Annotated in this window: 99 protein-coding genes, 1 tRNA gene and 4 pseudogenes (1 of these 104 running past the window's edge); 68 read left to right on the plus strand and 36 right to left on the minus strand. The window is 65.2% G+C overall.

Features of this window, described 5'->3' with window-relative positions:
* The 8 genes from dnaA (at position 1) to P6U25_RS00040 (ending at position 10233) form a co-directional block, all read left to right on the plus strand.
* A complete protein-coding gene (gene dnaA / locus P6U25_RS00005) occupies positions 1-1431 on the plus strand; it encodes a chromosomal replication initiator protein DnaA (RefSeq protein ID WP_407149403.1) in 1431 nt (476 codons plus the stop codon).
* Between the two features lie 239 nt (positions 1432-1670).
* Entirely contained in the window at positions 1671-2789 is a 1119-nt protein-coding gene (gene dnaN, locus P6U25_RS00010) for a DNA polymerase III subunit beta (RefSeq protein ID WP_407149404.1), read from the plus strand.
* A 48-nt stretch (positions 2790-2837) separates the two neighbouring features.
* Complete coding sequence (locus tag P6U25_RS00015; RefSeq protein WP_407149405.1) at positions 2838-3125, plus strand: GIY-YIG nuclease family protein; 288 nt, start codon at positions 2838-2840, stop codon at positions 3123-3125.
* Positions 3126-3172: 47 nt separating this feature from the next.
* Positions 3173-4312, plus strand: coding sequence for a DNA replication/repair protein RecF (gene recF / locus P6U25_RS00020; RefSeq protein ID WP_407149406.1), 1140 nt, complete (start codon positions 3173-3175; stop codon positions 4310-4312).
* Positions 4313-4542: 230 nt separating this feature from the next.
* Positions 4543-6978: a DNA topoisomerase (ATP-hydrolyzing) subunit B gene (gyrB, locus tag P6U25_RS00025; RefSeq protein ID WP_407149407.1), complete on the plus strand. Its 2436-nt coding sequence runs from the start codon at positions 4543-4545 to the stop codon at positions 6976-6978.
* A 16-nt stretch (positions 6979-6994) separates the two neighbouring features.
* The gene (gene murA, locus P6U25_RS00030; RefSeq protein WP_407149408.1) at positions 6995-8287 is read left to right on the plus strand and encodes a UDP-N-acetylglucosamine 1-carboxyvinyltransferase; all 1293 of its coding nucleotides are present in this window, start codon (positions 6995-6997) and stop codon (positions 8285-8287) included.
* Positions 8288-8344: 57 nt separating this feature from the next.
* The gene (locus tag P6U25_RS00035) at positions 8345-9763 is read left to right on the plus strand and encodes an MATE family efflux transporter (RefSeq protein WP_407149409.1); all 1419 of its coding nucleotides are present in this window, start codon (positions 8345-8347) and stop codon (positions 9761-9763) included.
* Positions 9760-10233, plus strand: coding sequence for a DUF2867 domain-containing protein (locus P6U25_RS00040; RefSeq protein ID WP_407149410.1), 474 nt, complete (start codon positions 9760-9762; stop codon positions 10231-10233). Before P6U25_RS00035 ends, P6U25_RS00040 begins: the two co-directional genes overlap by 4 nt.
* Positions 10234-10338: 105 nt before the next feature.
* Here P6U25_RS00040 and P6U25_RS00045 read toward each other — a convergent pair whose 3' ends face one another.
* Positions 10339-11454: an FUSC family protein gene (locus tag P6U25_RS00045; RefSeq protein WP_407149411.1), complete on the minus strand. Its 1116-nt coding sequence runs from the start codon at positions 11452-11454 to the stop codon at positions 10339-10341.
* A gap of 134 nt (positions 11455-11588) precedes the next feature.
* Here P6U25_RS00045 and P6U25_RS00050 point away from each other — a divergent pair, with 134 nt between their 5' ends.
* Positions 11589-12959 carry an MmgE/PrpD family protein gene (locus P6U25_RS00050; RefSeq protein ID WP_407149412.1) on the plus strand — a complete coding sequence of 457 codons (1371 nt, stop codon included), beginning with the start codon at positions 11589-11591 and terminating at the stop codon, positions 12957-12959.
* A gap of 329 nt (positions 12960-13288) precedes the next feature.
* On the opposite strand, the gene P6U25_RS00055 is transcribed toward P6U25_RS00050, so the two are convergent.
* The 3 genes from P6U25_RS00055 to P6U25_RS00065 form a co-directional block, all read right to left on the minus strand.
* Positions 13289-14713 (minus strand): serine hydrolase domain-containing protein, encoded by a 1425-nt coding sequence (locus P6U25_RS00055; protein WP_407149413.1) that lies wholly within the window; start codon positions 14711-14713, stop codon positions 13289-13291.
* A 384-nt stretch (positions 14714-15097) separates the two neighbouring features.
* Positions 15098-16174 carry a helix-turn-helix domain-containing protein gene (locus tag P6U25_RS00060; protein WP_407149414.1) on the minus strand — a complete coding sequence of 359 codons (1077 nt, stop codon included), beginning with the start codon at positions 16172-16174 and terminating at the stop codon, positions 15098-15100.
* 55 nt (positions 16175-16229) lie between these two features.
* Positions 16230-16805, minus strand: a complete 576-nt coding sequence (locus P6U25_RS00065) for a GNAT family N-acetyltransferase (protein WP_407149415.1) — start codon at positions 16803-16805, stop codon at positions 16230-16232.
* A gap of 138 nt (positions 16806-16943) precedes the next feature.
* Here P6U25_RS00065 and P6U25_RS00070 point away from each other — a divergent pair, with 138 nt between their 5' ends.
* Complete coding sequence (locus P6U25_RS00070; RefSeq protein WP_407149416.1) at positions 16944-17861, plus strand: pirin family protein; 918 nt, start codon at positions 16944-16946, stop codon at positions 17859-17861.
* Between the two features lie 84 nt (positions 17862-17945).
* Complete coding sequence (locus P6U25_RS00075) at positions 17946-18860, plus strand: phosphoribosylaminoimidazolesuccinocarboxamide synthase (RefSeq protein WP_407149417.1); 915 nt, start codon at positions 17946-17948, stop codon at positions 18858-18860.
* 103 nt (positions 18861-18963) lie between these two features.
* On the opposite strand, the gene P6U25_RS00080 is transcribed toward P6U25_RS00075, so the two are convergent.
* Both P6U25_RS00080 and P6U25_RS00085 read right to left on the minus strand, forming a co-directional pair.
* Entirely contained in the window at positions 18964-20457 is a 1494-nt protein-coding gene (locus P6U25_RS00080) for an NAD-dependent succinate-semialdehyde dehydrogenase (RefSeq protein WP_407149418.1), read from the minus strand.
* A gap of 266 nt (positions 20458-20723) precedes the next feature.
* Complete coding sequence (locus P6U25_RS00085) at positions 20724-21044, minus strand: hypothetical protein (protein WP_407149419.1); 321 nt, start codon at positions 21042-21044, stop codon at positions 20724-20726.
* Positions 21045-21404: 360 nt separating this feature from the next.
* Here P6U25_RS00085 and P6U25_RS00090 point away from each other — a divergent pair, with 360 nt between their 5' ends.
* Positions 21405-22598: a serine hydrolase domain-containing protein gene (locus tag P6U25_RS00090; RefSeq protein WP_407149420.1), complete on the plus strand. Its 1194-nt coding sequence runs from the start codon at positions 21405-21407 to the stop codon at positions 22596-22598.
* Between the two features lie 214 nt (positions 22599-22812).
* Positions 22813-24507, plus strand: coding sequence for an AMP-binding protein (locus P6U25_RS00095; protein ID WP_407149421.1), 1695 nt, complete (start codon positions 22813-22815; stop codon positions 24505-24507).
* A gap of 260 nt (positions 24508-24767) precedes the next feature.
* Here P6U25_RS00095 and P6U25_RS00100 read toward each other — a convergent pair whose 3' ends face one another.
* The gene (locus tag P6U25_RS00100; protein WP_407149422.1) at positions 24768-25769 is read right to left on the minus strand and encodes an adenosine kinase; all 1002 of its coding nucleotides are present in this window, start codon (positions 25767-25769) and stop codon (positions 24768-24770) included.
* A gap of 266 nt (positions 25770-26035) precedes the next feature.
* On the opposite strand from P6U25_RS00100, the gene murJ reads away from it, so the two are divergent.
* The 16 genes from murJ (at position 26036) to trmB (ending at position 41157) form a co-directional block, all read left to right on the plus strand.
* A complete protein-coding gene (murJ, locus tag P6U25_RS00105; RefSeq protein ID WP_407149423.1) occupies positions 26036-27574 on the plus strand; it encodes a murein biosynthesis integral membrane protein MurJ in 1539 nt (512 codons plus the stop codon).
* A gap of 84 nt (positions 27575-27658) precedes the next feature.
* Positions 27659-28711 carry a tryptophan--tRNA ligase gene (trpS, locus tag P6U25_RS00110; protein WP_407149424.1) on the plus strand — a complete coding sequence of 351 codons (1053 nt, stop codon included), beginning with the start codon at positions 27659-27661 and terminating at the stop codon, positions 28709-28711.
* Between the two features lie 144 nt (positions 28712-28855).
* The gene (locus P6U25_RS00115; RefSeq protein ID WP_407149425.1) at positions 28856-29350 is read left to right on the plus strand and encodes a universal stress protein; all 495 of its coding nucleotides are present in this window, start codon (positions 28856-28858) and stop codon (positions 29348-29350) included.
* Positions 29351-29523: 173 nt separating this feature from the next.
* Positions 29524-30093 (plus strand): NifU family protein, encoded by a 570-nt coding sequence (locus tag P6U25_RS00120; RefSeq protein ID WP_407149426.1) that lies wholly within the window; start codon positions 29524-29526, stop codon positions 30091-30093.
* An 87-nt stretch (positions 30094-30180) separates the two neighbouring features.
* A complete protein-coding gene (tsaB, locus tag P6U25_RS00125) occupies positions 30181-30879 on the plus strand; it encodes a tRNA (adenosine(37)-N6)-threonylcarbamoyltransferase complex dimerization subunit type 1 TsaB (RefSeq protein WP_407149428.1) in 699 nt (232 codons plus the stop codon).
* Entirely contained in the window at positions 30876-31361 is a 486-nt protein-coding gene (gene rimI, locus P6U25_RS00130) for a ribosomal protein S18-alanine N-acetyltransferase (protein WP_407149429.1), read from the plus strand. The genes tsaB and rimI overlap by 4 nt, the downstream gene beginning before the upstream one ends.
* Before the next feature lie 54 nt (positions 31362-31415).
* Entirely contained in the window at positions 31416-31871 is a 456-nt protein-coding gene (locus P6U25_RS00135) for a Fur family transcriptional regulator (RefSeq protein ID WP_407149430.1), read from the plus strand.
* Positions 31872-31875: 4 nt separating this feature from the next.
* Positions 31876-32556, plus strand: a complete 681-nt coding sequence (locus P6U25_RS00140; RefSeq protein WP_407149431.1) for an HAD family hydrolase — start codon at positions 31876-31878, stop codon at positions 32554-32556.
* Between the two features lie 211 nt (positions 32557-32767).
* On the plus strand, positions 32768-34162 hold the full coding sequence (gene miaB, locus P6U25_RS00145; protein ID WP_407149432.1) for a tRNA (N6-isopentenyl adenosine(37)-C2)-methylthiotransferase MiaB: 1395 nt from the start codon (positions 32768-32770) through the stop codon (positions 34160-34162).
* A 5-nt stretch (positions 34163-34167) separates the two neighbouring features.
* On the plus strand, positions 34168-35223 hold the full coding sequence (locus tag P6U25_RS00150) for a PhoH family protein (protein ID WP_407149433.1): 1056 nt from the start codon (positions 34168-34170) through the stop codon (positions 35221-35223).
* A gap of 68 nt (positions 35224-35291) precedes the next feature.
* A complete protein-coding gene (gene ybeY, locus P6U25_RS00155) occupies positions 35292-35789 on the plus strand; it encodes an rRNA maturation RNase YbeY (protein ID WP_407149434.1) in 498 nt (165 codons plus the stop codon).
* Between the two features lies 1 nt (position 35790).
* Positions 35791-36903: a hemolysin family protein gene (locus tag P6U25_RS00160; protein WP_407149435.1), complete on the plus strand. Its 1113-nt coding sequence runs from the start codon at positions 35791-35793 to the stop codon at positions 36901-36903.
* A complete protein-coding gene (lnt, locus tag P6U25_RS00165; RefSeq protein WP_407149436.1) occupies positions 36900-38513 on the plus strand; it encodes an apolipoprotein N-acyltransferase in 1614 nt (537 codons plus the stop codon). The genes P6U25_RS00160 and lnt overlap by 4 nt, the downstream gene beginning before the upstream one ends.
* A gap of 261 nt (positions 38514-38774) precedes the next feature.
* Positions 38775-39191, plus strand: coding sequence for a helix-turn-helix domain-containing protein (locus P6U25_RS00170; RefSeq protein ID WP_280981954.1), 417 nt, complete (start codon positions 38775-38777; stop codon positions 39189-39191).
* 101 nt (positions 39192-39292) lie between these two features.
* Entirely contained in the window at positions 39293-40417 is a 1125-nt protein-coding gene (locus tag P6U25_RS00175; RefSeq protein WP_407149437.1) for a M20 family metallopeptidase, read from the plus strand.
* The gene (gene trmB / locus P6U25_RS00180) at positions 40414-41157 is read left to right on the plus strand and encodes a tRNA (guanosine(46)-N7)-methyltransferase TrmB (protein ID WP_407149438.1); all 744 of its coding nucleotides are present in this window, start codon (positions 40414-40416) and stop codon (positions 41155-41157) included. Before P6U25_RS00175 ends, trmB begins: the two co-directional genes overlap by 4 nt.
* Before the next feature lie 145 nt (positions 41158-41302).
* Here the strand turns inward: trmB and P6U25_RS00185 are convergent, their stop codons facing one another.
* Entirely contained in the window at positions 41303-42376 is a 1074-nt protein-coding gene (locus tag P6U25_RS00185; protein ID WP_407149439.1) for a DUF2336 domain-containing protein, read from the minus strand.
* Between the two features lie 343 nt (positions 42377-42719).
* On the opposite strand from P6U25_RS00185, the gene rimP reads away from it, so the two are divergent.
* The 11 genes from rimP (at position 42720) to P6U25_RS00240 (ending at position 55221) form a co-directional block, all read left to right on the plus strand.
* Positions 42720-43484: a ribosome maturation factor RimP gene (gene rimP / locus P6U25_RS00190; RefSeq protein WP_407149440.1), complete on the plus strand. Its 765-nt coding sequence runs from the start codon at positions 42720-42722 to the stop codon at positions 43482-43484.
* A 3-nt stretch (positions 43485-43487) separates the two neighbouring features.
* The gene (gene nusA, locus P6U25_RS00195) at positions 43488-45098 is read left to right on the plus strand and encodes a transcription termination factor NusA (RefSeq protein ID WP_407149441.1); all 1611 of its coding nucleotides are present in this window, start codon (positions 43488-43490) and stop codon (positions 45096-45098) included.
* A 15-nt stretch (positions 45099-45113) separates the two neighbouring features.
* Positions 45114-45800 (plus strand): RNA-binding protein, encoded by a 687-nt coding sequence (locus P6U25_RS00200; protein ID WP_407149442.1) that lies wholly within the window; start codon positions 45114-45116, stop codon positions 45798-45800.
* A 108-nt stretch (positions 45801-45908) separates the two neighbouring features.
* Positions 45909-48623 (plus strand): translation initiation factor IF-2, encoded by a 2715-nt coding sequence (gene infB, locus P6U25_RS00205; protein WP_407149444.1) that lies wholly within the window; start codon positions 45909-45911, stop codon positions 48621-48623.
* Positions 48624-48793: 170 nt separating this feature from the next.
* Positions 48794-49204 (plus strand): 30S ribosome-binding factor RbfA, encoded by a 411-nt coding sequence (gene rbfA / locus P6U25_RS00210; RefSeq protein WP_407149445.1) that lies wholly within the window; start codon positions 48794-48796, stop codon positions 49202-49204.
* Positions 49204-50319: a tRNA pseudouridine(55) synthase TruB gene (gene truB, locus P6U25_RS00215; protein ID WP_407149446.1), complete on the plus strand. Its 1116-nt coding sequence runs from the start codon at positions 49204-49206 to the stop codon at positions 50317-50319. Before rbfA ends, truB begins: the two co-directional genes overlap by 1 nt.
* A 2-nt stretch (positions 50320-50321) precedes the next feature.
* A complete protein-coding gene (gene rpsO / locus P6U25_RS00220; RefSeq protein ID WP_407149447.1) occupies positions 50322-50591 on the plus strand; it encodes a 30S ribosomal protein S15 in 270 nt (89 codons plus the stop codon).
* Between the two features lie 318 nt (positions 50592-50909).
* A complete protein-coding gene (gene pnp, locus P6U25_RS00225) occupies positions 50910-53066 on the plus strand; it encodes a polyribonucleotide nucleotidyltransferase (RefSeq protein WP_407149448.1) in 2157 nt (718 codons plus the stop codon).
* A gap of 190 nt (positions 53067-53256) precedes the next feature.
* Positions 53257-53988, plus strand: coding sequence for a superoxide dismutase (locus P6U25_RS00230; RefSeq protein WP_407149449.1), 732 nt, complete (start codon positions 53257-53259; stop codon positions 53986-53988).
* Between the two features lie 95 nt (positions 53989-54083).
* Positions 54084-54545 (plus strand): GNAT family N-acetyltransferase, encoded by a 462-nt coding sequence (locus P6U25_RS00235; RefSeq protein ID WP_407149450.1) that lies wholly within the window; start codon positions 54084-54086, stop codon positions 54543-54545.
* A gap of 79 nt (positions 54546-54624) precedes the next feature.
* Positions 54625-55221 (plus strand): glutathione S-transferase family protein, encoded by a 597-nt coding sequence (locus P6U25_RS00240; protein ID WP_407149451.1) that lies wholly within the window; start codon positions 54625-54627, stop codon positions 55219-55221.
* Between the two features lie 215 nt (positions 55222-55436).
* Here the strand turns inward: P6U25_RS00240 and fabV are convergent, their stop codons facing one another.
* From fabV to fabA, 3 genes are all read right to left on the minus strand, one after another.
* The gene (gene fabV / locus P6U25_RS00245) at positions 55437-56609 is read right to left on the minus strand and encodes an enoyl-ACP reductase FabV (RefSeq protein WP_407149452.1); all 1173 of its coding nucleotides are present in this window, start codon (positions 56607-56609) and stop codon (positions 55437-55439) included.
* A gap of 84 nt (positions 56610-56693) precedes the next feature.
* Positions 56694-57917 (minus strand): beta-ketoacyl-ACP synthase I, encoded by a 1224-nt coding sequence (gene fabB / locus P6U25_RS00250; protein ID WP_407149453.1) that lies wholly within the window; start codon positions 57915-57917, stop codon positions 56694-56696.
* A gap of 43 nt (positions 57918-57960) precedes the next feature.
* Positions 57961-58482, minus strand: coding sequence for a bifunctional 3-hydroxydecanoyl-ACP dehydratase/trans-2-decenoyl-ACP isomerase (fabA, locus tag P6U25_RS00255; protein WP_407149454.1), 522 nt, complete (start codon positions 58480-58482; stop codon positions 57961-57963).
* Between the two features lie 326 nt (positions 58483-58808).
* Between fabA and irrA the strand changes: the two genes are divergently transcribed.
* Positions 58809-59300 (plus strand): iron response transcriptional regulator IrrA, encoded by a 492-nt coding sequence (gene irrA / locus P6U25_RS00260; RefSeq protein WP_407149455.1) that lies wholly within the window; start codon positions 58809-58811, stop codon positions 59298-59300.
* A gap of 199 nt (positions 59301-59499) precedes the next feature.
* Here irrA and P6U25_RS00265 read toward each other — a convergent pair whose 3' ends face one another.
* Complete coding sequence (locus tag P6U25_RS00265) at positions 59500-60024, minus strand: SH3 domain-containing protein (protein WP_407149456.1); 525 nt, start codon at positions 60022-60024, stop codon at positions 59500-59502.
* Between the two features lie 342 nt (positions 60025-60366).
* Between P6U25_RS00265 and P6U25_RS00270 the strand changes: the two genes are divergently transcribed.
* Positions 60367-61371, plus strand: coding sequence for a 2-hydroxyacid dehydrogenase (locus tag P6U25_RS00270; protein ID WP_407149457.1), 1005 nt, complete (start codon positions 60367-60369; stop codon positions 61369-61371).
* Between the two features lie 661 nt (positions 61372-62032).
* On the opposite strand, the gene P6U25_RS00275 is transcribed toward P6U25_RS00270, so the two are convergent.
* Positions 62033-62944 (minus strand): LysR family transcriptional regulator, encoded by a 912-nt coding sequence (locus P6U25_RS00275; RefSeq protein WP_407149458.1) that lies wholly within the window; start codon positions 62942-62944, stop codon positions 62033-62035.
* A gap of 121 nt (positions 62945-63065) precedes the next feature.
* Between P6U25_RS00275 and P6U25_RS00280 the strand changes: the two genes are divergently transcribed.
* Entirely contained in the window at positions 63066-64073 is a 1008-nt protein-coding gene (locus P6U25_RS00280) for an aldo/keto reductase (protein WP_407149459.1), read from the plus strand.
* Positions 64074-64288: 215 nt separating this feature from the next.
* On the opposite strand, the gene P6U25_RS00285 is transcribed toward P6U25_RS00280, so the two are convergent.
* The gene (locus P6U25_RS00285; protein WP_407149460.1) at positions 64289-65089 is read right to left on the minus strand and encodes a HesA/MoeB/ThiF family protein; all 801 of its coding nucleotides are present in this window, start codon (positions 65087-65089) and stop codon (positions 64289-64291) included.
* Between the two features lie 226 nt (positions 65090-65315).
* Between P6U25_RS00285 and P6U25_RS00290 the strand changes: the two are divergent.
* Positions 65316-66676: pseudogene (locus P6U25_RS00290) on the plus strand (serine protease).
* A 371-nt stretch (positions 66677-67047) separates the two neighbouring features.
* On the opposite strand, the gene ggt reads toward P6U25_RS00290, so the two are convergent.
* From ggt to mutM, 3 genes and pseudogenes are all read right to left on the minus strand, one after another.
* Positions 67048-68733: a gamma-glutamyltransferase gene (ggt, locus tag P6U25_RS00295; RefSeq protein WP_407149461.1), complete on the minus strand. Its 1686-nt coding sequence runs from the start codon at positions 68731-68733 to the stop codon at positions 67048-67050.
* A gap of 100 nt (positions 68734-68833) precedes the next feature.
* Positions 68834-69395, minus strand: a pseudogene (locus P6U25_RS00300) (GNAT family N-acetyltransferase).
* A gap of 4 nt (positions 69396-69399) precedes the next feature.
* Positions 69400-70305: a bifunctional DNA-formamidopyrimidine glycosylase/DNA-(apurinic or apyrimidinic site) lyase gene (gene mutM, locus P6U25_RS00305; protein WP_407149462.1), complete on the minus strand. Its 906-nt coding sequence runs from the start codon at positions 70303-70305 to the stop codon at positions 69400-69402.
* A gap of 163 nt (positions 70306-70468) precedes the next feature.
* On the opposite strand from mutM, the gene ubiE reads away from it, so the two are divergent.
* The 8 genes from ubiE (at position 70469) to P6U25_RS00345 (ending at position 80339) form a co-directional block, all read left to right on the plus strand.
* A complete protein-coding gene (gene ubiE / locus P6U25_RS00310; RefSeq protein WP_407149463.1) occupies positions 70469-71230 on the plus strand; it encodes a bifunctional demethylmenaquinone methyltransferase/2-methoxy-6-polyprenyl-1,4-benzoquinol methylase UbiE in 762 nt (253 codons plus the stop codon).
* Positions 71227-72801: a 2-polyprenylphenol 6-hydroxylase gene (gene ubiB, locus P6U25_RS00315; RefSeq protein ID WP_407149464.1), complete on the plus strand. Its 1575-nt coding sequence runs from the start codon at positions 71227-71229 to the stop codon at positions 72799-72801. The genes ubiE and ubiB overlap by 4 nt, the downstream gene beginning before the upstream one ends.
* A gap of 52 nt (positions 72802-72853) precedes the next feature.
* Entirely contained in the window at positions 72854-74278 is a 1425-nt protein-coding gene (coaBC, locus tag P6U25_RS00320) for a bifunctional phosphopantothenoylcysteine decarboxylase/phosphopantothenate--cysteine ligase CoaBC (RefSeq protein ID WP_407149465.1), read from the plus strand.
* A 47-nt stretch (positions 74279-74325) separates the two neighbouring features.
* Positions 74326-74733, plus strand: coding sequence for a dUTP diphosphatase (gene dut, locus P6U25_RS00325; protein ID WP_407152710.1), 408 nt, complete (start codon positions 74326-74328; stop codon positions 74731-74733).
* 263 nt (positions 74734-74996) lie between these two features.
* Positions 74997-77507, plus strand: coding sequence for an ATP-binding protein (locus P6U25_RS00330; protein ID WP_407149466.1), 2511 nt, complete (start codon positions 74997-74999; stop codon positions 77505-77507).
* Positions 77504-79027, plus strand: a complete 1524-nt coding sequence (gene tsaE / locus P6U25_RS00335; protein WP_407149467.1) for a tRNA (adenosine(37)-N6)-threonylcarbamoyltransferase complex ATPase subunit type 1 TsaE — start codon at positions 77504-77506, stop codon at positions 79025-79027. The genes P6U25_RS00330 and tsaE overlap by 4 nt, the downstream gene beginning before the upstream one ends.
* A gap of 88 nt (positions 79028-79115) precedes the next feature.
* The gene (locus tag P6U25_RS00340; RefSeq protein ID WP_407149468.1) at positions 79116-79436 is read left to right on the plus strand and encodes a PilZ domain-containing protein; all 321 of its coding nucleotides are present in this window, start codon (positions 79116-79118) and stop codon (positions 79434-79436) included.
* Between the two features lie 180 nt (positions 79437-79616).
* The gene (locus P6U25_RS00345) at positions 79617-80339 is read left to right on the plus strand and encodes a nucleotidyltransferase family protein (RefSeq protein WP_407152711.1); all 723 of its coding nucleotides are present in this window, start codon (positions 79617-79619) and stop codon (positions 80337-80339) included.
* Between the two features lie 192 nt (positions 80340-80531).
* On the opposite strand, the gene P6U25_RS00350 is transcribed toward P6U25_RS00345, so the two are convergent.
* A complete protein-coding gene (locus P6U25_RS00350) occupies positions 80532-81545 on the minus strand; it encodes a DUF2891 domain-containing protein (RefSeq protein WP_407149469.1) in 1014 nt (337 codons plus the stop codon).
* Between the two features lie 286 nt (positions 81546-81831).
* On the opposite strand from P6U25_RS00350, the gene addB reads away from it, so the two are divergent.
* The 4 genes from addB to P6U25_RS00370 all read left to right on the plus strand — a co-directional run bounded on the left by addB (position 81832) and on the right by P6U25_RS00370 (position 89591).
* The gene (gene addB, locus P6U25_RS00355) at positions 81832-84978 is read left to right on the plus strand and encodes a double-strand break repair protein AddB (RefSeq protein ID WP_407149470.1); all 3147 of its coding nucleotides are present in this window, start codon (positions 81832-81834) and stop codon (positions 84976-84978) included.
* Complete coding sequence (addA, locus tag P6U25_RS00360) at positions 84972-88451, plus strand: double-strand break repair helicase AddA (protein ID WP_407149471.1); 3480 nt, start codon at positions 84972-84974, stop codon at positions 88449-88451. Before addB ends, addA begins: the two co-directional genes overlap by 7 nt.
* Before the next feature lie 116 nt (positions 88452-88567).
* A complete protein-coding gene (gene trxA / locus P6U25_RS00365; RefSeq protein WP_407149472.1) occupies positions 88568-88888 on the plus strand; it encodes a thioredoxin in 321 nt (106 codons plus the stop codon).
* Between the two features lie 244 nt (positions 88889-89132).
* Positions 89133-89591, plus strand: a complete 459-nt coding sequence (locus tag P6U25_RS00370) for a DUF2231 domain-containing protein (protein WP_407149473.1) — start codon at positions 89133-89135, stop codon at positions 89589-89591.
* A 24-nt stretch (positions 89592-89615) separates the two neighbouring features.
* On the opposite strand, the gene P6U25_RS00375 is transcribed toward P6U25_RS00370, so the two are convergent.
* The 4 genes from P6U25_RS00375 to trpA form a co-directional block, all read right to left on the minus strand.
* The gene (locus tag P6U25_RS00375; RefSeq protein ID WP_407149475.1) at positions 89616-90362 is read right to left on the minus strand and encodes a metallophosphoesterase family protein; all 747 of its coding nucleotides are present in this window, start codon (positions 90360-90362) and stop codon (positions 89616-89618) included.
* A gap of 40 nt (positions 90363-90402) precedes the next feature.
* Positions 90403-91647, minus strand: a complete 1245-nt coding sequence (locus P6U25_RS00380) for a bifunctional folylpolyglutamate synthase/dihydrofolate synthase (protein WP_407152712.1) — start codon at positions 91645-91647, stop codon at positions 90403-90405.
* Positions 91648-91742: 95 nt separating this feature from the next.
* The gene (gene accD, locus P6U25_RS00385) at positions 91743-92684 is read right to left on the minus strand and encodes an acetyl-CoA carboxylase, carboxyltransferase subunit beta (RefSeq protein WP_407149476.1); all 942 of its coding nucleotides are present in this window, start codon (positions 92682-92684) and stop codon (positions 91743-91745) included.
* 105 nt (positions 92685-92789) lie between these two features.
* On the minus strand, positions 92790-93626 hold the full coding sequence (trpA, locus tag P6U25_RS00390; protein WP_407149477.1) for a tryptophan synthase subunit alpha: 837 nt from the start codon (positions 93624-93626) through the stop codon (positions 92790-92792).
* Between the two features lie 72 nt (positions 93627-93698).
* Here trpA and P6U25_RS00395 point away from each other — a divergent pair, with 72 nt between their 5' ends.
* A complete protein-coding gene (locus P6U25_RS00395) occupies positions 93699-94043 on the plus strand; it encodes an endonuclease domain-containing protein (protein WP_407149478.1) in 345 nt (114 codons plus the stop codon).
* Positions 94044-94122: 79 nt separating this feature from the next.
* Here the strand turns inward: P6U25_RS00395 and trpB are convergent, their stop codons facing one another.
* The 8 genes from trpB to aroA all read right to left on the minus strand — a co-directional run bounded on the left by trpB (position 94123) and on the right by aroA (position 102420).
* On the minus strand, positions 94123-95340 hold the full coding sequence (trpB, locus tag P6U25_RS00400) for a tryptophan synthase subunit beta (protein WP_407149479.1): 1218 nt from the start codon (positions 95338-95340) through the stop codon (positions 94123-94125).
* Positions 95337-95996 (minus strand): phosphoribosylanthranilate isomerase, encoded by a 660-nt coding sequence (locus P6U25_RS00405; RefSeq protein WP_407149480.1) that lies wholly within the window; start codon positions 95994-95996, stop codon positions 95337-95339. The genes trpB and P6U25_RS00405 overlap by 4 nt, the downstream gene beginning before the upstream one ends.
* Positions 95997-96076: 80 nt before the next feature.
* Positions 96077-96463, minus strand: coding sequence for a lipopolysaccharide assembly protein LapA domain-containing protein (locus P6U25_RS00410; RefSeq protein ID WP_407149481.1), 387 nt, complete (start codon positions 96461-96463; stop codon positions 96077-96079).
* A gap of 69 nt (positions 96464-96532) precedes the next feature.
* Positions 96533-96862 carry an integration host factor subunit beta gene (locus tag P6U25_RS00415; RefSeq protein ID WP_407149482.1) on the minus strand — a complete coding sequence of 110 codons (330 nt, stop codon included), beginning with the start codon at positions 96860-96862 and terminating at the stop codon, positions 96533-96535.
* A 172-nt stretch (positions 96863-97034) separates the two neighbouring features.
* Entirely contained in the window at positions 97035-98012 is a 978-nt protein-coding gene (gene sppA, locus P6U25_RS00420; RefSeq protein ID WP_407149483.1) for a signal peptide peptidase SppA, read from the minus strand.
* Between the two features lie 355 nt (positions 98013-98367).
* A complete protein-coding gene (rpsA, locus tag P6U25_RS00425) occupies positions 98368-100077 on the minus strand; it encodes a 30S ribosomal protein S1 (protein WP_407149484.1) in 1710 nt (569 codons plus the stop codon).
* A 379-nt stretch (positions 100078-100456) separates the two neighbouring features.
* Positions 100457-101086 carry a (d)CMP kinase gene (gene cmk / locus P6U25_RS00430; protein WP_407149485.1) on the minus strand — a complete coding sequence of 210 codons (630 nt, stop codon included), beginning with the start codon at positions 101084-101086 and terminating at the stop codon, positions 100457-100459.
* Entirely contained in the window at positions 101083-102420 is a 1338-nt protein-coding gene (aroA, locus tag P6U25_RS00435) for a 3-phosphoshikimate 1-carboxyvinyltransferase (RefSeq protein WP_407149486.1), read from the minus strand. The genes cmk and aroA overlap by 4 nt, the downstream gene beginning before the upstream one ends.
* A 147-nt stretch (positions 102421-102567) precedes the next feature.
* On the opposite strand from aroA, the gene P6U25_RS00440 reads away from it, so the two are divergent.
* The 3 genes and pseudogenes from P6U25_RS00440 (at position 102568) to P6U25_RS00450 (ending at position 103519) form a co-directional block, all read left to right on the plus strand.
* A complete protein-coding gene (locus P6U25_RS00440) occupies positions 102568-102975 on the plus strand; it encodes a TIGR02300 family protein (RefSeq protein WP_407149487.1) in 408 nt (135 codons plus the stop codon).
* A gap of 96 nt (positions 102976-103071) precedes the next feature.
* Positions 103072-103147, plus strand: a tRNA-Ala gene (locus P6U25_RS00445).
* Positions 103148-103281: 134 nt separating this feature from the next.
* Positions 103282-103519 (plus strand): annotated as a pseudogene (locus P6U25_RS00450) (GIY-YIG nuclease family protein).
* Between the two features lie 4 nt (positions 103520-103523).
* Here P6U25_RS00450 and P6U25_RS00455 read toward each other — a convergent pair.
* Complete coding sequence (locus P6U25_RS00455) at positions 103524-103985, minus strand: MarR family winged helix-turn-helix transcriptional regulator (protein WP_407149488.1); 462 nt, start codon at positions 103983-103985, stop codon at positions 103524-103526.
* Positions 103986-104141: 156 nt separating this feature from the next.
* On the opposite strand from P6U25_RS00455, the gene P6U25_RS00460 reads away from it, so the two are divergent.
* From P6U25_RS00460 to P6U25_RS00495, 8 genes are all read left to right on the plus strand, one after another.
* Positions 104142-104567 carry an organic hydroperoxide resistance protein gene (locus tag P6U25_RS00460; RefSeq protein WP_407149489.1) on the plus strand — a complete coding sequence of 142 codons (426 nt, stop codon included), beginning with the start codon at positions 104142-104144 and terminating at the stop codon, positions 104565-104567.
* Between the two features lie 198 nt (positions 104568-104765).
* Entirely contained in the window at positions 104766-105971 is a 1206-nt protein-coding gene (locus P6U25_RS00465; protein WP_407149490.1) for a CaiB/BaiF CoA transferase family protein, read from the plus strand.
* A gap of 328 nt (positions 105972-106299) precedes the next feature.
* On the plus strand, positions 106300-107616 hold the full coding sequence (gene ugpB, locus P6U25_RS00470; protein WP_407149491.1) for a sn-glycerol-3-phosphate ABC transporter substrate-binding protein UgpB: 1317 nt from the start codon (positions 106300-106302) through the stop codon (positions 107614-107616).
* 64 nt (positions 107617-107680) lie between these two features.
* Positions 107681-108562, plus strand: a complete 882-nt coding sequence (ugpA, locus tag P6U25_RS00475) for a sn-glycerol-3-phosphate ABC transporter permease UgpA (RefSeq protein ID WP_407149492.1) — start codon at positions 107681-107683, stop codon at positions 108560-108562.
* Positions 108562-109410, plus strand: a complete 849-nt coding sequence (ugpE, locus tag P6U25_RS00480) for a sn-glycerol-3-phosphate ABC transporter permease UgpE (protein ID WP_407149494.1) — start codon at positions 108562-108564, stop codon at positions 109408-109410. The genes ugpA and ugpE overlap by 1 nt, the downstream gene beginning before the upstream one ends.
* A 108-nt stretch (positions 109411-109518) precedes the next feature.
* A complete protein-coding gene (locus P6U25_RS00485; RefSeq protein ID WP_407149495.1) occupies positions 109519-110601 on the plus strand; it encodes a sn-glycerol-3-phosphate import ATP-binding protein UgpC in 1083 nt (360 codons plus the stop codon).
* Positions 110602-110771: 170 nt separating this feature from the next.
* Entirely contained in the window at positions 110772-111197 is a 426-nt protein-coding gene (locus P6U25_RS00490) for an Hsp20 family protein (RefSeq protein WP_280978327.1), read from the plus strand.
* Between the two features lie 50 nt (positions 111198-111247).
* A complete protein-coding gene (locus tag P6U25_RS00495; RefSeq protein ID WP_280974701.1) occupies positions 111248-111514 on the plus strand; it encodes a DUF1150 domain-containing protein in 267 nt (88 codons plus the stop codon).
* Between the two features lie 83 nt (positions 111515-111597).
* Here P6U25_RS00495 and P6U25_RS00500 read toward each other — a convergent pair whose 3' ends face one another.
* The 5 genes and pseudogenes from P6U25_RS00500 to P6U25_RS00520 all read right to left on the minus strand — a co-directional run.
* Positions 111598-111930, minus strand: a complete 333-nt coding sequence (locus P6U25_RS00500) for a DUF6665 family protein (RefSeq protein WP_407149496.1) — start codon at positions 111928-111930, stop codon at positions 111598-111600.
* Positions 111931-112000: 70 nt separating this feature from the next.
* Positions 112001-113524, minus strand: a complete 1524-nt coding sequence (locus P6U25_RS00505) for an AMP-binding protein (protein ID WP_407149498.1) — start codon at positions 113522-113524, stop codon at positions 112001-112003.
* 60 nt (positions 113525-113584) lie between these two features.
* A complete protein-coding gene (locus P6U25_RS00510) occupies positions 113585-114706 on the minus strand; it encodes a DUF5938 domain-containing protein (RefSeq protein ID WP_407149499.1) in 1122 nt (373 codons plus the stop codon).
* A 36-nt stretch (positions 114707-114742) separates the two neighbouring features.
* Positions 114743-114817: a hypothetical protein gene (locus tag P6U25_RS00515; protein WP_407152713.1), complete on the minus strand. Its 75-nt coding sequence runs from the start codon at positions 114815-114817 to the stop codon at positions 114743-114745.
* Between the two features lie 206 nt (positions 114818-115023).
* A pseudogene (locus P6U25_RS00520) lies at positions 115024-115343 on the minus strand (SDR family NAD(P)-dependent oxidoreductase); its annotated part runs 238 nt beyond the window's last position; the annotation flags it as partial.

The following is a 115343-nucleotide window of genomic DNA, read 5'->3' on the forward strand; positions in this document are numbered from 1 at the left end:
ATGACAAACACGGAACAGGAACGCTGGTCGCGGGTGAAGGGGCGGTTGCGGACGAGCGTCGGCGAGGACGTCTATACGAGCTGGTTCGCGCGGATGGATCTGGAAGGTGTCCAGGACGAGAGCGTGCACCTGTCGGTTCCGACCCGGTTCCTGAAGAGCTGGATTCAGGCGCACTACGCCGACCGCGTGCTGACCTGCTGGCAGGCCGAGATGCCCGAAGTGCATCGCATTGACCTCACTGTGCGCTCTGCGATCCGCGCTGCGGCGCCGGTCAAGGAGACGGTCGCGCCGGTCGAGGTGCGTCGTGTCGAACGCTCCGACGGCCGCCCCTCGCCCGAACTGCGCTCGGTTGCGACCGCGCCGGTGTCCGCAAACCATGATGCGCTCGGCGGCTCGCCGCTCGATCCGCGCCTGACCTTCGCAAGCTTCGTCGTCGGCCGCTCCAACACGCTGGCACACGCCGCCGCGCGGCAGGTCGCGGAGGGCCGCCGCGGCGATCCCGTGATGTTCAACCCGCTCTACATTCACGCCGGCGTCGGCCTCGGCAAAACCCATCTCTTGCAGGCGGTGACGTGGGCCGGCAATTCCGGCAGCGAGCGCAAGGTGCTGTATCTCACTGCCGAGAAATTCATGTACGGCTTCGTCGCCGCGCTGAAGACGCAGACAGCGCTTGCCTTCAAAGAGGCGCTGCGTGGCATCGACGTGCTGGTGATCGACGACCTGCAATTCCTGCAGGGCAAGTCGACCCAGGCCGAGTTCTGTCACACGCTGAACGCGCTGATCGACGCCGGCCGCCAGGTGGTGATCGCAGCCGACCGTCCACCATCGGATCTGGAAAGCCTTGACGACCGCGTGCGCTCGCGACTCGCCGGCGGCCTGGTGGTCGAGATGGCTTCGCTTGGCGAAGAGCTGCGCCTCGGCATCCTCAAGTCGCGCGTCGCCGCGGCCCGCGTACACCACGCGAGCTTTGACGTGCCGGACGAGGTGCTCGACTATCTGGCGCGCACCATCACCCACAATGGTCGCGATCTCGAAGGCGCGATCAACCGCCTGCTGGCACACTCCAAGCTCAACAACCAGCCGGTGACGCTGGAGATGGCCGAGCGGGAGGTGCGGGACCTGATCCGCCCGCAGGAACCGAAGCGGATCAAGATCGAGGACATCCAGCGCGTGGTCGCCCGGCAATACAATGTCAGCCGCTCCGACCTCCTGTCGTCCCGCCGCACCGCCAATGTGGTGCGTCCGCGCCAAGTCGCGATGTATCTGGCGAAGACGCTGACCTTGCGCTCGCTGCCCGAGATCGGCCGGCGCTTCGGCGGCCGCGATCACACCACCGTGCTGCACGCCGTGCGCAAGATCGAGGCACTGGTGGCCAAGGATACGGCGCTCTCCGAAGAGGTCGAATCGCTGAAGCGCCAGTTGCAGGAATAGGCCTGCATCCCGCGCCTCGCCCTCCCGTCTTGCGGCGACAGGGCGAGGCTTTTGTGACCCAAAACGTGGGGAACGGGCGCCGTTTCCCTTGCGTCGGCCCGCCATCCGCGCCACCTTGCGGTCCCCCCGTGGGTTTGATCAAATCCGACATTGATCCGGCTTTTCGGGTTTCCAATGCCGCGGCGCTGCCATGAACGGCCGCCCGGCTTTTCCATCTGAGGGATTTGGCGGGTATTGCAATGAAGGTCACCGTCGAGCGCGCGCAACTCCTGAAATCGCTGGGTCACGTTCATCGCGTGGTCGAGCGCCGCAACACCATCCCGATCCTCGGCAACGTGCTGATCCGCGCCGAGGGCGCCAAGTTGTCCCTGAAGGCGACCGACCTCGACCTCGAGGTGACGGAAACGCTGGCCGCCGAGACCGGAACCGCCGGCTCGACCACCGTGCCGGCGCACATGTTCTACGACATCGTCCGCAAGCTGCCCGACGGCTCGCAGATCGTGCTGGAAGCCGACGGCGACCGCTCGGTGCTGGCGGTGCGCGCCGGGCGCTCGCGCTTCACGTTGCAGACGCTGCCCGAAAGCGATTTCCCCGATCTCGCCGCCGGCGACATGACGCACTCGTTCTCGCTGCCGGCCTCCGACATCAAGCGCCTGATCGACCGCACCCAGTTTGCGATCTCGACCGAGGAGACCCGCTACTACCTCAACGGCATCTATCTGCACTCGGCCGGCAGCGCCAAGGCCGCGACCCTGCGCGGCGTCGCCACCGACGGCCACCGCCTGGCGCAGATCGACCTCGCGCTGCCCAACGGCGCGGCCGGCATGCCCGGCGTAATCGTGCCCCGCAAGACCGTGGGCGAAGTGCAGCGGCTGATCGAGGACGGCGAGGCCGAGATCTCAATCGAGCTGTCGCAGGGCAAGATCCGCTTCTCGCTCGGCAATGTGGTGCTGACCTCGAAGCTGATCGATGGCACCTTCCCGGACTACGGCCGCGTCATTCCGCAGAACAACGACAAGGAACTCGTCGTCGACAAGAAGGATTTCGAGGCCGCCGTCGACCGCGTCTCGACCATTTCCAGCGAGCGCGGCCGCGCTGTGAAGCTCGCGCTCTCCGCCGGCAAGCTGGTGCTCTCGGTCACCAACCCGGACTCCGGCAGTGCGACCGAAGAGCTCGAGGTCGAATACGCTTCCGACGCACTCGATATCGGCTTCAACTCGCGCTATCTGCTCGACATCGCCGCCCAGATCGAGGGCGAGGTGGCGGTGCTGAAGCTCGCCGATCCCGGCTCGCCGACCCTGGTGCAGGACCGCGACAACAAGGGCGCGCTCTACGTGCTGATGCCGATGCGGGTGTGATTCATCTCTCGTCATGGCCGGGCTTGACCCGGCCATCCATCACATAAGATGACCTATTGGGTGTACATCCTCGCTAGCAAGCCCGGCGGAACCCTGTATGTCGGCGTGACCAACAATCTGATCCGGCGCATCTACGAGCACCGCGAAGGTCTGGCTGAGGGCTTTACAAAGAAGTACGGCGTCAAGACGCTCGTTTACTTTGAAGTACACGAAACGATCGCTGCCGCACTTCAACGCGAGAAAAATATCAAACACTGGTCTCGTGAGTGGAAGATTGATCTGATTGTTGCGGGCAATCCCGGGTGGCGAGATCTATATGATGAAATTGTCCGCTGAGGCGGACGATGGATTGCCGGGTCAAGCCCGGCAATGACAGAGTACACATGACCCCGTCCCGCATTCATCGCCTGTCGCTGACGCATTTCCGCAATTACCGGGCGGCGACGTTGGCTGCGCGGGGCGACATGGTGGTGCTGGTCGGGCCGAACGGCGCCGGCAAGACCAATTGCCTGGAGGCGATCTCGCTCCTGTCGCCCGGCCGCGGCCTGCGCCGCGCCACGCTGGAGGACATCGCCGACAACCAGGGCAATGGTTCCTGGGCGGTGTCGGCGGAGGTCGAGGGCGCACTTGGGCTCGCAACGCTCGGCACCGGGATCGATGCACCTGGCGGCGACGGCAGCTCCACCAGCCGGCGCTGCCGGATCGATCGCGAGCCGGTGAGTTCCGCGACCGCTTTCGGCGATCATCTGCGCATCGTGTGGCTGACGCCGGCGATGGACGGCCTGTTCATGGGCGCGGCGTCCGAACGCCGGCGCTTCTTCGATCGCCTGGTGCTCGCGATCGATTCCGAACATTCCAGCCGTGTCTCGGCGCTGGAGCGCTCGCTGCGCTCGCGCAACCGGCTGCTCGAGGTGCGCAACTACGACGACCATTGGTGTGATGCGATCGAACGCGAGACCGCCGAACTTGCGGTCGCGGTTGCCGCATCGCGCGGCCAGACCGCGGCGAAGCTCGCCGTGATGCTGCGCGAGCGCGGGGCGGCGTCGGCCTTCCCCTCGGCCGAGATCGCGCTTGACGGCTGGATGGAGAATGCGCTGCTGCAGGAGCCTGCGACCGCGGTGGAGGACCGCTACCGCGAGATGTTGCGCGCCAACCGCCCGCGAGACGCCGCCGCCGGACGCACGCTCGATGGCCCGCATCTGACGGATCTGCAGGTGGTCTACGCGCCAAAGAGCATGCCGGCGCGCGACGCCTCGACCGGCGAGCAGAAGGCGCTCTTGATCGGGCTGGTGCTGGCGCACGCGACGATGGTCGCGGAGATGACCGGCATCGTGCCGCTGCTGCTGCTCGACGAGGTCGTCGCGCATCTCGATCCCAACCGGCGCAAGGCACTGTTCGACGAGCTCGCCAAGCTCGGCGCGCAGGTCTGGATGACCGGCGCCGATCCGTTAGCCTTCGTCGACATCGGCCCGACCGGCGAGATCTTCGACGTCGAATCCGGCCGCGCCACCCGCCGCGGCTGAGGCCTCGAATCGGCCTCCGCGGAGCACCGAAATCCGCCTCCGAATCGGGCTTTTCAGAGCCTTCGGAATCGGCTCTGAACGGGCTTGAAAGAGCATCAAAAAATCCTATTTATTCAGTAACTTGCAGATGGAGACTTTGCGCTAGGCGCAATGCTTCTTTCATGGCACAAATAGCGTAATCAGCGCCCCACATTGCGCCGCTGATTCGGGACATTCCTCGAAGGCCTCACATGACAGAACCTGCCCGGCAGACCCCTGCCGAATCTGAGCATCCCATTTCCGTCGAATACGGTGCGGAATCGATCCGGGTGCTGAAGGGGCTCGATGCCGTACGCAAGCGGCCCGGCATGTATATCGGCGACACCGATGACGGGTCCGGCCTGCATCACATGGTCTACGAGGTCGTCGACAACGCGATCGACGAGGCGCTGGCGGGCCATGCCAGCCGCGTCCTGGTCACCCTCAACGCCGACAATTCGGTGACCGTGTACGACGATGGGCGCGGCATTCCGGTCGACATCCACAAGGGCGAAGGCGTCTCGGCGGCCGAGGTCATCATGACCCAGCTCCATGCCGGCGGAAAGTTCGACCAGAATTCCTACAAGGTCTCCGGCGGTCTGCACGGCGTCGGCGTCTCCGTGGTCAACGCTCTGTCCAGCAAGCTTGCGCTGCGTATCTGGCGCGACGGCAAGGAGCATTACATCGAGTTCGCCCACGGCGATGCCGTCGCACCGCTCCGCGTGGTCGGCGAAGCACCGGGCAAACGCGGCACCGAAGTCACATTCCTCGCCTCGGTCGAGACCTTCAAGAACATCGAGTATGATTTCGCGACGCTCGAGCACCGCCTGCGCGAGCTCGCCTTCCTCAACTCCGGCGTCAACATCGTGCTCTCCGACATGCGCCATGCGGTCGAGAAGCGCGAGGAGATGCATTATTCCGGCGGCGTCGAGGAATTCGTCAAATATCTCGACCGCAACAAGAAGGCGATCGTGCCGGCGCCGATCATGGTGCGCTCGGAAGCCAACGGCATCGGTGTCGAGGCGGCGCTGTGGTGGAACGACAGCTACCACGAGAACGTGCTGTGCTTCACCAACAACATCCCGCAGCGTGACGGCGGCACCCATCTGGCCGGCTTCCGCGGCGCGCTGACGCGCCAGGTCAACGGCTATGCTGACGCCAATGCGAAGAAGGAAAAGATCGCGCTGACCGGCGACGATTGCCGCGAAGGCCTCACCGCGGTGCTGTCGGTGAAGGTGCCCGATCCGAAGTTCTCCTCGCAGACCAAGGACAAGCTGGTGTCCTCGGAAGTGCGACCGGTGGTCGAGAACGTCCTGAACGAGGCGCTCGCGGCCTGGTTCGAGGAGAATCCGAAGGAAGCCAAGGAAATCGTCGGCAAGGTGATCCAGGCCGCCGCCGCGCGCGAGGCCGCCCGCAAGGCGCGCGAATTGACGCGCAAGAGCCCGCTCAGTGTCTCCTCGCTGCCCGGCAAGCTCGCCGACTGCCAGGAAAAGGATCCGGCGAAATCCGAACTGTTCATCGTCGAGGGCGACTCGGCCGGCGGCAGCGCCAAGCAGGGCCGCAACCGCGAGTTCCAGGCGGTGCTGCCGCTGCGTGGCAAGATTCTCAACGTCGAGCGGGTCCGCCCCGACAAGATGCTGTCGAGCGAGCAGATCGGCACGCTGATCACTGCGCTCGGCACCGGCATCAGCGACGATTTCTCGATCGACAAGCTGCGCTATCACAAGATTATCGTGATGACCGACGCCGACGTCGACGGCGCCCACATCCGCACGCTGCTGTTGACCTTCTTCTACCGGCAGATGCGCGACATCATCGACGGCGGCTATCTCTATATCGCGCAGCCGCCGCTCTATAAGGTCTCGCGCGGCAAGTCCGAGCAATACCTGAAGGACGAGCGTGCGCTCGAGGACTATCTGATCTCGACCGGGCTCGACGAATGCGTGTTCAAGCCGGCCTCCGGTGACGACCGCTCTGGCCGCGACCTGTTGTCGCTGATTGAAGACGCTCGCGTCATCCGCTCGGTGCTGCGCAATCTGCATAGCAGATACAATCGCGCGGTGATCGAGCAAGCCGCAATCGCAGGCGTGCTGAACCCGAAGATCACCCGCGATATCGAGACCGCCAAATCGGCTGCTGACTACATCGCCAAGCGGCTGGACGCATTGGCTGAAGAAGTCGAGCGCGGCTGGATCGGTGACTTCATCGAAGGTCAGGGTTTCCAATTCGAGCGCACGATACGCGGCGTCAAGGAAGTGGCGATCATCGACGCCGCGTTCCTTGGCTCGGCGGATGCGCGAAAGCTCGACGAATATGCCAAGGAGCTGCAAGAGATTTATGTGCGTGCGGGCAAGCTCCGCCGCAAGGATACCGAGCAAGCCATCCACGGCCCGGTCGACCTGTTCGAGGCTGTGACCGACGCCGCGCGCAAGGGCGTGACGCTGCAACGCTATAAAGGTCTCGGCGAGATGAACCCGGACCAGCTCTGGGAAACCACGCTCGACGTCGAGGCGCGTTCGCTGCTGCAGGTGAAGGTCAAGGAGGTCGACGAGGCCGACGATATCTTCACCAAACTGATGGGCGACGTGGTAGAACCGCGCCGCGAGTTCATCCAGGACAATTCGCTCAGCGCCAACATCGACATCTGAGGGAGCCTGTTTCCGCGTGCCGCCAATTCAATACATTGTAGAGGGCGGCCGCCGGCTCTCCGGCACCATTGAGCCGTCCGGCAACAAGAACTCCGCGCTGCCGATCATCGCCGCGGCGCTGCTCACCGAGCACCCGGTCACGCTGACCAACGTTCCGCGCATCCGCGACACCGAAACGCTGGTCGAGCTGTGCCGGTCGGTTGGCGCTGCCGCCGAATGGACCGACCGCAACACGCTCCATATTCACGCCAAGGAGATCCGCGCCGCCGACCTCGATCCGGAGCTATGCGCGAGCATCCGCGCCTCGATCCTGCTCGCCGGTCCCTTGCTGGCCCGCTGCGGCGAGGTGGCATTGCCGCCGCCCGGCGGTGATGTGATCGGCCGCCGCCGCCTCGACACGCATTTCCTCGCCTTCGAGCAGCTCGGCGCCTCCGTCACCGCGACGCACCGGCTCGAGTTCCGCGCCTCGCGGCTGAAGGGCGCCGACGTGTTCCTCGACGAGCCCAGCGTCACTGCCACCGAGAACGCGCTGGTGGCCGCCGTGGCCGCCCGCGGCACCACCTATCTGCGCAACGCGGCTTCCGAGCCGCATGTGCAGGACCTCGCGCATTTCCTGGTCGCGCTTGGCGCCAAGATCGAGGGCATCGGCACCAACACCATCATCGTGCACGGGCCGGCGACGCTCGGCAGCGCCACCTACGCGATCCAGCCCGACCATATCGAGGTCGGATCGCTGATCGGGCTCGCCGCGGTGACGCGATCGCCGCTGCGGATCGCGCGCGCCGGCGTCGAGCATCTGCGCTCGATCCGGATGGGCTTCGAGCGACTCGGCATCGTCTGCGGCGTCGAGGGCGACGATCTCATCGTGCCGTCCGGCCAGACCATGAAGATCCACGACGATTTCGGCGGCCACGTGCCGAAGCTCGAGGACCAGCCCTGGCCGGCGTTCCCGGCGGACCTGATGTCGATCGCGATCGTCACCGCGACCCAGTGCGACGGCGTCATCCTGATGCACGAGAAGATGTTCGAATCCCGGATGTTCTTCGTCGACATGCTGATCGCGATGGGTGGACGGATCGTGCTGTGCGATCCGCATCGCGCAATTGTCGCGGGTCCGAGCCGGCTGCGCGGCGCCCCGATCACCTCGCCCGACATCCGCGCCGGCATGGCGATGCTGCTCGCCGCGATCTGCGCCGAGGGGACATCGACCATCAACAACGCCGTCCAGATCGAGCGCGGCTATGAGCGGATCGAGGAGCGGCTGAACGCGCTCGGCGCCCGGATCAAGCGGATTCCCGCGCGATCGTGACCTGCTGCGGCAGCCTGGCCATCCTTTTGGCCCGCTTGCCGTGCTAAGCGTTCCGCCATGACCTGCATCGACAAGATCGAACCGGCCGCGCCGCACGCGGCCGTCGCCGTCTCCAGGGCGGCACTTGCCGTCCCGAGCAACCTGCTTGCGGCCGAGTTCTCGGAAACGCTCAAGCTGGCGGTGCCGCTTGCGCTGACGCAGCTCGGCCAGATCGCGATGATGTCGACCGATCTCGCCTTCATCGGACGTCTGGGCAGCGAGGCCGTGGCGGCCGCCGCGCTGGCGCACACCGTGTTCTTTGTCAGCTTTACCTTCGGCATGGGGCTGGTCTCGGCGGTCTCCCCGCTGGCGGCGCAGGCGTTCGGGGCGCGTGATCCGCATGTGATGCGGCGCGCGCTGCGTGTCGGCATGTGGGCAGCGCTGTTCATGGCGCTGCCGCTGATGTTCCTGCCCTTCCACGGCGAGAGCATCTTGCTCGCGCTCGGCCAGGCGCCGGCGGCCGCGCATCTGGCCCAGCACTATCTGTTCGGGCTCGCCTGGGGCATCCTGCCGGCGCTGTGGTTCATCGCGCTGCGCGGCTTCATGAGCGCGGTGAACCGGCCCGAGCCGGTGCTGTGGGTCACACTGGCCGCGATCCCGGCCAACGCGCTGCTGGTCTACCTGTTGCTCTACGGCAAATGGGGCATGCCCGAATTGGGCCTGTTCGGCGCGGGGCTGGCCACAACCACCGTCAACCTCGGGATGTTCCTCGCCGGCGTGTGGTTCGCCGTGCGCCGCCGGCCGTTCCGGAAATACCATGTGTTCAGCCGGATCTGGCGGATCGACTGGCCGCTGATGGGCAAGCTGGTGGCGATCGGCACGCCGATCTCGCTGTCATTCCTGCTAGAATACGGCATGTTCGGCGCCGCCGGCCTCCTGATGGGGCTGATCAGCACCACGGCGCTTGCGGCACACCAGATCGCGCTGCAGATCGCCGCGATCCTGTTCATGGTCCCGTTCGGCGTCGGCATGGCGGCAACGGTGCGGGTCGGCCACGCGGTCGGCCGTCGCGATCCGGACGGATTGCGCCGTGCGGGCTATGTCGCGGTCGCGCTCAGCGGCACCTTCATGAGCGTCATGACGCTCGCGGTGATCCTGGCGCGCTTCGAAATCGCGACGATCTTTCTCGGCGAGGCCACCGACGCCACCGCCCAGCTCACCGCGATGCTGCTTCTGATCGGCGCGACCTTCTTCATCGCCGACGGCGTCCAGACCACCACCGCCGGTGCGCTGCGCGGCATGAACGACACCCAGGTGCCGCTCCTGTTCGCCACCATCAGCTACTGGCTGGTCGGGTTCGCGTCGGCCTATGCCCTCGCGTTTTGGGCCGAGCTCGGCGCGACCGGCGTCTGGATCGGGCTGTCGCTCGGGACCGCTGTCTATGCGACCCTCCTGATCTTGCGTTTCCGCCTGCTGGCACGCAGACTGCTCAAATGAAGGTCGCCGAGGTCACGCCGAACGTGGATTCCGCTACGCTGCTCGCGGGCGCGCAGTTCATCGACGCGTTCCAGATCGCGACCACGCATCCCGATCTGGATGCGCGGCATGCGGCCGAGGCGATGGTGACGCGGCAGCCACGCTGGATCGAGCTGCTGATCGCTCTGCGCAACATCCTGGTCGCGCCGCTTGGCCTGAAGACGTCGGGTGCGGCAGATGGCGTGGCACGGGACATGATCGGAATATTCCCGGTCGTGAGCGAGACGCCGGACCGGCTGGTCGCCGGGTTCAACGACAAGCACCTCGATTTCCGGCTCGTCGTCGACGTCGCAGCGGCAGGCGCTGCGCGCAGTGTCACGGCAACCACGCTGGTGCTCACCCACAATTGGCTCGGGCGCACCTATCTCGCGGTGATCATGCCGTTCCACCGCCTGATCGTGCCGGCGATGTTGCGCAAGATCGGAGCCTAACTCGAGACATCCCTCGACCTCTGCTTCTCGTTCGGTTGGTGTCGACCTCCCGGCTCTGGCGCCTGGAGGGCAAGAGCCTCACTCGCCGCGAGCCATGATACGAAGTCATTGCGCGCTTTTCTCCTGGGTGTCCTGGCTCGCGCACCAATTGCCGTGGCAGCGCTTGAGGTCGGTCAGGTTCTGTCGCATCTGCTCCAGCGAGAAGCCGAGCGCGAAAAACCGCTCCACGGCGTCGACCGGCAGGCCGCGGATCATGCCATCCCGGCGCAGCGCGGCGACCGCGGCGCTGTAGGCCTGTAGCGCAGCCTCGACCGCCGCCATGTCGGCCGAGCCACGGCCGGCGCGCAAGGAGCTCGCGACCGCTTTCATGTAGCTGACGATCGCGTCGCTCACCTCCGCCAACGGCCGCGCCAGCCGCGCCTGGATTTCCGCCGGTAGCGGCACGACGCTGGCGCGCCCGATCATCACGACGTCGTGCCGCAGCCGCTGCATCGTCCGTAGCAGCGGCCCGGTCTCCGGCCCCGACGACAGATGCATGGTGCGCTCGCGCTCGGCCTCCAGGCCAGTCGCCTGCAGATTGGTCACCGCAACGCCGATTCCGTCCTGGATCCGGTGCAATGCGTCATTGTCGAGACCGCGCGTCAGGCCTGCGAGCAGTTCGGCGAACGCCGCCGCGAGCAGCTCCAGCAGCTTCGATGCATTGACCCGGATCTGGCTCACCGCGCGCGACGGCAGCACCAGGAACGACACCGCAAGCCCGGTCAGCGCTCCGACCGTGACCTCGACGACGCGGTCGATCGCGGAGTCCAGCGGGTTGGATTGGTGCATGGTGGGAAGCAACAGCACGATCACGGCCGTTACCGTCGCCGAGTTCAGGCTCGGATTGAGCGAGGCGATGAAGGCGAGCGGCACGATCGCGAGCACCAGCAGCGCCAGCAGGCTGCCCTCGCCGCTATGGGGAATCAGCACCGCGATCGCGCCGCCATAGATGGCGCCGCCGATGGTGCCGAGCATGTAGTCGCGCGTCGCCTTCAGCGAGCGGCCGACACTCATCTGGGTGACGATCAGCGAGGTCAGCACCGCCCACAACGGCAGCAGGAGATGCAATGCAGCCGCGATCGCATAGGCTGCCACCCCGGCGGCCGCGATCCGCACCGCCAGCGCCAACTGCGTCTTGCGGGCCCAAAGCCGGTCGAACATGCGTTTTGCGAAGGTCCTCATGCACGGCGATCCGGAATCAATCCCAACGTTCGTGTTAAGTGACTTCGAGCATGGCTGCTGCCCTGGGGCTGCGAGGCGGCTTGAAAGCCCGAACCGCGCCGCCTACCCTTGCGCCGCAAGATTGAGGAAACACGATGGCCCACGAAACCGCAACGCTTGCCGCCTATGTCGCCGAGCTGAAATATTCCGACATCCCTCCGGAGGTGTTGGAGCGCGCCAAGGTACTGACGCTGGACTTCCTCGGCAGCATCATCCGTGCCCGCCGCGATGCGGAATCGACGCCGTCGCTGATGAAGATGCTGGAAGCGCTGGCGCTCGACGGCAAGGGCGAGGCCACCGTGTTCGGCGACACCAAGACCTGGACCCCAGCGGTCGCAGCATTGCTCAACGGTGCACTCGGCCATTCGCTCGACTTCGACGACACCCATGCCGATTCCTCGCTGCATCCGAGCGCGCCGGTGGTCCCGGCGGCATTCGCGGTCGGCGAGATGGTCGGCGCCTCCGGCCGCGACGTGCTGACCGCGATCGTCGCGGGCTATGAGGTGTGCTGCCGGCTTGGCAACGCACTCGACCCGACCTCGCATTATGCCAAGGGGTTTCACCCGACCGCGACCGCCGGCACCTATGGCGCCGCGGCGGCGGCCGCCAAGCTGTTTGGCCTGTCGAAGGAGCAGATCATCTCGGCGTTCGGCGTGTCCGGCAGCCAGGCCGCCGGCTCGCTCCAGTTCCTGGTCAACGGCGCCTGGAACAAGCGCTACCAGGTCGGCGCCGCCGCGATGAACGGCGTGATCGCCGCGACACTGGCGCGCAACGACTTCATCGGCTCGACCGACTCGGTCGAGGGCAAGCACGGCCTTTTGGTCGGCTACAGCGACAACGCCCATCCGGACAAGGCGGTCGCCGGCCTCGGCCGCACCTACGAGACCATGAAGATCGGCGTGAAGCCGTATCCGAGCTGCCGCTACACCCATGCCGCGATCGACGCGCTGATCGCGATGCGGCGCGAGCACAATCTGACCCCGGACCAGGTCAGGAAGGTGGAGATCGGCCTGCACCGCAACGGCATCACCCTGACCGGCGACGCCGCCACCAAGCGGCACCCGACCTCGATCGTCGGCGGCCAGTTCTCGATGTTCTTCACCGGCGCCATTGCGCTCGACCAGGGCAGCTTCGGCTGGGACGACTATGACCGGCTCGGTGATGCGGCGATCGACGCGCTCGCCGACAAGTTCGCTGTGGTGCAGGACGACCGCCTGGAGATCGGCCGCACCCACCCGTTCGGCGCCCGCGTCTCGATCACCACCGACGACGGCACCCATGAGCGCCTCTACGCCGATCCGTCCGGCGAGCCGACCTCGTTCCCCGACGCGCAGGCGATGCAGCAGAAGTTTTTGACGCTGGCCCGCCCGGTGCTCGACAAGCGCGCCGAGCAGCTCGCCGACGCGATCCTGACGCTGGAGCGGTTCGATCGCGTCGAGAAGGCGACGCAGTTGGGGCGGCAGTAACACATCCGCTGCCAGGGCGAAGGTCGGAATGCCCCCGGAGAAGCCCTTAGGCTGAAGATGTCAAACAGGCGGTGTCATCACCCGCGAAGGCGGGTGATCCAGTATTCCAGAGACGCGGTGCTTGAGCCGAGAGGCCGCGGCGTACTGGATGCCTCGCCTTCACGGGGCATGACAACGGACAGGATGTGCATTCGTGTTCTCGCGGCGCGTTGCGTCCGAGGTTTTCGTCGCCCCTCAGGCGGGTGAGATGGCGCGCATTAGACCGCTGAGTTGGGTGAATCGCGAAGCGGAAATTTACCTGTCGAGTTAACTTGTCGCAGGCGGTGCGTTCAATCCTGTCCCGCGAGCTTCGCCTTGCCGGACGTCGCTGCAACGACGTCGTGCACCAGATCGAACACGCCGTCCGCCTCTGGCGGTGCATTCGGCGAGCGGCCGAGGCGAACGATGACGAGATGCTCCGACGGCACGACGATCACATACTGCCCGATCGTGCCCTTGGCGAAGAAGGCATCGCGCGGCCAACCGTGCGCGACGCGATAGGAGGCGCCGAAGCTGTCGCCGCGATCGGTCCAAAAGCCGGCGCCATAGCCGACCCATGCATTCGGCGTCGGCGACGCGGAGTATGTCACCCAGCCTTCGGGCAGGATGCGCTTGCCGCCGGCCATGCCGTCGTCGAGATAGAGCTGGCCGAAGCGCGCCCAGTCGCGCGCGCTGGCAAGCATCTGGCTCGATCCTTCCGGCGTCCCCGCACTGTCGAACTCGAGAACCACGTTGCGCATGCCGAGCGGGCCGAACAGCTCGCGGCGCGCAAAGCGCATGACATCGGCAGCATGGCCGCCGGCCGCGTTGCGGATCAGATGCGAGAGAATAACGAAATTGCCGTCGTGATAATTCCAGACTTGCCCAGGCACGCTCGCGAGCGGAATGCTTTCGGCATAACGGGCCATGTCCGATTCCACGAACTTCATCCGGTTGACCGGCTCGAGCGCCGATGCCAGCGAGGTCTGCAACGAGCTGCCGAGCGCGAGCCCCGCAGTGTGACGCAAAAGCTGATCGACCGTAATCGCATGTCGCGGATCGTCAGGATGCCAGGCCGCGATCGGGACCGGATGATCCAGCGACAGCTTGTGGTCGCGGACCAGGATTCCCGTCAGCGCCGAGATCACCGACTTGGTCGCGGAGAAGCCGAGCAGCGGCGTATCGATGCCGACGCCGTCGGCGTAGCGCTCGGCGATGACGCGGCCGTCCTTCAGCACGACGATCGCGCGGGTGTGGCGGAACGGCGGCTCGGCGGGCTCAGCGAAGGCACGGTCCAGCGCGGCCGCAAGCTGCGGGCTCTGCGGCGCCACGACGGAAGGCCCGGCGATCTCGGGCAGCGATGCGGCTTGCGGCGCCGCGGGCGACAGCGGCCCGTCGGCGAATGCATCGCCATGATCGAGGGTGCAGCCGAGCCCTTCGCGATAGACCGCATGGCTGCGGCCGAGGCCGAACAGCGTCACGGTGACATCCTTGCTGACGCGGTCGACCTGGTAGTCCATCGCCCAGGTGATCAGGCTCGACCCCGGCATCGCCTCCGTGGTCTCGGAGAAAATCCGCGCCGGCTCGAGCCCGGTCACGAAGGTTTCGGAGCAGAGCACGTTGGCGACAAACCCGGTCGCGACATCGGGCACGTCGCGGGCGCGCGCGGCGGAGAAGGCCAGCGCACCGAGCGCGGTGGCGCCGGCAAGGGTGAGAATGAGCTTTCGACGGGTCACGTGATCCTCCGCATGGCGCGATGGGCGCGTGGCCGGGATCAGGCAGTAGCGGGCACGGACACGCTCGCCGGATTTGGAAATCGGGCTGGCCGGAAGTTGGCGACGGCTGGCCGATTCTGGAATTATGGAGTGATTACAATGCGCGTGGCCGCAAGCTGCACGCCTCCTTCGTGAGGCGAGCTCGGCGCTCAGGCTCCCTCCCCCCTTGTGGGGGGAGGGCTGGGGAGAGGGGTAAGCCCCGGGGCGAAACAGTGGATGCGAGCATCGTCGTCGCAAATTGCCTTCGCATTGTTGTTGGTCGTTTGAGAGAGCGCGTCGTGTGGCACCCCTCTCCCTAACCCTCCCCCACAAGGGGGGAGGGAACCCTGCCGCCAGTGCCTCCCCTTACGCAGGTCCGGGTGAAGGCTGCACCCTCAGCCGCCGGTATTCGGTCGGCGTCACACCGGTGGTCGCCTTGAAGGCGCGGTTGAAGGGGCCGAGCGATTGGAAGCCGGCGTCCATGGCGATGGTGATGACGGGGACTTCGGCCTGCTCCGGATCGGCGAGCGCGGCCTTGGCTTCCTCGATCCGATGATTGTTGAGGAAGACGTTGAAGTTGCGGTAGCCGAGCCGCTGGTTGATCAGCCGCCGCAGCCGGTGTTCGGGGATCTTCAGCCGGTTCGCCAGCGTGCCGATGGTGATGTTGTCGTGGCGGTAGATGCGCTCGTCCGCCATCAGCCGCATCAGGGCGTCGACCAGCTTCTGGTCGGCCGCGTCCTCCACCGCAGCCGGCGGCGCGTTGGCTGTGAACGCCTCCACCGCTGCGGCAAACAGATCGGCAGCATCGACGCGCATCATTGCGTAAGCGATCGCCGCCACGATACCCGCCAGCACGGCGGCGTTGATCGCGTTGGCCCAGTCCGCGGCGACACCGCTGCCGGCGATCGCGATCTGCAACAGCGCGTTCAGCCCGCCATAAAGCGCCGCGGCCGCGACGATGAAGACACGCACGCGGCGCCGGCGCTCGACGAGGTCCGCCGACCACGACGCAAACGTCTGCACCACCGCCAGCGTAATGAAGCCGAGCACAATGAGATTGATCGTAACGATCGCGGCCGGCGCATGGCCACCAGGCGCGATCCAGAGGCAGTTGACCAGGCTGAACGCCGATACCGCCGCCCAGATCAGGCCGTGCCAGGGGCGCAGGGCGAACGCATCATCGAACAGTGCCCGCGTGAGCAGCCAGAACACCACGATATTGCCGGTCGACAACGCGATCAGCGGGGCAGGCCAGGCCGAGCTCTGCAATGGCGCGGCACCGATCGAAGCGGTGACCGCATGCGCCGCCGAGCCGAGCGCAAAGGCAATGGCGAGCCGCCCGGCGAGGACTTTGCGGAAATCCGAGAATAGCAAGGCCGCAAGCACCAGCAGCAGCGCCACGGTGGCGCTGCGCAGGCAGAGTTCAAAGGCGGCCAACGTCATTGGTCGAGGTGATCTCCAGGGATGAGCCGAACAATCGTCGCTTGGCCGAAGTTTTTCAAGCCGGATCGCGGCGCCAGTGTTCGCGTGTCGTCACCCAGATATCGACGATCTCGTCTTCGAGCTCGCCCGGCCCCTCGTTCACGGCTCCGAGCCGCCGTGCCACGGCCTGCGAGGCTACGTTGACCGGATCGATGCAATGGATGATGCGATCGATCGTGAAGCTGGCGAACACCCAGTCGATCGCGGCGCGCGCCGCCTCCACGGCATAGCCCTGGCCGCGATACTCCCTGGCGATGCCCCAGCCGACCTCGAAGCCGGGCCAGCCCGGCGGATAGTAAGGGCCGACGCGGCCGATGTAGCGGGCGGAGGACTTTTCCTCGACCGCGAACATGCCGAAGCCGTGCAGCGCCCAGTGCCCGGCAATCACGGCCGCGTTGCGCCAGCCATTGGTTTCCGACGTCACCGGCTTGTGGTTGGGCGTGATGAAGCGCGCCGTTTCGGGATCGGACAACATCCGCGTGTTCGCCGCGATATCGGACGCGCGCCACGGCCGCAGGATCAGGCGCGCGGTCTCGATCACGGGACCATCGACCTGCAACAGCTTCACACCGGGCTTGAACAGAGAAACCATCGCTCACCCCAGTTTCCAAGATTGCTCTCGCCGATATCGCACGTGACAAGCAAATAGACCATCATGACCGCGCCGCGATCGGCGCGACGCGGCGATCAAATCCTGTTACGATCGCCGTACCAGAGAAGGAGTTTTTCCATGAGCTGGCTTCCCGACCTCGACCCTATGCTCGGCGATCCCAAGACCTGCGACGCGCTGGATCTCGTCATCGTGCCGCGCACCCGCGATCTCGGCGACGGCTTTGCCGTGCGCCGCGCGTTGCCGCACGGCAAGCGGCAGATGGTCGGACCCTTCATCTTCTTCGATCATTTCGGGCCGGTGCAGTATCTCGCCGGCAAGGGCATGGACGTGCGGCCGCATCCGCATATCGGGCTCGCCACCGTCACCTACCTGTTTGACGGCAGCATCATGCATCGCGACAGCGAGGGCAATGTCCAGGAGATCCAGCCCGGTGCGATGAACCTGATGACCGCCGGCCGCGGCATCGCGCATTCCGAGCGCACACCGGACGTACAGCGCCGCGACGGCCAGAAGATGCTGGGCCTGCAGAGCTGGATCGCGCTGCCTGCGGCTAAGGAGGAGATCGCGCCGTCGTTCCAGCATTATGCCGCCGGCGATCTGCCGATGATCTCGGAGCGCGACTTCAACGCGCGCATCATCGCCGGCTCGGCATTCGGCATCACCTCGCCGGTCAACATGGTCTCGCCGTGGTTCTACACCGAGGTGACGGCGAACGCCGGCACGTCGGTGCCGCTCGATCCCGATCATGAGGAGCGCGCGATCTACCTTGTCGACGGCGAGGTCGAGATCGCGAACGAGCGCTACGAGGGGCCGCGGCTGCTGATCTTCCGGCCCGGCGACCGCATCACGGTAAAGACACTGCAGCCGACCCGCATGATGTTCCTGGGCGGCGACGCACTGGAGGGGCCGCGCCACATCTGGTGGAATTTCGTTTCCTCCTCGAAGGAGCGGATCGAGCAGGCCAAACAGGACTGGAAAACCGGCCGCTTCGCGCCGGTTCCGCAGGAACACGAGTTCATTCCGCTGCCGGAGTGAGCTATCTCCTGAGGTCATCCCCACGCCCGCGCGATGCGCGGGCGTGCTGCCTCAAAGAAGACCACGCCTAGAAAGCTCACACCCATGACCGCGATGCTCTCCAGCGATTTGCCTCTGCCCCGGATCGGCCGCGGCAAAGTGCGTGATATCTATGCCGTCGGTGACGACCGCGTGCTGCTGCTCACCACCGACCGCATCTCGGCGTTCGACGTGGTGATGGCGGAGACCATCCCGATGAAAGGCGCGGTGCTGACCCAGATCAGCGCCTGGTGGTTCCGGCAGCTCGAAGGCACTGTGCCGCACCACATGATCAGCGCCGATGCCGACGAGATCATCCGCGCGGTGCCCGCGCTGAAGAACCATCGCGCCGACATCCTGGGCCGCGCGATGCTGTGCAAGCGCACGACCGTGTTTCCGATCGAATGCGTGATCCGCGGCTACATCTCCGGCTCGGCCTGGAAGGAATACGCCGCGCACGGCACGCTCGCGGGCGAGAAGCTGCCGGCGGGCCTGGTCGAGAACCAGAAGCTCGAACCCGCGATCTTCAGCCCGGCAACCAAGGCCGAGGCCGGCCATGACGAGAACATCACGGTGGCGAAGGTGCGCGAGATCGTGGGGAGCGAGGTTGCGGCGACGCTGGAGAAGATGGCGCGCGACGTCTACGGCTACGGCGAGACGACCAGCCGCGCCCGCGGCATCATCATCGCGGATACCAAATTCGAGTTCGGCCGCGACAAGGACGGCCGCGTCATCCTGATCGACGAGGTGATGACGCCGGACTCTTCGCGCTTCTGGGCGGTCGACGCCTACAAGCCCGGCCAGCCGCAGCCGAGCTTCGACAAGCAGCCGCTGCGCGACTATCTCGACGCCGAGCGCCGCGCCGGCCGCTGGAACGGCGACGCCCCCGCGCCGCCGCTGCCTGCAAGCGTGGTGGATGCCACCAGCAAGCGCTACCTCGAAGCTTACAAGCGCGTGACGGGGAGCGAGCTGAAGGCTTAGGTGATTGCTGGGGCGGTCCGCAGGACCGGACCTCAGGCGCGCAATTGCGCACCTGAGTTAGATGCTGCGATGACGTCAGGCCGGCATGCTGCCGACTTGTGCATCAGACGCCGGCCATCATCACGTATTTGATCTCGACATACTCTTCCATGCCGTGACGAGAGCCTTCGCGGCCGAGCCCGCTTTCCTTCACGCCGCCGAAGGGAGCGACTTCGGTGGTGATCAGGCCGGAGTTGACGCCGACCATGCCGGACTCCAGCGCCTCGGCGACGCGCCAGACGCGGCCGATGTCGCGCGAATAGAAGTAGGAGGCGAGACCGAACGGCGAGGCGTTGCACATCGCGATCACGTCGGCCTCGTCCTTGAAGCGGATCACCGGCGCGAGCGGCCCGAAGGTTTCCTCACGCGCCACCAGCGCGTCCGGCTTCACGCCCGACAGCACGGTCGGCTCGAAGAAGCTACGGCCGAGCGCGGCGCGCTTGCCGCCGGTCACGATGGTGGCGCCGCCCTTCACCGCGTCCGCGATGTGCCGCTCGACCTTCTCGACCGCTTCCATGTTGATAAGCGGCCCCTGCACCACGCCGGCTTCCGTGCCGTCGCCGATCTTCATCTCGGCGACCTTCTTCGACAGCTTCTGCACGAACTCGTCGTAGATCTTGTCCTGCGCGTAGAGCCGATTGGCGCAGACGCAGGTCTGGCCCATGTTGCGGTACTTGGAAACGATCGCGCCCTCGACGGCGGCGTCGATATCGGCATCGTCGAACACCACGAAGGGCGCGTTGCCGCCGAGCTCGAGGCCGAGCTTCTTCACGCCGACCGACGCCTGCCGGTAGAGGATCTTGCCAACCTCGGTCGAGCCGGTGAAGCCGACAAAGCGCACCGCTGGATGCTCGCACAGCACCTTGCCGATCGGCGGCGCGTCGCCGGTGATGATGTTGAATACGCCCTTCGGCACGCCGGCCTTCTCGGCCAGCGCGGCAAGCGCGAGCGCGGACAGCGGCGTCTCGTTGGCGGGCTTCAGCACCACCGTGCAGCCCGCGGCCAACGCCGGCGACACCTTGCGCGTGATCATCGAGTTCGGGAAATTCCACGGTGTGATCGCGCCGCAAACGCCGATCGGCTGCCTGATCGCCAGCAATCGGGCGTCCGGCCGTTGCGTCGGAATGGTCTCGCCATAGACGCGACGCGCCTCCTCGGCGAAGAATTCGACATAGGCCGCGCCGATATCGACCTCGCCAAGAGCTTCGGCCAGCGGCTTGCCCTGCTCGGAGGTCAGGATCAGCGCGAGATCCTCGCGATTGGCGACGATCAGGTCGAACCACTTGCGCAAGATATTGGAGCGCTGCTTGGCGGTCAGCTTGGCCCAGGCTGGAAATGCGCGCTCGGCGGCCTCGACCGCCTTGGTCGCATCGGCCGCGCTGAGCTGCGGGATCTTGATCAGTTCCGCGCCGGTGGCCGGATTGTTGACCGCAAACTCCGGCGTACCGACCCAGGCGCCATCGATATAGCAGCGGTCGCGCAGCAGCGACGGATCCTTCAGCCGGTCGCGAAGGGATGCTGCGGATTGCGAAGCGCGTGCGGCAACGGGCGGGGTCATGGCGTTACTCCTCAAGGTCCTGGAGGGTCAATGTCCGGAGGGGATTCGCCGTCTATATAGGTCGAAATGCACCGCAATGCATTGTCCGCGACGCGGCTCTGCTTATGCGCAAATGCGGTGCTGAGTTCGCGCTCATTTGAGGCTGTTGCTCGTCATTCCGGGATGGTCCGAAGGACCAGACCTCAGATGCGCAATTGCGCACCGGGGAATCTCGAGATTCCGGGTTCGCATCTTTGATGCGCCCCGGAATGACAACTCGTGGGAGCTCACGCCGCGCCGCTCATATAGGTCTCACGACGGCCGATCATGCGCTGGGCCGCAGCCTTGGCAGCCGCCTTGGTCGAGGTTGCGCAGGTGCGATATTCGAGATCGGCCTGCGCCTTGGTATCGCGCCGGCCAAACCAGGATTTCGAGCCGGCCTGCAACAGCGACAACGCCTGCGCGACATTATCGACCGCCTCGAACGAGTGCAGTGCACCGGTAGCTGCGTAGCGGACTTCATAGAGGCCGGGGCTGATCGGCGCCTCGATATTCTCACCACGGCCGGGCCGCGGATAGCGCTTCCATTCACTCCACGTCGAAATCATTATCGCGTCCCCGCAAACTTGAAAATCACGACCATTTTTTCCTCAAATCAACGATACAGTCCGCGCTGTTTGTACAGCGATGTGAATGCGTTAATGCAAAAAATCGGAAAGGGAAATCTGCCTCGCGATCACGTTGCCGTGGGGCGCGCTGCGACCGGTCGCCAAGGTTGCAGCAACGGCCGCCACAATATCTCCGCGCGTGCTGAACGTGATTTCGTGTAGCGCCCGCGCAAGGCGGCTCCCACCTGGCGACCATCACGAGATCGCGACGTCATGGCCGCGCGCCCGCCTTGCAGGGGTCCAAAAGCGGGAGGATGATCCCGGCACTCCAAAACAATAACCCACCGGAGGAACATCCCAATGCAAGGCAAGGCTCAGATCGATCAGCTTCTGCGTCAGAAGAGCGACGCAAAGGAGATACCCGGTGTTGTCGCGGTCGCGGCAACCGGCAGCGACGTGATCTATCAGGGCGCGTTCGGTAAACGCGACCTGTCCAAGGACGATGCCATGACCACCGACAGCGTGTTCTGGATCGCCTCGATGACCAAGGCCGTGACATCAGCGGGCGCGATGCAGCTCGTCGAGCAGGGCAAGCTGTCGCTCGATGAGCCGATCGGCAAGCTGCTGCCCGACCTCGCCGCACCGCAAGTCCTGGAAGGCTTCGACGCCAACGGCGAGCCGAAGCTGCGGCCGGCCAAGGGGCCGATCACGCTGCGCAAGCTCATGACCCACACCGCCGGCTTCTGCTACGATCTGTGGAACGCTGACATGGGGAAATATCTGGAGAAGACCGGCACGCCCGGGATCATCTCCTGCCTGAATGCCGCGCTGAAGACGCCGCTCGCGAGCGATCCGGGCACGCGCTGGGAATACGGCATCAATATCGACTTCGTCGGCAAGGCCGTGGAAGCTGCATCGGGCAAGAAGCTCGATGCATACTTGCATGACAATATGTTCGCGCCGCTCGGCATGAGCGACACCGCCTTCAAGATCACGGACAATATGCGCAAGCGGCTGGTCGGCATGCACGCGCGGGGTGAGGACGGAGCGCTGGCGGCGATGCCGTTCGAGCTCGAGCAGAATCCGGAATTCCACATGGGTGGCGGCGGGCTGTATTCGACCGCGGCCGACTACATCAAGTTCTGCCAGATGATCCTCAACAAGGGCAAAGGCAACGGCAACCAGCTCCTGAAGCCCGAGACCGTTGCGATGATGGCGCAGAACCAGATGGGCGATCTCACCGTCGGCAAGATGACGACGGCGGCGCCGCCGTACACCAACGATGTCGACCTCTATCCCGACATGGTGAAGAAGTGGGGCTTGAGCTTCCTCATCAACACCGCCAAGACGCCGGAAGGCCGCAGCGCCGGCAGCCTCGCCTGGGCGGGCCTCGCCAACACCTATTACTGGATCGACCCGGAGCGCGATGTCTGCGGCGTGATCTTGATGCAGGTGCTGCCGTTCGCCGACAAGCACTGCCTGGAAGCCTTCGCGGGCTTCGAGAGCGGCATCTATGCCGGGCTCGATGTCGATAGCGGGCAGAAGGCGGCTTGAGGCCGGCTTGAAGAGCTCCCGCAGCGGAGCCTCCTCCCTCTCCCCGTTCTTACGGGGAGAGGTGAAGCGGAACCCGCCGCCCGTTTTCGATCGAATGCCCAAACGCGAAGAGAAATCTTTCAATACCCGCCATAGGTCGGGCGTGTCCGGGCGGCGCCAAGAGTCTAAGATCGCGCAAAACGCGACGTGAACCGCGATCTGGAGGAGGACAGTCTTGGCACCAAGGGCGGACAGTTATGTTTGCGGCGTTTCCGATACGCCGCTGCTCGGCGAAACCATCGGCCGCAGCCTCGACCGCGCACGCGAGCGCTGGGGCAACCGGGAGGCGCTGGTCTCCCCCAGCCACAATGTGCGCTGGACCTGGAACGAATTCGCCGAGCGTGTCGAGGCGCTGGCCGCGGGCTTCCTCGCCCTCGGGCTGGAGCGCGGCGAGCGGATCGGCATCTGGTCGCTGAACCGGCCGGAATGGGCGCTGACGCAATTTGCCGCGGCGAAGGCTGGGCTGATCCTCGTCACCATCAATCCGGCCTATCGCCTGACCGAGCTCGAATTCGCGCTTGGCAAGGTCGGATGCGCCGCCATCGTGACGGCGACGGCATTCAAGACCTCGGCCTATATGGAGATGCTAAACACGCTGCTGCCCGAGCTCGCGCGCTCCGAGCCCGGCCGGCTGCAATCGGCACGGTTGCCGAAGTTGCGCGCGGTGATCCAGATCGGCGGCCCGGCTGCATCAGGCGCGATCCCATTCGAGGAGGTGGCCCGCATGGGCGGACCGCGCCATCGCGAACAGCTCGCGGCGCTGGCCGAGAGCCTGCAATTCGACGATCCCGTCAACATCCAGTTCACCAGCGGCACCACCGGCTCGCCCAAGGGCGTGACGCTGACCCACCACAACATCCTCAACAACGGCTACTTCGTCGGCCGCGCCATGCGCCTGACCGAGCAGGATCGCCTCTGCATCCCCGTGCCGCTCTATCACTGCTTCGGCATGGTGATGGGCAGCCTTGCTGCCGTCACGCTCGGCACCACCATGGTCTATCCTGGCGAAGGATTCGATCCGCTGGCGACGCTGACGACCCTTGCGCAGGAGAAGTGTACCGCGGTGTACGGCGTGCCGACCATGTTCATCGCCGAGCTCGATCATCCCGAGTTCTCGCGCTTCGATCTGTCGTCGCTGCGCACCGGCATCATGGCCGGCGCGCCCTGCCCGATCGAGGTGATGAAGCGCGTCAACACCGAGATGAACATGCGCGAGGTGACGATCGCCTACGGCATGACCGAGACCAGCCCGGTGAGCTTCCAGAGCGCGACCGACGATCCGCTGGAGCGCCGCGTCTCGACCGTCGGACGCATCCTTCCGCATGTCGAGGTCAAGATCGTCGATCTCGATGGCAAGGTGGTGCCGCGCGGCGAACGCGGCGAGCTATGCACCCGCGGCTACAGCGTCATGCTCGGCTACTGGGACGAGAAGGAGAAGACATCGGAGGTGCTCGACGCCAGCGGCTGGATGCACACCGGTGATCTCGCGGTGATCGACGACGAGGGTTATTGCAACATCGTCGGCCGCATCAAGGACATGGTGATCCGCGGCGGCGAGAACCTCTATCCAAGAGAGATCGAGGAATTTCTCTACCGCCATCCGAAGATCCAGGATGTGCAGATCTTCGGCGTCGCCGACGACCGCTATGGCGAGGAGCTGTGCGCCTGGGTTCGCGTGCGGGCCGGCGAGACGCTCACCGCGGACGAAGTGCGCGCCTTCTGCCAGGGCCAGATCGCCCACAACAAGATTCCGCGCTACGTCGAGTTCGTCGACGAATTCCCGATGACGGTGACCGGCAAGATCCAGAAGTTCGTGATGCGCGAGACGGTCGAGGCGCGGCTCGGGCTGAAGGCCGCGAAGACGGCGTGAGCCTTTCGTCTCCCTCCCCGCTTGCGGGCGGGGCTATCGCATAGGCCGCCTTGGGCGGCTGCGCACATACTCGGCCTAGTGGTTCGAGACGCGCCGCAAGCGGCGCTCCTCACCATGAGGGTCTACTAGTGTGCCGCAAAACAAGACCTCATCCTGAGGAGCCCGCCAAAGGTGGGCGTCTCGAAGGATGGCCGCAGAGTGCTTTTCTCCCAAATCGATTGCCCTACCCGCGAGCGGAAGAGGCGAAGGACGATGAGCCCCTACACCAACAAGCCCTTCTGCTGTGCCAGCTCCTTCAGCGACACCAGCGGGCGCGCGCCGATGTGCTGGATCACTTCGGCGGCGGCGAGCGCGCCGAGCCGGCCGGCATTTTCATAGCCGGCGTTGCGCACGAGACCGACCAGGAAGCCGGCGGCGAACAGGTCGCCGGCGCCGGTGGTGTCGACCAGCCGGTCGATCGGATAGGCCGGTGCTGCGGTGACGCCATCCTTCGACACCACGACGCAGCCCTTCTCGCTGCGGGTGACGACGCCGAGCTTGATGTCCTTGCCGAACTGCTGCAACGCCGTGTCGAAGTCCGAGGTCTGGTACAGCGAGTGCAGCTCAGCCTCGTTGGCGAACACGAGGTCCACCGTGCCCTTGCGCATCAGCTCGAGGAACTCGTCGCGATAGCGATCGACGCAGAACGAATCCGACAGCGTCAGCGCGACCTGGCGGCCCGCGCCATGCGCGATCGTCGCCGCCTTGACGAAGGCCTCCTTGGCGTTCTTCGGATCCCAGAGATAGCCCTCGAGATAGATGATGCTTGCCGCTTCGATCTGTGCCGGATCGATGTCGTCCGGCGTCAGGTCCTGCGCCGCACCGAGATAGGTGTTCATGGTGCGCTCGCCGTCCGGCGTCACCAGGATGTAGGAGCAGCCGGTGGCGGGCCCGGCCGTGGCCGGCCTGGTGTCGAAGGCCACGCCGGCGGCGCGGATGTCGTGGATGTAGAGCTCGCCGATTTGGTCGTCCTTGACCTTGCCGACATAGGCCGCGCGCGCGCCGAGATTGCCGACGCCGACGATGGTGTTGGCAGCGGAGCCGCCCGACATCTCGGTCGCCTGGCCCATGTCGCTGTAGATCGCGGTGGCGCAGGCTTCGTCGATCAGTTGCATCGAGCCCTTGGTCATGCCGTGACGGGCGAGGAATGCCTCGTCGGTCTGCACCAGCACGTCAAAGATCGCGTTGCCGATCCCGAGAACGTCATATTTTGCGTCAGCCATTGACCTGCCCTGTTTCGGCCATCCAAGAAGGCTGCGGCCTATCACGTTAGCACCTCGGCCAGCAAGGGACGCCACCCTGTTCGTTCCGTCGTCCTGAGGAGCGCGGAACGCGCGTCTCGAAGGATGCACGGCCCTACTCTGGCCGATTCATCCTTCGAGGCTCGCTCCGCTCGCACCTCCAGCGACAAAGGCGTAGCCTTTGCGCGGGGATGACGGGTCTAACGGGCCCTGCTGGCAGCAAAGCAAGCGGCTGCTATACAGGCGCGATGATCCGCTCCTTCCTCACGGTGTCCTCGGGAACGCTGGCCTCGCGGCTGCTCGGTTTCGTGCGCGATTCCGTGATCGCGGCGTTGCTCGGCGCCGGCCCGGTGGCGGACGCCTTCCTGGCCGCGTTTCAGCTTGTGAACGTGGTGCGGCGCCTGTTGTCCGAGGGCGGACTGAACGCCGCGCTGGTGCCGGCCTGGCTCAAGGTTCGCCATAACGACGGCGAAGCCGCGGCGGCGGCCTATGCCGGCCGCGTGCTCGGCACCGTGAGCGCCGCCGTGATCGCGGCTGCGCTCGTGCTCGGCGTGCTGATGCCGTTGGTGATCACGGTGATCGCGCCGGGCTTTGTCGGCCGCAGCGCGCTGCAATTCGCGGTCGACGACGCACGGCTGATGCTGCCCTATCTCGCCTTCGCCGGCCCCGTCACCGTGATGATGGCGCTGCTCAACGCGCAGGGTCGCTTCGCGCTGACGGCGTTCTCGCCGTTACTGTTCAATATCACGCTGATCGCCGTCATGGCCGTGCTGCTGGTGCGGCAGCAGGATCCGGTTCAAGCCGCGCAGGTGATGGCGGCGACGATCGGCGTCGCCGGCTTCCTGCAACTCTCGATGCTGGTCTTGCGCGGCGGCCAGGCCGCCTCGCCGCTTCGCGTCTCTTTCGATCAAGAGATGCGCGGCTTTCTCGGGCGCGCGGTGCCCGGCATGGTCGCGAGCAGCGCGCCGCAATGGCTTGTCGTGGCCGGCGCGGTGATCGCGTCGACGTCGCCGTCGGCGGTGTCGTGGCTGTATTTCGCCAACCGCCTGCTCGAGCTGCCGCTCGGCATCGTCGGCGTCGCGATGGGCACGGTGCTGGTGCCGGAGATGACCCGGGCGGTGCGGAGCGGCGAGCACACCGCGATCGCGCACGCGGAATCGCGCGGCCTCGAGCTTGCGGTCGGGCTGGCCTTCCCGGCGACGCTCGGCCTGATGGTGCTGAGCGAGCCGATCGCGCGCCTCCTGTTCGAGCGCGGCGCCTTCACCGCCGATGACACTGCGGCGACCGCACAGGCCCTGATCTGGCTCGCGCTCGCCCTGCCGGCCCATGTGCTGGTGAAGGCCCTGTCGCCGGCGTTCTTTGCCCGCGAGGACACGCTGACGCCGCTCATCGCGACACTGAAAGCGATCGTGGTCGCGATCGCCTCGGCCTTCCTGCTCGGGCATTTCTTCGGCGCCAACGGGATTGCCGCCGGCATCGCGCTCGGCGCCTGGAGCAACGCGCTGGCGCTGATCCGGAACGGCGCGGCAAGCTTCGGCTTCTCGATCGATGCCGATGCGCGCCGCCGCCTGCCGCGCATCCTCGCTGCGGCGCTCGCGATGGGCGCCGTGCTGTGGCTTGCGAACGGCGCCCTGCCGGCCGCCGGTGCGCACGGTGTCGTACAGGCGGCGTCCCTCCTGCTGCTGATTGCCGCCGGCATGGCAAGTTACGGGCTATTTTTGCGGCTTTTCGGCGTGACCGGTTGGCGCGAGGTGGCAAACGCCATCAGGCAAAAGCGACCCGCCTGACTTGCGCGCGCGAAGCTTAAATGGCAAACGACGCCGCTGGAGCCAAAACGCTTCTAAAAGCAGCCATTTCCGGGAATTGAGACCATGGCGTTCGTTGAACGGGTTTTCTCAGGCGTCCAGCCGACGGGCAATCTGCACCTCGGCAACTATCTCGGCGCGATCGTCAACTTCGTGAAGATGCAGCAGACGCACAACTGCATCTACTGCGTCGTCGACATGCACGCGATCACGCAAGGCGTCGACGTCTGGGGCGGCCCGGCCGAGCTCGCACGCAACACGCGCGAAGTGACCGCGGCCTTCATCGCCGCAGGGATCGACGCCAAGAAACACATCGTGTTCAACCAGAGCCAGATCGCCGGCCACGCCGAGCTGACCTGGATCTTCAACTGCGTCGCGCGGATCGGCTGGCTGAACCGCATGACCCAGTTCAAGGAGAAGGCCGGCAAGGACCGCGAGAACGCCTCCGTCGGCCTCTACGACTATCCGGTGCTGATGGCCGCCGACATTCTGCTGTATCGCGCGACCCATGTGCCGGTCGGCGAGGACCAGAAGCAGCATCTGGAATTGTCCCGCGACATCGCGCAGAAGTTCAACAACGACTTCGGCGATTCAATTCGCGGTCACGGGTTTGCCGACGGCCTGTTCTTCCCGCAGCCCGAGCCGCTGATCACCGGACCTGCGACGCGGGTGATGTCCTTACGCGACGGCACCAAGAAGATGTCGAAGTCCGACGCATCGGACAATTCGCGCATCAACCTCACCGATGACGCCGACACCATCGCCCAGAAGATCCGCAAGGCGAAGACCGACCCGGAACCGCTGCCGACCGAGGAGAAAGGCCTGGAGACGCGCCCCGAGGCCGACAACCTCGTCGGCATCTATGCGGCGCTGGCCGGCATCACCAAGCAGGACGTGCTGAAACAGTTCGGCGGCGGGCAGTTCTCTAGCTTCAAGAACGCGCTGGTCGAGGTGTGCGTCACCAAGCTGGCGCCGATTGCGGCCGAGATGAAGAAGCTGGTTGCCGATCCCGGCCATGTCGACGCGGTGCTCGCCGACGGCGCCAACCGCGCCCGCGTCATCGCCGACGAGACCATGCGCATGACCAAGGATATCGTCGGCTTCATCCGCCAGCGCTGATACGACGCGACGAACAGGAACCGCGGCGCCCTCTCCCAAACGGAGAGGGAGTGTGGCAGCATGGGCCTCGTTTGAGCATGAACTGTACGGAAAACCGCTGCACACTTTTCCGGATCATGCTTTTGGCTCAGCACCGGGACATGCATGACCACCCAGCGACGCAGCTACGAGACGGGCCACCAGCCGAAATGCCTGGTGATCGTTGACGACACCGCGGAATGGGACCGCGCGGTCTACTATGCCAGCCGATGGGCGAAGCGGGTCGGCGGCGGCGTGGTGATGCTGCGGGTGATCGAGACCGAGGACCAGAACCAGCAATGGCTTGGCGTCGCCGACATCATGCGCGCCGAGGCCGAGGAAGCCGCCAATGAGGCGCTCGATCGCGCCGCGGGCCGCGCCAACGGAATTGCCGCGATCACCCCGGAACGGGTGATTCGCGAGGGCGACCCGATCGAGCAGATCATCGATGTGATCGACAAGGACGTCGATATCGCGATGCTGGTGCTGGCCGCCAATCCGGGCCCGGAGGGACCGGGGCCGATCATCACCACCATGGCCAAGACCATGGGCGCCTTCCCCATCCCGGTCACGATCGTGCCCGGCGGCCTGTCCGATCCCGACATCGATGGCCTGTCCTAGGCCGTTGGTGCAGGGCTGGAACCGGTATCCGCGCCTTGATCGGCGCTTGCCGGGTCGCCATCTTAATCCTTGATTTGACGCGTTTTCTGTCGCGAACCGGTACCACTTCGCGCGAAAACGCTATAATGGAACCCAACGCGCCGGCCTTGAACCGGCGACGCCGGAGACAGCAGATGTTCATTCAGACCGAAGCCACGCCCAATCCCGCCACCTTGAAGTTCATCCCGGGCCGTATCGTGCTCGAGAACGGCACCATGGAATTCTCCTCGCCGGAATCAGCGGCGCGCTCGCCGCTCGCCGAACGGCTGTTCGCCGTGGCAGGCGTCACCGGCGTGTTTTACGGCGCGGACTTCGTCACCGTGACCAAGGCGGATGGCGACTGGCAGCACCTCAAGCCCGCGATCCTCGGCGCGATCATGGAGCACTACATGTCGGGTGCGCCGCTGCTCGCCGACGGCACCGCCGGCGGCGACGATCTCAGCGATGAGCAAGACGAGTTCTTCAACGAGGAAGACGCCGAGACCGTCGCGCAGATCAAGGACCTGATCGAGACCCGCGTACGCCCCGCCGTCGCCAATGATGGCGGCGACATCACCTTCCGCGGCTTCAAGGACGGCATCGTCTATCTCAACATGAAGGGCGCCTGCTCGGGCTGCCCGTCCTCGACCGCCACGCTGCAGCACGGCATCCAGAACCTGCTCCGGCACTTCGTGCCCGACGTGCAGGAAGTCCGGCCGATGTGACAGGAGGCGAATGGTGCATAGCGAATGGCGAATAGCGGTCCGCTCTGAACTTCCATTCGCTATTCGCTACCAGCCATTCGCCCCTTCATGATCATCCTCGCCATCGACACCGCGCTCGACGCCTGCTCCGCGGCTGTGCTCGACACCGCCGCCGGCACAACCCTCGCCATTGAATCGCAGGCAATGCAGCGCGGCCATGCCGAGGCGCTGATGCCGCTGATTGCGCGCGTGATGAAGGACAGCGGCATCGCCTTCACGGCGCTCGACCGCATCGCGGTCACCACCGGTCCCGGCAGCTTCACCGGCCTCCGCGTCGGTCTGTCGGCTGCGCGCGGCATCGCGCTCGCCGCGGAAAAACCGATTGTCGGATTGACCACGCTCGCCGCTTATGCCGCACCGGTCGTTGCCGACAACGGCGAGCATCCGATCCTGTCGGCGATCGATGCGCGGCACGATCACGTCTACTTCCAGGTGGTGGGCGGCGACGGCAGCCCGCTGATCAAGCCGAAGGTGGCGCCGATCGCGGAGGCGCTGGAAGCCGCCGGGCTCGGTGCGCTGCATCTGGTCGGCAACGCCGCAAAGATGCTCGCCGAACGCTGGCCGGCCGACGCAACGCCGCTGTTCAAGGTCGATCCGCAACCCGCGCCCGACATCACATGGGTTGCCTGGGTCGGCGCCGCCATCGATCCGGACAGCGCGCCGCCGCGGCCGTTCTATCTGCGGGCGCCTGATGCAAAGCCGCCGCGGGATCAACTCCCGCTCAGCGCGCAGCCGTCAGCCACATGATCTTCTGGCTTTCGCGATGGTGGGGCGGCGCTGCGACCACGGTCGAGCCCGCGAGCTTGCGCGACGCGGCGCGGCTGGCACAACTGCATGGCGCGTCGTTTCACCGCGGCTGGGGCGAAGCTGAGTTTGAGACCATGCTCACCGAGCGCAACACGCTGGTGCACCGCCTGCGGCAAAGAAACAGAGTTATCGGCTTCGCCGTCTCGCGCATGGCGGCGGACGAAGCGGAAATCCTCTCAATCGCGATCGATCCCGGCCAGCGGGGACGCGGGCTGTCGCGCGATCTCTTGCTGACCCATCTCGGTCATCTTGCTGGCCGCGGCGTTCGCACCATCTTCCTCGAGGTGGAAGAAAACAATCAGCCGGCGCGACGGCTCTATGAAAAGGCCGGATTCGGCGTGATCGGCCGGCGCGAACGCTATTACAAGCAGCCCGGCGGGGAACATTTGAACGCGCTTCTGATGCGACGCGACTTGTCGTAACATCCACGCGATGGCAGAACATCGGCTGCCATGCGACCCAAGGCCTCAAAACCCATGACCACGGTGAAACCCCTGCCTGCGCAAAAGAACAACACCGGCATCGAGGCGCGCTGCGCCGCGACCGGCATGCGCATGACCGAACAGCGCCGCGTGATCGCTCGCGTGCTGGCCGAAGCCATGGATCATCCCGATGTCGAGGAACTGTATCGGCGCTGCGTGGCAGTGGACGACAAGATCTCCATTTCGACGGTGTATCGCACGGTCAAGCTATTCGAAGACGCCGGCATCATCGAGCGGCACGATTTCCGCGAGGGCCGCGCCCGTTACGAGCAGATGCCGGAGAGCCACCACGATCACCTGATCAATCTGCGCGACGGCAAGGTGATCGAGTTCACCTCCGAGGAGATCGAGAAATTGCAGGCAGAGATCGCACGCAAGCTCGGCTACAAGCTGGTCGATCATCGCCTCGAGCTCTATTGCGTTCCGCTCGACGAAGAAAACAAGTCCTAGTCGAGTGAGCTTCGATCTCGTCATTTTCGATTGCGACGGCGTGCTGGTTGACAGCGAGGTGATCTCCTGTCGCGCGCATGCGGAAACACTGACGCGTCACGGTTATCCGATCACAGCCGACGGTGTGCTGAAGCGCTTCCTCGGCGTGTCCGATCGCGAAGCGCGGCAGATCGTGGAGATCGAGATCGGCCGCAGGCTGCCCGATAGCTTCGAGGCGGAGGTCAAGCAGGCGACGCTGAGCTTCTATGCCGACGACCTCAACGCGATCGCCCATGTCGGCGACGCGATATCGGCCCTCGCGATGCCGAAATGCGTCGCCTCCAGCGGCACGCCGGAAAAGATCCGCCACGGCCTGAGCTGCGCCGGGCTCTACGACCAGCTGGCGCCGCATATTTTTTCCGCCACCCAGGTCAAGCGCGGCAAGCCCGCGCCCGACATCTTCCTGTTCGCGGCCGAGCAGATGGGAGCGCGGCCCGAGCGCTGCGTCGTGATCGAGGACAGCGTGCACGGCGTCACCGGCGCGCGCGCCGCTGGCATGACGGTGCTCGGCTTCCACGGCGGCAGCCATTGCACGGCGGAACACGAGGACTCCTTGCGCAAGGCCGGAACAGCCGCGACATTCGCCGATATGCGTGAATTGCCGGGCTTGATCGACCGGATCGGCGCCGGGGCCTTTGCTGATTGAACTGCCCGTCATTCCGGGGCGCGACCAACGGGAGCGAACCCGGAATCTCGAGATTCTCAGGCGCAATTGCGCGCCAGAATTCGATGCTGCCGCATCGCCCCGGAATGACGGTATCGGACGGGGGCTGGGACCGCTGGATTTTCGCCCCTTTAAGCTATATTTGACCCCTGCGCCCTGATGGCGCCGTTCTCCAATCCACACTCAAGGTTCCATGTCGAAGCCGCGCAAGCTGCACATCAAGTCCTATGGCTGCCAGATGAATGTCTACGATGCGCAACGCATGGTGGACACGCTGGCCGGTGAAGGCTTCGTCGAGACGGCGAGCGCAGAAGATGCGGATCTCGTGATCCTCAACACCTGCCATATCCGCGAGAAGGCATCGGAGAAGGTTTATTCCGAGCTCGGACGGCTGCGGGTCGCCAAGGAAGAGGCCGCACGCGACGGCCGCGACATGAAGATCGCAGTCGCCGGCTGCGTTGCGCAGGCCGAAGGCGAGGAAATCATCCATCGCGCGCCGACCGTCGACATCGTCGTCGGGCCGCAGAGCTACCATCACCTGCCGCAACTGCTGAAGCGCGCCAAGGCCGACGGCCGCGCGCTGGAAACGGACTTCCCGGTCGAGGACAAGTTCGGCTTCCTGCCGCAGCCGAAGCCGGACGCGATCCGCGCGCGCGGCATCTCCGCCTTCGTCACCGTGCAGGAGGGCTGCGACAAGTTCTGCACTTTCTGCGTGGTGCCCTATACGCGCGGCGCCGAGGTCTCGCGTCCGGTTGCCAGGATCGTCGACGACGTCACGCAGCTCACCGAGAACGGCGTGCGCGAGATCACGCTGATCGGACAGAACGTCAACGCCTATCATGGCGACGGCCCCGATGGCCGCGTCTGGCCGCTCGGCAAGCTGTTGCAGCGGCTCGCCGAGATCCCCGGCGTGGCCCGGCTGCGCTACTCGACCAGCCACCCGCGCGACGTCGACGACTCGCTGATCGCGGCGCATCGCGATCTGCCCGAACTGATGCCGTTCGTCCACCTGCCGGTGCAGTCCGGCGCGGACCGGATCCTCGCCGCCATGAACCGAAAACATACCGCCGATGATTACAGGCGCGTCATCGACCGGTTCCGTGCGGCGCGGCAAGATATTGCTTTTTCATCAGATTTTATCGTCGGCTTCCCCGGAGAGACCGAGGAAGAATTTTCCGCCACCCTCGCGCTTGTCATGCAAATCGGGTACGCTGCGGCGTATTCATTCAAGTATTCGCCACGGCCGGGCACGCCGGCGGCGGAGATGCGGGAGACGGTGTCAGCAGCGGCGATGGACGAGCGCTTGGGGCGGCTTCAGGAATTGATCGACAGCCAGCAATCGGCCTTCAATCGGGCTGCGATCGGCACAACGATCGACGTGCTGTTTGAGCGCGCGGCTCCGCGCAAGGAAGGCCAGATCGTCGGCCGCACCGCCTACCTGCAGCCCGCCCATGTGATGGCTTCGCCTGACATCATCGGCAAAGTCCTTCCCGTGCGGATCGACAGCCTCGAGCGCTACAGCCTGATCGGCGAGCTCGCAGCGCCGGCCGCCCCGGCCCCGGTTTCGCAGACGATCATTGGAGCCTGAAATCCTTGCCCAAAAGCGCGTCGGATTCGCCTTCGCTCGCTCCCAGCCGCAAACCTGATCGCGACATGCAAGTTCCACCTGAGACCCAGGTCGTCATCGATTTCGACGATAACCGCGCCGCTTCTGCGCTGGTCGGCCCCTACGGCCAGAACCTTGCGCTGGTCGAGCGCCGGCTCGGCGTCGTCGTCGACTCCCGCGGCAACCACGTCACCATCGCCGGCTCCCGCGACGGCTGCGATGCGGCTCGGCGCGTGCTCGAGACGCTCTACGCGCAGGCCGTCGAGGGGCACGACCTCGATCAGGGCGAGGTCGAAGGCGCGATCCGCGCGGTGATCGCGCAAGGCTCGCTGTTCGAGTTCGACAACAAGACGGCGAAGCCGACATTCGAGACGATCAACCTGCGCAAGCGGCCGGTGCGTGCGCGCACCGCCGCACAGGATTCCTACATCCGAGCGCTGAAGCGGCACGAGCTGGTGTTCGGCATCGGCCCGGCTGGCACCGGCAAGACCTGGCTCGCCGTCGCCCATGCCGCCCAACTGTTCGAACGCAAGGAGGTCGACCGGATCATTCTGACGCGGCCGGCAGTCGAGGCCGGCGAGCGGCTCGGCTTCCTGCCCGGCGACCTCAAGGACAAGGTCGATCCCTATCTGCGCCCGATCTATGACGCGCTGTACGATTTGATGGACGCGCGCGTGGTCGAACGTGCGCTGCAGGGCGGCGAGATCGAGATCGCGCCGCTCGCCTTCATGCGCGGCCGCACACTGACCAACGCCGCCATCATCCTCGACGAAGCGCAGAACACCACATCGATGCAGATGAAGATGTTCCTGACGCGCCTCGGCGAGAACAGCCGGATGATCGTCACCGGCGATCCCTCGCAGATCGACCTGCCGCAAGGACAGACCTCGGGGCTCGCCGAGGCGGTGAGGCTGCTCGACGGCGTCGAGGGCATCGCACAGGTGCATTTCACCGCCGGAGACGTCATTCGCCATGAGCTGGTGGCGCGCATCGTTGCCGCCTATGAGGGATTGCCGCCGCGGCCGGCAAACGCCAGATCTTGAGACCAACAGCTTCGGCCGGCCACGCGCGCGATACGGACTCAGGCCATAACGCAGATTTTGGAACTACCGTGTCCTCCTTTCCTGCAACCGAGGTTCTCGTCACAGCCGAATGCTGGCGGACCGAGCCCAACGCCGAAGCGGTGATCCATCGTGCAATCGAGGCGGCCGCGGAAATCGCCGACGCCGACGTTGGAGACGCCGAGCTCGCGATCATGCTGACCGACGACGCCGGCATCCGTACGCTGAACAACAATTGGCGCAGCATCGACAAACCGACCAATGTGCTGTCCTTTCCGGCGCTGCAGCCGACCGGCGACGGCGGGCCGGACGATGCGCCGCGGATGCTGGGCGACATCGCGATCGCCTACGAGACGACGCGGCGGGAAGCCGATGAGGAGCAGAAGCCGTTCGACCACCATTTGAGCCATCTTGCGGTGCACGGCTTCCTGCATCTGATCGGCTACGATCACGAGAACGACAGAGATGCCGAGGATATGGAAAGTCTCGAGCGCGAGATTCTCGGCTCCCTCGGCATTCCCGACCCCTATGCGGATCGGATGGACTGACATGGCGGATTCCGAACCGACCCATGACAATCCGCGTAACGTGAGCAACCTGCCGGCCGTGGTGCACGCCGGCGAGGCGCAGCGCCCCGCCGCCGAAGGCTGGCTGGTGCGCGCGATCCGCACGCTGTTCGGCTGGAAGGCCGGCTCGGTGCGTGACGACTTGCAGGTCGTGCTCGACGCCTCGACGCCCGACGATGTCGGCTTCTCCGCGATCGAGCGCACCATGCTGCGCAACATCCTGTCCCTCAACGAGCGGCGGATCGCCGACATCATGGTGCACCGCGCCGACATCGTCGCGGTCAAGCGCGACATTCCGCTCGGCGACCTGATGAGCCTGTTCGAGAGTGCGGCGCATTCGCGGCTCGTGGTCTACAACGAGACCCTCGACGACCCCGAAGGCATGGTGCATATCCGCGACCTGCTCGCCTTCATGACCGCCAGGGCGCGCTTGACCGACGCGACCAAGACCCGGCGCAAGAAGCCGTTCCCGGCGGGACTCGACCTGCGCGCGGTCGATCTCGCGATGCCGCTGTCGGAGGCCCACATCATCCGCAAGCTGCTCTACATCCCGCCGTCGATGCGGGCGATCGACCTGCTGGCGCAGATGCAGGCCTCGCGTATCCACCTCGCACTTGTCGTCGACGAATATGGCGGCACCGACGGGCTGGTGTCGATCGAGGACATCGTCGAGGAGATCGTCGGCGAGATCGATGACGAGCACGATTCCGATGAGCCACCCTCGATCGTGCGCCAGGCCGACAACTCCTTCATCGCCGACGCGCGCGCCAGCCTCGACGATGTGCGCTCGGTGATCGGCGAGGATTTCGTCATCGGCGAAGCCGGCGAGGAGGTCGAGACACTGGGTGGATATCTGGTCTCGTTCGTCGGCCGCCTGCCGGTCCGCGGCGAGGTGATTTCGGGACCGGGCAATTTCGAGGTCGAGGTGCTCGACGCCGACCCGCGGCGGGTGAAACGCCTGCGGATCTCGACGCGCAAGGAGCGTCCGACGCCGCGCAAGGAACGCGAGCGGCGCCGCGAGCAATCCTCGGAGTCCGGAGCCCCGCAGGCCAACGACAACAGCCCGCCGTCCGGCGATGGAGCCGGTCAGCAGTGACGCCATCAGATAAACTCCGCGCGGCCGGGCTTGCGATCATCCTGACCTGGGGATGGAAGCGTGCGGTGATCGCGCTCACCGCCGGCGCCCTGTCGGCGCTGGCAATGGCCCCGTTCAACGCCTGGCCGGTACTGTTCCTGACATTTCCGATCGCGGTCTGGCTGATCGATGGCGCTGCGGCCGGGCGCTGGCGCGGCGTGCCCGCGGCCGCGCTGTCCGGCTACTGGTTCGGTCTCGGCTATTTCGTGCCGGGACTATACTGGATCGGTTACGCCTTCTTCGTCGATGCCCAGACCTTCGCCTGGCTGACGCCGTTCGCGGTGCTTGGCTTGCCGGCCTATCTGGCGCTGTTCACTGCCTTGGGCTTCGCGCTGGCCCGCTTGATCTGGCCACGTGACGCCTCGCGCGTGCTCGCGCTGGCGGCCAGCCTGACGATCTCAGAATGGCTGCGCGGCCACCTCCTGACCGGCTTTCCGTGGAACGCATTCGGCTACGCGCTCAGCGAACCACTGGCATTGGCACAAACTGCATCATTGATCGGACTGTGGGGCATGACGTTCCTGGCGGTCGCGATCTTCGCAAGCCCGGCCGTGCTGATCGACGGCTCTTCGCGCGGCCGCAAGCCGTGGCGCGCGCCGGCTGCGGCGGTGCTGGTTCTGGCGGCGATGCTGGCGTTCGGCGCGGTGCGGTTGTCCCAACACCCGACCGCAATGGTCGCGGGCACCAAGCTGCGCATCATGCAGCCCGACCTGCAGCAGGATGCCAAGTTCAACTACTCCGCCAAGGCGGCGGTGATGCAGAAGTATCTCGCATTGTCGGATCGGGCGTCGGGACCGCAATCGACCGGCGTGCGCGACGCCAACATCCTGATCTGGCCGGAATCCGCGTTTCCCTTCTTCCTCACCCGGGAAGCCGACGCGATGGCTGAGATCGCCGATCTGCTGCCGAAGGGAACCGTGCTGATCACCGGCTCGGTGCGCGCGCCCGACCTGCCAGCGGGTGTCCGCATCACCCGCGCCTACAACTCCATCTACGTCATCGATCATGACGGCAGCGTGCTGTCGGTCTACGACAAGCTGCATCTGGTGCCGTTCGGTGAATATCTGCCGTTCCAGTCGTGGATGGAGAAGCTGGGCTTCCAGCAGCTCACCAAGGTGGTGGGCGGCTTCATCCCGGGTACGATTCGCCGGCCGCTCGACGTGCCGCATGCCCCGCCTGCGCTGCCCCTGATCTGCTACGAGGCGATCTTCCCCGGCAGCATCGTCGACCGCGACGAGCGACCGGGCTGGATCATCAACGTCACCAATGACGGCTGGTTCGGACTCTCGACCGGTCCCTACCAGCATCTGCAGCAGGCACGGCTGCGCTCGATCGAGGAGGGGCTGCCCCTGGTGCGTGCCGCAAATACAGGCATTTCCGCCGTGATCGATCCGGTGGGCCGGATTGTCGCACAGCTCGGACTCGGACTTGAAGGGGTCCTCGATGCCGGCCTGCCGGCGGCGATCGCGCCGACGATCTATGCGCGGATCGGGAATATCCCGGCCGCTGCCATCGTGATCGTTGCCCTCGCAATCGTGCTGCGGCGGCGTTTCCTTAGGCGAAAGCCCTGACGATTACATATTGGCGGTTGTCGCCGAACCCGAAAAAACGTCGAAATTCGCGTCGACACCAATCCACCAGTTGACAGATTGACCGTACGCTTCGCATTGTACGGGCCCGAGCGAAATCCCACGTCCAGTCAGCCCCTTTGCGCAAATTGTCCGCATTTCGTCCCGATCCTCCTTGCAGGATTTGACGGCACCTGCGCCTGAGGCATATTCGCTTCCAACTTGCCTCATCCACGGGCGCGCAATTCCCTAGGAGAGTTGGAGATGTCTACCAAAGCGCCCAACCCTGTTGACAAATATGTCGGCAGCCGCGTCCGCATGCGACGCATCATGCTGGGCATGAGCCAGGAAAAGCTGGGCGAGGCGCTGGGCCTGACGTTCCAGCAGGTGCAGAAATACGAGAAGGGTACCAACCGCGTTGGCGCCAGCCGGCTGCAGCAGATCTCTGAAATCCTCCAGGTCCCGGTGTCCTTCCTGTTCGATGGCGGCCCGAGCGGCGTCAAAACGTCCGACGGCTTCGGCGAGGGCGCCTCGCCCGCTTACGTATCGGATTTCCTCGCGACCGCGGAAGGGCTGGCGCTGACCCGCGCCTTCACCCGCATCGCCGACGCCAAGCTCCGCCGCAGCATCGTCGAGCTGGTCGAGCAGATCGCCGCGCGCGAGGCGTCCGACCAGGCCTGATCCGATCGTATCCGTTTGAGGGATCGACAAATCTGGAATATGTCCTTCCGGCACGCGCGTCCGCGCGCGTCGACAGGTGAACTCACAGGCCGACAACGTCCATGTCCAGCAATCCATTTGAAGCAGGAGCGATCCTCGACGGCATCCGCTGCTGGGTCGAGATCGAGTCGCCGACCGAACGGCCCGATCAGGTCAACAAGCTCGCCGACCTCGTCGCGTCGGGCTATCGCGATCTGCCGGCCACCGTGGAACGTATCGCGGGGCGCGACGGCCGCGGTGATCACCTGGTCGCACGCTCGTCCTGGGGCCAGGAAGCGCCGGGCATCCTGGTGCTGAGCCATCTCGACACCGTGCACCCGATGGGCTTCATCGAACGGCTGCCGTTCAGGATCGACGGCGACAGCGCGTTCGGCCCCGGCATCTACGACATGAAGGGCGGCGCTTATCTCGCCTATCACGCCTTCCGGCAAATCTGCGCCGACGATGCACGCGCGCCGCTCGGCATCACCCAGCTTTACGTCTCCGACGAAGAAGTCGGCAGCCCGACCTCGCGGGCGCTGATCGAGGCCGAGGGCCGCAAGGCCAAATACGTGCTGGTCACCGAGCCGGCGCGCGACGGCGGCAAGATCGTCACCGGGCGCAAGGGCGTCGCCCGGTTCGACGTGTTCATCAAGGGTGCGCCGGCGCATGCCGGCACGCGCCCCGAGGATGGCCGCAGTGCGATCCGCGAGCTCGGCAACGTGATCTTGACGCTGGAGTCGATGAACGACCTCGAGCGCGGCATCACCGTCAATGTCGGCGTGGTCCGTGGCGGCACCAAGCCGAACGTGATCGCCGAAGAGGCCTATGCCGAAATCGACCTGCGCGTGCCGACTATGGCCGACGCCGACGAGCTGGTGTCGAAGATCCTCGGGATCACATCGCGCACCGAGGGCGTCACCGTGACGGTGACGGGCGAGCTCAATCGTCCGCCCTATGAGAAGAGCAATTCCGGCACCGCGCTCTACGAGCACGCCAGAACGGTCGCCGCCGAGCTCGGCTTCGATCTGCTCGATGTCTTCACCGGCGGCGGCTCCGACGGCAATTTCACCGCGCCACACACCGCGACCCTCGACGGCCTCGGCGTCGACGGCAAGGGTGCGCATACCCATTACGAGCAGCTTTATATCTCCTCGCTCGAGCCGCGCGCGCGGCTCCTGCATCGCCTCTATCAGACGCTGCGATGATCGCTGCTCCGCGCGATGCCGGCGAACATGACGTGCCCCCGGACGACGGCGCGGCCGCCCATTCGCGCGGATCGTTCTTCGGGCGCCGCAAGGGCCACAAGCTGCGCGCGCACCAGGCCGACCTGATCGACCATCTGCTGCCGCATCTGGCACTCGACATCGGCACGCCAGCGCCGGGAAGCCTGACCGAACTGTTCGACGACGGCACCGAGAGCGTCAGACTCGAGATCGGCTTCGGCGGCGGAGAGCATCTGGTCGCGGAAGCGCAGGCCTTTCCCAGGACGGGCTTCATCGGCTGCGAGCCTTACGTCAACGGGATGGCGAAGATCCTGACCCAGATCGAGGCACACAATATCGGCAACATCAGGCTGTTCGCCGGCGATGCAGCCGAGCTATTGGCCTGGGCGCCGCCGCGCTCGCTTGCGCGCATCGACCTGATCCATCCCGATCCGTGGCCGAAGCGGCGGCATTGGAAGCGACGCTTCGTGCAGGATGCGACAGTCGCCGCGATGGCGCGGATCCTGAAGCCGGGCGGCGAATTCCGCTTCGTCAGCGATATCGACGACTACTGCGCCTGGACGCTGGCGCATCTGATGCGCTCGCCGGACTTCGCCTGGCTCGCCGAGCACGCAACGGACTGGCAGCAGCCATGGCCCGACTACACGATGACGCGCTACGGCGCCAAGGCCGAACGCGAGGGGCGGAAGGCCGCCTATCTGCGGTTCAAGCTAGTCGACTGAGATGTCGCTCCGGGGCGCGAGCGAAACGAGCGAACCCGGAACCTCGAGATTTCCACGGTGCGCAATTGCGCATCGGAGGTTCGATGCTGACGCATCGTCCCGGAATGACGAGGAGAGTTCGCCACCAAGGATTGCCGCGCTCGAGCTATCGCGATTTCCAGAAGTCGACGACGCGCTGCGCAGTTGATGGCATCAGGCGAACGAAATTCACCCGCGCGCCTTCGATGTCGGCCGATGACGGCACGCGGTTCGGCCCGAGCCGCATCATGATCAGCGCCCGCACCGTTGGCCATTCGAGGCCGATGGTCTTGCTGGCGATCAGGATCGGATCGTAACGATCGCCGGAGATCAGGCGGTCGAGCGTGACGATCTTCACGCCGGTCATTGCGGCCAGCGCCGCAACCGACTCCTCGTAGTTGAAGGATTTTGCGAAATCGAGGAGTGCCGTCTCGTTCAGCTTGCCGGCTTGATGCAATGCGAGGATCGCGCGCTGCGCCGGCGCGAAATCGCGACCTCCTTCGACACGAGCAATCACGCCTTCGATCTCGCTCATCGCGAGCTTGATCTCCGCCTGCCGCTCCGGCTTGACGACGTCGAGCAGACGCCGGCGGATCACGTCGATCGAGCCGGCCAGCAGGCTCTTGAGATGCTCGGGCGGAAGATCGTCGCGCCGGCCGATCTTCAGCGTCAGCACGCCGTCCTGTCCGGCGCGGCGGATCATCGTGGCGAAGCCACCATCCGAGAATGCAGCACCGGCGTTGCCGGCCGCGCACCTGATCACGTCGCGGTCGCCACGACGCACGATGACATCGGTCAATTCGGTCGAGAGCTTGGGCCGCTCGGCCATCGCGAGCAGATGGCCCTGGCCCCTGACGTTGGCGATCTCGACCAGCATAGGCTCGTCGAGGACGGGCGAGCGGCGCAACAGCGGGCCCGCGATCGCGATGTTGTCCTCATGGGCGAGCTGACCGACGAGGTGCCGCGGCGCGTTGCCAAGCACGGCGAGCCGCTCGGCGAGATCGATCCGCGCGTCCACCTCGGCGTGTGGAACCAGGCTGGTCAGCACGCCGTCGAAAAGATCGATATGATCGGGGCGGAAATTGGCGGCCCCCTGCAGAAACAGCTCGCTGACCCGCCGTGCCGCCTCGGCGCGGCGCTTGGGGTCACCACGGCGAACGATATCGTCGAGTTCCGGGATCAGCGCGGGGGCTGTCGTCATAGGCCTATCCAAACCAGCGGCTTCTGCCGGTTTGCCGGCAATCTAGGTCCCGTTCGTAAACGGAGGGTTAGATCGAAGGTCTCCGAGGGAAACCGCAAAATCACCGCCCCGGAAGTCCGGAGGCCTTGCCGGGCCAGGGCAAAAGCGCTATATCGGCAGCAACTTAGGTATCTCATACGATCGCGTAGGAGAGTGGGCCCCCCGGGACCCGCTCTTTTTTATTACCTGACGGGACCCGGCCGGGCCGAGCCCGGTTTGGGTAGCGTTACCGGCCGCTAAAGGCCGCAGAGACAACACGACAGACCTCAGACCGCCTTTGACACTGGAGCCTTTGACACTGGATATGACCGATCCGATCGCAACGTCCGTGGACGCCGAACTGCTCAACGAGCCACGGCTCGTCGTCGAGCCCGGCGTGGCCGCGCGCGTCGCCGCAGTCGCCGTGCCGGTCCTGCAGGGCATGGGCTATCGGCTGGTGCGGATCAAGGTCTCAGGCGAGGCCGGCTGCACCGTGCAGATCATGGCGGAACGACCCGACGGCTCGATGCAGCTCGAGGACTGCGAGGCGATCTCGCGCGCGCTGTCACCGGTGCTCGATGTCGCCGACCCGATCGATCGCGCCTACCGGCTCGAGATCTCGTCGCCCGGAATCGATCGTCCGCTGGTGCGCCGCTCCGATTTCGAGCGCTATCATGGCCATCTCGTGAAGGTCGAGATGGCGGTGGTGCATCAGGGCCGCAAGCGGTTCCGCGGCACGCTCGCAGGCGTCGAGGGCAATGCGGTGCGTGTGAAGCGCGACGATCCGCGCCCGGACGAGGATGCCGAGGTCCTCCTGGTGATGGAGGACATCTCGGATGCGCGGCTGGTGCTGACCGACGAGTTGATCGCCGAATCGATGCGCCGCGGCAAGGCCGCCGAGCGCGAACTGCGCCGCGAACTCGGGCTGGCGCCGCCGCAACCGGAGCACGCCAAGAAGAGCGATCCGGCGCGAAGCCATAAGCCGAAGCCGAAGCCCGGCAAGAAGCCGGCTCCGACCAACACCAAACAACATCGCCTGGCCGCGGAACGTGCGCGCCGAAGCGAGATTGATCCATCCGAAGGAGACTAAGCCATGGCAGTCAGCGCCAACAAACTCGAACTGCTGCAGATCGCAGACGCAGTTGCGCGCGAAAAGTCGATCGACCGCTCCATCGTGATCGCGGCGATGGAGGATGCCATCGCCAAGGCGGCGCGCGCCCGATACGGCAGCGAGACCGACATCCATGCCGAGATCGACGCCAAGAAGGGCGAGCTGCGGCTGACGCGCCACATGCTCGTGGTCGACGTCGTCGAGAACGCCTCGAACCAGATTTCGCTCGCCGACGCACAGCGCGCCAATCCCGGCGCCCAGGTCGGCGACACCATCGCCGACACGCTGCCGCCGCTGGAATATGGCCGCATCGCCGCCCAATCGGCCAAGCAGGTGATCGTGCAGAAGGTGCGCGAGGCCGAGCGCGACCGGCAGTATCAGGAGTTCAAGGATCGCATCGGCGACATCGTCAACGGCGTCGTCAAGCGCGTCGAGTATGGCAGCGTGATCGTCGACCTCGGCCGCGGCGAAGCCATCGTGCGCCGCGACGAGATGCTGCCGCGCGAGGTGTTCCGCAACGGCGACCGCGTCCGCGCCTATATCTTCGATGTCCGCCGCGAGACCCGCGGCCCGCAGATCTTCCTCTCCCGCACCCATCCGCAGTTCATGGCGAAGCTGTTCGCGCAGGAAGTGCCGGAGATCTATGACGGCATTGTCGAGATCAAGGCAGTCGCCCGCGATCCGGGCTCGCGCGCCAAGATCGGCGTGATCTCGCGCGATTCCTCGGTCGACCCGGTCGGCGCCTGCGTCGGCATGCGCGGCTCGCGCGTGCAGGCCGTGGTCAACGAATTGCAGGGCGAGAAGATCGACATCATTCCGTGGTCGCCCGACATCGCGACCTTCGTCGTCAACGCGCTGGCACCGGCTGAAGTCGCCAAGGTCGTGATCGACGAGGACCGCGAGCGCATCGAGGTCGTGGTGCCCGACACCAACAACCAGCTCTCGCTGGCGATCGGCCGCCGCGGCCAGAACGTGCGCCTCGCCTCGCAGCTCACCGGCTGGGACATCGACATCCTGACCGAGCAGGAAGAATCGGAGCGCCGTCAGGCCGACTTCGAGAATTCGACCCGCGTGTTCATGGAAGCGCTCAACGTCGACGAGGTGGTCGGCCAGTTGCTCGCCTCCGAAGGCTTCACCTCGGTCGAGGAACTCGCGCTGGTCGACGTCAAGGAACTCGCCGGCATCGAAGGTTTCGACGAGGAAACCGCCAACGAACTGCAGACCCGCGCCCGCGAATATCTGGAGCGGCTCGAGGCCGAGCTGGAAGCCAAGCGCAAGGAACTTGGTGTCGAGGACGCCATGAGGGATGTGCCCGGCATGACCTCGAAGATGCTGGTGAAGCTCGGCGAAAACGACGTGAAGACGGTCGAGGATCTCGCCGGCTGCGCCACCGACGACCTGGTCGGCTGGACCGAGCGCAAGGACGGCGGCGAGCCGACCAAGCACGCCGGGTTCCTCGACGGCATCGAGATTTCGCGCGACGACGCCGAGGCGATGATCATGCAGGCTCGCCTCAAGGCCGGCTGGATCACCGAGGCCGACCTCGCCAAGCCGGCCGAGGAAACCGAGGCTGCCGAAGAGCCGGCGGCATAAGGAGATGGCCTACGGATGCTCGCTCAGGCTGACCACGATCTCGACGATGGGCCGCGGATGCAGAAGTCCGCGACCACGCGGATGTGCGCGGTCAGCCGCGAGGTGCGTCCGATCGATGAGCTGATCCGGTTCGTCGTCGCGCCCACGGGCGAGGTGATTCCGGATCTCAAGCGCAAGCTCCCGGGCCGGGGATTGTGGGTTTCCGCATCGCGGCGAAGTGTTGCGGAAGCCGTCCGCCGTCACCAATTTAGTAAGGGATTCAAGCGCGATGTCCGGGTCGCGCCGACCCTTTCCGCCGACACCGAGGCGCTGTTGGTGCGCAGCGTTATCGACGCCTTGGCGATGGCCGCCAAGGCCGGCCAGGTTGTATCCGGCTTCGGCAAGGTCGAGGACGCGCTCAACCGGGGCGAAACCGCAGCCCTGATCCACGCTTCCGACGGCGCTGCCGACGGAATCCGCAAATTGGACGCGATCCTCCGGCAAAGGGGCGAAAAACGTGGTGAATCGCCGGTAATCGCCACCGTCAATGTTTTGACGTCGGCAGAATTGGATTTGGCACTTGGGCGCGCAAATGTGATACATGCTGCGCTGCTCGCGGGCCCGGCGAGCAAGACGTTCCTGTCGCGCTGCCAGATGCTGGTCCGATACCGGATGGCCGACGACGACAAGACCGCCGAAGCGGCCAGAAATTCCAGAGCATGATCCGGGAAGGCGGATACCGCCTTTCCAACGGGATCATGCTCAACAATAGACGACGCCTTGAAGGACTTGTGCGGGAAACGCACAGCGAAACGAGATTAGGACTGCTGAATGGTTGATACCAAAACCCCTGGCGACAAGACTTTGAGTGTCCCGAGCAAGACCTTGACGCTGAAGCCGCGCGTCGAGACGGGCACCGTGCGCCAGAGCTTCAGCCATGGCCGGACCAAGCAGGTCGTGGTCGAGAAGCGTGGCAAGCGCCGCATCGGCGGCGATGGCCCGGCCGAGACCCACGCGCCGGAACCCGTGGTCGCAAAGCCCGCGGCGCCAGTCGCCAAGCCGCCGCTCGGCCGCCCGTCAGGGCCGCCTCCCGGCCAGGCGCAGCGCAACACCCGCTCCGGCGTGGTGCTGCCGACGCTGACCGAGGATGAGCGCTCTGCGCGCGCCAACGCGCTCGCCGACGCCCGGCAGCGTGACATCGAGGAGCGCCGGCAGGCCGAAGAGGAGGCCAAGCGCCGCGCTGCCCGCGAGGCTATCGAGAAGGCCGAGCGCGAGGCTGCCGAAGCCCGCCGCAAGGCGGAAGAGGAACGCCATCGCCAGGAAGAAGAGGCCAAGCGCAAGGCCGAGGTCGAGGCCAAGCGTCGTTTCGGCGAGGGCGAGGTCAAGCCGGGCGCTGCCCCCGCTGCCGCGCCGGCCAAACCCGCTCCCTCCACAACCGCGCGGCCGGCGACGTCTGCCCCGACGCGCCCCGCGACATCGGCGCCGGGCCGTACGACAACGTCCACCCCCGGACGCACTCCGGCCTCCGCGCCGCGAGCTCCGGTTGCGGCCGAAGCGGACGAGGACGAAGGTCCGCGTCTGGTGCGCCGCCCCGGCGGCGCCGTGCGTCCTGCGGCAGCGCCGCGGACCACCCATAAGCCCGGTCCGCAGAAGGAACGCGGCCGCCTGACCGTGACCACCGCGCTCAATGCCGACGACGTGCGCGAGCGTTCGATCGCCTCGTTCCGCCGCCGCACCCAGCGTCTGAAGGGCCATGCGTCGAACGAGCCGAAGGAAAAGCTGATCCGCGAGGTCACGATTCCAGAAGCGATCACGATTCAGGAACTCGCCAACCGCATGTCGGAGCGAGCGGTCGACGTCATCCGCATGCTGATGAAGCAGGGCGCGATGCACAAGATCACCGACGTGATCGATGCGGACACCGCGCAGTTGATCGCGGAAGAGCTCGGCCACACCGTCAAGCGCGTCGCCGCCTCCGACGTGGAGGAAGGCCTGTTCGACGTCGTCGACGATTCGACCGACACCGAGCCGCGCTCGCCCGTGGTCACCGTGATGGGCCACGTCGATCACGGCAAGACCTCGCTGCTCGACGCGCTGCGCCACGCCAACGTGGTGTCGGGCGAAGCCGGCGGTATCACTCAGCATATCGGCGCCTATCAGGTACTCTCGCCCGAGAGCGGCACCAAGATCACCTTCATCGACACGCCCGGCCACGCCGCGTTCACCGCGATGCGCGCCCGCGGCGCCAAGGTCACCGACATCGTCGTGCTGGTGGTCGCGGCCGATGACGGCGTGATGCCGCAGACGGTGGAAGCGATCAATCACGCCAAGGCGGCGAAGGTGCCGATCATCGTGGCGATCAACAAGATCGACAAGCCCGATGCGCGGCCCGAGCGCGTGCGCACCGAGCTGCTGCAGCACGAGGTGCAGGTTGAATCGCTCGGCGGCGACGTGGTCGACGTCGAGGTGTCGGCGAAGAACAAGACCAACCTCGACAAGCTGCTGGAGATGATCGCGCTGCAGGCCGAAATTCTCGACCTCAAGACCAATTCGCATCGCCCGGCAGAAGGCACCGTGATCGAAGCCAAGCTCGATCGTGGCCGCGGTCCGGTCGCGACCGTGCTGGTGCAACGCGGCACGCTGAATGTCGGCGACATCATCGTGGCCGGCGCCGAGATGGGCCGCGTCCGCGCGCTGATCTCCGACCAGGGTGAAAACCTCCAGGACGCCGGCCCGTCCGTGCCGGTCGAGGTGCTCGGCTTCAACGGTCCGCCGGAAGCCGGCGACCGTCTTGCCGTGGTCGAGAACGAAGCCCGCGCCCGCCAGGTCACGAGCTACCGTGCGCACCAGAAGCGCGAGAACGCCGCGGCCTCGATCTCCGGCATGCGCGGCTCGCTCGAGCAGATGATGTCGCAGCTCAAGACCGCGGGCCGCAAGGAATTCCCGCTGATCGTGAAGGCCGACGTGCAGGGCTCGCTGGAAGCGATCCTTGGCTCGCTGGAGAAGCTCGGCACCGAGGAGGTCGCAGCTCGTATCCTCCATGCAGGCGTCGGTGGCATCTCGGAGTCCGACGTCACGCTGGCCGAGGGGTTCAACGCCGCGATCATCGGCTTCTCCGTCCGCGCCAACAAGGAAGCGGCAGCGGCCGCCAAGCGCAACGGCATCGAGATCCGCTACTACAACATCATCTACGATCTCGTGGATGACATCAAAAAGGCGATGTCCGGCCTGCTCGCGCCCACGCTGCGCGAGACCATGCTGGGCAACGCGCAGATCCTGGAAGTGTTCAACATTTCCAAGGTCGGCAAGGTCGCGGGTTGCCGCGTCACCGACGGGACCGTGGAGCGCGGCGCCAATGTTCGCCTGATCCGCGACAACGTGGTGGTGCACGAAGGCAAGCTCTCGACGCTGAAGCGCTTCAAGGATGAAGTGAAGGAAGTGGTCGCCGGCCAGGAGTGCGGCATGGCGTTCGAGAACTACGGCGACATGCGTGTCGGCGACGTGATCGAGTGTTACCGCATCGAGACGATCCAGCGCTCTCTGTAAGTCCAAGTCTTACGAAGCGCAGATCTTACTAAGCGTTGGGTCCATTTAACTGAAGATGCGTCGGCATGGCCGGACCAGGTCCGGCCAGCCCCGCATTGTCTGAAATTGAAAAGCTAGACATTGATGCCCGGGGCCAAGGCCCGCGGGCGTGACGGTTTTGGAAGAAGGTCATGTCCCGTCAGAAGAAGAGCTCCGCGCCCGGAGGATCACAACGACAGCTTCGCGTCGGCGAAACCGTTCGCCACGCGGTTGCCGATATTCTGTCCCACGGTGACGTCCACGATCCGGATCTTGCAGGCCACATCATCACCGTTCCCGAGGTGCGTATGTCGCCGGACCTGAAGCTCGCCACGATCTACGTGATGCCGCTTGGCGGACGCGATACCGACGCCGTGATCGCAGCGCTCGAGCGCAACAAGAAATTCCTCCGCGGCGAGATCGCGCATCGCGTTAACCTGAAATTTGCACCTGACATCCGCTTCCGCGTCGACGAGCGATTCGACGAGGCGGAACGTATCGAGAAATTACTGCGAACACCTGCGGTGCAAAGAGACCTTGCGCCCGATTCGGACGACGAGTGATGACTGTGACGACGACCAACAGCGCGATCGACGCGAAAGATGCCGACGCGCCCAACGCCAGCAGAGATATTTTTTCCGAACAGCGCAGTGACGGTCCGCGTCGGGTGAACAACGATCCGCGCCAGCACCAGAAACAGGGCAGGCAGAATCAGCAGCCGCGCCGCGACAAGCGCGACGTGCACGGCTGGGTCGTGCTCGACAAGCCGGTCGGCATGACCTCGACGCACGCGGTCGCCGTGCTCAAGCGCCTGTTCCAGGCAAAGCGCGCCGGCCATGCCGGCACGCTCGATCCGCTCGCCTCGGGCGGATTGCCGATCGCGCTCGGTGAGGCCACCAAGACCGTGCCGTTCGTGATGGACGGCCGCAAGCGCTATCGCTTCACGGTGTGCTGGGGCGAGGAGCGCGACACCGACGATACCGAGGGACGCGTGGTCAGGACCAGCGAGAGCCGGCCGACAGCCGATTCAGTCCGGGAGCTGCTGCCCCGCTTCACCGGGACGATCGAGCAGATCCCGCCGCAATATTCGGCGATCAAGGTGCAGGGCGAGCGGGCCTATGACCTGGCGCGTGACGGCGAAACCGTGGAACTGAAGCCCCGCCCGGTCGAGATTCACGAATTAATCCTTGTGGAACATGGAGATAACGGCCAGTCCGTGTTCGAAGCCGAGTGCGGCAAGGGAACCTATGTCCGGGCGCTGGCCCGCGATATGGGCCGGATTCTCGGCTGTTTCGGCCATATCTGCGCGCTGCGGCGGACCATTGTCGGTCCATTTACCGAGCAGGACATGATTCCGCTGGAACAGTTGGAGGCTTTATGCAATAGAGCCGCGTCTGGCGAGGGCAGCCTCGCCGACGCGCTTTTGCCCGTTGAGACCGCGCTGGACGACATCCCGGCACTGGCCGTCACACGGGCTGATGCGGCAAGGCTTCACAGAGGCCAGGCCGTTTTGTTGCGCGGACGGGATGCGCCCAATACTAGCGGCACAGTCTATGTCACGGTGGCAGGCCGTCTTCTGGCGCTTGCCGAACTTGGCAATGGCGAACTCATCCCCAAGCGCGTGTTCAACCTGAGCGGACTGACTGCCAGTCCGGCTCGCAACCATGGAAGCAATTGACGATGTCGATTACCGCGCAACGCAAAGCGGAAGTCATCAAGACGAATGCCACCAAAGCCGGCGACACCGGCTCGCCCGAGGTCCAGGTCGCGATCCTGTCGGAACGCATCAATAACCTCACCGAGCACTTCAAGACCCACGTGAAGGACAACCATTCACGCCGTGGCCTCCTGAAGCTCGTGTCGACGCGTCGCTCCCTGCTCGACTACATCAAGCGCAAGGACGAGGCGCGTTACAAGGCGCTGCTCGAAAAGCACAACATCCGTCGTTGATATCGAGAAGCACGCGCGCGCGGTTCGCGCGCGTTTTCGTATGATCTTCCGGGAGAACGGACTTTCGAATTGTCGAAAGACGATCATGCGCAACAGCATGGCCTTCACGCCATGCGCACTAGCGTCCAGCAGCAATCCGGCCGCTGGACGGGGCAAGATGCCCAGATGACTGAAAGGATGGACGCCATCCGGAATCCAAGGACCATGGCAGGATCGCCGGACGCTGATCGCAGCAGCGCATCAGTGTCTCGCCGTCTTGCGCATGGTCTTTGTGTTTTGGGGCGCCGTGCTTTCGCGAAACCATGAAAGAAGACCGAAATGTTCAAAACACATTCCGTCGAGATCGACTGGGGTGGACGTCCCCTCAAGCTTGAAACCGGCAAGATCGCCCGCCAGGCCGACGGCGCCGTGATGGCCACCTATGGCGAGACCGTGGTGCTCGCCACCGTCGTTGCGGCCAAGGCGCCGCGCGAAGGCGTCGACTTCCTGCCGCTCACCGTCGATTATCAGGAGAAGGCCTACGCCGCGGGCCGCATTCCCGGCGGCTATTTCAAGCGCGAGGGCCGTCCGACCGAGAAGGAGACGCTGGTCTCCCGTCTGATCGACCGCCCGATCCGTCCGCTGTTCGTCGACGGCTGGCGCAACGAGACCCAGGTGATCGTGACGACGCTGTCGCACGACATGGAGAACGATCCCGACATTCTGTCGATGGTCGCGGCCTCCGCCGCACTGACGCTGTCTGGGGTGCCGTTCAAGGGCCCGATCGGCGCGGCGCGCGTCGGCTTCGCCAACGACGAATACGTCCTCAACCCGACGCTGGACGAGATGACCGAGAGCCAGCTCGACCTCGTCGTCGCCGGCACCGCCGAGGCCGTGCTGATGGTCGAGTCGGAAGCCAAGGAGCTCAACGAAGACGTGATGCTCGGCGCGGTCATGTTCGGCCACCGCCACTTCCAGCCGGTCATCAACGCGATCATCGAGCTCGCCGAGAAGGCCGCCAAGGAGCCGCGCGAAGTCACGCCGATCGACAATTCGGAGATCGAGAAGGAGATGCTCGGCATCGCGGAGCAGGAGCTGCGCCAGGCCTATGCGATCGCAGTGAAGCAAGACCGCTATGCCGCGGTCGGCGCCGTCAAGGAGAAGGTGATGGCGCACTTCTTCCCCGAAGGGCAGGAGCCGAAATACGACAAGCTGCGCGTCGCCGACGTGTTCAAGGAGCTGGAAGCCAAGATCGTCCGCTGGAACATCCTCGATACCGGCAAGCGGATCGACGGCCGCGACGTCAAGACCGTGCGCAACATCGTCGCCGAAGTCGGCGTGCTGCCGCGCGCTCACGGCTCGGCGCTGTTCACCCGCGGTGAGACCCAGGCGATGGTCGTGACCACGCTCGGCACTGGCGAGGACGAGCAGTACATCGACGCGCTGTCGGGAACGTACAAGGAGACGTTCCTGCTGCACTACAACTTCCCGCCCTACTCGGTCGGCGAGACCGGCCGCCTCGGCGGCACCAAGCGCCGCGAGATCGGCCACGGCAAGCTCGCCTGGCGCGCGATCCATCCGGTGCTGCCGCCGCATCACGAGTTCCCGTACACGATCCGCGTGGTCTCCGAGATCACCGAATCGAACGGCTCCTCGTCGATGGCCTCGGTCTGCGGCGCTTCGCTGTCGCTGATGGACGCCGGCGTACCGCTGAAGCGGCCGACGGCGGGCATCGCCATGGGTCTGATCCTGGAAGGCACGCGCTTTGCGGTGCTGTCGGACATCCTCGGTGACGAGGATCATCTCGGCGACATGGACTTCAAGGTCGCCGGCACCGACCAGGGCATCACCTCGCTGCAGATGGACATCAAGATCGAGGGCATCACCGAGGAGATCATGCGCGTCGCGCTTGGCCAGGCCAAGGAAGGGCGCGTCCACATCCTCGGCGAGATGGCCAAGGCCCTGACCGCGGCCCGCGCCGAGCTCGGCGAATACGCGCCGCGCATCGAGACCTTCAAGATCGCCACCGACAAGATCCGCGAAGTGATCGGCACCGGCGGCAAGGTGATCCGCGAGATCGTCGAGAAGACCGGCGCCAAGGTCAACATCGAGGACGACGGCACGGTGAAGGTCGCCTCCAACGATGGCGAGGCGATGAAGGCCGCGATCAAGTGGATCAAGTCGATCGCGTCCGATCCGGAAGTCGGCCAGATCTACGACGGCACCGTGGTCAAGGTGATGGAGTTCGGCGCCTTCGTGAACTTCTTCGGCGCCAAGGACGGTCTCGTCCACATCAGCCAGCTTGCTGCCAACCGCGTGCAGAAGACCTCCGACGTCGTCAAGGAAGGCGACAAGGTCAAGGTCAAGCTGCTCGGCTTCGACGACCGCGGCAAGACCCGCCTGTCGATGAAGGCGGTCGACCAGCAGACCGGCGAGGATCTGGAAGCCAAGCAGAAGGCCGAGGCGCCCACGCCGCGCGAGGCCGCTGGCGAGTAAGTTCCGACATATTCCATCGTTGCAAAAGGGCGGCTATCACAGCCGCCCTTTTTGTTTGAGCTGTCGCGGTGCAAATCAGCCAGACCTGGGCATGTGCGCGATTTGGCCGCGACATTGTGACCGGCATCATCGGAACCCATCCCTATCTCGTGTCTAATCCGATGATGCTTTCCCAGCCTGGAGAAACACGATGTCATTGATGTCCCGACGCCACCTGATCATCGCAGCAACCGGTATCGCCGCGGCTGCCGCCTCATCGCGCACGGCGCTCGCCCAGACGACGGCACAGGCAAGCGGACCGTTCAAGGTCGAGCCGCTGTCTTATCCGACCAACGCGCTGGAGCCGCACATCGACGCCAAGACGATGGAGATTCATCACGGCAAGCACCACCAGGCCTACGTCACCAGCTTGAACACCTTCGCCAAGGATCATCCGCAGATCGCGGAAAAGCCGGTGACTCACGTGCTCGCCAATCTCGGCGATGTGCCGGAGCAGATCCGCACCGGCGTGCGCAACAACATGGGCGGCCACGCCAACCACACGATGTTCTGGCAGATCATGGGACCAAACGGCGGCAAGCCGGACGGCGAGGTGCTCGCCGCAATCGACCGCGATCTCGGCGGCATGGAGAAGCTCCAGGCCGACTTCAATGCCGCCGGCGGACGCGTGTTCGGCTCGGGCTGGGTGTTCGTCACCGTGACCCGGGACGGCAAGCTGGCGATCGAGACGCGGCCGAACCAGGACAACCCGATCATGGACGGCAAGCGCGCCCTGCTCGGCAACGACGTCTGGGAGCACGCCTATTATCTGACCTATCAGAACCGCCGACCGGATTACCTGAAGGCGTGGTGGAATACGGTGAACTGGAAAGCCGTGGCCGCGCGCTACGCAGCGGCGAAGGCAGGGGCGCTCGGCGTGTGAGCCGTGAGAAGGGATCGTCGGATGCGACCTGCTCGACTAAGCTAAGGGCCTCGCGGGAGACCGCGAGGCCTTTTTCGCACGCCGAGAGATCAACGATGACGCTGCCGACAATCCGCAGGGCCCGCCCGGACGAATATGACGAGATCGCACGCGTCTGGATGGAGAGCTGGGTCTCGACCCAACTCTCGCAGTCGAGCGACGGCCTGTTGAGCGACCTGCGCGCGCGCCTGCGTCGCGAGATCGATGGCGGCTGGAGCCTTTTCGTGGCCGACGATCGCGGCACGATCGCCGGCATGCTGGCGCTGCACCCGCCGACCCGCCTTCTCGACCAACTGATGGTCGCGCCGGCCTATCAGGGCCGGAGCCTGGGACGCGAGTTCCTCGCTTTCACGCGCCAGCAATTGCCCGATGAGATCTGGTTGAAATGTGTTCGCGAGAACGAAAAGGCCTGGCGCTGGTACGAGCGCGAAGGTTTTGCGTTCGAAAAGGAAGAGCTCAATCCGCTGACCGGCTTCATGATGAAGCACTATCGGTGGAACAGGGCAAAGGGCGCCTGAGCCGGCCCGGGTTGCCAATTCGCGGCAGGCGGGCGATGAACGGGCGCCGTTCGTCCTCGACGATGAAAAGGTCCAGCACATGATCAAGCTCTACTGGTCGCCGCGCTCGCGCTCGTTCACCACGATCTGGCTGATGGAGGAATCCGGCCTGCCTTACGAACGGGTGCTGACCGACATCAGCACCGGCGCACAGAAGGCACCGGACTACTTGAAGATCAACCCGATGGGCAAGGTGCCGGCGCTGACCGACGGCGACGCCCAGCTTGCCGAGGCGGCCGCGATCTGCGCCTACATCGCCGACCGCTATCCCGAGACCAGGCTGGCGCCGGCCACGACCGATCCGAGCCGCGCCCGCTATTTGCAGTGGCTGTTTTTCTCGCCGAGCTGCATCGAACCCGCGCTGATCCAGCTCTTCACCAAGCTCGAAGTGCCCGCCAGCACCGCGGCGTGGGGCAGCGCTGCGCAGGTGTTCGACGTGCTCGATGCCGAGCTGCAAAAGGGGCCGTGGATGCTCGGCGACCAGTTCTCCGCCGCCGACATCACGATCGGCTCGGGACTGAACTACGCCGTGCGCGTGTTCAAGATGGTGCCGCCGCGGCCGTCATTCGACGCCTATATCGACCGCTGCGTGGCGCGTCCCGCATTCCAGCGCGCAGAGAAGATCGCTGCGGGGTGACGCATGTAGCCCGGATGGAGCGAAGCGAAATCCGGGGCTACGTCCTCACCTCCCCTTGAAAAGGGGAGGTCGCTTTGCTCACCAGAGCAAAGCGGGTGGGGATCAGCTCTCTCCACATATGGCATCGCCTGCGGCTGACCCCCATCCCGACCTTCCCCCTTTCAGGGGGAAGGAGAAGAGAAGTCTTTTGCCGCTCGCCCGTTTTTCCGAAAGGCCTAGCCCGGGACGACGCGAGGGTCGATGTCCTGTGCGTAGTCGACGCCGTCGATGCCAAATCCGAACAGGCGCAGGAACTGGGTCTTGTATTCCCCGAGATCCGCCAGTTCGCCGAGCGTTTCGGTGGTGAGCAGCGGCCAGCGCCGCGCCACTTCCGTCTGAACTTCGGGCGAGAGCTCCCAGTCGTCGACCCTGATGCGCTGCGCGTCATCGAGTTCGGCATCCTTGCCGAGGCGGGTTCGGAACAGGCGATCGATCTGTTCGATGCATCCCTCGTGGAGCCCGAGCTGCTTCATCACCTTGAACAGCACCGTCCCGTAGAGCGGCACCACCGGAATCGCCGAGCTCGCCTGGGTGACCACGGCCTTCAGCGCCACGACGCGTGCGGCGTCCTGGCCGAGCCGGTTTCGGATCTCTTCCGCCTTGCGGTCGAGATCGACCTTGGCGCGCCCGAGCGTGCCGTTCCAATAGATCGGCCAGGTCAGCTCGCTGCCGATATAGGTGTAGTTGAGCGTCCGGAAGCCCGGCGCCAAAACACCGGCGTCCGCGAGCTGGTCGATCCAGCGCTTCCAGTCATCACCGCCCATCACCGCGACCGTGGCCGTCGTTTGATCTTCGTTCGCCGGCTCGAGGGTCGTCTCGAAGACCTCGCCGGTCTCGGTGTCGAGGGTCTTGATCTCGACCGGGGCGCCGAGCGGCTTGATGACCGAGCGATAGGTCTTGCCCGTGTCCGGATCGGTCCTGACCGGAGCCGCCATGCTGTAGACCAGCATGTCGAGCTGCCCGAACTTCTCGCGCACGGCCTCGATGAAGTTCTTCTTCATCTCGTCCGAGAAGGCATCGCCTTCCAGCGTGAGAGGAGACCGTCCGATCTTCTGCGCTTCGATCTCGAAGGCGCGGTTGTTGTACCAGCCGGCGCTGCCCGTCCTGGTCGCCGTCGGCTCGCGCTCCAGCGACACGCCGATGGTGTCCGCTCCTCCGGCGAAGGTCGCAACGATGCGGCTCGCGAGGCCGTAACCCGTCGAACATCCGAGCACAGCGACGCGCTTGGGGCACTCGGCAATCGGGCCATGACTGAGAACATAAGCGATCTGGTCGCGGACATTGATCGCGCAGCCGACGGGATGTGCCGTGGTGCAGATGAAGCCTCGCACGCGCGGTTCGATAATCATGTCCACCCTATTTCGGATCGTTGCAATGTCGCCATTCGCTGCCTGCCGGCCTCCGTCTGCAAGAGAGGGGAGGTAAAGATCAAATCACGCATCCAGCCGCTTGAACACCAGCGTGGCGTTGGTGCCGCCAAACCCGAACGAGTTCGACAGCACGGTGCCGAGCTTGGCATTGTCGATGCGCTTGCGCACGATCGGCATATCGGCGAACACCGGATCGAGCTCGGTGATGTGCGCGCTTTCGCAGATGAAGCCGTTGTTCAGCATCAGCAGCGAATAGATCGCCTCCTGCACGCCGGTGGCGCCCAGCGAATGGCCGGTCAGCGCCTTGGTCGCCGAGATCGGCGGGCACTTCTCCCCGGTGCCGAACACCTTGCGGATCGCCTCGATCTCCGGCGGATCGCCGGCCGGCGTCGAGGTCGCGTGCGGATTGATGTAGTCGATCGGCGTGTTCACGGTCGACAGCGCCATGCGCATGCAGCGCTCGGCGCCCTCGCCTGAGGGCGCCACCATGTCGTAGCCGTCGGACGTCGCGCCGTAGCCGACCACCTCGGCATAGATCTTCGCGCCGCGCGCCTTGGCATGCTCGAGCTCTTCGAGCACCACCACGCCCGCGCCGCCCGCGATCACGAAGCCATCGCGGCTGATGTCGTAAGGACGCGAGGCAGTGGCCGGCGTGTCGTTGTATTTCGAGGACATCGCGCCCATGGCGTCGAACAGCACCGACAGCGTCCAGTCGAGTTCCTCGCAGCCGCCGGCGAAGATGATGTCCTGCTTGCCGATCTGGATCGTCTCATAGGCGTTGCCGATGCAATGGTTCGACGTCGCGCAGGCCGAGGAGATCGAGTAGTTCACGCCCTTGATCTTGAACCAGGTCGCAAGCGTCGCCGACGCCGTCGACGACATGCCCTTCGGCACCGCGAACGGGCCGACGCGCTTCGGCCCCTTGGTGCGCGCGATGTCGGCGGCCTCCACCAGTGTCCGCGTCGACGGCCCGCCGGATCCCATGATGATGCCGGTACGCACGTTGGAGACTTCGCTGTCCTCGAGCCCGGAGTCGCGGATCGCCTGTTCCATGGCGACGTGATTCCAGGCCGCACCTTCGGCAAGAAACCGCATCGCGCGGCGATCGATCACGTCGGCAGGATTGAGCGTCGGCGCACCTTGCACCTGCGAACGGAAGCCCAGCTCGGCGTGCTTCTCCGCGCGCGTGATGCCCGATTTCGCCTCGTAGAGACTCGCAAGCACTTCCTGGGTGTTGTTACCGATGGATGAGACAATGCCCATCCCCGTGATGACAACCCGCCTCATGTTCGCCTCGCCCTGCCTTTATGTTGTCGCATGATGATCCTGCTCAAGACGGTGCCGTGCCCTGCTTGAACAACCCGACCTTCAAATCCTTGGCGCGATAGATAATCTCGTCGTCCATGGAAAGCCACCCGTCGGCGATTCCGAGCACGAGCTTTGACCGCATCACACGCTTGATGTCGACGTTGTACACAACCTTGCGCGCATGCGGCAGCACCTGACCGGAGAACTTCAGCTCACCGAGACCGAGCGCGCGGCCGCGACCTTCACCGCCGATCCAGCCGAGATAAAAGCCGACCATTTGCCACATGGCATCGAGGCCGAGACAGCCCGGCATCACCGGATCGTTCTTGAAATGACAGCCGAAGAACCAGAGGTCTGACTTCACCTCGAGTTCAGCGCGCACCAACCCTTTGCCGAACTCGCCGCCGGTTTCGGAAATCTCGCTGATGCGATCGAACATCAGCATCGGCGGCAGCGGCAACTGGGCATTGCCCGGGCCGAACAGCTCTCCGCGGCCGCAAGCCAGCAAATCCTCGTATTCGTAACCGCTGCGCCGATCCAGCATCCTCTTCAGCCTCTCAAATGTCCCGATGAAGCGCTTTTTGCTTGAGCCGGACCGATCTTCCCGCGGGGTTTGAATATCCCGCCTGTTGGCGCTACGTGGGTACGCTATCGGCCTTGGGTCTCTGCCGAAAGCGCATATGTGGTCCGCGCGCTCTCTAACATAGCGTCACCGGAGCGGCAAAGCCGCATTCCGGGGATAAATCGCCGTTTCTCCATGGGGTTCCGGGTTTACCTTGGATCCGTTCTAGTTGCGAAAAACTTGCATCTGATGGTCATCCTTTTTATATTTCCTAGGAATATCGCCCGGGTTAGGTGCATAGAGTGGACATGAACGAGGAATTATCGGTTTCGAACGATGACGCCGTGCACCCGGCTGCACGGAGCGGCGGGCATCACCCGGCCCTGACCGGCTGTCCGTGGCACGACGTCAACGAGATGCTGCAGGCTGCGGGCCTTCGGCCGACCCGCCAGCGCATGGCGCTGGGTTGGCTGCTGTTCGGCAAGGGCGCCCGGCATCTGACCGCTGAAATGCTGTATGAGGAAGCCACGCTGGCCAAGGTTCCAGTGTCGCTGGCGACTGTCTACAACACCCTCAACCAGCTCACCGACGCCGGCCTGCTGCGTCAGGTCAGCGTCGACGGCACCAAGACCTATTTCGACACCAACGTGTCGGCGCACCACCACTTCTATCTCGAGCACAATCACGAGCTGGTCGATATTCCCGACCCGAACCTTGTGCTGACCAAGATGCCCGAGGTGCCCGAGGGATATGAGATTGCCCGCGTCGATATGGTCGTGCGGCTGCGCAAGAAGCGCTGATCTGTTTATCGCTGGTTTCGATTGTCATGGCCGGGCTCGTCCCGGCCATTGTCGTTTGGGGAGGGCCGTCATTCCGGGATCGTGCGCGCGCACCAGACCTCCGATGCGAAATTGCGCATCGGGAATCTCGAGATTCTCAGGTGCGCATGGGCGCATCATAGTTCGATGCTGTCGCATCGCCCCGGAATGACGCTAGGCGTCAGTCCACCTTCTCGTCGGCATAGACGCCCCACAGGCGCTGCTGCTCGATCCAGCCATCGAACCCGTTGCCGGTGATCCGGCACCAGCTATTGGCGCACTTCTTGACCTGCGCGACGACGCCGACCTGCAGCCGCGCTGCGACTGCACTCGTGGTATCGGGGCGATCGTAGAGCGAGGCGAGATCGTCCTTCTTCTTCATCGTGACGACGGCGGTGCGGCGCCCTGACAGCAGGGAGTGATAGACCCAGCCTTCGGCGCCTTCGGAGTCGCGCACCCTGCGCCAGTTCTCGAATTCGGCGGTGATTTCGACCGGCAGCCCCGCCCGCGTGTAGACCCAGGCAACGTCATTGTCCTTGGTCGGGCCGGCGCGGACATTCACGTGATCGGATTTCAGACTGACATAGCGCGGGATCGGAAGTCCGCTGGTGGTGGGGCTCATATCCTTGGCCGTATGTCCCGGCATGATCGACGCGCCAAGCATGCTCCCGACCAGCGCCGCCAACGAACCGAAACGCCAGAACATCAACTCGTCTCCTGTCGAGATGACCAACTCGCATTCGGCGAGCCGCAACCCCAATCCATGCCTGAATCCCAGGCTCCCCGTGCCAGCGCTGCTCACACCTTGCGACCCGTGATTCCGAGGGGTTCTTGTCTTGTCCCAGCCTTCTGCTAGAGAGGACGGAACGGCTGAACAACCAGAACGCCCGAATTTGCGCCGGCAAATGCCGGGTAAGTATCGGGGAACCCTTGGAAACGCGAAGGAAACGCCGGGACAGCGCGGCTATCAGCAGTGTCGAACAACCGGGTTAATGAGGTCTGAACGGCGCGAATTTTGGCGCGCCGCGGCCCCTCATGAGAGCAGGACATGTCGGTAAAGAAGAAGCCTCTCGTCGTCGTCACCCGCAAGCTCCCGGACTCGATCGAGACCCGGATGCGCGAACTGTTCGATGCCAGATTGAATCTGGACGACACGCCGATGACGCCGGACCAGATCGCCGAGGCGATGCGAACCGCCGACGTGCTGGTGCCGACGGTAACCGACGTGATCCGCGAGGATGTGATCAACCAGCCCGACTGCAAGCTGAGGATGATCGCCAATTTCGGCAACGGCGTCGACAATATCGACGTGGCGGCCGCCCATGCGCGCGGCATCACCGTGACCAACACACCGAAGGTGCTGACCGAGGATACCGCCGACATGACGATGGCGCTGATCCTCGCGGTGCCGCGGCGCATGATCGAGGGCGCCTCGATCCTGACCGAAGGCAGGCAGCACTGGGCGGGCTGGTCGCCGACCTGGATGCTCGGCAACCGCATCGGCGGCAAGCGGCTCGGCATCATCGGCATGGGCCGCATCGGCCAGGCGGTGGCGCGCCGCGCCCGCGCCTTCGGGTTGCAGATCCATTACCACAACCGCCGCCCGGTGGCGCCCGTCATCGCCGATGAGCTCGGCGCGACCTATTGGGAAAGCCTCGACCAGATGCTGGCGCGGATGGACATCATCTCGGTGAACTGCCCGCATACGCCGGCCACCTACCATCTGCTCTCGGCCCGACGGCTCAAGCTGATCCGGAAAGAGGCCTACATCGTCAACACCGCGCGCGGCGAGGTGATCGACGAGGATACGCTGATCAAGTTGATCGAAGCCGGCGAGGTCCGCGGCGCCGGCCTCGACGTCTATGAGCACGAGCCCGCGGTGAACCCGAAGCTGGTGCGGCTGGCCAAGGCCGGCAAGGTGACGCTGCTGCCGCATATGGGCTCGGCCACCATCGAAGGCCGCGTCGAGATGGGCGAGAAGGTCATCATCAATATCCGGACCTTCCTCGACAATCACAAGCCGCCGGATCGCGTGCTGCCGAGCATGCTGTAGGAATTCGTGGCGGGATAGCGCTCCGCTCCATCCCGCCACGCGGCTTAAACCTCCCCTTGAAAGGGGAGGCCGCTTTGCTCGCCAGAGCAAAGCGGGTGGGGATCTGCTCTCTCCGCGCGCAACATCGCCTGGGGCTGATCCCCATCCAGACCTTCCCCCTTTCAGGGGGAAGGGGAAGATAGATCTGTAGCTCCGATTGCGCTTCGCTTCATCGGGCTACGGGGCTATGCCGTCGCGGAGGCTCGCTGCCAAATTATCGAAAACAACCCCATGCAAAGGAGCCGGGCGGCATGGAGCGCAGCGACGTCCGGGGTACATGGCTCGACCTCCCCTTGAAAAGGGGAGGTCGCTTTGCTCACCAGAGCAAAGCGGGTGGGGATCTGCTTGCTCCACACGCAGCATCGCCCGCGGCCGACCCCCATCCCGACCTTCCCCCTTTCAGGGGGAAGGGGAAGAGAGATCAGAAGCCCGGATGGAGCGAAGTGAAATCCAGGCTACGGCACCGTAAGCTCCGTATTCGCTGTCGTCCCTGCGAAGGCAGGGACCGATGACCACCGAAGGTAATGGTTGGAATGAGCTGGAGCTCCAGCCTTCGTCATTGCGAGAGCTGTGGTTATGGGTCCCGGCTGGAGGCCGGGACGACGATGTGGTGACGGCCCGCCTATTTCTTCTGCCGGGCCTGCTTGCGCCAGTCGGCGACGAACGACACCAAGGCAGCGAGTGCCGGCGGCGGCTGGCGGCGGCTTGGATAGTACAGGAATGGCCCGGGGAACGGCGGGCACCAATCGTCGAGCACGCTGACCAGCGCGCCGGATTTGACGCCGTAATGGACATAGCCCTCGAACGTCGCCCAGTAGCCGACGCCGTCATGGACTGCGCGCAGCGCGAGGCCGAGATAGGTCGCGATCAGCTTGGCCGGCGGCGACACCTTGACCACGCGGCCGTTCTTCTCGAACTCCCAATCGAACATCGCGCCGCTGCCGAAGCGGGTGCGGATGCAGGCATGCTTTAGCAAATCCTTCGGATGCATCGGCCGGCCGTGCTTTGCGACATAGCCGCTCGAAGCCACGACCGCATAGCGCTGCGGCGCGCCCAGCGGAATCGCGACCATGTCCTGCGCGAGGTGCTCGCCGTAGCGCACGCCGGCGTCGAAGCCCTGCGCGACGATATCGACGAACGCGCTGTCGGCGACGATGTCGAGATCGACCTTCGGATATTTCGCGAGAAACGGCGCGACCATCGGCGCCAGCACCAGATCGATCGCCGGCGGCGGCGCGTTGATCCGCAAGCGGCCTGACGGCTCGGCCCGCAGGCCCCGCACCTGGTCGAGCGCATCGCCGACCACAGCCATCGCCGGCCCGACCCGTGCGAGCAACAGCTCGCCCGCTTCGGTGAGCGCGACGCTGCGGGTGGTGCGGTTCATGAGGCGAACGCCGAGCCGCTCCTCCATGTCGCGCAGCCGCTGGCTCAGGCTCGAGACCGAGACGCGCTGCTCAAGCGCGGCACGGCGGAAGTTGCGCGTGCGCGCCACCGCCACGAAGGCGTCGAGGTCGCGGAGGTCGAAATCGTCCATTGTTCGATATAGTGAACAAGCTATTCGGCATTGTCCAGCTTATCGGCGGAAGGTGACGGGGCCATATCGGCCGCACCACTTCATAGCGGACCGTCGTCCGCGACCTTCGAGGAGTATCATCATGGATACGCGCAAACTCGGTTCCACCGGCCCTGCCGTCTCGCTGATCGGCCTCGGCTGCATGGGCATGTCGGATTTCTACGGCCCCGCCGACCGCAGCGAGAGCATCGCCACCATTCACGCCGCGCTCGATGCCGGCATCACGCTGCTCGATACCGGCGACTTCTATGGCATGGGTCACAACGAGATGCTGATCGGCGAGGCGCTGAGGGGCAGGAACCGCGACAATGTGCAGATCAGCGTCAAGTTCGGCGCGCTGCGCGATCCGAATAACGGCTTCCTCGGCTATGACAGCCGGCCCGCCGCCGTGAAGACCTTCGTCGCCTATTCGCTGCGGCGGCTCGGTGTCGACCACATCGACATCTACCGCCCGGCACGGCTCGATCCCGCCGTGCCGATCGAGGAGACGATCGGCGCCATGGCCGACATGATCAAGGCCGGCTGGATCAGGCATATCGGCCTCTCCGAGGTCGGCTCGGAGACCATCCGCCGCGCCCACAAGGTGCATCCGATCGCCGACCTGCAGATCGAGTATTCGCTGATCTCGCGCGGCATCGAGAGCGACATCCTGAAGACCTGCCGCGAGCTCGGCATCGGCATCACCGCCTATGGCGTGCTGGCGCGTGGATTGATCAGCGGGCACTGGTCGAAGGACCGGGCGGAGGCCAAGGATTTTCGTCTGCACAGCCCGCGCTTCCAGGCCGGCAACATCGATGCCAATCTGGCGCTCGCCGATCGCCTGCGCGCGATCGCCGCCGAGATTGGCGCATCGCCGGCGCAGGTGGCGATCGCCTGGGTCGCGGCGCAAGGCAAGGACATCGTGCCGCTGGTCGGTGCGCGGCGGCGCGACCGGCTCACCGAAGCACTCGGCGCGCTCGATGTGAAATTGACCGAGGCGCATCTCGCTGCGCTGGCCAAGGCGTTTCCGCCCGGCGCGGCGGCCGGAGGGCGCTATCCGGAAGAGCACCTCCGCCATATGGACAGCGAGCGCTCGGCGAAGGCTTCCTAGAGCAAGATGAGTTTGGATCGAATCGGTTCGACGATGCACTTCCTTCACCTCTCCCCGTCGGGGAGAGGTCGATTTGCGAAGCAAATCGGGTGAGGGGCCGCAGGGCTACCGAGGGACTGTAACCCCTCACCCGGCGCTACGCGCCGACCTCTCCCAAGGGAGAGGTGAACCTCCGCTGCCGATCCAGTTCAGCCTGATCTCATCACGTCTGAATCTTACCGATGCCCGCTCAAATCGGTGATGGTGGGCGTATCACCATTGAGCGGGTTCTGCGGATCGCGGGTGTAGCGCAGGGTTTCGAACCGCATGGCGCGCGCATCCACCATCAAGAGACGTCCGACCAGGCTTTCGCCGAAGCCGACGATCTCGCGGATCGCCTCCAGCGCCATCATCGAACCGAGGATGCCGGCGAGTGCGCCCATCACGCCGGCTTCGGCGCAGGCCGGCACGGTGCCCGGCGGCGGCGGCTCCGGAAACAGGCAGCGATAGGTCGGATTGAATTCTCCGTCCGCGTTCTTCTCGTGCGCGCGGATCGTGGTCAGCGAGGCGTCGAACTGGCCGAGCGCCGCGGTGATCAGCGGCTTGCGCGCGAGAAAGCAGGCATCGGAGACCAGATAACGGGTCTCGAAATTGTCGGAGCCGTCGAGCACGAGATCGTAATCCGCAAGCAGCGTCATCGCATTCTTGGCGTCGAGCCGCGCGGCATGCGCCTCGAACCTGACGTGCGGATTGAGCGCGTGGATCTGGGCGGCCGCGCTGTCGACCTTGCGCTTGCCGACGTCAGGTGTCGCATGGATGATCTGGCGCTGCAGGTTGGAGAGCGAGACGATGTCGTCATCGATCACGCCGAGCCTGCCGACGCCCGCCGCTGCCAGATACATCAACGCCGGTGCCCCGAGACCGCCCGCGCCGATCACGAGCACGGAGGCTTGCTTCAGCGCGTTCTGGCCGGGGCCGCCGACCTCGCGCAACACGATATGGCGGGCATAGCGTTCGAGTTCTTCCGCACTCAGCATCGTTCGAACAAATCCCTCGTCATCGCGACCCTCATGGTGAGGAGGCGCACAGCGCCGTCTCGAACCGTGAGGCCCGGTCCGTGGCCTCATCCCTCGAGACGCGGCTAGCGCCGCTCCTCAGGACGAGGGGTTTGACGCCCTGAACCGGGCGCGACTGTTGCCGACCAAGCAGATGTGCTTAATTGCCTGGACGTCAATGGTGTCAGTCATCCCTTGCGGATTTGTCATGAGATCGGCGCTTTCGGCAACATTGATGGCCGTGGCCATGAGCGCGGCGCATGCCCAAATGACGACGCCGTCGACGCCCGGTACCAAGCCCAGGCCGGTGACAACCGTGCCGATCCGCCCCCCGCTGCAAAGCCGGAGGACACCGCGAATGCGATGACGCAGGCCGAGCGGCTGGCGCTGCAATCGGACCTTGCCTGGGTCGGCCAATATAACGGCGCCATCACCGGCGACGTCAGCGACCGCATGGTCAGCGCAATCAAGGAATTCCAGAAAAGCCGCGGCGGCAAGCCGACCGGCGTGCTGAATCCGCAGGAGCGTAGCGTGCTTGCCGACACCGCGCGGCGGCGCCGGGAGAATGTCGGCTGGAAGATCGTCACCGAGGCGGCCACCGGCGCACGCCTCGGCATTCCCTCGAAGCTGGTGCCGCAGCTCACCAGCGATGCTTCGGGCGCCAAATGGTCGTCGCCGACGGGCACCATCCAGGTGCTGCTGACACGGCGCACGGAAGCGAACCCGACCACGGCAAAGCTCGCCGAGCGGGAAAAGAAGGAGCCGGCCGGCCGCACCATCGACTACACCGTGGTGAAGCCTGACTTCTTCGTGCTGTCGGGCATGCAGGGGCTGAAGAAATTCTATCTGCGCGGCACGTTCAGGGGCGACGAGGTTCGCATCCTCACCATCCTTTACGACCAGGCGACCGAAAATACCGTTGAGCCGGTGGTGATCGGGATGTCGAGCGCGTTCAACGCATTCCCCGCCGGCGTGCAGATCGGACCACCGCCGCGCAAGACCGTGGAATACAGCACCGGCATCGTGGTCAGCGACGACGGCGCGATCATCGCCGACCGCGTGGCGACAGATGAGTGCATCGCGCTGACGATCCCGGGTCATGGCAGAGCCGATCGCATCGCCGAGGACAAGGAGCACGATCTGGCGCTGCTGCGCATCTATGGCGCGCGCGCCTTGAAGCCGCTCAATGTCGCAGGCAACGCGACCAAGACAGCGCTCGAGATCACCGGCATCGCCGATCCGCAGAACCAGGGCGGCGGCACGGAGATCACCACGGTGAAGGCATCGGTGGCGCAGCTCGGCGGCGGGGACGATGCGGCGCTGTCACCTGCGCCAGCCGCCGGCTTCTCCGGTGCCGCTGCGCTCGATGACGACGGCAAATTTGCCGGTGTCGCGTTGCTGAAGCCGGTGCAGGTTGCGGGTGCCGCGAACGCGACACCTCCGACGCAGGCCGCATTGGTGCCGGCAGACACAGTGCGCGGCTTCCTGAAGGCGCATGACGTGGCGGCGTCAGGCGGATCGACCGATGCCAGGTCCGCCGTCGTCCGCGTAATCTGCGTCAGAAAATGACTCAAGCGGTCATCGTCCGCCACCTGATAGCGCGAATGCGCGCCCGATGACAGGCTCCGGCGGACGATCCAGTATTCCAGAGACAGTTGCGGTAGAGCCGAGAAACCGCAGCGTACTGGATCGCCCGGTCGAGCCGGGCGACAACAATTGTGGAGGAGGATGCAGCTTTGCGTTCGTCACGAGGCGGTCTCCGCGCACACCGCCGTCGTCCCTGCGAAAGCAGGGACCCATAACCACGAACATCGCTTGTTTTGCGATGTCGGAACGACGAGTCTCTGTCACAACACAAGCTGCGGAGTATGGGTCCTGGCTTTCGCCAGGACGACGGTGGGCTGGTTCTCGCTTCAACCTGTCAAACAGCGTAGTCGATGTCACCGCAGCGCGAACCGCACGCCGGCGCGTGCGAGACCGCCGGCAATGCCGATCGGCGTGCCGTCTGCGCGCCAGCAGGCCGCGCCCGACATCGTGCCGTCGCCGTGAAACTGGATCGCATTCATGCCGCCGGCGACTGTCGATACCACCTGCACCTTGTGGCCTTTCGCGGCGAGCGCGGTGCGGACGGTCTCCGGCACTGCCTGCTCGACCTCGAGCGCGTTGCCTTCGGTCCAGACCCGCGGCGCCTCGACCGCCTCCTGCAGGCTCATGCCGTGATCGATCAGGTTGATCAGTGCCTGCATCGCACTCGGGAAGATGCGCTTGCCGCCGGGCAGCCCGAGCGCGTAAGCGAGCTTGCCGTCGCGCAGCGCCATCATCGGCGACATCGAGGTGGTGACGCGCTTACCCGCCGCCAGCGACAGCGCATGTCCCGGCCGCGGATCGAACAGGTTCATGTAGTTGTTCGGCACGGTGCCGAGGCCTGGAATCAGGATCTTGGCGCCGAACAAATTGTTGATGGTCTGCGTGGTCGCAACCACATTGCCCATCGCGTCCGCGGCGGTCATGTGCGTGGTGTGCGCGCTTTCGAGCTGCGAAACGCCGGCGCCCCAGGCCTGCGCGCAATCGGCATCGATCGCGCGGCGCCGCTCCTCGGCATAGGCCTTCGAGGTCAGCCGCTCCACCGGCACGTTGATGTAGGCGGGATCGCCGCTCGCTGCCTCGCGATCGGCAAAGGCGATCTTCAGCACCTCGGCGAGGTAGTGGATGGTCTCCGCCGTGCCGAAGCCGAGCCGGGCGATGTCGTAGCCTTCGAGGATGTTGAGCATCTGCGTGATGTGCACACCGGAGGCGGCGGGCGGCGGCGGACCCAGAATTTCCCAACCGCGGTAATCGCAGCGGATCGGCGCGCGCTCGACCGTCTTGTAGCTCGCAAGGTCCTCGCGCGCGATGAAGCCGCCGTTTTTCGTCATGTAGTCGACAAGGATGTCGCCGAGCGGCCCTTGATACAGCGCGTTGTCGCCATGGTCGGCGATGTATCTAAGCGTCTCGGCATATTCCGCCTGCACCACGCGCTCGCCGGGCTTCAGCGGCTCCCCATTCGGCAGATAGATCGCCGAGATCGGCTTGTCCTTCAGCATCTCCTCGGCGCCGTCGGTGATGCATTCGTGCAAGTAAGGCGTCGCCGCATAACCGCGCGCGGCGTGCTTGATCGCCGGCTGCATCACGTCGGCGAGGCTCATGGTGCCGAAGCGGCGCAGCGTTTCGCACCAGGCCTTTAGCGAGCCCGGCACGGCGACCGCTTTCGGCCCGTTGAGGTTCTCGTTGCCGACGGTGTCGAACACGTCATGCGCCGAACCGGGCTTCGAGGTATAGGTGTCCGGCCGCACCGCCTTCGGCACCGTGCTCTGCCCGTCGATGAAGCGGTGGCTGCCGTCGGCGAGGCGAATATGCGCCATGCCGCCGCCGATGATGCCGACCATCATCGGCTCGACCACGGTGAGCGTGAACAGGGTCGCGATCGCGGCATCGATGGCGTTGCCGCCGGCGGCGAGCATCTCGGCGCCCGCGGCCGACGCCAACGGATGGTTGCTCACCACCATGCCGCGGCTGCTGGTCGCCGGCTGCTTCTGGCACTCGAAACTCGTTGCCGCGCGATCCCGCCAGTTGCCGTTCTCCGCCATCGTGTTCTCGTTTTTTGAGGAGCGATGGCCAAGATGTTCGTCGGCCTTGCACGCGCGGTCAAGCCGCGCGATTTTCCTCACAGCGGCATTCGCACTAGCGTCAGAAGCTTCGGCGATCCCTCAGCCAGGTTTCGCGCGTTACCTTCCATCTCTCCGCTTTGGATTCGCCAGTGTGGTGCGGAAGTTCGATGAACCCCACGAATTCCGCTCCGGTCTTCAGCTTGACCCGGCGCGAGGCAACATTCGACTCTGCGTTGCAGACATGGAAGCTCTCCAGGCCGAGCGTCAGGAAGGCGAAATCATTCACCGCCGCGATGGCTTCAGTCATGAGACCCTGATTCCAGTAAGGCTCGGCGAGCCAGAATCCGCGATTGCCTTTGCGGTTTTCCACTCGCGGCCGGAAATTGATGTTGCCGATCGCCTCGCCATCGCCGGAGCGCAGCACCAAGACCCATTGATAGCTTTCCTCGCCGGCCGCGATCTTCGCAAGCTCGCGCCTGATGAACGTTTCCGCGCCGTCTTCTGGATAGGGCCACGGCACAACCGTGGCGAGCGTCCTGATGACGTTCCAATTGTTGAAGTGACGTTGAATCGCTGCTGCGTCTGACAACGCAAGCGGGACGCAGGATCAGCCGCTCCGTTGGTATGACCGGCGTTTCCATCACGCTACTTCTGGCACTTCGGGCACCAGAACGTCGAACGGCCGTTCTGGGTGAAGCGCCTGACGATGCCGTCGCAGCCCGATGTGCAGCATGTCTCGCCTTCGCGGTCGTAGACCTGGAACGAGTGCTGGAAGTAGCCGAGATCACCGTTGGTGAGCCTGTGATCGCTGATCGACGAGCCGCCGGCCTTGATCGCCTGGTTGAGCACCTGATGGATCGCATCGACCAGCCGCCGCGCATGGTCGGTGGGCTCGCCCCCGGCAACGCCCTTGCGTTGTCCGGCCTTGGTCGCGAGCGTCGCGGCCAGGCGCCGCGGCGACAGATGCGCACGAAACAGCGCCTCGCAGACATAGATGTTGCCGAGTCCCGCGACCACGCGCTGGTCGAGCAGCGCCGCCTTCAGGCTGGTCTTCTTGTTGTGGCAGGATCGCGCCAGCATCGCCGCGTCGAATTCATTGCCGAGCGGCTCGGGTCCCAGCCCCTTCAGAAGCGGCTCGTCCTCGATCGCGTTGCGGGCGATGATCTTCATGTAGCCGAAGCGGCGCGGATCGTTGAAGACGACAGCCGCCCCCGACGACATGTGGAACACCACGTGATCATGCGCACGATCCTCGCTGCGAGGATGGTGGAATTGTCCCGGCGTGGCCGCGCCCGTCCCCTTCAGCACCCGGAACGAACCCGACATGCCCAAATGCATCAGCAGCACATCGCCGGAGGTCAGGTCCGCCATGAGGTATTTGGCGCGGCGGCCGAGCCCGGTCACGGTCTGGCCTTCGAGCCGGGCCACGAAGTCTTTTTGAAAGGGAAACCGCAGATCCTTGCGACGGGCTTCGGCCTTGAGGATTTTTGCCCCTTCCATGGCCGGTTGCAGGCCGCGGCGGACGGTCTCGACTTCGGGTAATTCCGGCATAGCAGGCATTCACCTTTTGGAAGTGACGTGATAGCGCCATTGCGGCCGCCGCGCTATGGTTTGGCTGGAGCGTTTTCGAGCGGAGCCTGTCCCGCACGTGATGCGGGATGACACCGGTTCGCGTGAAGAAAACGCGACCAAAACGGGTAAGAGTTGTGAGTTGATGGATCGGCCGGATCAAACCACCCATTTCGGCTTCAGGGACGTCCCCCTGGGCGACAAGCAGACGCTGGTGAACGACGTGTTTCACAGCGTCGCGCAGCGCTACGACTTGATGAACGATCTGATGTCGGCGGGCCTGCACCGGGTCTGGAAGGACATCATGATCACGACGCTCAATCCACCGAGGGGCGACGCGCCGTTCGCACTGCTCGACGTCGCCGGCGGCACCGGCGATATCGCATTCCGTGCCGCCAAGGCGGGGGGCGCGGGTTTCCACGCGACCGTCTGCGACATCAATGGCGAGATGCTGGCGGTGGGCCGCGAGCGCGCCACCAAGCAGCATCTCGACGATCGCGTGTCGTTCGTCGAGGGCAATGCCGAAACGCTGGCCTTCGCCGACCGTTCGTTCGACGCCTACACGATCGCGTTCGGTATCCGCAATGTGCCGCGGATCGACCTCGCGCTTCGCGAAGCCTATCGTGTGCTGCGGCCCGGCAGCCGCTTCCTGTGCCTGGAATTCTCCACCGTCGACGTGCCGGGCCTCGACCGGCTTTACGACCTGTTCTCCTTCAAGGTGATCCCGCCGCTCGGCCGCGCCGTCACCGGCGATGCCGAATCCTATCAATATCTCGTCGAGTCGATCCGCAAATTCCCGCGGCCCGGCGCGTTCGCCGACATGATCGGCGCCGCCGGCTTTTCGCGCGTGAAGTGGCAGAGCCTCTCCGGCGGCATCGTGGCGTTGCATTCGGGCTGGCGTTTGTGATCTCTGCACTGTCCCACATCGCGCGCCTCGCCCGCGCCGGTTTCGTGTTTGCGCGCGAGGGCGTGTTCGGCGTCGTCGATCCGTCGCTGGTGCCGCCGCCCGGACAACTCGCGCTAAAGCTGGCGCGGCTGATCGAACGCCGCTCCGCCAAGTCCGGCCCGCGGCTGTCGCGCGCGCTGACCCGGCTCGGGCCCGCCTATCTCAAGCTCGGACAATTCCTCGCCACCCGGCCCGACGTGGTCGGCGTCGTGATGGCGCGCGATCTCGAAAGCCTGCAAGACCGGCTGCCGCCATTCTCGCAAGAGGCAGCCGAGGCCGTGATCACGCAATCGCTGGAGCGGCCGCTGTCGCAAGTCTTCGTCCGCCTGGGACCTGCGGTTGCCGCCGCCTCGATCGCCCAGGTGCATCGCGGCGAGGTCGAGCGAAACGGCGTCCGGCGCCAGGTCGCGGTCAAGGTGCTACGGCCGAACGTCGCCGCACGCTTCCACCGTGACTTGAGCGATTTCTTCTTCGTCGCGCGCAATGCCGAGGCGCATTCCGCCGAAGCGCGGCGGCTGCGGCTGATCGAGGTCATCAACACGATGTCGCGCTCGGTCGCGATGGAGATGGACCTGCGGCTAGAAGCGGCCGCGCTGTCCGAGATGGCGGAGAACACCAACGACGATCCGGATTTCCGCGTGCCGGCGGTCGACTGGGACCGCACCACCCACAACGTTCTGACGATGGAGTGGATCGACGGCATCGCGCTGAACGATCACGCGCGGCTCGCGCAGGCCAACGTCGATCTGCCCGATCTCGGCCGCAAGGTGATCCAGAGCTTCCTGCGCCACGCGCTGCGCGACGGCTTCTTCCATGCCGACATGCATCCCGGCAATCTGTTCCTCGACGAGACCGGCCGCCTGGTTGCGGTGGATTTCGGCATCATGGGGCGGCTCGGGCTGAAGGAGCGGCGCTTCCTTGCCGAGATCCTGCTCGGCTTCATCACCCGCGACTACCGCCGCGTCGCCGAGGTGCATTTCGAGGCCGGCTACGTGCCGGGTCACCACTCGGTGGAGAATTTCGCGCAGGCGATTCGCGCGATCGGCGAGCCGATCCACAACCGGACCGCCGAGGAAATCTCGATGGCAAAGCTGTTGACCCTGCTGCTCGAGGTCACCGGCCTGTTCGACATGCAGACGCGGCCCGAACTGATCCTGTTGCAGAAGACCATGGTGGTGGTCGAGGGCGTGGCGCGCGGCTTCGACCCCAAGCTCGACATCTGGAAGATCGCCGATCCCGTGGTGCGCGAATGGATCACGCAGAATCTCGGCCCGCTCGGCCGCATCCAGGGCGCGATGTCCGGCGCGGGCGAGCTCGGCCGCGTCATCGCCAATCTGCCTTCCATCGCCACCCGCGCCATGACGGTGCTCGAGCAGTTGGAAACCATGACCCGCGAAGGCCACATGCTTTCGTCGGATACCATCGACGAAATGGCCCGCGCCGAGGCCCGCAAGGCGCGGCTGCAGACCGTCGGGCTCTGGGTCATCGCCCTCGCCCTGATCGGAATCCTTTTCAGCGTCCGAGGACTGTGATTGCAATGCATTCATCCCGTGATATCATTGATATCACATTTAGAGGCATGCCATGGCGAGCCTGACCATCCGCAAGCTCGACGACACGCTGAAGGCCTATCTGCGGCTGCGGTCCGCCAAGAACGGACGGTCGGTCGAGGAGGAGGTCCGGGTGATCCTCCGGGAGCTCGCGGACGGCCGTGCGGAGGCCGCTGAAGCGGCTCTCACAATCCCTGCCAAAGACCCCGCTCCTGCCCCACGCGCCACCGACACGGCTGGCGAGCCCCGCGTGACCCTGATCATCGGCGGCGGGATCGCGGCCTACAAGGCGCTGGACCTGATCCGGCGGCTCAAGGAGCGGAGCATCCAGGTCCGCTGCGTGCTGACCAAGGCGGCCCAGCAATTCGTCACTCCGCTCGCGGCCAGCGCGCTGTCGCACGAGCAGGTCTATACCGATCTGTTCGATGCCGAGAGCGAGTTCGACGCCGGCCACATCCGGCTGGCGCGCGAGTGCGATCTGATCGTGGTGGCGCCGGCAACCGCAGACCTGATGGCCAAGATGGCGCATGGCCATGCCGACGATCTCGCCAGCGCCATCCTGCTCGCGGCCAACCGGCCGATCCTGCTCGCGCCGGCGATGAATCCGCTGATGTGGAACAATCCGGCCACCCGCCGCAACGTGCTGCAGCTCCGCCGCGATGGCATTCACACCGTCGGCCCCAACGCCGGCGAGATGGCGGAAGCCGGCGAAGCCGGCGTCGGGCGGATGGCCGAGCCGACCGAGATCGCCGCCGCAGCCGACCACATGCTGCGACCGCCGCAGCCGCGTCCACTGACCGGCAAGCGGGTGCTGATCACCGCGGGCCCGACCCATGAGGCGATCGATCCGGTCCGCTACATCGCCAACCGCTCCTCCGGCAAACAGGGCTTTGCCATCGCCGCGGCCGCACGGGCGGCCGGCGCCGACGTCGTGCTGGTCTCCGGTCCAGTCGAGCTGCCCGATCCGGCCGGCGTATCCGTGATGCGCGTGGAATCCGCGCGCGACATGCTGCACCGGGTCGAGGCGGCGCTGCCGGTCGATGTCGCGATCTTCGCTGCGGCCGTCGCCGACTGGCGCGTCGCCAATGAGGGTGCGCAGAAACTGAAGAAGACCGCGGCCGGCATGCCGCCGCTGCAGCTTGTCGAGAACCCCGACATCCTCGCCACGATCTCGAAGCTGAAGGACAAGCGGCCGCCGCTGGTGATCGGCTTCGCCGCCGAAACCGAGCACCTGATCGAGAATGCCAAGGCGAAGTTCGCGCGCAAGGGCTGTGACTGGATCGTCGCCAACGACGTCTCGCCCGCGACCGGCGTGATGGGCGGTGACCGTAATACCGTTCATCTGCTGGCGCGCGAAGGCAAGGAGGTGACGATCGATTCCTGGCCTGTCATGACCAAGGAAGAGGTCGCGGCCGCCCTGGTGTCGCGCATCGCAAGAACCGTAGGAGCGACATCGTGAGCGCCGTCATCAAGGTTGAAGTCCACCAGCTTCCGCACGGCGCCGATATGCTGCTGCCGATCTATCAGACGGCTGACGCGGCTGGGCTCGATCTGCTGGCGGCCGTGCCGCGGTCGGCGCCCCTGATCCTGCTGCCCGGGCGATACGAGATGATCCCGACCGGGCTGACCATTGCGCTGCCCCCGGGTTACGAAGCTCAGGTGCGGCCGCGCTCGGGGCTTGCCGCCAAGTACGGCATCACGGTGCTGAACTCGCCCGGCACGATCGACGCCGACTATCGTGGCGAGATCAACGTGCTGCTCATCAATCACGGTGAGAAGGCGTTTTCGATCCGGCGCGGCGAACGCATCGCGCAGATGGTGATCGCGCCCGTGACCCGGGCGGAACTGGTTCCAGTCGACGTGCTGCCTGCAACCGCGCGCGGCAGCGGTGGATTCGGCTCGACCGGGCGCTAGCATCCGCGCGGATACCGAGCCATTTCGCCTAAAACTCGTCCTGCCGGCGCATTTTTTCACAGCGGATTTTGCGTTCACGGTCTGGACTCTTACTCGTCGAGTCCGGTTGGGACTATTCTGCCTTGATTCGAGCACGACGGGGGGTCTTCGTCGGGCTTTCTGGTCCTGCTTGGGCATGATCCTCGCGCGAACGCCACGCGTTTGTCGCGAAGGAAGACCGGTCTCCGGCTCATGCCTGGGAGTTGTGCGTTCTGGGGCAACATATGTCGGGCGTAGTCGCGGCGATGCGTCGAACCCTGCTGTCATGCACCTCACTGGCGCGCGACGGCATGATTGGACTCGCCGCTACTGCATTGTTGCCGGCGCGCTCGGCCTTCGCCTCCGAATCATACCTGGTCCAGGCGATGTCGGATCATTTCGGCCTCAATCACCAGGAAGTCGCGGTTCTCGCGACGTCGTTTGCGCTGGTCGGCTTTTCCGTGGTTGCCGCGATCCTGCTGATGCGCACCCGGTTGCGCGCGACCAGGAGTGAAGAGCAACTGCGCTCGGAGATCGCGGACCTGCAGTCACAGTCGGATCGGCTGCGCGCACTTTTGTTCACCGAGCCGCAGGTGCTGATTTCCTGGGCCGCCGGCGATAACCGCCCGCAGATCAGCGGCGACATCTCGCTGGTGATGTCGCAGGAGGCATCGCCGCAGCGCATCCTCGCCTTCGGAACCTGGCTGCCGCCCGAGCCGGCGCTGCAGATGGATCGCGCCGTCGACGCGCTGCGCGAGAAGGGCGAGCCGTTCCTGCTCAACCTCTCGACATCAGCCGGGCGCGGCATCGAGGCGATGGGTCGCGCGATCGGCGGGCAGGCCATCGTGCGGATCCGCGAGCTCGGCGGCCTGCGCCGCGAGCTCGCCGAATCGAACCTGCGCTTCAAGGCGCTACAGGAGGAGACCGAGCTGCTGCGCGAGTTCGCCGCGGCCGCGCCCTGGCCGATCTGGGCCAAGAGCCTCGAGGGCAATCTGCGCTACGCCAACGCGGCCTATGTCCGCGCCACCGAAGGCAAGAGCGTCGCGGATGCGCTGCAACGCAATCTCGAGCTGCTCGAGAGCGAGCAGCGCACCGAACTGGCGCGCGCCCTGAACGACAATGCGAACTATGCCGCGCGGCTGCCGATCGTGGTCAGCGGCGAGCGGCGGATCTACGACGTGCAGGCGCTCAAGCTCGGCAGCGGCAGCGCGGGCATCGCGATCGACGCCAGTGAGGCCGCGGCGCTGCGCGCCGCACTGACGCGGATGGTCGAAGCGCACCGGCGCACCCTCGACCAATTGTCCTCGGGTGTCGCCGTGTTCGATGCCAACCGGCGGCTCACCTTCTACAACGAATCCTACCGCCGGCTGTGGGGCCTCGATCAGGCCTTCCTCGACAGCAATCCCGACGACTCCAGCATCCTCGACCGGCTCCGCGCCAACCGCAAGCTGCCCGAGCAGCCCGACTTCCGCGCCTGGAAGGCCAAGCTGCACGAGGCCTATCGCGCGGTCGAATCCGAGACCTACACCTGGTTCCTGCCCGACGGGCGCGCGGTCAGCGTCGTCACCACACCGAACCTCGAGGGCGGCGTCACCTACCTGTTCGACAATGTCACCGAGAGCCTCGACCTCGCGCGCCGCTATGACGGCCTGACGCGGGTGCAGCGTGAAACGCTCGACAACCTCGCCGAGGCGGTGGCGGTGTTCGGCAGCAACGGCCGCGCGCAACTGTTCAATCCGGCCTTTGCCAGGATGTGGAAGCTGTCGGCCGATGCGCTGAACGGCGAGCCGCATATCGAGGCGGTCGAAGCGCTCTGCAAGCCGCTCTATGACGATCCGCGGACCTGGCGGACCTTGCGCGAATCGATCACCGCGATCGAGAACCGCGCGCAGGTGGCGCTCAAGCTCGAGCGCAAGGACGGCAGTGTGCTGGACTGCATGACGATCCCGCTGCCCGACGGCGCGACGCTGCTCACCTTCCAGGACATCACCGACACCGAGAATGTCGAGCGCGCGCTACGCGAGCGCAACGAGGCATTGGAAGCCGCCGACCAGATGAAGGTGGATTTCGTCCACCACGTGTCCTACGAGCTGCGCGCGCCGCTCACCACCATTATCGGCTTCGCGCATTTCCTCAGCGATCCCTCGACCGGACCGCTGACGCCGAAGCAGGCCGAATATCTCGACTACGTCACCAAATCGACCAACGCGCTGCTGGCGCTGACCAACAACATCCTCGATCTCGCCACCATCGACGCCGGTGCGATGAAGCTCGAGCTCGGCCCCATCAATATCGCCCGGGCGATCGAGGCGGCCGCCGAAGGCATCCAGGACAGGCTTGCGACCGACCGGATCGCGCTCAGGGTCGATATCGCGCCCAATATCGGCGGCTTCATCGGCGACGAGCGGCGCGTGGTGCAGGTGCTCTATAACCTGCTCGCCAATGCCGTCGGCTTCTCGCCGCACGATGCCACCGTCACGATCAGCGCGCGGCGGAACGAGCACAGCGTGGTATTCGCGGTGACCGACGCCGGCCCGGGCATTCCGCCGGAGATGAAGGACAAGGTGTTCAACTGGTTCGAGAGCCATTCCCACGGCTCGCGGCATCGCGGCGCCGGGCTCGGCTTGTCGCTGGTGCGCTCCTTCGTCGAGCTGCATGGCGGCCGGGTGCGCGTCGATTCCACCGTCGGCAAGGGCACGACCGTGACCTGCGACTTCCCCGTCGACCAGACCGCACATCGCAACGCCGCTGAATGATCGCGATCTCCACATTCCCGGTCGCGCTCGCGAACGAAGCCGCGACGGCCGAGCTGATGGCCGATCTCGCGCTGCTGATCGGCGCCGGCGACGTGATCACGCTGTCGGGCGACCTCGGCGCCGGCAAGACTGCCGCCGCCCGCGCACTGATCCGCTATCTCGCCGCCGACGACACGCTGGAAGTGCCGAGCCCGACGTTCACGCTGGCGCAGAGCTACGAGCTGCCCTCGTTCCCCCTGATCCATGCCGATCTCTACCGCATCAACGATGCGAGCGAGCTCGAGGAGATCGGGCTGTCGCCGCTGCCGGACGACATCGTGGCGCTGATCGAGTGGCCCGAGCGCGCGCCGGATGCTCTGCCCGACGACCGCATCGACATCGCGTTCAGCCATCGCCCGGCGCTGGGATCGACCGCCCGCGCGGCCGAGATCACCGGCCATGGCAAGGGCGCAGCCAAGGTCACACGGCTCAAGCTGCTGCGCCAGTTCCTCGACGGGGCCGGCTATCTCAGCGCCAAGCGCGAGCGCATGCCCGGCGACGCCTCGACCCGCTCCTACGCGCGGCTGCGCACTGAGCAGGGCAGCGTCATCCTGATGAACTCGCCGCGGCGTCCCGATGGCCCGCCGATCTACAACGGCAAATCCTATAGCGCGGCCGTGCATCTCGCCGAAGATGTCAGGCCATTCGTCGCGATCGGAAACGGCCTACGTAAGCAGGGCTTTTCCGCGCCCGCGATCCGGCATACCGATCTCGAGTCCGGATTTCTCATCACCGAGGATTTCGGCAATGCCGGCGTGGTCGAGGGCGATCCACCGCGGCCGATCGTCGAGCGCTACGAAGCCGCGACCGACGTGCTGGCGGCGCTACATCGCGAGGTGCTGCCGACGAGGCTGCCGCTGACAGCCGACACGAGCTACGACATGCCGGTGTTCGATGTCGACGCTTGGCTGATCGAAATCGGGCTGATGCTCGAATGGTACATGCCCGCCCGCGGCGTCAAGCCAAGCGATGCGCTACGCGCCGAATTCCTCGAGATGTGGCGCGCGTTGCTGGAGAAGCCCGCCGCGGCGCCGAAGACCTGGGTGATCCGCGACTTCCATTCGCCGAATATCATCTGGCTGGCCGAACGCACCGGACTCCTGCGGGTCGGCATCATCGACTTTCAGGACGCGCTGCTTGGTCCTGCCGCCTATGACGTGGTGTCGCTGCTGCAGGATGCACGGATCGAAGTGCCCGAGCAGCTCGAGCTTTCACTTCTCACCCGCTACATCAAGGCGCGACGGGTGACCGACGAGAGCTTCGATCCGGCCGATTTCGCCACGCTCTATGCGATCATGTCGGCGCAGCGGAACACGCGCCTGCTCGGCACCTTCGCCCGACTCAACGGGCGTGACGGCAAGCCGCATTATTTGAAGCACCAGCCGCGGATCTGGACCTACCTCAACCGGTCGCTGGCTCACCCGTCGCTCGCGCCGCTCCGCGACTGGTACGCGGCCAATGTCCCTCCTCCGGTACCGTAGGTTTACCGGTTGTTAGCCGTCGACCGAATAAGGTTGCGCTGGCTGTGCGCTGTGTCTGGGACGGCCGCATCGGGAGCAGGACCACACGATGGCGACGGAACGACGCAGGGGCGATCGTGTCACATTCGAGCGCGGCATTGCGGCGTTCATGATGGGCATCGACGGCACCTGGCGGCGCGACTGCGTCATGGAGGACGTGTCCGAGACGGGAGCCAAGCTCACCGTCGAGGGCTCGATCGAGGGCCTGCACCTGAAGGAATTCTTTCTGCTGCTGTCGTCCACAGGATTGGCCTATCGCCGCTGCGAGCTGGCATGGGTCAACGGCGACCAGATCGGCGTCAATTTTCTGAAGCAAGGCGACAAAAAGAAAAAAATGACCAAACGCGGCACGCAGGCTGCCGAAGCTTAGAGCATGATCCGGAAAAGTGGAGACCGGTTTTCCGACAAGATCATGCTCAAACAAGGGTTCCGGTCGCCATCGACGTCTTATGGCCGTCATGTCCGATGACTATGGCGTTTGATCGATGTGCCTGCCGAATCGCCATGATATGATCGGCGCAGAGAGATCATGACCGAGAACGTCCGGAAGATGTCCGTCACCCCCCATAGAGCCATGGTGCTCGCCGCCGGCCTCGGCGTGCGCATGCGCCCGCTCACCAACACGAAGCCGAAGCCGCTGGTGAGCGTGGCCGGCCAGCCGCTGCTCGACCATGTGCTCGACAAGCTCGCCGGCGCCGGCGTCGTTGAGGCCGTCGTCAATGTGCACTATCTGCCCGACCAGATCATCGATCACGTCAAGACGCGCAGCCGCCCGCGCGTGATCATCTCCGACGAGCGCGACCAGGTGCTCGGCACCGGCGGCGCGGTCGTCAAGGCGTTGCCGCAGCTCGGCGATGCGCCGTTCTTCCACGTCAACTCCGACACGATGTGGATCGATGGCGTGCGCTCCAACCTGGCGCGGCTGGCGGAAACCTTCGACCCGGCGCGGATGGATATCCTGCTCCTGATGGCGCCGACTGCCTCGAGCATCGGCTATAGCGGCCGCGGTGATTATGCGATGCTGCCTGACGGCGCGCTGCGCAAGCGGCGCGAGAACCAGGTGGTGCCGTTCGTCTATGCGGGCGCGGCAATCATGTCGCCGGCGTTGTTTGCCGATGCGCCCGCCGGCGAGTTCTCGCTGACCAAGATGTTCGACCGCGCCAACGAGCGGGAACGGCTGTTCGGGCTGCGCCTCGACGGCGTCTGGATGCATGTCGGAACTCCCGATGCGATCCAGGCCGCGGAAGAGGCGTACCTGGAAAGCGTCGCGTAGAACACGATGAGATCAGCTTGATCTGAAACAGCGGCGGAGGCCACCTCTCCCTTGGGAGAGGTCGATTTGCGCAGCAAATCGGGTGAGAGGTTATGGTCTATCGAGAGCGCAAGGGCCCTCACCCGGATTGCATCTGACGATGCAATCCGACCTCTCCCCGATGGGGAGAGGTCAACCGAAAAGGCCACAAGGTCAGCCGTCATCATCGATGGCGAGAACGGCGAAGCTCGCCAGCCAGTGTTCGCCCATATAGTCGCCGGCGATATGCGGCAGTCCGACGTCGAGGTGGCGGCGTGCGGCATCCTGCAGGATCGGGCGGCGGGCATCCGCTTCGGGCAGTGCTTCGGCAAGCGCACGCCAGCACCATGCGCGGCTGAGATTGAGCCCGTCGAGATGGGCGATCTTGCCGTCGGTGCGGTCCGTGACGGTGGCTGGCCGGAACAATGTCGCAGGTTCGTGCTGTGCAAGCCGTGGCAGGAAGCGGTCGAACCAGGACAGGAATGCGTCGGGCGTCAGCACGCGACGCATGCATTCCGCTTCGATCAGCGCGGAAGACTGGAAGTCGTCGCCGCTTGGCTCGCCCCAGGCGGGACAGTCTTCATCGAGGCCGTACCAGCGCAGTGCGGTCTCACGCAGCAGGAAGCTCAACGCGGCGTCGTCTGTCGCGGCCGCGTAGTCGGCGGCCATGCGCAGGCCAAACGCGGTGTTGAAATGCGTGCCGACCCGCACCGGATAGGTGGCGAGCGGCAGGAAATCGCGAAAGCGTTGCGCAAAAATCTCGGCAAGAGGGGCAATTCGTTCGCGCCATCGGCGCTCGTCGAGCACCGAGAGTTCAGCCGCGAGCTTCAACAGCCAGCCCCAGCCATAGGGTCGCTTGAAGCCGCGCGCGGTGGGGGCCGCGAGATAGGCGCATTCCGCGGCGACCTTCTCCGCAACGAACTGCTCATCGAACAGGGCGCGAATATCATCCGCGGCTTCTGACCTCGGATGCCGGCGCAGCAGCCGCGCGAGCATCCAGTAGCTGTGCACGCAGGAGTGCCAGTCGTAGCTGCCGTAGAACACCGGATGCAGCGCGCGCGGCGTGCGCGCGTCGTCCGGTCCCGCCAGCACATGATCCGGCTTGTTCGGGTATTCGCGCCTGACATGGCCGAGCGCGATACGGGCAAAGCGGACGGCGAGCTCTTCGGTGAGAATTGGGGCACCCATGAAGCATTCTCCTTTCGCCTGCGCCAACCAATGACCTCGATCAGGCACGGTGTCACCTAGATAGGACACTGCGTCGCTGCGAACGTCGCGGAGCAACCGTGCGGCCTGTAGATCATTGTTGAAATAGATTATCTATGCATGCATTATTGTTTTCATGAATTTGCCGGCCGTCGATCTCAACCTACTGGTCGCCTTCGAAGCACTGATGGACGAGCGCCGCCTCACCCGTGCGGCGGAGGCGGTTGCGGCTCGCTATATTGGCGCCTGATTCCGAATCAGGCAGCCCATGCGCGTCTTCAGCGTTCCCATCTCCGCACCGTTCCTGCGCACCGTCATCTCGGCCCTGGTCGAGGGACGGCTGGTCGCGGGATTCGAGGCACGGAACGATCCGGCGAGGCTCGCCAATGCCACGCTGTACCTGCCGACGCGGCGCGCCGGACGGCTGGCGCGCGAGGTGTTTCTCGACGTACTCGACGCCGACGCCGCGGTGCTGCCGCGCATCGTCGCGCTCGGCGACATCGATGAAGACGAGCTCGCGTTTGCGGACCAGTCGGACGATGTCGGCGGCGCCGCGCCACTGGACATTCCACCAAAGCTCGGCGAGCTCGAACGCCGCCTGACGTTGGCCCATCTGGTCGCGGCCTGGGCGAAGACGCCGGTGTCCTCGCCGCTGGTGGTCGGCGGTCCGGCCTCGACCTTGCAGCTCGCCGGCGACCTCGCGCGACTGATGGACGACATGGTGACGCGCGGCGTCGACTGGCGCGAGCTCGACCGGCTGGTGCCGGACCAGCTCGACAAATACTGGCAGCACTCGCTCGAGTTCCTGCGCATCGCGCGCGACGCCTGGCCGAACTACCTGAAGGAGATTGGACGGATCGAGCCGGCGGCACGCCGCGACCTGTTGATCGAGGCGGAAGCGGCACGGCTCACCGCGCATCACGCAGGCCCGGTGATCGCAGCCGGTTCCACCGGCTCGATGCCGGCGACCGCAAAATTCCTGCACGCGGTGGCGAAGCTCCCGAACGGCGCCGTGGTGCTGCCCGGACTCGACACCGATCTCGACGAGGAGTCCTGGGACACGATCGGCGGCGAGCGCAACGACGAGGGCAGGTTCACCACGCCGCCGTCCTCGAACCATCCGCAATTCGCGATGCACGCGCTGCTCGACCGCTTCGGCATCAAGCGCCGCGACGTGGAGAACCTTGCCGAAGCGGCGCCGCAGGGACGCGAGGTGCTGGTGTCGGAGACAATGCGCCCGTCGACCGCGACCGCGCAATGGCACGACCGGCTGGAACGGCCCGAGATCGCTGCGCGCGTCACCGCCGGGATGACCAACCTAACCGTGGTCGAGGCGCCGAATCCGGAGATGGAGGCGCTGGCGATCGCGGTGGCGATGCGCGAGGCGCGGCATCTCGGCAAGTCGGCTGCGCTGGTGACACCGGACCGCGCGCTGGCGCGCCGCGTGATGGCGTCGCTGACGCGCTGGAATCTGGAGTTCGACGATTCCGGCGGCGATGCGCTGATGGAGACCTCGCCCGGCGTGTTCGCCCGCCTCAGTGCAGAAGCGGCGGCAAACGGGCTGGAGCCGCCGACGCTGCTCGCGCTGCTCAAGCATCCGCTGTTCCGGCTCGGCGGCGCACAGGGCGCGCTGAAGCGCGCGGTCGAAGTATTGGAACTCGCCGTATTGCGCGGCACGCGGCCGCAAGCGGGCTCCGGCGGCTTGGCGCGCGATTTCGAGCGCTTCCGCGCCGAGCTGACAAAGCTCCGCAACGGCGAGACCTCGTCGCTGCACGTTGCGGAGCAGCGCGCACGGCTGCGCGATCACGACCTCAACCAGGCGCAGGGCCTGATCGCGAAACTCCAGGCCGCGCTGGCGCCGCTCGAGGGCATGGCATCGTCGAGGCCCCACGATTTCGCCGAACTGGCCTCGCGGCATCGCGATGTGCTGATGGCGCTGTCCTGCGACCAGCACGGCGTCGCGGTCGTGTTCGAGGATCGCGCCGGCGGCGTGCTGGCATCGGCATTCGACGACCTGCTCGCCAAGCAGCAGCCGAGCGGCCTGGTGACGCCGCTTGCCGACTATCCGGAGGTGTTCCAGACCGCGTTCGCCGACCGCATGGTGCGGCGACCGGAATCCGCGCGTGCCCAGCTCAACATCTTTGGCCAGCTCGAGGCGCGTCTCACCGAATCCGATCGCGTCATCCTCGGCGGCCTGGTCGAGGGCGTCTGGCCGCCGGCGCCGCGGGTCGATCCCTGGCTGAGCCGGCCGATGCGGCACCAGCTCGGGCTCGATCTCCCCGAGCGGCGCATCGGCCTTTCCGCGCACGACTTCGCGCAACTGCTCGGCCATGACGAGGTGATCCTCACTCATGCGGCCAAGGTCGGCGGCGCGCCGGCGGTGGCCTCGCGCTTTTTGCATCGGCTGGAAGCGGTCGCCGGCGAAGCGCGCTGGAAAACAGCAAAGGCGGCCGGCGAGACTTACGTGCAATATGCCGCCGAGCTCGACCGTCCCGACAAGGTCGAGCCGATCGCCCAGCCGGAGCCGCGGCCGCCGCGCGAGGCCCGGCCGCTGAAAATGTCCGTCACCGCGATCGAGGACTGGCTGCGCGATCCCTACACCATCTATGCGCGCTACATCTTGAGGCTCGATCCGCTCGATCCGGTCGACATGCCATTGTCTGCGGCCGACCGCGGTTCGGCAATCCACGAGGCGCTCGGCGAATTCACGCAAACCTATGCCGCCGCGCTGCCGGCCGACACGACGCGCACCCTGCGCGAGATCGGGGCTGAGTATTTCGCGCCGCTGATGGAGCGGCCCGAGGCGCGCGCGCTGTGGTGGCCGCGCTTCCAGCGCATTGCCGCATGGTTTGCCGAATGGGAGCAGGCCCGGCGCGGCCATATCGACGCGATCAAGGCCGAGATCCGCGGCGAGATCGGCATCGCCCTCGACGACGAGCGGACGTTCGTCCTTTCCGCTCGGGCCGATCGCATCGAGCGGCGAAACGACGGCAGCTTTGCGATCCTCGACTACAAGACCGGCCAGCCGCCGACCGGAAAGCAGGTGCGCATGGGCCTGTCGCCACAGCTCACTTTGGAAGCCGCGATCCTGCGCGAAGGCGGCTTTGCCGACATCCCCGCCGGCTGCTCGGTCGGCGAGCTCGCCTATATCAGGCTGAGCGGCAACAATCCGCCGGGCGAGCAGCGTTCGCTGGAATTGAAGATCAAGCCCAGCGACACGCCGCAGCCACCCGATGAGGCCGCCGACAGCGCGCGAAACAAGCTGGAAGCGCTGATCCGCGCCTTCGACGACGAGCAGCAGGCCTACACTTCGCTGAATCTCTCGATGTGGGCGAACCGCTATGGCGCCTATGACGACCTCGCGCGGATCAAGGAATGGTCCGCCGCCGGCGGCCTGGGGATCGAGGAATGGTGAAGGCACCCCGCCCCATCCCGTCAGCGGTGCGCGACGCACAGGCGCGCGCGTCCGATCCGAAGGCGTCCACCTTCGTGTCGGCGAATGCCGGCTCGGGCAAGACCCACGTTCTGGTGCAGCGGGTGATCCGCCTGCTGCTATCAGGCGTGCCGCCGGAAAAGATTCTCTGCATCACCTTCACCAAGGCCGCCGCCGCCAACATGGCCGAGCGGGTGTTCACGACACTCGGCCACTGGGTGACGCTGGACGACACCGCGCTCGATGCCGCGATCCGCGAGGCCGGCATCGCCTATCCGAATGCCAAGCTCCGACGTGATGCACGGAAGCTGTTCGCCTGCGCGCTGGAGACGCCCGGCGGGTTGAAGGTGCAGACCATCCACGCGCTGTGCACCCGGCTGCTGCAGCAGTTTCCGTTCGAGGCCAACGTGCCGGCGCGGTTTGCCGTGCTCGACGACCGCGACCAGAACGAGATGATGGAACGCGCCAATCTCGCGGTGTTCCTGGACGCCTCACGCAATCCCGATAGCGCAATCGGCCGCGCGCTGATGACGGCGATGGCGAGCGCCGCCGACGTCACCTTCAAGGATGTGGTCCGCGAGGCCTGCCTCAGCCGCGACCATTTCATGGCCTGGATCGACACCGCCGGCAGCGCCGCGGCAGCCGCCGCGCAGATGGCGGCCGCGCTGGGCGTGTCGCCCGACGACCGCATCGAGGATATCGAGCGCGAGATTGTCGACGGACCCTATCTCAGGCGCACCGGGTGGGAAGAGATCGCGGCCGCCCTCGACACCGGCAGCAAGTCCGATCAGGACCAGGCGGCACGGCTGCGCGACGCGCTGGTGTTCACCGGCGCGGCACAGGTTGACGCCTATCTTGCCGTGTTCCTGACCGATGCCGATCGCACGCCGCGCAAATCGGTGGTGACGAAGAAGTTCTGCGACAACAATCCCGCGATCGGCCGGCTGTTCGAGGCCGAGGTCCGCCGCGTGCTGCCGCTGGTCGAACGGCGCCGCGCGGTGATCGCGCGCGACCGCACCGAGGCGCTGATCCATATCGCGACGGCTGCAGCGGCACACTACCGCCGCGAAAAGCTGGAACGCGGCCTGCTCGACTATGACGACCTGATCGACAAGACGCTGGAGATGCTCGAGCGCGTCTCCTCAGGCTGGGTGCACTACAAGCTCGACCGCGGCGTCGATCACGTGCTGATCGACGAGGCGCAGGACACCAGCCCGCGGCAATGGGACATTGTCGCCCACATCATCTCGGAGTTCACCTCAGGCGCCGGCGCGCGCGACGGCCTGGTGCGCACCGTGTTCGCGGTCGGCGACGAGAAGCAGTCGATCTTCTCCTTCCAGGGCGCGGCACCGCGCGAATTCGACCTGCGCCGCCGCGAGCTGAAGCGGCGGTTCGAGGATGCCGGGCTGAAGTTCGATCCGGTGTCGTTCACCTATTCGTTCCGCTCCGGACCGACGATCCTGCACTCCGTCGATCATGTGTTCCGCGAGCAGGAGATCTATCGCAGCATCCACGCCGTCGAGAACGGCTATCCGATCCACAACGCGATGGCCGACGCCGGCCCGAGCCTGATCGAGCTCTGGGATCTCGCGCAAGCCGACGACCGGCAGGACATCGAGGGCTGGCGCGCGCCGTTCGACGGCGTATCGGTGACCAGCCCCGAGGCGAAGCTCGCGCGGCGAATCCAGGCCGAGATCAAACGCCTCGTCGCCAGCGGCACCATGACCGGCAGCGCCGGCGCGCGCCGTCCGTTGCGCTACGGCGATATGCTGATTCTGGTGCGCCGCCGCGGCAACGCCTTCGATGCGGTGATCCAGGCGCTGAAGCACGCCGGCATCCCGGTTGCCGGCGCCGACCGGCTGAAGCTGACCGAGCACATCGCAATCATCGACCTGATGAACCTCGCCGACGCGCTGCTGCTGCCGCAGGACGATCTTGCGCTCGCGGTGGCACTGAAGAGCCCGCTGTTCGGCCTTACCGACAACGATCTGTTCAAGCTGGCGTGGCAGCGCCATGGCTCGCTGCGTGAGGCGCTTGCCGCGCAAGCCCCGACTGAAGAGCGTTTCGCCGACGTGCTGAAGCGTCTCGAGCAATGCGAGCGCCGCTTCACCCAGGAGACGCCGTTCGCATTCTACGCCTGGCTGCTCGGCGGCGACGGCGGCCGCGCGCGCATCCTGCGCCGGCTCGGCCACGAGGCCAATGACGCGCTCGACGAATTCCTCGAGCTTGCGCTGGGCTATGAGCGCAAGGCGCCGGCCTCACTGCAGGGCTTCGTAGCGTGGCTGCGCGCGGCCGACACCGAGGTGAAGCGCGACATGGAGATTTCGCGCGACGAGGTGCGCGTCATGACCGTGCATGGCGCCAAGGGCCTGGAATCCTCGGTCGTCTTCCTCGTGGACACCACGACGTCGCCGTCCGACACGCAGCGCCTGCGGCTGATCCATCTGCCGCAGGGCAACGCCGCGCCGCACGCGCCCGGTGTCGTGGTGTGGGCGGGCAAGAAGGCGGAGGATCCCCCCGGGGTCGCCGACGCGCGCAAGGCGATGCTCGGCGACACCGAGGACGAATATCGCCGCCTGCTCTATGTGGCGATGACGCGCGCCGCGGACCGGCTGGTCGTCGGCGGCTGTATGCCCGGCAATATGAACACGGTGCGGAAGTCCTCCTGGTACGACCTGATCACCAGGGGGCTGGCCAATTCCGGGCTCAAGCTCGAGGAGATCGAGACGCCGGCCGGCAAGATCAAACGCTATTCGCGGCCGGAGGACGGCGCCGAGGCTACCGGGGCGGCGGCCTCGGTCGCGGTAGCGCCGACTGTGCTGCCGCCATGGCTGCGCGCTCCCGCCGCGCCTGAAGCCTCCGCATCAGGCCTGCTGCGCCCCTCCGATCCCGCCGAAGGCGACGGCCACCATGTGCGGTCCGGCGAATCGGTCGTCGCACGGGCCCGCGCCCTGCAGCGCGGCACGCTGGTGCATCGCCTGCTGCAGTCGCTGCCGGATGTCGCCATTGAACGGCGCCGCGAGGCCGCTTTCGGCTATCTCGCGCGCAATGCCGACGGCTGGAGCGAGGAGGAGCGCACCGCGCTGGCCGGCCAGGTGCTTGCCCTGATCGCGGACCCGCGCTTCGCGGCGGTGTTCGGGCCCGGCAGCCGCGCCGAGGTCTCGATCGTCGGGCGGCTGGGCCGGCCGGGTCAACCGAAGGCACTGGTCTCGGGTCAGATCGACCGGCTGGTGGTGACCCCCAAGGAGGTTCTGATCGTCGATTTCAAGACCAACCATACCCCGCCCAAGACCGCCGCCGAGGCGCCAAGGGGCTATGTCAGGCAGCTCGCGCTGTACCGTGCGGTGCTCGCCAAGCTTTATCCCCAGCTCCCGGTCCGAGCCGCCCTGCTCTGGACCGAAGCGCCTGAAATCATGGAACTTTCTGCCTCCGCGCTGGACGCCGGGCTGGCATAAGGTCAGGTCGGCGTGACCAAGCTTGACCCGGCAAGGGGGCGTTCATAGGTTTCACTCATGCTCCCCGGGCGCGATTCTCGATCGCGCCTTTTGTCTCAACCGAACGAGGTACTCCCATGGCCGTTGGCAAGGTTTCTGACGCCGATTTCGACGCCGAAGTGCTCAAGGCGACCGGGCCGGTGGTCGTCGACTTCTGGGCCGAGTGGTGCGGCCCCTGCCGCATGATCGCGCCCGCCCTTGACGAAATTTCCGGCGCGATGGGCGACAAGGTCAAGATCGTGAAGCTCAACGTCGACGAGAGCCCGAAGACCGCGTCGAAGTATGGCGTGATGTCGATCCCGACCCTGATGATCTTCAAGGGCGGCGAGATGGCCTCGCGTCAGGTCGGCGCAGCGCCGAAGGCGAAGTTGCAGCAGTGGATTTCCGCTGCGGTCTGATCCGCTTCCAATTTGCTGATTGTGAAACGGCCGGCGAAAGCTGGCCGTTTTGTTTTTTGCGGCGGATGATCGCGCGGTCCGGGGCGCTGCGGTCCGAGTTCTCTTGAAGTTCTCTTGGATTTCGCTGCGTTCCACCCGTGGATGCGAACGGCGCCGCTGCAAGGATCCGCAACTGGATCGCCCCGCATTGGAACCTGTGCATGCAGGCCAAGTTGAGGTGCCGAATCGTCTTGAGGAGGGACCTATGTCGAACCCCAGATCAACCGCGCAGGTCGCGGGACATCCCATTCATCCGATGCTTATTCCGTTTCCAGTCGCCTGCTTCGTTTTGACCTTCGTTGCTGACCTCGCCTTCTGGAAGACCGGCACTGACTTCTGGGCCAGCGCCTCGCTCTGGCTGCTTGGGATCGGCTTGATCATGGCGGTCCTCGCGGCCGTTGCCGGCCTGACTGATCTCCTGGGAGATGATCAGGTCCGCAACCTTTCCGATGCATGGCAGCATGCGGGCGGCAACGTCATCGTGGTGTTGATCGCGCTCTACAACTGGTACTCTCGCTTCGAGCACGGCTCATCCGCGATCCTACCGACGGGTCTCGTGCTCTCGCTCATCGTGGTCCTGATCCTGCTGTTCACGGGCTGGAAGGGCTGGGAGATGGTCTATCGCGAGCATGTCGGCGTGTCGGACGAGGCGCACATCCACTAACGAAGCTTCGGCAGGTAGCACGGGTTACGACGAACGAATCCATCCCGTTGCCAGCGCCGAGGCGAGCTCAGGCTGGCCGTTCTGCCGCGCCAGCGCTGCCATCGTCTCGTGGTCGTACGGCACGTGGCGGAAGGTCACCCGCCATGCGCCACCGGCCTGTTCAAGGATAGCATAGCGCGCGTCGGGAGAGCCGGCCTGCACGACATGTGGATGCGGCTTGCCAGCCCGATAGCCGGGCGAGCCGACGCTGCCTGGATTGACGATCAGCCGTCCGTCGCGAAGTCGCACGGCGCGGGCAGTATGGGTGTGAGCGCAGAGGATCAGCGACTGCATCACGCCGGCCGCCATCGCCTCGATCGATTCCAGCGCGGACATGCAGACCTCGCCGCCGGGGAGCACCGTCTCGAGCCAATAGGTCTCGTCATCGGCTGGCGTCGCGTGACAGAGAAAGACCTGCTCGCGATAGACACAATTCGCAGGCAGCGTGCGCAGCCAGTCGAGATGCCGCGGCTCGAGTTGTGTATAGGTTCGCCGCTCCCAGGAGCCCATCTTCTCGTGAGGGCGGTCGATCAGATAGCGGTCGTGATTGCCGAGCAGATGGGTCGCATCGAGACCCATCAGGATGTCGATGGTCGGCCGCGCATCGAGCGGCCCGCTGACCATGTCGCCGAGATCGACGATATCGGAAATGCCCGCAGCGCGAATGTCTGAAAGCACGGCTTCCAGTGCAAGGTAATTGCCATGAACGTCGGCGATGGCCGCGAACCGCATGATGCCGGCTCCTCCTTCGGATCCTTGACAGCCAGGCTCATCATGCAGGAGGCGTGCCGTTGGCGGCAAGTACGGGGCCGGCGAGATAGAGCGAGCCGGTGATCAGGATGCGCGGCGGCACCTCATAGGCCAGCATCGCGAGCCGCTGCAGCGCGGCGTCGACGCCGGGCGCGATCTCAACCCGCATGCCGAGCGCGCGCGCCGCATCGGCCAGCCGCTCGGGCGGCATTCCGCTGTCGCGCCCGGGCACAGGGACGGCGATGATGTGGCGCGTCAGCCCGGCGAAATTGGCGAGGAAGGCGCCGGCGTCCTTGTTGCCCATCATGCCGGCGACGACGACGAGCGGCCGCGATACGCGTTCCTCGAGATCGCCGAGGGCTGCGGCCGCGACCCGACCGCCTTCGGCATTGTGCCCGCCGTCGAGCCAGACCTCGCTGCCTTGCGGCCCCTGGCTGACGAGCGCGCCGGAGACCAGCCGCTGCATTCGCGCTGGCCACTCGGCATTGACGATACCGGCTTCATAGGCGGCCATGTTGAGCTTGAACGCGTCGATCGCGCGCAGTGTCGCGATCGCAAGTCCGGCATTGTCGAACTGGTGACGGCCGAACAGTTTTGGCGCCGCGAGATCCAGCAATCCGCGTTCGTCCTGATAGACCAGCCGGCCGCGCTCGACGCCGACATGCCATTGCTGCCCCGCCGCGTGCAGCGGTGCGCGCATGCGGCTTGCCTGCGCCTCGATCACCGCCATCGCCTCCGGTGCCTGCTCGGCACAGATCACCGACACCTTGCGCTTGATGATCGCAGCCTTCTCGCCGGCAATCGACGTCAGCGTGTCGCCGAGGAATTCCATGTGATCCATGCTGACCGGCGCGATGACCGAGGCGAGCGGCGTCTCGACCACATTGGTCGAATCGAGCCGGCCGCCGAGCCCGACCTCGAGCAGCGCGACGTCGGCCGGATGCTTTGCAAACAGGCAGAACGCGACCGCGGTCTCCATCTCGAAGACGGTGACGGGATTACCGGCGTTGACCCGCTCGCAATGCTCGAACGTTGCATGCAGCTCGTCGTCATCGACGAGCCTGCCACCGCCGACCGCGCCCAGCCGGTAGCATTCGTTGATCCGTACCAGATAGGGCGAGGTGAAGACGTGCACGCGCAGGCCGGCGGCCTCCAGGATCGCACGCAAATAAGCGATCGTGGACCCCTTGCCGTTGGTGCCGGCGACATGGATCACCGGCGGCAGCTTGCGCTCGGGGTGATCGAGCCCCTTCATCAGACCGAGCATGCGATCGAGGCTGAGATCGATGCGCTTGGGGTGCAGCGCCGACACCCGCGCGATCAACGCCTCGAACGAGGACGGTGATGAGGCGGCTCTGTCGGTCACGCGTGCGGCGCGGCCGGCACCGTCTCCGGAGCCGTGACGATCTGGGCCGGCGCCGTGACGGCGGCCGTGGGTTTCGACGAGGTTTCGAGTGCCGGCGACTTCGTCAGCAGGCGGCACAGCCGCGCCAGCGTCGCTCTCATGTCGTGGCGATGCACGACCATGTCGACCATGCCATGCTCGCGCAGATATTCGGCGCGCTGAAATCCTTCGGGGAGCTTCTCGCGGATGGTCTGCTCGATCACGCGGGCGCCGGCAAAGCCGATCAGCGCGCCGGGCTCGGCGATGTGAATGTCACCGAGCATCGCGTAGGAGGCGGTGACGCCGCCGGTGGTCGGATTGGTCAGCACCACGATGTAAGGCTGCCGCGCCTCGCGCAGCATCTGCACCCCGACCGTGGTGCGCGGCATCTGCATCAGCGACAGGATGCCTTCCTGCATCCGCGCGCCGCCGCTCGCCGCGAACACGATGAAGGGCGACTTTTTCTCGACCGCAAGCTCGAGTCCGCGCACCATCGCTTCGCCGGCCGCCATGCCGAGCGAGCCACCCATGAAATCGAAATCCTGCACCGCGACCACGACGCCGGCGCCCTCGAGCTTGCCGTAGCCGACCTTGATCGCGTCGTTCAGGCCGGTCTTGGCGCGAGCGTCCTTGATGCGATCGGCGTATTTGCGCTCGTCGCGGAACTTGAGCGGATCGGCGATGACCTCGGGCAGCGCGATGTCGTACCAGGTCTCGTTGTCGAAGATCGACTTCAGCCGCGCCACCGCGCCCATGCGCATGTGGTAGTTCGAGCCCGGGATCACGAACTGGTTGGCCTCGACGTCCTTGTAGAACACGAGCTGCCCGGAATCCGGGCACTTGATCCAGAGATTCTCCGGCGTCTCGCGGCGCAGGATGTTGCGGATCTTCGGCCGGACGACGTTGGTGAGCCAATTCATGGTTCGCTCCGAAATGCGGATCGGTCCCGCATCACATGGTTATATGGCGGGGCCGGGCGACCCCGGCAAGCCGCGCTCCGCGGCCTTGTCGCCGCAAATTATGGCTTATTCAGCGGCCTGACGGGCGCCGCGGACCCCCTGGGCCAGCGCCGACACGAGGTCGGCCACGGCGGTGACGGTCTTCGGCGTCGCGCGGCCTTCGGCATCGAGGCTGCCGCGCACCGCATCGACGATCGCGGTGCCGACCACGGCGCCATTGGCGCTTTCGGCAATCGCACGCGCCGTCTCGGGGGTGCGGATGCCGAAGCCGACGCAGACAGGCAGCTCGGTGTGCCGTTTGATGCGGGCGACGGCTTCGCCAACCGCCTTCGAATCGGCGGCCGCGCTGCCGGTGATGCCGGTGATCGAGACGTAATAGACAAAGCCCGAGGTGTTGGCGAGCACCGCCGGCAGGCGCTTGTCGTCGGTGGTCGGCGTCGCCAGACGGATGAAGTTCAGTCCAGCCTTCATGGCCGGGATGCAGAGCTCGGAGTCTTCCTCCGGCGGCAGATCGACGATGATCAGGCCATCGACGCCGGCGGCCTTCGCATCGGCCAGGAAGGCGTCAACGCCGTAGATGTAGATCGGATTGTAGTAGCCCATCAGCACGATCGGCGTGGCGTTGTCCTCCTTACGGAAGCCGCGCACCATCTCCAGCGTCTTGCGCAGCGTCATGCCGCCCTTCAGCGCGCGCAGGCCGGCCGCCTGGATCGACGGACCGTCAGCCATCGGATCGGTGAATGGCATGCCGATCTCGATGATGTCGGCACCCGCCTTCGGCAGTGCCTTGACTATGTCGAGCGAGGTTTTTGCGTCGGGATCGCCCGCCATCACGAAGGTGACGAAAGCGGAGCGGCCCTGCTTCCTGAGGTCGGCGAACTTGGCGTCGATGCGGGTGGTCATGATGTGGCAGTCGCTGTGCTATACCTCTCCCCTCCGGGGAGAGGTCGGCTGCGCAGCAGCCGGGTGAGGGGGATGGAGCGATTCAAGGCGAGAGCGCGGAGCCTCCGCGCGTCACAGACCAACGCCGAGGCAACGCTCTGGCAAGCGTTGCGCAACCGAAGGCTGGCGCGATGGAAATTTCGCCGCCAGCACCCGATTGGCCGGTACATCGTCGATTTCGTGACCCTTGATGGCAAACTGATCGTCGAGGTCGATGGCGCGACGCATTCGACATCCGCAGAGCTGAAGCGCGACGAAGTCAGAACGGAAATCCTTGAAGCTTGCGGCTTTCTCGTCGTTCGGGTTTCTAACGTCGACGTGTACGAGAATCTGGAAGGCGTGCTCGAAATGATCGAGACCTCGCTTCGATTCGAGTGAAAGGAAAGACCCCTCACCCGGCCGCTACGCGGCCGACCTCTCCCCGACGGGGAGAGGTAAGGGAAGGGTGCGCGACTTGTCACTTCTTCCTGCCCTTCAAGATGTCGCCGACCTGCGGCACGTCCTTGTCGCCGCGGCCGGAGAGGTTGACCACCATCAGGTGGTCCTTCGGGCGCTGCGGTGCGAGTTCGGACAGTTTCGCGATGGCGTGCGCCGATTCCAGCGCGGGGATGATGCCTTCGAGCCGCGACAGCAACTGGAACGCGGCCAGCGCCTCCTCGTCGGTCGCCGACAGATATTTCACGCGGCCGGTCTCGTGCAGCCAGGAGTGCTCCGGCCCGATGCCGGGATAGTCGAGCCCGGCCGAGATCGAATGCGCTTCCTGGATCTGGCCGTCCTCGTCCATCAGGAGATAGGTGCGGTTGCCGTGCAGCACGCCGGGGCGGCCGCCGGCCAGCGAGGCGGCATGCAATTGCGTCAACCCATGGCCGGCCGCCTCGACGCCGAAGATCTCGACCGATGGATCGTCGAGGAACGGGTGGAAGAGGCCCATGGCATTGGAGCCGCCGCCGATGCAGGCGATCAGCGAATCCGGCAGGCGGCCCTCCGCCTCCTGCATCTGCGTGCGGGTCTCGTGGCCGATGACCGACTGGAAGTCGCGCACCATCATCGGATAGGGATGCGGACCCGCCACCGTGCCGATGCAATAGAATGTGTTGTGCACGTTGGTCACCCAGTCGCGCAGCGCGTCGTTCATCGCGTCCTTCAGCGTGCGCGCGCCCGACTGCACTGGAACGACCTTGGCGCCCAGCATCTCCATGCGGATCACGTTCGGCTGCTGACGTTCGACGTCGACCGCGCCCATATAGACCACGCATTCGAGGCCGAAGCGCGCGCACAGCGTCGCCGTCGCCACGCCGTGCTGGCCGGCACCGGTCTCGGCGATGATGCGCTTCTTGCCCATGCGCCGCGCGACCATGATCTGGCCGAGCACATTGTTCACCTTGTGCGAGCCGGTGTGATTGAGCTCCTCGCGCTTCAGATAGATCTTGGCGCCGCCGAAATGGTCGGTGAGGCGCTCGGCGAAATACAGCGGCGAGGGCCGGCCGACATAATCCTTCAGATAGGCGTTCATCTCAGCCTGGAACGACGGATCGGCCTTGGCCTCCGCATAGGCCTTCTCCAGGTCGAGGATCAGCGGCATCAGCGTTTCCGCCACGAAGCGTCCGCCGAAAATGCCGAAATGTCCGCGCTCGTCAGGGCCGGTGCGGAAGGAATTGGGCAGGGTTGGATTCATCGAACCATCAGTTCCTGGGTTGCGCGCGCGGCGCGGATGAAGGCGCGGATCAGCTCGGGATCCTTGACGCCGGGCGTGCGCTCGACACCCGACGAGACGTCGACACCGCCGGCACGGGTCACGGTGACGGCCTCGGCAACGTTGTCGGCGTGAAGCCCGCCCGAGACCATGTACGGCAGGGCAAGATCAAGATTTTCCAGCACGCGCCAATCGAACGGCGCACCGAGGCCACCCGGCCGCGTGGCGTCCTTCGGCGCCCGGGCATCGAACAGGATACGGTCGGCAACGCCGGCATAGCCCGGCAGCGGCGCGAGATCGGCAGCCGTCTCGACCGGCAGCGCCTTCATCAGCGGCAGGCCGAACTTCTGCTTGATATCGCGCAGCCGTGCCGTCGTCTCCTTGCCGTGCAGTTGCAGGATGTCAGGCCGCAGCGTCTCGACGATGTTTTCCAGGGTGGCGTCGTCGGCATCGACTGTCAGCGCGACCTTCACCGCGCGACCGTTAGCGCGCCTGCCGAGCTCGCGCGCGACCTCCAGGCCGATATGGCGGGGCGACGGCGGAAAGAACACGAACCCGACCATGTCGGCGCCGGCATCAAGCGCGACGTCGAGCGTCTCGCGCGTGGACAGGCCGCAGATTTTGACAAGCAGGGACATGGTCTCGAAACGGGTCGTCACTCTGAACGGGTTTTCGGGCGGCCGGAACCGGGGCGTACCCACGTCCGACGGGGCGGGTTCTACAACGTCGCGCCCTGCTTGTCTCGCCCGGCGGACCCGTAAAAGCCGGTTTGAGACGGCGCGGGAAGCTGGGGCGCATCGCCTCGGGCCGCGGCAGCCCTGAGATCGGCGAGCTCGGCGCGGGCCCGGCGGGCATCGGCCTCGTGCTGCCGGGCGGCGCGGCGCCAGCGGCCCTGCCGGAACCAGGTCGCGATGCCGCCCGCGAGCACTCCCAGAATCGCCGACGCGATGATCACGACGAACAGCGGCAATGTGACTGCGATCGTCGGCGTGACGGAATTGAAGGGATCAAACGACACCGTCACCCAGTGACGGTTGGCGACCGCGAAGATGATGAAGATCAGCCCCAGCGGAATGACGACCAATGCCGTGAAGAACTTTCGCATGACCATCTCTCACAGCGATGGAGAAAGCGCGGGCATGAGCCCGCGACACGGCACGCCTGAGCCCGTGCGCTACGCGTCAGCCTTTGGTGCGTCGACCTTCGACGCTTCAGCTTCGACGCCCTCGCGATTGAGACGCTCGCGCATCTCCTTGCCGGTCTTGAAGAACGGCACGCTCTTCTGATCGACCGGCACATGCTCGCCGGTACGCGGATTGCGGCCGGCACGCGCCGGACGATGCTTGACGGAGAATGCGCCAAAACCACGCAACTCGACACGATCGCCGCGCGCCAGCGCCGCGACGATCTCATCGAGAATCGCATTCACAATGTTCTCGACATCCCGCTGATAGAGGTGCGGGTTGTGCTCGGCGATACGCTGAACAAGTTCGGATTTGATCATCGAAAATGGGATCCGGGATCTCGCGGAAGTCCATTTCCGTGAAAATACCCTGCACTGTCAAGTCGCTAAATCAATTCCCGGCGTCGCGAATTAGGGTGACAAATAGCCCAATTGGGCCATTCCGCGATTCCCGCAGAGCGGGAATCGCCTCTACGACACGCCCTGGCACCGATCAGTTGGTTCCGGTTGGGGTCCACAAGGCCAACATGCCGTCAAGCCCGAATCGATCGACCGCCTGCACCATGCCACCCTGCTCGATCCGCCGCGCGATGGCGCCGAGGCCGAGCGCGTCGAGGGTTACGGACGCTGCGGTGCGCAGGAATGTCAGGTCGCCGAAGCGGGGATTGAGCTTGTAGTCGCGCACCGGAAGGCCGCTTTTCACCTTTTTTTCCGCAACGAGCCAAGCAACCGCGGTTTTCTCATCGCCGAGCTGATCGATCAGCTTGAGATCAAGCGCCTGCCTGCCGGTGAAGACGCGTCCATCCGCGACTTTCTGCAGCAGGGCGTCGTCCATGCCGCGCCGCTCCCTCACCAATCCCCGGAACCATGCATAGGAATCCTTCACCAGCGCGTCGATCGCGTCGCGCGCTTCGGGGCTGGTCGGCTCGAGGCCGTTCGGCGCCGCCTTCAACGGCGAAGACTTGATCTCCTCGACCTTCACGCCGACGGTTTTGAGAAGTTCTGAAACGTTTGGAAACTGGAAGAGCACGCCGATCGAGCCGACCAGCGATGTCTGCTGGGCGACGATGTGATCGGCCGCAAGCGCGGTGATGTAGCCGCCCGACGCGGCCAGACCCTCGACGACGACGACGAGCGGCTTCTTCGCCTTTAGTTGCACAAGCGAATCGTAGAGCTGCTCGGAGCCGGCGGTGGTGCCGCCCGGTGAATTGATGTGCACGACGACGGCCGCATAGCTCGATTTCTCGAGCCGCTCCAGCGCTTCGACGCGCTGCTGGTCACTGCGGATCAGCCCCTCGATCGTGACTCGCGCGATCGTGCCCTTGGTCTCGAACACGCCGCGTTCGCCGGTCGCGAACAGGCCGATCCCCACAATGGCCGCGATCACCACGATGGCGGCGGTGACACGCCAGAACGTCAACTTGCGTCTGATACGGCGGCGATCGACGATCACGTCTGAATCCAGCGACATCGAAATGCTCCAAGAATGTCCGCGCGTTTCTGCAATCGCAGCGTCACCATAACCTTAGCCAAATACATCAATTGCGACGCAATATGAAGAAAACAAGGCTCGCCGTATTGGCGCTACGTCCTCACCTCTCCTTGATACGTCCTCACCTCTCCTTGAAAAGGGGAGGTCGCTTTGCTCGTGAGAGCAAAGCGGGTGAGGATCGGCTCTCCCGGCATGGAGCATCGCCTGCGGCTGGACCCCCATCCCGACCTTCCCCCTTTTAGGGGGAAGGGGAAGACGGACCTGTGGCCACTCAATCAAAAAGGCCCCGGCTTGCGCCGGGGCCTGATTGGTTCGCGAAAACCCAAGCGAACGCTTACTTGTCGGTGCCGCGGTTCTTGAGCGCGGTGCCGAGGATGTCACCGAGCGTCGCACCCGAATCGGAGGAGCCGTACTGCGCGATGGCCTCCTTCTCCTCGGCGACTTCCAGCGCCTTGATCGAGACCTGCACCTTGCGGGCCTTCTTGTCGAACTGGATGACGCGGGCATCGACCTTCTCGCCGACGGCGAAGCGTTCGGCGCGCTGGTCGTTGCGGTCGCGGGCCAGCTCGGACCGCTTGATGAAGGTGGTGAACTCGGTGCCCGAGATCCGGACCTCGATGCCGCTCTCCTTCACCTCGAGCACTTCGCAGGTCACGACCGCGCCCTTCTTGACGTCGCCCGGCTCGGCGAAGGGGTCGCCTTCGAGCTGCTTGACGCCGAGCGAGATGCGCTCCTTTTCGACATCGACATCGAGCACCACGGCCTTGACCATGTCGCCCTTCTTGAAGTTGTCGATGACCTGCTCGCCCGGAAGCTTCCAGTCGAGGTCGGAGAGATGGACCATGCCGTCGACGTCGCCCTCGAGACCGAGGAACAGACCAAACTCGGTCTTGTTCTTGACCTCGCCCTCGACCACCGAACCGACCGGGAACTTCTCGACGAAGACCTCCCAGGGATTGCGCATGGTCTGCTTGAGACCGAGCGAGATGCGGCGCTTGACCGAATCCACTTCCAGGACCTGCACTTCGACTTCCTGCGAGGTCGAGACGATCTTGCCGGGGTGCATGTTCTTCTTGGTCCACGACATCTCGGAGACGTGGATCAGGCCTTCGATGCCCGGCTCGAGCTCGACGAACGCACCGTAGTCGGTGATGTTGGTGACGCGGCCGGTGAAGCGGGCGCCGAGCGGATACTTGGCTTCGATGCCCTGCCACGGATCGTCCAGCAGTTGCTTCATGCCGAGCGAGATGCGGTGTGTCTCGTGGTTGATCTTGATGATCTTGACCTTCACGGTCTGGCCGATCGACAGCACCTCGGTCGGGTGATTGACGCGACGCCAGGCGATATCGGTCACGTGCAGCAGGCCGTCGATGCCGCCGAGGTCAACGAACGCACCGTAATCGGTGATGTTCTTGACCACGCCGTCGATCACCTGACCCTCTTCGAGGTTCTGCACCAGCTCCTGGCGCTGCTCGGCGCGGGTCTCTTCGAGAACCGTGCGGCGCGACACCACGATGTTGCCGCGGCGGCGGTCCATCTTGAGGATCTGGAACGGCTGCGAGTTGTTCATCAGCGGCGCAACGTCGCGGATCGGACGGATATCGACCTGCGAGCGCGGCAGGAAGGCAACTGCGCCGTCGAGGTCGACGGTGAAGCCGCCCTTGACCTGATTGAAGATGACGCCGTTGACCTTTTCGTTGTTCTGGAACGCCTTCTCGAGCTTGCCCCAGCTCTCTTCGCGGCGCGCCTTGTCGCGCGACAGCACGGCTTCGCCGAGCGCATTCTCGATGCGGTCGAGGAACACCTCGACGGTGTCGCCGACCTTCAGATCGCTTTCACGGCCGGGGCCGGCGAATTCGCGCAGCGCCACGCGGCCTTCTGTCTTCAGGCCGACGTCGATGACGGCCATGTCCTTCTCAATTGCAACCACCTTGCCCTTGATGACCGAGCTTTCCTGCAAATTGCCGCCGGCAAAGGACTCATCAAGCATCGCCGCGAAGTCGTCGCGGGTCGGGTTATAGGAAGACACAGTATTGGAAGCCATTTGTTCTCCAGATGCGGGGAATTGCCGGCCGTTCGGGTTGATGGGCGCACCGTGCGTGAAGTGTCGGGGTTCCGCAAACCCTGACGACCGCTCGTTGCAGGAGGCGCAACAGCGGGCCGGCAGCAGACTGCACGTTCGGTACGTTTGATTGATCCGGAGCCAGAAACGCGAATATCGACTTCGAGACCTGGGAGCGGGCGTTCCTCCAGATGCGGCAAGGGCTCAAACCCAACACCGGCCCGCTTCAGACACAGCCTCGACACCGTCGATGGTGGCCCGGACGGCGCTGATATAGCCCTGCAAGCTGCTTTCGGCAAGCGCGAAATGCCCCATTTTACGGGACTTTCCGGCCCGAAGAGCCTCGCATTGACCTCCGGTGTCAGCGCCTTGCGCGCGCCCGTTCGACGATGGCGATGGCGGCGCGCACACCCGCCTCGATGTCGAGGTTGGAATTGTCCAGGGTGTGGGCGTCCGGCGCTGCACGCAGCGGCGCGATAGCGCGATTTTTGTCGCGCTCGTCGCGCTTGAGGATGTCGGCCAGCACCGCTTCCTCGTCGGCATCCTCGCCACGGGCGCGGGCCTCCAGCGTCCGCCGCCGCGCGCGCACCCTGGGGTCGGCAACCACGAAGATCTTCACGTCGGCGTCAGGGCAGATCACAGTGCCGATGTCGCGCCCGTCGAGCACCGCGCCAGGCGGATCGGCGGCGAACTGGCGCTGGAAGTTGACCAGCACCTCGCGCACCCTGGGAAAGGCGGAAACCACGGACGCGCCTTCCCCGACCTGCTGCGTCTTGAGGATCGGATTGCCGAACTTCTCGGGATCGAGCTCGAGCGCCGCGGCCACCGCGAGCGCCTCATTGTTGAGGTCGGCCCCTGCCGCCATCATCGCATAGGCCACCGCGCGGTAGATCACGCCGGTATCGAGATGGCGATAGCCATAGTGGTGGGCGAGCCGCTTGCCGAGCGTGCCCTTGCCCGAGGCGGCGGGACCGTCGATGGCGATGATCATGCGAAGTCAGCTCCGAGCGAGCGCATCATCGGAATGAAATCCGGAAAACTGGTGGCGATGAAGGTGGTGTCATCGATCTTGACCGGCTTGTCGGAGGCGCAGCCCATCACCAGCGCCGACATCGCGATGCGATGATCCATATGGGTCGCGACCAAGCCACCGCCGGGAACATGACCGCGGCCCTCGACAATCAGATCGTCGCCGGAAACCTCGACCTTGACGCCATTGACGCGCAGCATGTCGGCGGTGGCTTCGAGCCGGTCGGATTCCTTGACCCGCAGCTCCTGCAGGCCGCGCATGATGGTGGTGCCCTCGGCAAAGCTCGCCGCGACCGCCAGCACCAGATATTCGTCGATCATCGACGGCGCACGCTCCGGCGGCACCTCGACGCCGCGCAGCTTCGAGGCACGAACGCGCAACTGCGCCATTGGTTCACCGGCGTCGGCGCGGACCCCGCTCTCCTCGATGGAGGCGCCCATCTCGCGCAGCGTGGTGAGGAGGCCGGTGCGCAGCGGATTGGTCATCACGTCCGAGAATACGACGTCGGAACCTTCGACCATCAGCGCCGCCACGATCGGGAATGCTGCCGAGGAGGGATCGGCCGGCACCACGACCTCGGCGCCATGCAGCTCGGGCTCGCCGTCGAGCGTGATCCTGCGGCCATGGCTGCCTTCCTTCTCCGAGGAGATCTCGGCGCCGAAATGCCTGAGCATCAGCTCGGTATGGTCGCGGCTCGCTTCCTGCTCGATCACGGTGGTGACGCCGGGCGCGGACAGCCCCGCCAGCAGCACCGCGGACTTGATCTGGGCCGAGGCAACCGGCGTCTTGTAGACGATGGGCACCGGATAACGCGCCCCGTGCAGGGTCAGCGGCAGCCGGCCGCCCTCGCGGACATCGCTGGTCCTGGCGCCCATCAGCTCCAGCGGATCAAGGATGCGGCGCATCGGGCGCGAGCGCAGCGAGGCATCGCCATCGAAAACTGCCGCGATCGGACAACCCGCGACCGCGCCCATCACCAGCCGGCAGCCCGTGCCGGAATTGCCGAAATCGAGCGCGGCGGCGGGCTTGGCGAAGCCGCCAACCCCGACGCCGGAGACCGACCAGGCAAATGGCCCGGTCCGCTCCACCCTGGCGCCCAGCGCGCGCATGGATTTCGCGGTATTGAGCACGTCCTCGCCTTCCAGCAGGCCGGAAATGCGGGTTTCGCCGACCGCGAGCGCTCCCAGGATCAGGGCGCGATGGGAAATCGATTTGTCGCCGGGAACGCGGACTTTGCCGGCCAAGGGGCCGCTCGCACGGGATTCCAGTGGGGTCGGGGTGTCTGAATGGGCCAAGATGGTGTCCTCTCGCGCCGCGGCAGGTATCACATAGGCAACATCACGTCACGCGCCCGTCAAATGCGCGCAAAACCGCTATTGACAGCGGCCCCTCAACTAGCCAAGTGAAGCTCCGTTTTTCAGAGACATTCCCAGGATTACCACGTGGCCAAGTCCGATCTCGGAACCAAGCGCATTTGCCCGACCACGGGCAAGAAGTTCTACGATCTCAACAAGAATCCGGTGATCTCGCCTTACACCGGCGAGGTCGTGCCGATCGCGCCGGTGGCCCCGCCGCGGGGCCGTGGCGCCAACGTCAGCTCGCCCTCGACCGCAGCCGACATGCCGGAGACGGCCGAGACCGAAGAGTTGGTCTCGCTCGAGGAGGCCGATGCCGAGGAGAACACCGGCAAGGTCAAGGCTCAAGTTCCCGAATCCGAGGACGACATCGAGATCGATGAGAGCATCGAGGACGATGACGACGACGATTCGACCTTCATCGCCGACGAGGAAGAGGGCGATGAGGACGTCACCGACATCATTGGTGACGTCGGAGGTGACGAAGAGACTTGAGATCGGCCGTGATCTGTGATCAACGGTGCTCCGCGCGAGTCGCCTAGGACTCGCCGGACGGGACTGATCCCTGGTATCGTCCCACTGGAGACTTAAGGGGCCATAGCTCAGCTGGGAGAGCGCTTGCATGGCATGCAAGAGGTCGGCGGTTCGATCCCGCCTGGCTCCACCACGCTTCGCCCTTCGGGCTACGCGTGGCGCAGCCACGCAAGAGCCTGGAGGGCGAAGCGTGGTGTCCGGCGTAGCCCGCAGGGCGAAGACGGATGGCCTGGAATCCCTGCCCTTAGCGCCCGCCCGTGGATGCCAATGTGGTACGTCTACATCATCCGCAGCATCGATTTCCCTGACCAGGAATACGTTGGTGCCACCGAAGACCTGAAGCGACGACTTCCTGAGCACAACGCCGGCAAGTCGGCGCACACCTCAAAATTCCGGCCCTGGCAGCTCGTCTGGTACTGCGTTCCCGGACAAGTACAAAGCTCTCGCGTTCGAGAAGTACCTTAAATCGCACTCCGGCCGCGCCTTCGCCAAGACGCGCCTCTAGCCCCCTACTCCCCCAGCACCGCATTCAGCCGGTCGCGCAGCGCGACGATCTCGTCCTTCACCGCCAGCAATTCGCCGACTGAGCAGGCCGATGCCGCGAGGATCGACTGCGGGACAGACTTGGCCTTTTCACGCAGCGCGTGGCCCTGGGCCGTCAGCGCGATCAGCACCTGACGCTCGTCCTCGGTGCTGCGGGTTCGCTTGATCAGTTCCGCCGCCTCCAGCCGTTTCAGCAGCGGCGTCAGCGTGCCTGAATCGAGAAACAGGCGTTGGCCGATATCCTTGAGCGGGACGCCGTCGCGCTCCCACAGCGTCAGCATGACGAGATATTGCGGATAGGTCAGGCCGAGCTTGTCGAGCAACGGCTTGTAGACGCGATTGAAAGCGTGCGCGGTCGAATAGACCGCAAAGCAGATCTGGTTATCGAGCCGCAGCGCCTGATCGGCCGCCGTCTGTTTCCTGACCATGGAAATCCGTCGTGTCACATTCCCGGGTCATTGTGGGCTTGCGGCGGCACAGATTCAATTGCGAACAATTAAATGTGAGGCCGCATAATTTATATTGCGCGCAATCTAACTTTGCGCGATCTATTTGATCGTCGAATTTCAACAAGGGAGACCATGATGTCTGTGAACGTGCTCTACAAGACCAGCGCCAAGGCAACCGGCGGCCGTGACGGCCATGCGGCGACCCTCGACGGCGCGCTCGACGTCAAGCTCACGACGCCCAAGGAGCTTGGTGGCGGCGGTGGCGCCGGCAACAACCCGGAGCAACTGTTCGCGGCCGGCTATGCCGCCTGCTTCATCGGCGCCATGAAGTTCGTGGCCTCTCCGGGCGGGCCGAAGGTTCCCGCCGACGCCTCGGTGACCTCGACGGTCGGCATCGGCCCGCGCTCGGAAGGCGGCTTCGGCCTCACCGTGGACCTCGCGGTCTCGCTGCCCGGCGTTGCACGCGCGGACGCAGAAGCGCTGGTTGAGAAGGCGCATCAGGTGTGCCCCTATTCCAACGCGACCCGCGGCAATGTCGACGTCAAGCTGACCGTCGTCTAAGTCGCCTCCGTCCATGGTCCGCCGCCGCGCCGGCGGACCATCGATTCCCCGGCCGGCCCAAACGGGCGCCGGTTCGCGTGGCGAACGTCGGAGCGCCCGATTGCATGGGCCTGCGCGCGCGAGGGCATTGCTGCCTCGCTTGAACACCGTTAGCTCTGGACCCTCACCCACGACACCATCCGAGCGAAGGTTGCTTCTATGAATACCCCTGCGCCAACCGGCGCGATGACCGGACTGCGCGTGATCGATCTGACGCGCGTGCTCGGCGGCCCCTATTGCACGCAAATCCTTGCCGACCACGGCGCCGACGTGATCAAGGTCGAGCCGCCGGCGGGCGACGAAGTCCGAGACTGGGGCCCTCCCTTCCACGAGGAGGACGCGGCCTATTTCGTCGGCATCAACCGCAACAAGCGCTCGATCGGCCTCGATCTCGCCTCCGAGGGCGGACGCGCGGTGCTGATGAAGATGCTCGAGACTGCCGACGTGCTGATCGAGAACTTCAAGCCGGGAACGCTCGACAAATGGGGCATCGGCAATGACGTGCTGCGGGCGAAATTCCCACGCCTCGTGCATTGTCGCATCTGCGGCTTCGGCGCCGACGGCCCGCGCGGCGGCAATCCCGGCTACGACGCGATCATCCAGGCGATGACCGGCATGATCGCGGCGACCGGCTCGCCCGAGAGCGGACCGATGCGGATCGGCGTGCCGCTGGTCGACATCACCACCGGGCTCTATGCCGCGATCGGCATCCTGATGGCGCTGTCGGAGCGGCAGCGCTCGGGCCTCGGCCAGTTTCTCGAGACCACGCTGTACGAGACCGGCCTTGCAATCATGCATCCGCACACCGCGAACTACTTCATGCATGGCAAGCCGCCGTCGCTCACCGGCAACGAGCATCCGAACCTCGTTCCTTACGCGATCTTCCCGACCAAGACCGACAACATCTTCATCGGCGTCGGCAATGACGGGACGTTCCGCAAGCTCGCCAGGGAGATCGGCAAACCCGAGCTCGGCACCGATCCGCGCTTTGCCCGCAACAAGGACCGCATCGCCAATCGCGACGCGCTGCGCGAAGAGCTCGCCGCGGTGTTCAGCCAGCACGAGGCCGAGCCGCTGTGCAACCGACTGCTCGCCGCGGGCCTGCCGGCCGGGCCGGTGCAGAAGATCGACCAGGCGCTGACCAACCCGCACACGATCTACCGCGGCGACGTCATCGAGAAGGATTGGTACAAGGGCGTCGCCTCGCCGATCCGGCTCGATCGCACCAAGCCCAATTTGCGGCGGACGCCGCCGAAGTTCAGCCAGCACGCCGCGGAAGTGCTGGGCGAGTTCGGCTACTCCGGGGACGAGATCAGTGCCCTGGTTGACAAGGGCGTGGTCTGCGGCCCCGAACGCAAGCGCTAACCAGGTCGCTTCGACCAAAGGCCGGCCCCGCACCGATTGTGGGGCCGGCCTCGTTTGGTGCGCAGACACAAAACAAGCACTCCAGAGAAATCTCGCCTGATTCCCTCGGCCCCCCGGTGGACGAGCGCAATCAAGCGCCGAGCTGCGGTGCCATGTCACGCCTGACGTTGCACTGCACCGACGTGTTTGCGATCTCCGCCTTTTTTACCGCTTCCCTTCGCGCTGGCTTCCCCCGTACCATGGCTTTCGTTTATACGGTCATTTGAACGTCATCCGGCGCTGTTAACGCGCGTAACGAAACCTGACGTTCCATCCGGGAGGGATTTTGATGCTTTTTCGACGACTTGGCGCTGTCGCAGCGGCGTCTGCCACGCTTGCGTTCGCGTCACCCGCGTTTGCGGTGACAGAGATCCAGTGGTGGCATGCGATGACCGGCGCCAACAACGACGTCATCGTCAAGCTCGCCAACGATTTCAACGCCGCACAGAGCGATTACAAGGTCGTCCCGACCTATAAGGGCGGCTACGCGGACACGATGAACGCCGGCATCGCCGCGTTCCGCGCCGGCAACGCACCGGCCATCCTGCAAGTGTTCGAGGTCGGCACTGCGACGATGATGGCCGCCACCGGCGCCGTGAAACCCGTCTACAAGCTGATGCAGGATGCCGGAGAGAAGTTCGATCCGAAGGCGTATCTGCCCGCGATCACCGGCTATTACTCGACCTCGAAGGGCGAGATGCTGTCGTTCCCGTTCAACTCGTCATCGACGGTGATGTGGATCAATCTCGACGCGCTGAAGAAGGCCAACATCGCCGAGATTCCGAAAACCTGGCCGCAAGTGTTCGAGGACGCCAAGAAGCTGAAGGCGGCCGGTTACACCACCTGTGGCTTCTCCAACTCCTGGGTCACCTGGGTCAACCTCGAGCAGCTCTCGGCCTGGCACAACGTGCCGCTCGCGAGCAAGGCCAACGGCCTCGACGGCTTCGACACGGTGCTCGAGTTCAACGGCCCGCTGCAGGTCAAGCATCTCGAAAATCTGGTCGAGCTGCAAAAGGACAAGACCTACGACTATGCCGGCCGCACCAACACCGGTGAGGGCCGCTTCACTTCGGGCGAATGCCCGATCTACCTGACCTCGTCGGCGTTCTTCGGCAACGTCAAGGCGCAGGCCAAGTTCAACTTCACGGCGGCGCCAATGCCCTATTATCCCGACGTCAAGGGCGCGCCGCAGAACTCGATCATCGGTGGCGCTTCGCTCTGGGTGATGGGCGGCAAGTCGGCCGACGAATACAAGGGCGTGGCCAAGTTCCTGACCTTCCTGTCGGACACCGACCGCCAGGTCTGGATCCACAAGGCTTCCGGCTATCTGCCGATCACCAAGGCAGCGTATGAGAAGGCAAAGGCCGAGGGCTTCTACAAGGACCAGCCCTATCTCGAGACGCCGCTGCTCGAGCTGACCCACAAGGAGCCGACCGAGAATTCCCGCGGCCTGCGGCTCGGCAACATGGTGCAGCTCCGCGACGTCTGGGCGGAAGAGATCGAACAGGCGCTGGCCGGCAAGAAGACCGCCAAGCAGGCGCTCGATGCCGCCGTCGAACGCGGCAACCAGATGCTGCGGCAGTTTGAAAAAACCGCCGTCCGCTGAGATGATGCGCTAGACCACCGACCCGGCAGGCCGCATCCCGCGGCCTGCCATTTTTCCAGACCTCATGCAAAAGCAGTCGATTTTCCAATCAAAGCTGTTGCCCTACGCGCTGGTTGCCCCGCAACTCGCGATCGTCTTGATCTTTTTCTACTGGCCGGCCGCGCAGGCGGTGATCCAGTCGTTCCTGCTGCAGGATGCGTTCGGCCTCTCGACCACCTTCGTCTGGTTCGAGAACTATCTCGATCTGCTTAAGGAGCCGGCCTACTTCGACGCGATCGTGCGGACCTTCGCGTTCTCCTTCGCGATTGCGGTCTCCTCGCTGTCCTTCGCGCTGTTGCTGGCCGTGATGGCCGACAAGCCGCTACGCGGCTCCACGCTGTACCGCACGCTCTTGATCTGGCCCTATGCGGTGGCCCCACCGGTCGTCGGCGTACTCTGGATTTTCATGCTGCATCCGTCGCTCGGCGTGCTCTCGCGCCATCTGCGCGCGCTCGGTGTCGACTGGAATCCGCTGCTCAACGGCGACCAGGCTGCGCTCCTGATCATCCTTGCCGCAGCCTGGAAGCAGATTTCCTACAACTTCCTGTTCTTCCTCGCCGGCCTGCAGAGCATTCCAAAGAGCGTGCACGAGGCGGCCGCGATCGACGGCGCCCGGCCGATGCGGCGGTTCTGGACCGTGACCTTCCCGCTGCTGTCGCCGACCATCTTCTTCCTGCTGGTCGTCAATATCGTCTACGCCTTCTTCGACACCTTCGGCATCATCGACACGATGACCCGCGGCGGTCCCGGCAAGGCGACGGAAACGCTGGTGTACAAGGTCTATACCGACGGTCTGCTCGGCGGCAACCTCGGCTCCTCGGCGGCGCAATCGGTGATCCTGATGGCCATCGTCATCATGCTGACGGCGATCCAGTTCCGCTTCGTCGAACGCAAGGTGACCTACTGATGGTCGAGCAAGAGGGCATCCGGCGCTACGTCGCCCACGTCATCCTGTGGATCGGGATCGCGATCGTCGCGTTCCCGGTCTACCTCGCCATCGTCGCCTCGACGCAGGACAACGCTGTCATCGCCAACGGGCAGATGTCGCTGTTGCCCGGCGGCCATTTCTTCGAGACCTACTATCAGACGATCTTCGTCGGCTCGAGCGGCTCGACCCGCGAGCCGGTCGGCAGCATGATGCTGAACTCGCTGATCATGGCGCTGATGATCGCGATCGGCAAAATCGCGATCTCGATCATCTCGGCTTATGCAATCGTCTATTTCCGCTTTCCATTCCGGATGGCGATCTTCTGGATCATCTTCATCACCCTGATGCTGCCGGTCGAGGTGCGCATCTACCCAACCTACAAGATCGTCGCCGACCTGCATCTGCTCGACAGCTATGCCGGCCTGTCGCTGCCACTGATCGCTTCCGCCACCGCGACGCTACTGTTCCGGCAATTCTTCATGACCGTGCCGGATGAATTGCTGGAGGCCTCGCGGATCGACGGCGCGGGTCCGTTCCGCTTCTTCTGGGATACGCTATTGCCGCTGTCGCGCACCAACATGGCGGCGCTGTTCGTGATCCTGTTCATCCTCGGCTGGAACCAGTATCTGTGGCCGCTGCTGATCACGACGCGCGACGACATGCAGACCATCCAGATCGGCATCCGCAAGATGATCACCACGACCGACGCGCTGACCGAATGGCCGGTGGTGATGGCAACCGCGGTGCTCGCGATGCTGCCGCCGGTGTTCGTCGTCGTCGTGATGCAGAAACTGTTCGTGCGCGGATTGGTGGAGACGGAAAAGTGAGAGGAGCGAGCAGCGAATGGCGAATAGCGAGTGGCGCTGCTGCGCCAAGCCCAACCATCTGCCTTCCCCTACTCGCTATGCCCCACTCGCTGTTCGCCGGTGAAACCAATGGCTAACGTCACGCTGCGCAGCGTCCGCAAGACCTATCCCGGCGGCTTCGAGGCCATCAAGGGCGTCGACGTCGATGTCGGCGACGGTCAGTTCTGCGTGCTGGTCGGCCCCTCCGGCTGCGGCAAGTCCACGCTTCTGCGCATGGTCGCGGGGCTCGAGACCGTCACCGGCGGCGAGATCGACATCGGCGGCCGCGTCGTCAACCAGGTCGAGCCCGCCGACCGCGACATCGCGATGGTGTTCCAGAACTACGCGCTCTATCCGCATATGAGCGTCTACAACAACATGGCCTACGGCCTGCGCAACCGCGGCATGGCGGAGGCCGAGATCAAGACCCGCGTCGAGGAAGCCGCGCGCATCCTCGAGCTTGCGCCGATGCTGCAGCGCAAGCCGCGGCAGCTCTCCGGCGGCCAGCGTCAGCGCGTCGCGATGGGCCGCGCGATCGTCCGTCAGCCCAAGGTGTTCCTGTTCGACGAGCCGCTGTCGAACCTCGATGCCAAGCTGCGCATCGCTATGCGCGTCGAGATCCGCAAGCTGCAACGTCGCCTCAACACCACGTCGATCTACGTCACCCACGACCAGCTCGAAGCGATGACGCTCGCCGACATTCTCGTGGTCATGAACGCAGGCCAGGTCGAGCAGATCGGCAATCCGCTGGAGATCTATCAGAGGCCTGCCACCACCTTCGTCGCCTCCTTCATCGGCGCGCCGCCGATGAATCTGATGCCGCTGCGGTCGGACGAGCTGAAATCGCAGATCGCCGGTGTCGATGGCGCCGGCATCGTCGGCATCCGACCTGAGGATTTCGTGATCTCCAGCGAGACCGCTCCCGGCGGGGTCGCGCTCGGGCTGACGGTCGAGGCGATCGAGCACGTCGGTGCCGAAACCTTTGTCTATGGCAGCCGCCGGCACGAGGAACAGGGCGTCGCCGCCAACCCTGGCGACTTGCCGCCCGGTGAGGTCATCGTCCGGGTTCCAGGCGCGTCCGGGCCGGCGATCGGCGAGCGAATTCGCGCGGTCGCGTCCCGCGACAAGCTGCATCTATTTACCGCCGACGGCCGCAAGCGCATCGGCCAATGACCGACCCGGAAGATTAACCGCGATCCTGCGAACCATTTATGCTGGTTTCAGAGGCGCTTGAACGCTATCCAAATCACCCCCATATTGCTTGCTGATCGGCGGGCAAGAGGCCCGTCGATTGCATGGGGTGCCGCAAGGGCCCCTCAAAGTCGCTTCGAGAGGACTTTGTAATGTCTCGTGTTCCATCGTTGTCCAGTCCGTTCCTTCTGGGATTCGACGAAATCGAGCGTGCGCTCGATCGCGTCGTGAAGGGTGCCGACGGCTATCCTCCCTACAACATCGAGCGGTTCGACCGTACCAACGGCCAACCGGAGCGCCTGCGCATCACGCTGGCGGTGGCGGGTTTCACCCGCGATCAACTCGATGTGACCATTGAGGAAAACCAGCTCGTCATCCGCGGCCGCCAACAGGACGACAAGGCTCGGCAATACATCCATCGCGGCATTGCCGCGCGCCACTTCCAGCGCACTTTCGTGCTGGCGGAGGGGATGCAGGTGCTGGGCGCGGATCTGAAGAACGGGCTGTTGTCGATTGATCTGGCCAGGCCGGAACCTGAACGGGTCATTAAGACAATCGCTATCAATGAACACGAATAATAGAAACCTGGAGCGGACTCGACCGCTTGTACCACTGAGGAGTCGAGACCATGAGTGAACTGAGTACCACATTCGAAACCGAGAGCGTCACGCCGGAAGCGCTGGCCCATCTGGGCGAGGGTCACATCGCCTATGTGAAGCAGGTCCGTTCCGAGGACGTGCCGGATCTCTTTCCGCAAGCGCCGAGCCTTGCGCCAGGTCTCAAGCTGTTTGCACTCCACGCCGCCGACGGCACGCCGATCATGCTGACCGACAGCCGCGAGGCCGCGATCGCCAACGCCTGGAGCAATGAATTGCAGGCCGTGAGCGTCCACTGACGCGCAAGGCCGACTTCCGCATCCGCGAGTTCAAATGCGCGGGCATGCCTCGATAGAGATCGAGGCGGCGCGCGCATTTTCTTTCAGGACGATGATGCAGCGAGGAGCGGTGTCATGCACTGCTGCACCTCGCCGGGAACACTATAGTCACGCATCAGCGTCCGGCTGTTGCGCAGGCCGCACGCTTCACGCTGCACCACCAGCATCCAGAGCGCGTGGCCGGCTTCCCGCACCAGGATGCGCCGGGCCTGCCGCGTTGCTTCGGAGCGCGGATGAGCGGCATCGAACGCCCGCAGCTTGGCGAGAGCGTCTTCCAGCGCACGCCCCATTCGCCCAAGCGCAGTCGCCCTCTCTTCGGCGAGCTCATAGGCGAGAACGTCGACGGGAACACGATCAAGGCGAAAATCGCGGGACATCCGATATCCCCTGGCTCGCTGCGATACAGGAGCCGTATTCTGGCGTCACCGGCCGGTTGTCAATACACGTTCAGGCCAGCCGCGCGCGGATCTCCGGCTTCAGCACCTTGCCGACCTTGGAACGCGGGAGATCGTCCCAGATCTCGATCTGCTTCGGCGTCTTGACGCTGCCGATCTGCTGCTTGACGAAGATAGCCAGCGCGGCCGCATCGATGGCGTGACCGGCGCGCGGCTGCACCACGGCGACGATGCGCTCGCCCCATTTGTCATCGGGCAGACCGATCACCGCGCAATCCTGCACCGCCTCGTGCGCGCGCAACGCGTTCTCGACCTCGATCGAGTAGACGTTGAAGCCACCGGTGATGATCATGTCCTTGGCGCGGTCGACGATGTAGAGATAACCGTCGTCGTCGAGGTAGCCGATGTCGCCGGTGTGGTGCCAGCCATGCGCCGAGGCCTCGGCCGTGGCTTCGGGATTCTTGTAGTAGCCCTCCATCACCAGCGAGCCGCGCACCACGATTTCGCCGCGCGATCCCGCAGGCAACAGCTTGCCCTCACTGTCCATGATACCGGCCTGGACCAGCGGGCTGATCCTTCCGGCCGACGACAGGCGCTGCATCGCGATGGTGCCGTCGGGGTTGTAGTGCTCGTCGGGCGCCATCATCGAAATCATCATCGGCGCTTCGGTCTGGCCGAACAGTTGCGCCATCGGCCCGATCCGCTGCAAGGCTGCCGCGAGCCGCGTTGCCGAGATCGGTGCCGCGCCATACCAGAAGCATTGCAGCGAGCCGAGCTTGGCACGATCGAGAGCAGGATGGTCGAGCAGCATGTAGATCACGGTCGGCGGCAGAAAAGTGTGCGTGACGCGATAACGCTCGATCAGCGCCAGGAACTCGCCGATGTCAGGGTGATGCATGATCACGATGCGGCCGCCGAGCGTCATGATCGGAAAGCAGAGCACGCCGGCGGCATGGGTCAGCGGCGCCAGCGCGAGATAGACCGGGCGGCCCTTGAACGGATACCCCATCAACGTCAGCGCGGTCATCGCCTCGATGTTGCGCCCCGACAGCATCACGCCCTTGGGCTTGCCGGTGGTGCCGCCGGTGCCCGGGATCATCGCGAGATCGTCGACCGTCTCACGTTGATAGAAATCGTCGGTGAGACCGGCGAGCCAGCGCGCGAACGACGGCGCGAAGGGCAATTCGGTGTCGAGACAGATCAGCGCGCGCAGCTTCGGCAGATCGTGGCGCACAGCTTCGACCATCGGCGCAAAGCTCGAATGAAACAGCAGCAGGCTGCAATCGAACTGATCGAGGACGAATTTGGTCTCGGTCGCCTCGTTGCGCGGATTGATCGGGCACCACACGGCAGCAGCGCGCGAGATGCCGAACACGCAGGCGAAGGCCAACGGATCATTGCCCGAAAGGATCGCAACTTTCTCGCCGGGCGCAACGCCCGACCGGTCGAGCCCGCGCGCGATGCGATAACTGAGCCGCTGCACCTCGCGATAGCTGAGGTCGCGTCCATCCATGGTGAGGCACGGCGCATCGGCACCAAGCGAGGCACCTTTGTCGAGATAGTCGATGAAGCGCATGGTGGACCTCACGGCAGACGACGAGTGACGCGATCAGGCGCGCCACCCGCCGGACCTGGGTTAGTCCTGCACGGTCAGGACCGGCTTGCTGACGAGCCCGAAGCTGCGCAGTTGCCCAAGCAGCTCGCGATGCCCGAACGCCTGGCATCCGGAGGCGAAACCGGTGCGTTTCGGCGCCTGTTGCAGCAGCGCGAACGCCGCATAGGCCTGCAGCATGCCGGTTTGCTTGTAATTGCAATTGCCGTGGATCACGCAATGCGCGCGGCCGAGCGGCCCGGACGCGTGGACCGAGTCGATCGAGGTGTTAACGCGCGGATTTTCCCGCGGCGGCATCGAGGCCTGCAAGGTGGCGGCGATGTCGGCCAGCGCCTTCTCCTGCTCCGCCGGCGGCAGCGGCTTGATCTTCTCCTTCACCATCTGCGTGGTCTGCACCACGCCTTCCATCACCGGGCGCGCGAGCACGCCGCCGAGCACGCGGCAATTGCTGACGCGCGGATCATTCTTGAACCAGACCGGATGCGCGGTGCCGCCCCACGGCACCGCGATCGCTGTCTCATGCTGGCCCGGCACGACGACGTCGGCACGTGCCGTGACATCCCATTCGACGAACTTGTTCTGCTCGAGGTAGTACCAGTTCGCCTTGAGGATGGTGAAGATCGTCTGCGTCGAGGCGTAGGTCGGAAAGCCCTTCCAGAACACCAGGATGTCGAGCGTGTCGAGACCGGGCGTCTCCAGGCAGATGTTGGCGGCGATTTCACCGGTCGTGTACATCTGTGCGAGATTCGGCGACAGCAGCAGGCCCTTCTCGGCGAACGCCTTGCCCCATTTCTCCTGCGCGAGCAGCACCCAGTCCTGTTCGCCGGTCGTGTCGGTGTAGTGACAGCCGGCTTGCAGCGCGGCTTCGACGACCTCCGATCCGTGCTTGATGAACGGGCCGACCATGTTGCTGACCACCCGCGAGCCGCGAAATAGTTTCGTCAGCGCCTCGACATTGTGCTCGACCCCGACCACCTCGTAGTCGGCGGTCTCGATGCCCGGAATTTTCTCGACCACCGCCTTCACCTTTGCGGCGTCGCGGCCGGCGGCGATGAAGGGGACGTTGTACTCGCGCAGATATTCGCAGACCAGGCGCCCGGTGTAGCCGGACACACCATAGACGACGACAGGCTTCTTCTCGCTCATGGCGATCCTCCGAAATGATTGCTGTTGCGTGCGCTGCTACATGCCCATGCCGCCGTCGACCGGCAGGCCGACGCCGGTGATGAAGCGCGCATCGTTCGAGCACAGGAACACGGCGGCGTCCGCGATGTCGCCGACTTCGGCCAGGCGGCCGAGCGGCGTCTGGCGCCGACTTCGGCCAGGCGGCCGAGCGGCGTCTGCTCCACCACCGATCCGACCGCGGCATTGATGTCCGGCGCGAGTCCGATTTTCACGATGTCGTTGGCGAGCTGCATCCCCATGTCGGTCGGGATCAGGCCCGGATAGATGCAGTTGACGCGCACGCCGTAGCCGAGCTTGCCGGCTTCCATCGCCGCGACCCGCGTCATGCGATCGACTGCGGATTTGGTGCCGGAGTAGACCGCGATGCTCGGGAAGGCGATCGTCGCCGCGACGGACGCGATGTTGACGATCGCACCGCCCTTGCCGGCCAGCCCACCCGGCCGCATCGCGCGGAAGGCATGCTTCATGCCGAGCACGGTGCCGACGATGTTGACGTCGCACATCCGCCGCGCGTCCTCGGCCTTGATCTCACTGACCAGCGAGGTGATCTCGATGCCGGCATTGTTGATCAGGATGTCGTAGCCGCCGAGCGTCGCGA

Source organism: Bradyrhizobium sp. ORS 86, from assembly GCF_045571475.1.
Taxonomy (GTDB): domain Bacteria; phylum Pseudomonadota; class Alphaproteobacteria; order Rhizobiales; family Xanthobacteraceae; genus Bradyrhizobium.

Bases quoted from the DNA above. Each gene is read 5' to 3' on its own strand.
- dnaA (WP_407149403.1), top strand. From the start codon at position 1: ATGACAAACACGGAACAGGAACGCTGGTCGCGGGTGAAGGGGCGGTTG.
- dnaN (WP_407149404.1), top strand. From the start codon at position 1,671: ATGAAGGTCACCGTCGAGCGCGCGCAACTCCTGAAATCGCTGGGTCAC.
- P6U25_RS00015 (WP_407149405.1), top strand. From the start codon at position 2,838: ATGACCTATTGGGTGTACATCCTCGCTAGCAAGCCCGGCGGAACCCTG.
- recF (WP_407149406.1), top strand. From the start codon at position 3,173: ATGACCCCGTCCCGCATTCATCGCCTGTCGCTGACGCATTTCCGCAAT.
- gyrB (WP_407149407.1), top strand. From the start codon at position 4,543: ATGACAGAACCTGCCCGGCAGACCCCTGCCGAATCTGAGCATCCCATT.
- P6U25_RS00035 (WP_407149409.1), top strand. From the start codon at position 8,345: ATGACCTGCATCGACAAGATCGAACCGGCCGCGCCGCACGCGGCCGTC.
- P6U25_RS00040 (WP_407149410.1), top strand. From the start codon at position 9,760: ATGAAGGTCGCCGAGGTCACGCCGAACGTGGATTCCGCTACGCTGCTC.
- P6U25_RS00045 (WP_407149411.1), bottom strand. From the start codon at position 11,454: ATGAGGACCTTCGCAAAACGCATGTTCGACCGGCTTTGGGCCCGCAAG.
- P6U25_RS00050 (WP_407149412.1), top strand. From the start codon at position 11,589: ATGGCCCACGAAACCGCAACGCTTGCCGCCTATGTCGCCGAGCTGAAA.
- P6U25_RS00060 (WP_407149414.1), bottom strand. From the start codon at position 16,174: ATGACGTTGGCCGCCTTTGAACTCTGCCTGCGCAGCGCCACCGTGGCG.
- P6U25_RS00065 (WP_407149415.1), bottom strand. From the start codon at position 16,805: ATGGTTTCTCTGTTCAAGCCCGGTGTGAAGCTGTTGCAGGTCGATGGT.
- P6U25_RS00070 (WP_407149416.1), top strand. From the start codon at position 16,944: ATGAGCTGGCTTCCCGACCTCGACCCTATGCTCGGCGATCCCAAGACC.
- P6U25_RS00075 (WP_407149417.1), top strand. From the start codon at position 17,946: ATGACCGCGATGCTCTCCAGCGATTTGCCTCTGCCCCGGATCGGCCGC.
- P6U25_RS00080 (WP_407149418.1), bottom strand. From the start codon at position 20,457: ATGACCCCGCCCGTTGCCGCACGCGCTTCGCAATCCGCAGCATCCCTT.
- P6U25_RS00085 (WP_407149419.1), bottom strand. From the start codon at position 21,044: ATGATTTCGACGTGGAGTGAATGGAAGCGCTATCCGCGGCCCGGCCGT.
- P6U25_RS00090 (WP_407149420.1), top strand. From the start codon at position 21,405: ATGCAAGGCAAGGCTCAGATCGATCAGCTTCTGCGTCAGAAGAGCGAC.
- P6U25_RS00100 (WP_407149422.1), bottom strand. From the start codon at position 25,769: ATGGCTGACGCAAAATATGACGTTCTCGGGATCGGCAACGCGATCTTT.
- murJ (WP_407149423.1), top strand. From the start codon at position 26,036: ATGATCCGCTCCTTCCTCACGGTGTCCTCGGGAACGCTGGCCTCGCGG.
- trpS (WP_407149424.1), top strand. From the start codon at position 27,659: ATGGCGTTCGTTGAACGGGTTTTCTCAGGCGTCCAGCCGACGGGCAAT.
- P6U25_RS00115 (WP_407149425.1), top strand. From the start codon at position 28,856: ATGACCACCCAGCGACGCAGCTACGAGACGGGCCACCAGCCGAAATGC.
- P6U25_RS00120 (WP_407149426.1), top strand. From the start codon at position 29,524: ATGTTCATTCAGACCGAAGCCACGCCCAATCCCGCCACCTTGAAGTTC.
- tsaB (WP_407149428.1), top strand. From the start codon at position 30,181: ATGATCATCCTCGCCATCGACACCGCGCTCGACGCCTGCTCCGCGGCT.
- rimI (WP_407149429.1), top strand. From the start codon at position 30,876: ATGATCTTCTGGCTTTCGCGATGGTGGGGCGGCGCTGCGACCACGGTC.
- P6U25_RS00135 (WP_407149430.1), top strand. From the start codon at position 31,416: ATGACCACGGTGAAACCCCTGCCTGCGCAAAAGAACAACACCGGCATC.
- miaB (WP_407149432.1), top strand. From the start codon at position 32,768: ATGTCGAAGCCGCGCAAGCTGCACATCAAGTCCTATGGCTGCCAGATG.
- P6U25_RS00160 (WP_407149435.1), top strand. From the start codon at position 35,791: ATGGCGGATTCCGAACCGACCCATGACAATCCGCGTAACGTGAGCAAC.
- P6U25_RS00170 (WP_280981954.1), top strand. From the start codon at position 38,775: ATGTCTACCAAAGCGCCCAACCCTGTTGACAAATATGTCGGCAGCCGC.
- P6U25_RS00175 (WP_407149437.1), top strand. From the start codon at position 39,293: ATGTCCAGCAATCCATTTGAAGCAGGAGCGATCCTCGACGGCATCCGC.
- trmB (WP_407149438.1), top strand. From the start codon at position 40,414: ATGATCGCTGCTCCGCGCGATGCCGGCGAACATGACGTGCCCCCGGAC.
- P6U25_RS00185 (WP_407149439.1), bottom strand. From the start codon at position 42,376: ATGACGACAGCCCCCGCGCTGATCCCGGAACTCGACGATATCGTTCGC.
- rimP (WP_407149440.1), top strand. From the start codon at position 42,720: ATGACCGATCCGATCGCAACGTCCGTGGACGCCGAACTGCTCAACGAG.
- nusA (WP_407149441.1), top strand. From the start codon at position 43,488: ATGGCAGTCAGCGCCAACAAACTCGAACTGCTGCAGATCGCAGACGCA.
- P6U25_RS00200 (WP_407149442.1), top strand. From the start codon at position 45,114: ATGCTCGCTCAGGCTGACCACGATCTCGACGATGGGCCGCGGATGCAG.
- infB (WP_407149444.1), top strand. From the start codon at position 45,909: ATGGTTGATACCAAAACCCCTGGCGACAAGACTTTGAGTGTCCCGAGC.
- rbfA (WP_407149445.1), top strand. From the start codon at position 48,794: ATGTCCCGTCAGAAGAAGAGCTCCGCGCCCGGAGGATCACAACGACAG.
- truB (WP_407149446.1), top strand. From the start codon at position 49,204: ATGACTGTGACGACGACCAACAGCGCGATCGACGCGAAAGATGCCGAC.
- rpsO (WP_407149447.1), top strand. From the start codon at position 50,322: ATGTCGATTACCGCGCAACGCAAAGCGGAAGTCATCAAGACGAATGCC.
- pnp (WP_407149448.1), top strand. From the start codon at position 50,910: ATGTTCAAAACACATTCCGTCGAGATCGACTGGGGTGGACGTCCCCTC.
- P6U25_RS00230 (WP_407149449.1), top strand. From the start codon at position 53,257: ATGTCATTGATGTCCCGACGCCACCTGATCATCGCAGCAACCGGTATC.
- P6U25_RS00235 (WP_407149450.1), top strand. From the start codon at position 54,084: ATGACGCTGCCGACAATCCGCAGGGCCCGCCCGGACGAATATGACGAG.
- P6U25_RS00240 (WP_407149451.1), top strand. From the start codon at position 54,625: ATGATCAAGCTCTACTGGTCGCCGCGCTCGCGCTCGTTCACCACGATC.
- fabV (WP_407149452.1), bottom strand. From the start codon at position 56,609: ATGATTATCGAACCGCGCGTGCGAGGCTTCATCTGCACCACGGCACAT.
- fabB (WP_407149453.1), bottom strand. From the start codon at position 57,917: ATGAGGCGGGTTGTCATCACGGGGATGGGCATTGTCTCATCCATCGGT.
- fabA (WP_407149454.1), bottom strand. From the start codon at position 58,482: ATGCTGGATCGGCGCAGCGGTTACGAATACGAGGATTTGCTGGCTTGC.
- irrA (WP_407149455.1), top strand. From the start codon at position 58,809: ATGAACGAGGAATTATCGGTTTCGAACGATGACGCCGTGCACCCGGCT.
- P6U25_RS00265 (WP_407149456.1), bottom strand. From the start codon at position 60,024: ATGTTCTGGCGTTTCGGTTCGTTGGCGGCGCTGGTCGGGAGCATGCTT.
- P6U25_RS00270 (WP_407149457.1), top strand. From the start codon at position 60,367: ATGTCGGTAAAGAAGAAGCCTCTCGTCGTCGTCACCCGCAAGCTCCCG.
- P6U25_RS00275 (WP_407149458.1), bottom strand. From the start codon at position 62,944: ATGGACGATTTCGACCTCCGCGACCTCGACGCCTTCGTGGCGGTGGCG.
- P6U25_RS00280 (WP_407149459.1), top strand. From the start codon at position 63,066: ATGGATACGCGCAAACTCGGTTCCACCGGCCCTGCCGTCTCGCTGATC.
- P6U25_RS00285 (WP_407149460.1), bottom strand. From the start codon at position 65,089: ATGCTGAGTGCGGAAGAACTCGAACGCTATGCCCGCCATATCGTGTTG.
- ggt (WP_407149461.1), bottom strand. From the start codon at position 68,733: ATGGCGGAGAACGGCAACTGGCGGGATCGCGCGGCAACGAGTTTCGAG.
- mutM (WP_407149462.1), bottom strand. From the start codon at position 70,305: ATGCCGGAATTACCCGAAGTCGAGACCGTCCGCCGCGGCCTGCAACCG.
- ubiE (WP_407149463.1), top strand. From the start codon at position 70,469: ATGGATCGGCCGGATCAAACCACCCATTTCGGCTTCAGGGACGTCCCC.
- coaBC (WP_407149465.1), top strand. From the start codon at position 72,854: ATGGCGAGCCTGACCATCCGCAAGCTCGACGACACGCTGAAGGCCTAT.
- dut (WP_407152710.1), top strand. From the start codon at position 74,326: ATGCTGCTGCCGATCTATCAGACGGCTGACGCGGCTGGGCTCGATCTG.
- P6U25_RS00330 (WP_407149466.1), top strand. From the start codon at position 74,997: ATGTCGGGCGTAGTCGCGGCGATGCGTCGAACCCTGCTGTCATGCACC.
- tsaE (WP_407149467.1), top strand. From the start codon at position 77,504: ATGATCGCGATCTCCACATTCCCGGTCGCGCTCGCGAACGAAGCCGCG.
- P6U25_RS00340 (WP_407149468.1), top strand. From the start codon at position 79,116: ATGGCGACGGAACGACGCAGGGGCGATCGTGTCACATTCGAGCGCGGC.
- P6U25_RS00345 (WP_407152711.1), top strand. From the start codon at position 79,617: ATGTCCGTCACCCCCCATAGAGCCATGGTGCTCGCCGCCGGCCTCGGC.
- P6U25_RS00350 (WP_407149469.1), bottom strand. From the start codon at position 81,545: ATGGGTGCCCCAATTCTCACCGAAGAGCTCGCCGTCCGCTTTGCCCGT.
- addB (WP_407149470.1), top strand. From the start codon at position 81,832: ATGCGCGTCTTCAGCGTTCCCATCTCCGCACCGTTCCTGCGCACCGTC.
- addA (WP_407149471.1), top strand. From the start codon at position 84,972: ATGGTGAAGGCACCCCGCCCCATCCCGTCAGCGGTGCGCGACGCACAG.
- trxA (WP_407149472.1), top strand. From the start codon at position 88,568: ATGGCCGTTGGCAAGGTTTCTGACGCCGATTTCGACGCCGAAGTGCTC.
- P6U25_RS00370 (WP_407149473.1), top strand. From the start codon at position 89,133: ATGTCGAACCCCAGATCAACCGCGCAGGTCGCGGGACATCCCATTCAT.
- P6U25_RS00375 (WP_407149475.1), bottom strand. From the start codon at position 90,362: ATGCGGTTCGCGGCCATCGCCGACGTTCATGGCAATTACCTTGCACTG.
- P6U25_RS00380 (WP_407152712.1), bottom strand. From the start codon at position 91,647: ATGCTCGGTCTGATGAAGGGGCTCGATCACCCCGAGCGCAAGCTGCCG.
- accD (WP_407149476.1), bottom strand. From the start codon at position 92,684: ATGAATTGGCTCACCAACGTCGTCCGGCCGAAGATCCGCAACATCCTG.
- trpA (WP_407149477.1), bottom strand. From the start codon at position 93,626: ATGACCACCCGCATCGACGCCAAGTTCGCCGACCTCAGGAAGCAGGGC.
- P6U25_RS00395 (WP_407149478.1), top strand. From the start codon at position 93,699: ATGGAGCGATTCAAGGCGAGAGCGCGGAGCCTCCGCGCGTCACAGACC.
- trpB (WP_407149479.1), bottom strand. From the start codon at position 95,340: ATGAATCCAACCCTGCCCAATTCCTTCCGCACCGGCCCTGACGAGCGC.
- P6U25_RS00405 (WP_407149480.1), bottom strand. From the start codon at position 95,996: ATGTCCCTGCTTGTCAAAATCTGCGGCCTGTCCACGCGCGAGACGCTC.
- P6U25_RS00410 (WP_407149481.1), bottom strand. From the start codon at position 96,463: ATGCGAAAGTTCTTCACGGCATTGGTCGTCATTCCGCTGGGGCTGATC.
- P6U25_RS00415 (WP_407149482.1), bottom strand. From the start codon at position 96,862: ATGATCAAATCCGAACTTGTTCAGCGTATCGCCGAGCACAACCCGCAC.
- sppA (WP_407149483.1), bottom strand. From the start codon at position 98,012: ATGTCGCTGGATTCAGACGTGATCGTCGATCGCCGCCGTATCAGACGC.
- rpsA (WP_407149484.1), bottom strand. From the start codon at position 100,077: ATGGCTTCCAATACTGTGTCTTCCTATAACCCGACCCGCGACGACTTC.
- cmk (WP_407149485.1), bottom strand. From the start codon at position 101,086: ATGATCATCGCCATCGACGGTCCCGCCGCCTCGGGCAAGGGCACGCTC.
- P6U25_RS00455 (WP_407149488.1), bottom strand. From the start codon at position 103,985: ATGGTCAGGAAACAGACGGCGGCCGATCAGGCGCTGCGGCTCGATAAC.
- P6U25_RS00460 (WP_407149489.1), top strand. From the start codon at position 104,142: ATGTCTGTGAACGTGCTCTACAAGACCAGCGCCAAGGCAACCGGCGGC.
- P6U25_RS00465 (WP_407149490.1), top strand. From the start codon at position 104,766: ATGAATACCCCTGCGCCAACCGGCGCGATGACCGGACTGCGCGTGATC.
- ugpB (WP_407149491.1), top strand. From the start codon at position 106,300: ATGCTTTTTCGACGACTTGGCGCTGTCGCAGCGGCGTCTGCCACGCTT.
- ugpA (WP_407149492.1), top strand. From the start codon at position 107,681: ATGCAAAAGCAGTCGATTTTCCAATCAAAGCTGTTGCCCTACGCGCTG.
- ugpE (WP_407149494.1), top strand. From the start codon at position 108,562: ATGGTCGAGCAAGAGGGCATCCGGCGCTACGTCGCCCACGTCATCCTG.
- P6U25_RS00485 (WP_407149495.1), top strand. From the start codon at position 109,519: ATGGCTAACGTCACGCTGCGCAGCGTCCGCAAGACCTATCCCGGCGGC.
- P6U25_RS00490 (WP_280978327.1), top strand. From the start codon at position 110,772: ATGTCTCGTGTTCCATCGTTGTCCAGTCCGTTCCTTCTGGGATTCGAC.
- P6U25_RS00495 (WP_280974701.1), top strand. From the start codon at position 111,248: ATGAGTGAACTGAGTACCACATTCGAAACCGAGAGCGTCACGCCGGAA.
- P6U25_RS00500 (WP_407149496.1), bottom strand. From the start codon at position 111,930: ATGTCCCGCGATTTTCGCCTTGATCGTGTTCCCGTCGACGTTCTCGCC.
- P6U25_RS00505 (WP_407149498.1), bottom strand. From the start codon at position 113,524: ATGCGCTTCATCGACTATCTCGACAAAGGTGCCTCGCTTGGTGCCGAT.
- P6U25_RS00510 (WP_407149499.1), bottom strand. From the start codon at position 114,706: ATGAGCGAGAAGAAGCCTGTCGTCGTCTATGGTGTGTCCGGCTACACC.